Annotated in this window: 105 protein-coding genes, 2 tRNA genes, 1 pseudogene and 2 riboswitches (1 of these 110 cut by a window edge); of the genes and pseudogenes, 69 read left to right on the top strand and 39 right to left on the bottom strand. The window is 62.7% G+C overall.

All coding sequences use genetic code 11. The features are described from left to right. The 7 genes in view from EV686_RS15430 to EV686_RS15400 are tightly spaced (at most 35 nt apart) and all read right to left on the bottom strand, a layout consistent with a single transcriptional unit that may run on beyond the window. Positions 1-441, bottom strand: partial view of a hypothetical protein gene (locus tag EV686_RS15430; protein WP_132477845.1) — the 5' portion only. 12 nt of this gene lie to the left of the window's left edge; the window shows 441 of its 453 coding nt (coding positions 1-441); it begins with the start codon at positions 439-441; its stop codon lies beyond the left edge, outside the window. Between the two features lie 35 nt (positions 442-476). Next, on the bottom strand, positions 477-833 hold the full coding sequence (gene mnhG / locus EV686_RS15425; protein WP_132477844.1) for a monovalent cation/H(+) antiporter subunit G: 357 nt from the start codon (positions 831-833) through the stop codon (positions 477-479). Next, positions 830-1,111, bottom strand: a complete 282-nt coding sequence (locus EV686_RS15420; RefSeq protein WP_132477843.1) for a K+/H+ antiporter subunit F — start codon at positions 1,109-1,111, stop codon at positions 830-832. Before EV686_RS15420 ends, mnhG begins: the two co-directional genes overlap by 4 nt. Further along, positions 1,108-1,599 carry a Na+/H+ antiporter subunit E gene (locus EV686_RS15415; RefSeq protein ID WP_132477842.1) on the bottom strand — a complete coding sequence of 164 codons (492 nt, stop codon included), beginning with the start codon at positions 1,597-1,599 and terminating at the stop codon, positions 1,108-1,110. The genes EV686_RS15420 and EV686_RS15415 overlap by 4 nt, the downstream gene beginning before the upstream one ends. Then, positions 1,596-3,239 (bottom strand): monovalent cation/H+ antiporter subunit D, encoded by a 1,644-nt coding sequence (locus EV686_RS15410; protein ID WP_132477841.1) that lies wholly within the window; start codon positions 3,237-3,239, stop codon positions 1,596-1,598. The genes EV686_RS15415 and EV686_RS15410 overlap by 4 nt, the downstream gene beginning before the upstream one ends. Next, the gene (locus EV686_RS15405) at positions 3,236-3,580 is read right to left on the bottom strand and encodes a Na+/H+ antiporter subunit C (RefSeq protein WP_132477840.1); all 345 of its coding nucleotides are present in this window, start codon (positions 3,578-3,580) and stop codon (positions 3,236-3,238) included. Before EV686_RS15405 ends, EV686_RS15410 begins: the two co-directional genes overlap by 4 nt. After that, positions 3,580-6,486, bottom strand: coding sequence for a monovalent cation/H+ antiporter subunit A (locus EV686_RS15400; RefSeq protein WP_132477839.1), 2,907 nt, complete (start codon positions 6,484-6,486; stop codon positions 3,580-3,582). Before EV686_RS15400 ends, EV686_RS15405 begins: the two co-directional genes overlap by 1 nt. A 459-nt stretch (positions 6,487-6,945) precedes the next feature. On the opposite strand from EV686_RS15400, the gene hemN reads away from it, so the two are divergent. Then, positions 6,946-8,337, top strand: coding sequence for an oxygen-independent coproporphyrinogen III oxidase (gene hemN, locus EV686_RS15395; protein WP_132477838.1), 1,392 nt, complete (start codon positions 6,946-6,948; stop codon positions 8,335-8,337). Here the strand turns inward: hemN and EV686_RS15390 are convergent. Beyond that, entirely contained in the window at positions 8,319-8,702 is a 384-nt protein-coding gene (locus EV686_RS15390; RefSeq protein WP_132477837.1) for a YbaN family protein, read from the bottom strand. The two genes, hemN and EV686_RS15390, sit on opposite strands and share 19 nt — an antisense overlap. A gap of 65 nt (positions 8,703-8,767) precedes the next feature. Between EV686_RS15390 and EV686_RS15385 the strand changes: the two genes are divergently transcribed. From EV686_RS15385 to EV686_RS15375, 3 genes are all read left to right on the top strand, one after another. Then, positions 8,768-9,448 (top strand): Crp/Fnr family transcriptional regulator, encoded by a 681-nt coding sequence (locus EV686_RS15385; RefSeq protein WP_132477836.1) that lies wholly within the window; start codon positions 8,768-8,770, stop codon positions 9,446-9,448. 84 nt (positions 9,449-9,532) lie between these two features. Continuing rightward, positions 9,533-10,042, top strand: a complete 510-nt coding sequence (locus EV686_RS15380; RefSeq protein WP_132477877.1) for a hypothetical protein — start codon at positions 9,533-9,535, stop codon at positions 10,040-10,042. Positions 10,043-10,098: 56 nt separating this feature from the next. Beyond that, complete coding sequence (locus EV686_RS15375; protein WP_243650911.1) at positions 10,099-10,527, top strand: hypothetical protein; 429 nt, start codon at positions 10,099-10,101, stop codon at positions 10,525-10,527. A 71-nt stretch (positions 10,528-10,598) separates the two neighbouring features. Here EV686_RS15375 and EV686_RS15370 read toward each other — a convergent pair whose 3' ends face one another. The 3 genes from EV686_RS15370 to EV686_RS15360 all read right to left on the bottom strand — a co-directional run bounded on the left by EV686_RS15370 (position 10,599) and on the right by EV686_RS15360 (position 13,207). After that, positions 10,599-11,015, bottom strand: coding sequence for a VOC family protein (locus EV686_RS15370; protein WP_132477835.1), 417 nt, complete (start codon positions 11,013-11,015; stop codon positions 10,599-10,601). Between the two features lie 88 nt (positions 11,016-11,103). Next, on the bottom strand, positions 11,104-12,393 hold the full coding sequence (locus EV686_RS15365) for an LLM class flavin-dependent oxidoreductase (protein ID WP_132477834.1): 1,290 nt from the start codon (positions 12,391-12,393) through the stop codon (positions 11,104-11,106). Between the two features lie 28 nt (positions 12,394-12,421). Beyond that, positions 12,422-13,207 carry a 3-oxoacyl-ACP reductase gene (locus tag EV686_RS15360; RefSeq protein WP_132477833.1) on the bottom strand — a complete coding sequence of 262 codons (786 nt, stop codon included), beginning with the start codon at positions 13,205-13,207 and terminating at the stop codon, positions 12,422-12,424. A gap of 67 nt (positions 13,208-13,274) precedes the next feature. Beyond that, a riboswitch (TPP riboswitch) is annotated at positions 13,275-13,375 on the bottom strand. Between the two features lie 48 nt (positions 13,376-13,423). Further along, positions 13,424-13,526, top strand: a riboswitch (TPP riboswitch). A gap of 161 nt (positions 13,527-13,687) precedes the next feature. Here EV686_RS15360 and EV686_RS15355 point away from each other — a divergent pair. The 6 genes from EV686_RS15355 (at position 13,688) to trmD (ending at position 20,057) form a co-directional block, all read left to right on the top strand. Beyond that, positions 13,688-15,133: a sodium:solute symporter family protein gene (locus EV686_RS15355; protein ID WP_132477832.1), complete on the top strand. Its 1,446-nt coding sequence runs from the start codon at positions 13,688-13,690 to the stop codon at positions 15,131-15,133. A gap of 144 nt (positions 15,134-15,277) precedes the next feature. After that, positions 15,278-17,899: an alanine--tRNA ligase gene (alaS, locus tag EV686_RS15350; RefSeq protein WP_132477831.1), complete on the top strand. Its 2,622-nt coding sequence runs from the start codon at positions 15,278-15,280 to the stop codon at positions 17,897-17,899. An 8-nt stretch (positions 17,900-17,907) separates the two neighbouring features. Continuing rightward, on the top strand, positions 17,908-18,150 hold the full coding sequence (locus EV686_RS15345; RefSeq protein WP_132477830.1) for a sulfurtransferase TusA family protein: 243 nt from the start codon (positions 17,908-17,910) through the stop codon (positions 18,148-18,150). A 195-nt stretch (positions 18,151-18,345) separates the two neighbouring features. Beyond that, positions 18,346-18,600: a 30S ribosomal protein S16 gene (rpsP, locus tag EV686_RS15340; RefSeq protein ID WP_132477829.1), complete on the top strand. Its 255-nt coding sequence runs from the start codon at positions 18,346-18,348 to the stop codon at positions 18,598-18,600. A 17-nt stretch (positions 18,601-18,617) separates the two neighbouring features. Then, entirely contained in the window at positions 18,618-19,241 is a 624-nt protein-coding gene (gene rimM / locus EV686_RS15335; protein WP_132477828.1) for a ribosome maturation factor RimM, read from the top strand. Positions 19,242-19,280: 39 nt separating this feature from the next. Then, positions 19,281-20,057, top strand: coding sequence for a tRNA (guanosine(37)-N1)-methyltransferase TrmD (trmD, locus tag EV686_RS15330; protein ID WP_132477827.1), 777 nt, complete (start codon positions 19,281-19,283; stop codon positions 20,055-20,057). Between the two features lie 529 nt (positions 20,058-20,586). On the opposite strand, the gene EV686_RS15325 is transcribed toward trmD, so the two are convergent. Beyond that, positions 20,587-23,448, bottom strand: a complete 2,862-nt coding sequence (locus EV686_RS15325) for a valine--tRNA ligase (protein ID WP_132477826.1) — start codon at positions 23,446-23,448, stop codon at positions 20,587-20,589. 293 nt (positions 23,449-23,741) lie between these two features. On the opposite strand from EV686_RS15325, the gene ndk reads away from it, so the two are divergent. From ndk to EV686_RS15250, 15 genes are all read left to right on the top strand, one after another. Then, positions 23,742-24,167: a nucleoside-diphosphate kinase gene (gene ndk / locus EV686_RS15320; protein WP_132477825.1), complete on the top strand. Its 426-nt coding sequence runs from the start codon at positions 23,742-23,744 to the stop codon at positions 24,165-24,167. A 27-nt stretch (positions 24,168-24,194) separates the two neighbouring features. Then, complete coding sequence (gene rlmN / locus EV686_RS15315) at positions 24,195-25,376, top strand: dual-specificity RNA methyltransferase RlmN (protein WP_132477824.1); 1,182 nt, start codon at positions 24,195-24,197, stop codon at positions 25,374-25,376. Next, positions 25,373-25,855, top strand: a complete 483-nt coding sequence (locus tag EV686_RS15310) for a helix-turn-helix domain-containing protein (protein ID WP_132477823.1) — start codon at positions 25,373-25,375, stop codon at positions 25,853-25,855. Before rlmN ends, EV686_RS15310 begins: the two co-directional genes overlap by 4 nt. Further along, positions 25,852-27,144, top strand: coding sequence for a flavodoxin-dependent (E)-4-hydroxy-3-methylbut-2-enyl-diphosphate synthase (gene ispG / locus EV686_RS15305; RefSeq protein ID WP_132477822.1), 1,293 nt, complete (start codon positions 25,852-25,854; stop codon positions 27,142-27,144). The genes EV686_RS15310 and ispG overlap by 4 nt, the downstream gene beginning before the upstream one ends. A 52-nt stretch (positions 27,145-27,196) precedes the next feature. Beyond that, positions 27,197-28,486, top strand: coding sequence for a histidine--tRNA ligase (gene hisS, locus EV686_RS15300; protein WP_132477821.1), 1,290 nt, complete (start codon positions 27,197-27,199; stop codon positions 28,484-28,486). A 5-nt stretch (positions 28,487-28,491) separates the two neighbouring features. After that, complete coding sequence (locus EV686_RS15295; protein WP_132477820.1) at positions 28,492-29,127, top strand: YfgM family protein; 636 nt, start codon at positions 28,492-28,494, stop codon at positions 29,125-29,127. Then, complete coding sequence (gene bamB, locus EV686_RS15290) at positions 29,127-30,281, top strand: outer membrane protein assembly factor BamB (protein ID WP_132477819.1); 1,155 nt, start codon at positions 29,127-29,129, stop codon at positions 30,279-30,281. Before EV686_RS15295 ends, bamB begins: the two co-directional genes overlap by 1 nt. Before the next feature lie 5 nt (positions 30,282-30,286). Next, positions 30,287-31,720: a ribosome biogenesis GTPase Der gene (gene der, locus EV686_RS15285; protein ID WP_132477875.1), complete on the top strand. Its 1,434-nt coding sequence runs from the start codon at positions 30,287-30,289 to the stop codon at positions 31,718-31,720. After that, on the top strand, positions 31,720-32,811 hold the full coding sequence (locus EV686_RS15280) for a pyridoxal phosphate-dependent aminotransferase (protein WP_132477818.1): 1,092 nt from the start codon (positions 31,720-31,722) through the stop codon (positions 32,809-32,811). The genes der and EV686_RS15280 overlap by 1 nt, the downstream gene beginning before the upstream one ends. A 168-nt stretch (positions 32,812-32,979) precedes the next feature. Continuing rightward, positions 32,980-33,219 (top strand): RNA chaperone Hfq, encoded by a 240-nt coding sequence (hfq, locus tag EV686_RS15275; protein WP_132477817.1) that lies wholly within the window; start codon positions 32,980-32,982, stop codon positions 33,217-33,219. A 75-nt stretch (positions 33,220-33,294) separates the two neighbouring features. Then, entirely contained in the window at positions 33,295-34,401 is a 1,107-nt protein-coding gene (gene hflX / locus EV686_RS15270; RefSeq protein WP_132477816.1) for a GTPase HflX, read from the top strand. Beyond that, positions 34,367-35,707: an FtsH protease activity modulator HflK gene (gene hflK, locus EV686_RS15265; protein WP_132477815.1), complete on the top strand. Its 1,341-nt coding sequence runs from the start codon at positions 34,367-34,369 to the stop codon at positions 35,705-35,707. The genes hflX and hflK overlap by 35 nt, the downstream gene beginning before the upstream one ends. Positions 35,708-35,716: 9 nt before the next feature. Beyond that, on the top strand, positions 35,717-36,610 hold the full coding sequence (gene hflC, locus EV686_RS15260; protein WP_132477874.1) for a protease modulator HflC: 894 nt from the start codon (positions 35,717-35,719) through the stop codon (positions 36,608-36,610). A gap of 12 nt (positions 36,611-36,622) precedes the next feature. After that, complete coding sequence (locus tag EV686_RS15255) at positions 36,623-37,789, top strand: ATP phosphoribosyltransferase regulatory subunit (protein WP_132477814.1); 1,167 nt, start codon at positions 36,623-36,625, stop codon at positions 37,787-37,789. A 135-nt stretch (positions 37,790-37,924) separates the two neighbouring features. After that, complete coding sequence (locus EV686_RS15250) at positions 37,925-39,217, top strand: adenylosuccinate synthase (protein WP_132477813.1); 1,293 nt, start codon at positions 37,925-37,927, stop codon at positions 39,215-39,217. A gap of 103 nt (positions 39,218-39,320) precedes the next feature. On the opposite strand, the gene EV686_RS15245 is transcribed toward EV686_RS15250, so the two are convergent. The 3 genes from EV686_RS15245 to EV686_RS15235 form a co-directional block, all read right to left on the bottom strand. Beyond that, complete coding sequence (locus EV686_RS15245; RefSeq protein ID WP_341539341.1) at positions 39,321-40,100, bottom strand: UDP-2,3-diacylglucosamine diphosphatase; 780 nt, start codon at positions 40,098-40,100, stop codon at positions 39,321-39,323. Continuing rightward, entirely contained in the window at positions 40,090-40,599 is a 510-nt protein-coding gene (locus EV686_RS15240; protein WP_132477873.1) for a peptidylprolyl isomerase, read from the bottom strand. The genes EV686_RS15245 and EV686_RS15240 overlap by 11 nt, the downstream gene beginning before the upstream one ends. 177 nt (positions 40,600-40,776) lie before the next feature. Further along, the gene (locus tag EV686_RS15235; RefSeq protein WP_132477811.1) at positions 40,777-41,442 is read right to left on the bottom strand and encodes a tetratricopeptide repeat protein; all 666 of its coding nucleotides are present in this window, start codon (positions 41,440-41,442) and stop codon (positions 40,777-40,779) included. Between the two features lie 177 nt (positions 41,443-41,619). On the opposite strand from EV686_RS15235, the gene cysS reads away from it, so the two are divergent. The 9 genes from cysS to EV686_RS19025 all read left to right on the top strand — a co-directional run bounded on the left by cysS (position 41,620) and on the right by EV686_RS19025 (position 47,964). Further along, positions 41,620-43,071, top strand: a complete 1,452-nt coding sequence (gene cysS, locus EV686_RS15230) for a cysteine--tRNA ligase (RefSeq protein WP_132477810.1) — start codon at positions 41,620-41,622, stop codon at positions 43,069-43,071. After that, positions 43,071-43,724 carry a DNA-3-methyladenine glycosylase family protein gene (locus EV686_RS15225; protein WP_132477809.1) on the top strand — a complete coding sequence of 218 codons (654 nt, stop codon included), beginning with the start codon at positions 43,071-43,073 and terminating at the stop codon, positions 43,722-43,724. Before cysS ends, EV686_RS15225 begins: the two co-directional genes overlap by 1 nt. After that, a complete protein-coding gene (locus EV686_RS15220; RefSeq protein WP_132477808.1) occupies positions 43,724-44,716 on the top strand; it encodes an acetyl-CoA carboxylase carboxyltransferase subunit alpha in 993 nt (330 codons plus the stop codon). The genes EV686_RS15225 and EV686_RS15220 overlap by 1 nt, the downstream gene beginning before the upstream one ends. Beyond that, positions 44,688-45,740: a tRNA lysidine(34) synthetase TilS gene (gene tilS, locus EV686_RS15215; RefSeq protein WP_132477807.1), complete on the top strand. Its 1,053-nt coding sequence runs from the start codon at positions 44,688-44,690 to the stop codon at positions 45,738-45,740. The genes EV686_RS15220 and tilS overlap by 29 nt, the downstream gene beginning before the upstream one ends. Positions 45,741-45,908: 168 nt before the next feature. Continuing rightward, complete coding sequence (locus EV686_RS15210; RefSeq protein ID WP_132477806.1) at positions 45,909-47,177, top strand: aspartate kinase; 1,269 nt, start codon at positions 45,909-45,911, stop codon at positions 47,175-47,177. Between the two features lie 96 nt (positions 47,178-47,273). Further along, positions 47,274-47,366, top strand: a tRNA-Ser gene (locus tag EV686_RS15205). A 56-nt stretch (positions 47,367-47,422) separates the two neighbouring features. Continuing rightward, positions 47,423-47,572 carry an RNA polymerase sigma factor gene (locus EV686_RS18910; protein ID WP_341539340.1) on the top strand — a complete coding sequence of 50 codons (150 nt, stop codon included), beginning with the start codon at positions 47,423-47,425 and terminating at the stop codon, positions 47,570-47,572. Positions 47,573-47,605: 33 nt separating this feature from the next. After that, positions 47,606-47,854, top strand: a complete 249-nt coding sequence (locus EV686_RS19155) for a FecR/PupR family sigma factor regulator (protein ID WP_132477805.1) — start codon at positions 47,606-47,608, stop codon at positions 47,852-47,854. Beyond that, complete coding sequence (locus EV686_RS19025; protein ID WP_279389487.1) at positions 47,830-47,964, top strand: hypothetical protein; 135 nt, start codon at positions 47,830-47,832, stop codon at positions 47,962-47,964. The genes EV686_RS19155 and EV686_RS19025 overlap by 25 nt, the downstream gene beginning before the upstream one ends. A 139-nt stretch (positions 47,965-48,103) precedes the next feature. Here EV686_RS19025 and EV686_RS15190 read toward each other — a convergent pair whose 3' ends face one another. Further along, positions 48,104-48,244, bottom strand: coding sequence for a YHYH domain-containing protein (locus EV686_RS15190; RefSeq protein WP_132477804.1), 141 nt, complete (start codon positions 48,242-48,244; stop codon positions 48,104-48,106). A 234-nt stretch (positions 48,245-48,478) separates the two neighbouring features. Next, complete coding sequence (locus EV686_RS15185; protein ID WP_132477803.1) at positions 48,479-48,772, bottom strand: H-NS histone family protein; 294 nt, start codon at positions 48,770-48,772, stop codon at positions 48,479-48,481. Positions 48,773-49,217: 445 nt separating this feature from the next. Here EV686_RS15185 and EV686_RS15180 point away from each other — a divergent pair, with 445 nt between their 5' ends. The 6 genes from EV686_RS15180 (at position 49,218) to alkB (ending at position 54,421) form a co-directional block, all read left to right on the top strand. Continuing rightward, positions 49,218-50,240 (top strand): Ldh family oxidoreductase, encoded by a 1,023-nt coding sequence (locus tag EV686_RS15180; RefSeq protein WP_132477802.1) that lies wholly within the window; start codon positions 49,218-49,220, stop codon positions 50,238-50,240. A 153-nt stretch (positions 50,241-50,393) separates the two neighbouring features. Next, positions 50,394-51,587, top strand: coding sequence for an isochorismate synthase (locus EV686_RS15175; RefSeq protein ID WP_165972639.1), 1,194 nt, complete (start codon positions 50,394-50,396; stop codon positions 51,585-51,587). 9 nt (positions 51,588-51,596) lie between these two features. After that, complete coding sequence (locus tag EV686_RS15170) at positions 51,597-52,259, top strand: isochorismatase family protein (RefSeq protein ID WP_132477800.1); 663 nt, start codon at positions 51,597-51,599, stop codon at positions 52,257-52,259. Further along, complete coding sequence (locus EV686_RS15165; protein WP_132477799.1) at positions 52,259-53,083, top strand: 2,3-dihydro-2,3-dihydroxybenzoate dehydrogenase; 825 nt, start codon at positions 52,259-52,261, stop codon at positions 53,081-53,083. The genes EV686_RS15170 and EV686_RS15165 overlap by 1 nt, the downstream gene beginning before the upstream one ends. Positions 53,084-53,153: 70 nt before the next feature. Further along, on the top strand, positions 53,154-53,777 hold the full coding sequence (locus tag EV686_RS15160; RefSeq protein WP_132477798.1) for a flavin reductase family protein: 624 nt from the start codon (positions 53,154-53,156) through the stop codon (positions 53,775-53,777). Further along, entirely contained in the window at positions 53,774-54,421 is a 648-nt protein-coding gene (alkB, locus tag EV686_RS15155) for a DNA oxidative demethylase AlkB (RefSeq protein WP_377748292.1), read from the top strand. Before EV686_RS15160 ends, alkB begins: the two co-directional genes overlap by 4 nt. A 74-nt stretch (positions 54,422-54,495) precedes the next feature. On the opposite strand, the gene EV686_RS18655 is transcribed toward alkB, so the two are convergent. The 4 genes from EV686_RS18655 to EV686_RS15140 all read right to left on the bottom strand — a co-directional run bounded on the left by EV686_RS18655 (position 54,496) and on the right by EV686_RS15140 (position 59,422). After that, positions 54,496-54,660, bottom strand: a complete 165-nt coding sequence (locus EV686_RS18655; RefSeq protein ID WP_165972638.1) for a hypothetical protein — start codon at positions 54,658-54,660, stop codon at positions 54,496-54,498. A 13-nt stretch (positions 54,661-54,673) separates the two neighbouring features. After that, on the bottom strand, positions 54,674-55,807 hold the full coding sequence (locus EV686_RS15150; protein ID WP_132477796.1) for a YeeE/YedE family protein: 1,134 nt from the start codon (positions 55,805-55,807) through the stop codon (positions 54,674-54,676). A gap of 106 nt (positions 55,808-55,913) precedes the next feature. Further along, positions 55,914-56,849: a sulfurtransferase gene (locus EV686_RS15145; RefSeq protein WP_132477795.1), complete on the bottom strand. Its 936-nt coding sequence runs from the start codon at positions 56,847-56,849 to the stop codon at positions 55,914-55,916. Positions 56,850-57,130: 281 nt separating this feature from the next. Beyond that, positions 57,131-59,422, bottom strand: coding sequence for an NADP-dependent malic enzyme (locus EV686_RS15140; RefSeq protein ID WP_132477794.1), 2,292 nt, complete (start codon positions 59,420-59,422; stop codon positions 57,131-57,133). Positions 59,423-59,831: 409 nt separating this feature from the next. On the opposite strand from EV686_RS15140, the gene EV686_RS15135 reads away from it, so the two are divergent. The 5 genes from EV686_RS15135 to EV686_RS15115 all read left to right on the top strand — a co-directional run bounded on the left by EV686_RS15135 (position 59,832) and on the right by EV686_RS15115 (position 68,354). Then, positions 59,832-62,708, top strand: a complete 2,877-nt coding sequence (locus EV686_RS15135; protein ID WP_132477793.1) for a 2-oxoglutarate dehydrogenase E1 component — start codon at positions 59,832-59,834, stop codon at positions 62,706-62,708. Between the two features lie 32 nt (positions 62,709-62,740). After that, positions 62,741-63,940, top strand: coding sequence for a 2-oxoglutarate dehydrogenase complex dihydrolipoyllysine-residue succinyltransferase (odhB, locus tag EV686_RS15130; protein WP_132477792.1), 1,200 nt, complete (start codon positions 62,741-62,743; stop codon positions 63,938-63,940). 145 nt (positions 63,941-64,085) lie between these two features. Continuing rightward, positions 64,086-65,513: a dihydrolipoyl dehydrogenase gene (gene lpdA, locus EV686_RS15125; RefSeq protein ID WP_132477791.1), complete on the top strand. Its 1,428-nt coding sequence runs from the start codon at positions 64,086-64,088 to the stop codon at positions 65,511-65,513. A gap of 310 nt (positions 65,514-65,823) precedes the next feature. Beyond that, a complete protein-coding gene (gene zapE, locus EV686_RS15120) occupies positions 65,824-66,915 on the top strand; it encodes a cell division protein ZapE (protein ID WP_132477790.1) in 1,092 nt (363 codons plus the stop codon). Positions 66,916-67,013: 98 nt separating this feature from the next. After that, positions 67,014-68,354 (top strand): tryptophan--tRNA ligase, encoded by a 1,341-nt coding sequence (locus EV686_RS15115; protein WP_132477789.1) that lies wholly within the window; start codon positions 67,014-67,016, stop codon positions 68,352-68,354. A 12-nt stretch (positions 68,355-68,366) separates the two neighbouring features. Here the strand turns inward: EV686_RS15115 and modD are convergent, their stop codons facing one another. Beyond that, positions 68,367-69,230, bottom strand: a complete 864-nt coding sequence (gene modD / locus EV686_RS15110) for a ModD protein (protein ID WP_132477788.1) — start codon at positions 69,228-69,230, stop codon at positions 68,367-68,369. A 174-nt stretch (positions 69,231-69,404) separates the two neighbouring features. Continuing rightward, on the bottom strand, positions 69,405-71,783 hold the full coding sequence (locus EV686_RS15105) for a Tex family protein (RefSeq protein ID WP_132477787.1): 2,379 nt from the start codon (positions 71,781-71,783) through the stop codon (positions 69,405-69,407). 114 nt (positions 71,784-71,897) lie between these two features. Here EV686_RS15105 and yoaA point away from each other — a divergent pair, with 114 nt between their 5' ends. The 3 genes from yoaA (at position 71,898) to EV686_RS15090 (ending at position 74,591) form a co-directional block, all read left to right on the top strand. Next, a complete protein-coding gene (gene yoaA / locus EV686_RS15100) occupies positions 71,898-73,928 on the top strand; it encodes a DNA repair helicase YoaA (RefSeq protein WP_132477786.1) in 2,031 nt (676 codons plus the stop codon). A 91-nt stretch (positions 73,929-74,019) separates the two neighbouring features. Continuing rightward, on the top strand, positions 74,020-74,298 hold the full coding sequence (locus EV686_RS15095; protein WP_132477785.1) for a type II toxin-antitoxin system RelE/ParE family toxin: 279 nt from the start codon (positions 74,020-74,022) through the stop codon (positions 74,296-74,298). Continuing rightward, a complete protein-coding gene (locus EV686_RS15090; protein ID WP_132477784.1) occupies positions 74,298-74,591 on the top strand; it encodes a HigA family addiction module antitoxin in 294 nt (97 codons plus the stop codon). The genes EV686_RS15095 and EV686_RS15090 overlap by 1 nt, the downstream gene beginning before the upstream one ends. Positions 74,592-74,710: 119 nt before the next feature. Here the strand turns inward: EV686_RS15090 and EV686_RS15085 are convergent, their stop codons facing one another. Genes EV686_RS15085 through EV686_RS15060 form a run of 6 tightly spaced genes read right to left on the bottom strand, consistent with a single transcriptional unit; the run spans position 74,711 to position 79,466 of the window. Further along, positions 74,711-75,676 (bottom strand): Bug family tripartite tricarboxylate transporter substrate binding protein, encoded by a 966-nt coding sequence (locus EV686_RS15085; RefSeq protein ID WP_132477783.1) that lies wholly within the window; start codon positions 75,674-75,676, stop codon positions 74,711-74,713. Positions 75,677-75,725: 49 nt separating this feature from the next. Further along, positions 75,726-76,673, bottom strand: a complete 948-nt coding sequence (locus EV686_RS15080) for an SMP-30/gluconolactonase/LRE family protein (RefSeq protein ID WP_132477782.1) — start codon at positions 76,671-76,673, stop codon at positions 75,726-75,728. Beyond that, positions 76,657-77,457: an SDR family NAD(P)-dependent oxidoreductase gene (locus tag EV686_RS15075; protein WP_132477781.1), complete on the bottom strand. Its 801-nt coding sequence runs from the start codon at positions 77,455-77,457 to the stop codon at positions 76,657-76,659. The genes EV686_RS15080 and EV686_RS15075 overlap by 17 nt, the downstream gene beginning before the upstream one ends. 31 nt (positions 77,458-77,488) lie before the next feature. Then, positions 77,489-78,046: a carboxymuconolactone decarboxylase family protein gene (locus EV686_RS15070; RefSeq protein ID WP_132477780.1), complete on the bottom strand. Its 558-nt coding sequence runs from the start codon at positions 78,044-78,046 to the stop codon at positions 77,489-77,491. Next, a complete protein-coding gene (locus EV686_RS15065) occupies positions 78,046-78,609 on the bottom strand; it encodes a DUF4286 family protein (protein WP_132477779.1) in 564 nt (187 codons plus the stop codon). Before EV686_RS15065 ends, EV686_RS15070 begins: the two co-directional genes overlap by 1 nt. 11 nt (positions 78,610-78,620) lie before the next feature. Next, positions 78,621-79,466, bottom strand: coding sequence for an amidohydrolase family protein (locus EV686_RS15060; protein WP_132477778.1), 846 nt, complete (start codon positions 79,464-79,466; stop codon positions 78,621-78,623). 111 nt (positions 79,467-79,577) lie between these two features. Here EV686_RS15060 and EV686_RS15055 point away from each other — a divergent pair, with 111 nt between their 5' ends. Then, a complete protein-coding gene (locus EV686_RS15055) occupies positions 79,578-80,474 on the top strand; it encodes a LysR family transcriptional regulator (RefSeq protein ID WP_243650910.1) in 897 nt (298 codons plus the stop codon). Positions 80,475-80,558: 84 nt separating this feature from the next. Here EV686_RS15055 and EV686_RS15050 read toward each other — a convergent pair whose 3' ends face one another. Beyond that, positions 80,559-81,359 carry an outer membrane protein assembly factor BamD gene (locus EV686_RS15050; protein ID WP_132477871.1) on the bottom strand — a complete coding sequence of 267 codons (801 nt, stop codon included), beginning with the start codon at positions 81,357-81,359 and terminating at the stop codon, positions 80,559-80,561. Positions 81,360-81,460: 101 nt separating this feature from the next. Between EV686_RS15050 and EV686_RS15045 the strand changes: the two genes are divergently transcribed. The 5 genes from EV686_RS15045 (at position 81,461) to phaR (ending at position 86,320) form a co-directional block, all read left to right on the top strand. Further along, positions 81,461-82,420, top strand: a complete 960-nt coding sequence (locus EV686_RS15045; RefSeq protein WP_132477776.1) for an RluA family pseudouridine synthase — start codon at positions 81,461-81,463, stop codon at positions 82,418-82,420. Beyond that, positions 82,417-83,181 carry a peptidoglycan editing factor PgeF gene (pgeF, locus tag EV686_RS15040; protein WP_132477775.1) on the top strand — a complete coding sequence of 255 codons (765 nt, stop codon included), beginning with the start codon at positions 82,417-82,419 and terminating at the stop codon, positions 83,179-83,181. The genes EV686_RS15045 and pgeF overlap by 4 nt, the downstream gene beginning before the upstream one ends. A gap of 102 nt (positions 83,182-83,283) precedes the next feature. Further along, positions 83,284-84,912, top strand: a complete 1,629-nt coding sequence (locus EV686_RS15035) for a PHA/PHB synthase family protein (protein WP_132477774.1) — start codon at positions 83,284-83,286, stop codon at positions 84,910-84,912. Between the two features lie 105 nt (positions 84,913-85,017). Continuing rightward, entirely contained in the window at positions 85,018-85,755 is a 738-nt protein-coding gene (phbB, locus tag EV686_RS15030; protein ID WP_132477773.1) for an acetoacetyl-CoA reductase, read from the top strand. Positions 85,756-85,762: 7 nt separating this feature from the next. Then, the gene (phaR, locus tag EV686_RS15025; RefSeq protein ID WP_132477772.1) at positions 85,763-86,320 is read left to right on the top strand and encodes a polyhydroxyalkanoate synthesis repressor PhaR; all 558 of its coding nucleotides are present in this window, start codon (positions 85,763-85,765) and stop codon (positions 86,318-86,320) included. Positions 86,321-86,956: 636 nt separating this feature from the next. Here the strand turns inward: phaR and EV686_RS15020 are convergent. Further along, positions 86,957-87,033 (bottom strand) — tRNA-Met (locus EV686_RS15020). An 86-nt stretch (positions 87,034-87,119) separates the two neighbouring features. Here EV686_RS15020 and scpB point away from each other — a divergent pair. The 9 genes and pseudogenes from scpB to typA all read left to right on the top strand — a co-directional run. Next, positions 87,120-87,812, top strand: a pseudogene (gene scpB / locus EV686_RS15015) (SMC-Scp complex subunit ScpB); the annotation flags it as partial. Then, entirely contained in the window at positions 87,802-87,975 is a 174-nt protein-coding gene (locus tag EV686_RS18650) for a hypothetical protein (RefSeq protein WP_165972637.1), read from the top strand. The pseudogene scpB and the gene EV686_RS18650, both read left to right, overlap by 11 nt. A 25-nt stretch (positions 87,976-88,000) precedes the next feature. Further along, on the top strand, positions 88,001-89,677 hold the full coding sequence (locus EV686_RS15010; protein ID WP_132477770.1) for a pseudouridine synthase: 1,677 nt from the start codon (positions 88,001-88,003) through the stop codon (positions 89,675-89,677). 243 nt (positions 89,678-89,920) lie between these two features. Beyond that, a complete protein-coding gene (gene rimP / locus EV686_RS15005; protein ID WP_132477870.1) occupies positions 89,921-90,415 on the top strand; it encodes a ribosome maturation factor RimP in 495 nt (164 codons plus the stop codon). Next, positions 90,412-91,896 (top strand): transcription termination factor NusA, encoded by a 1,485-nt coding sequence (nusA, locus tag EV686_RS15000; RefSeq protein ID WP_132477769.1) that lies wholly within the window; start codon positions 90,412-90,414, stop codon positions 91,894-91,896. The genes rimP and nusA overlap by 4 nt, the downstream gene beginning before the upstream one ends. 61 nt (positions 91,897-91,957) lie before the next feature. Further along, entirely contained in the window at positions 91,958-94,897 is a 2,940-nt protein-coding gene (gene infB / locus EV686_RS14995) for a translation initiation factor IF-2 (RefSeq protein ID WP_132477768.1), read from the top strand. 1 nt (position 94,898) lies between these two features. Continuing rightward, positions 94,899-95,309 (top strand): 30S ribosome-binding factor RbfA, encoded by a 411-nt coding sequence (gene rbfA, locus EV686_RS14990; protein ID WP_132477767.1) that lies wholly within the window; start codon positions 94,899-94,901, stop codon positions 95,307-95,309. A 39-nt stretch (positions 95,310-95,348) separates the two neighbouring features. Then, entirely contained in the window at positions 95,349-96,104 is a 756-nt protein-coding gene (gene truB, locus EV686_RS14985; protein WP_132477766.1) for a tRNA pseudouridine(55) synthase TruB, read from the top strand. Next, positions 96,101-97,921, top strand: coding sequence for a translational GTPase TypA (gene typA, locus EV686_RS14980; protein ID WP_132477765.1), 1,821 nt, complete (start codon positions 96,101-96,103; stop codon positions 97,919-97,921). The genes truB and typA overlap by 4 nt, the downstream gene beginning before the upstream one ends. Positions 97,922-98,182: 261 nt before the next feature. Here the strand turns inward: typA and EV686_RS14975 are convergent, their stop codons facing one another. Further along, positions 98,183-98,860, bottom strand: coding sequence for an LOG family protein (locus EV686_RS14975; protein ID WP_452447816.1), 678 nt, complete (start codon positions 98,858-98,860; stop codon positions 98,183-98,185). Here EV686_RS14975 and polA point away from each other — a divergent pair, their 5' ends adjacent. Further along, the gene (gene polA, locus EV686_RS14970; protein ID WP_132477764.1) at positions 98,861-101,608 is read left to right on the top strand and encodes a DNA polymerase I; all 2,748 of its coding nucleotides are present in this window, start codon (positions 98,861-98,863) and stop codon (positions 101,606-101,608) included. It abuts the gene before it with no gap. A gap of 21 nt (positions 101,609-101,629) precedes the next feature. Here polA and EV686_RS14965 read toward each other — a convergent pair whose 3' ends face one another. The 6 genes from EV686_RS14965 to EV686_RS14940 all read right to left on the bottom strand — a co-directional run bounded on the left by EV686_RS14965 (position 101,630) and on the right by EV686_RS14940 (position 107,800). Then, positions 101,630-102,388, bottom strand: coding sequence for a sulfite exporter TauE/SafE family protein (locus EV686_RS14965; protein ID WP_132477763.1), 759 nt, complete (start codon positions 102,386-102,388; stop codon positions 101,630-101,632). A gap of 30 nt (positions 102,389-102,418) precedes the next feature. Continuing rightward, positions 102,419-103,669, bottom strand: coding sequence for an NAD(P)/FAD-dependent oxidoreductase (locus EV686_RS14960; protein ID WP_132477762.1), 1,251 nt, complete (start codon positions 103,667-103,669; stop codon positions 102,419-102,421). Next, on the bottom strand, positions 103,666-104,988 hold the full coding sequence (locus EV686_RS14955) for a M28 family peptidase (RefSeq protein ID WP_132477761.1): 1,323 nt from the start codon (positions 104,986-104,988) through the stop codon (positions 103,666-103,668). The genes EV686_RS14960 and EV686_RS14955 overlap by 4 nt, the downstream gene beginning before the upstream one ends. Positions 104,989-104,995: 7 nt before the next feature. Further along, the gene (locus EV686_RS14950) at positions 104,996-105,667 is read right to left on the bottom strand and encodes a dienelactone hydrolase family protein (RefSeq protein ID WP_132477760.1); all 672 of its coding nucleotides are present in this window, start codon (positions 105,665-105,667) and stop codon (positions 104,996-104,998) included. A gap of 93 nt (positions 105,668-105,760) precedes the next feature. Beyond that, positions 105,761-106,729 (bottom strand): Bug family tripartite tricarboxylate transporter substrate binding protein, encoded by a 969-nt coding sequence (locus tag EV686_RS14945; protein WP_132477759.1) that lies wholly within the window; start codon positions 106,727-106,729, stop codon positions 105,761-105,763. Positions 106,730-106,861: 132 nt separating this feature from the next. Continuing rightward, positions 106,862-107,800 (bottom strand): LysR substrate-binding domain-containing protein, encoded by a 939-nt coding sequence (locus tag EV686_RS14940; RefSeq protein ID WP_132477758.1) that lies wholly within the window; start codon positions 107,798-107,800, stop codon positions 106,862-106,864. 306 nt (positions 107,801-108,106) lie between these two features. Between EV686_RS14940 and EV686_RS14935 the strand changes: the two genes are divergently transcribed. The 4 genes from EV686_RS14935 (at position 108,107) to EV686_RS14920 (ending at position 111,230) form a co-directional block, all read left to right on the top strand. Continuing rightward, positions 108,107-109,036, top strand: coding sequence for a Bug family tripartite tricarboxylate transporter substrate binding protein (locus tag EV686_RS14935; RefSeq protein WP_207901816.1), 930 nt, complete (start codon positions 108,107-108,109; stop codon positions 109,034-109,036). Between the two features lie 63 nt (positions 109,037-109,099). After that, the gene (locus EV686_RS14930) at positions 109,100-109,864 is read left to right on the top strand and encodes a maleate cis-trans isomerase family protein (protein ID WP_243650909.1); all 765 of its coding nucleotides are present in this window, start codon (positions 109,100-109,102) and stop codon (positions 109,862-109,864) included. A 49-nt stretch (positions 109,865-109,913) separates the two neighbouring features. After that, a complete protein-coding gene (locus EV686_RS14925) occupies positions 109,914-110,831 on the top strand; it encodes a LysR family transcriptional regulator (protein WP_132477755.1) in 918 nt (305 codons plus the stop codon). Positions 110,832-110,918: 87 nt separating this feature from the next. Beyond that, the gene (locus EV686_RS14920; protein ID WP_207901814.1) at positions 110,919-111,230 is read left to right on the top strand and encodes a HigA family addiction module antitoxin; all 312 of its coding nucleotides are present in this window, start codon (positions 110,919-110,921) and stop codon (positions 111,228-111,230) included. Between the two features lie 136 nt (positions 111,231-111,366). On the opposite strand, the gene EV686_RS14915 is transcribed toward EV686_RS14920, so the two are convergent. Further along, positions 111,367-112,491 (bottom strand): FliC/FljB family flagellin, encoded by a 1,125-nt coding sequence (locus EV686_RS14915; RefSeq protein ID WP_132477754.1) that lies wholly within the window; start codon positions 112,489-112,491, stop codon positions 111,367-111,369. Between the two features lie 443 nt (positions 112,492-112,934). Here EV686_RS14915 and EV686_RS14910 point away from each other — a divergent pair, with 443 nt between their 5' ends. Continuing rightward, the gene (locus tag EV686_RS14910; RefSeq protein WP_132477753.1) at positions 112,935-113,150 is read left to right on the top strand and encodes a hypothetical protein; all 216 of its coding nucleotides are present in this window, start codon (positions 112,935-112,937) and stop codon (positions 113,148-113,150) included. The last annotated feature ends 56 nt before the right edge of the window (positions 113,151-113,206 follow it).

Genomic DNA, 113,206 nt, shown 5'->3' with positions numbered 1-113,206 from the left:
AGTGACAGGTAGGGATTCGGCCGGCGCCGGCGCTGGCTGCACCTGTTGCACGCCCGGAGCCACTTGGGTCGCCGGCGCGGGGATTTCGATAACTGTTTCCCGGATCATGCCGCCGCCTTCCACGCTGCCGTGGACTTTGGGCTGCTGCTCGGACATGAGCTTCAGGCAGTCTTCGCGCTGCTGTGCCGGCAGGCGGTCGCAGCGCGTGGTGCGATTGAGTCGGTAGGAGCCGTCATCTTTGTTGCGCGCGCCCCTGAGCGCTTCCTGGCGCACGGCCGCGGCATCTTTGAGGCAGGCGCTGCGGCTGGGCTCCTGCAGCGTGGCGCAATATTGCCGCTCCTGCGCGTATTGCGCATCGATGTCCGCGGTTTGCGCTGCCGCATTGGCCGTCAGGAAAATGCCGGCGAAGCAGTAGCCGATGAGTCTTGCAGGATTGCGCATGCTATGACCTCCTTGCGGTTGAATCACGTACGGATTCAGCTCTTGCCCATGTCTTCGCTAGGTGTGGCGTTTTCGATTGCCTTGCGGGCATCGCGCCGCAGGGCCGCCTTCATGAGCAGGACCGCCGTGACCGGCGACGTGATGATCAGGAACAGAGTGATGATCAATGAGTATACGACTGGACGCTGCTCGAGAAAAGACGACAGCAGGATGGAGCAGAACAGCACGCAGGTGACGCCCAATGTATTTCCCAGCGTGGGAGCATGCATTCGCGGGTAGAAATTGCTGAAGCGCAGCAGGCCGAAAGAGCCCAGCAGCGCGAAGATGCCGCTGGAGACCAGAAGGATGGCGGCGGGGATGGATATCCACAGTGGCAGTTCGAGTTCGTTCATCGTTCGATCACCTCGCCGCGCAGCAGGAACTTGGCCATGGCCGCCGAGCCGACGAAACCGAACATGGCCATCAGCAGCGCGATATCGAAATACAGCGGGAAGTCGTAGCGCAGCCCCAGCACCAGCAGGATGAGGATGCCGTTGATATACATGGCGTCCAGCGCCAGCACCCGGTCGGGAGAGGTGGGGCCCATGTACAGCCGCATGGCCGCGAACAGCAGCCCGAGTACATAGCAGCTGAGCGCGAAGATGACGGCCCAGGCAAGGATCTGGTTCATTCGAAAATCTCCTTCAGCGGGCGTTCATAGCGTTCCTGGATCATGGTGCGCCAGGCTTCCTCGTCTTTCAGGTCGAGCACGTGCAGGGTAAGTGTATTGTCCGTTTCGGAGTAGTCGGACCACACGGTTCCGGGCGTGAACGTGATGATGCACGCCAGACCGGCCAGCCCGTGAGGGTCGCGCATGGTCAGCGGAATGCACAGAAACCCGGGCGTGATGTTGGCTTTGTCCTTGCCCAGCCATATAAGGCGGGTTACGGCCAGGTTTGAACGGATGATGTCGGTCACGACATGGATGAACAGCCGCACGATGGTCAGCGGGTGCTTCATGGCGGATTTCAGCGGGCGCAGCGGATGGGCCGCCCAACTGAAGAATGCCGCCAGCAGGACTCCCAGCACGATGTGTCCGGCCGACAGGCTGTCGTTCAGGAACAGCCACAGTAGCAGCAGGATGGCCGGGGTGGCCATGATGCGAATGAATGCTCTCATGTTCCTCTCCCGTGAATCGCCGCATCGGTCGCGATAGGCGTCTGCTGAAGGACAGCATTGACGTACAGCGACGTGTCGCCCAGATATTTTGCCGTCGTTTCGAAGTATTGCATGACCGGGCCGGCCCAGAACGTCAGGGCGGCGCATGTCAGCAGCAGCATGGCTACCGGAACCGCTTCGTTCAGGCGCAGTTTGGGTACGACGGTTTCATCCACGTTCCAGAACAGACGGATCCCGGTGCGGCACAGCGCGATGATGCCGGCAAGGCCCGAGACCAGCACCGCGCCGATGAATATCCAGGCATTGAGCGTGGCGGCCGGAGAACTGGCCGCCTGCAGCGCCGCCGACAGCATGGTGAACTTCGCCACGAAGCCCGACAGGGGCGGCAGGCCGATGATCAGCAGGGCGCAGGCGAAGAATGACAATCCCAGGAAGGTCATGACGGCGGGCATGGGAACGCCGACCACGTCGTCCGAGCGGTCCGGCGATTCAGGGTCGTCGAGATCGAAGGCTTCCATACTGATGGCCAGCAGGTCGGCGCCGAATGTCTGCGTGCGTTCGACCATTTCCAGCAGCATGAACATGGCGCCCATGGTCAGGATGGATATGCTCATGTAGAACAGTCCCGGACCAGTCAGGACAGTGCCGGGCATGCCGAACGCCGCCAGCAGCGTGCCGGACGACATGATGACGGCATAGCCCGACAGCCGCTCCGCCTGCTGGGTGGCCAGCATGCCGATGCCGCCGAAGACCAGCGTGGCGATGCCGACGGGGAACATCCATTCGCCCCCGAAGGCGGCCGGCGCCACATTGGGATCGAGCAGGGAGCCGATGCGCAGCAGGGAATAGATGCCGACCTTGGTCATGATGGCGAACACCCCGGCGACGGGGGCGGCGGCATTGCCATAGGCGGCGGGCAGCCAGAAATTCAGCGGCCACGCGGCGGCCTTCACCAGGAAGGCGACGCCCAGGATAGCCGCTCCGGCCTCGAACAGGCTGCGCTCGGCGCCGTCCAGCAGTCCGGCCTTGACCGACAGGTCCGCCATGTTCAGGGTGCCGGTCACGCCGTAGATCAGGGCGATGGCGATCAGCAGCAAGAAGGAGGCTACCAGATTGACGGCGATGTAATGCAGGCTGGCGCTGACGCGCGCCGCGCCCGAACCGTGCAGGATCAGGCCATACGAAGCGGCAAGCAGCACTTCAAAGAAGACGAACAGGTTGAACAGGTCTCCGGTCAGGAAGGCGCCGTTCAGACCCATCAGCAGGAACTGGAACAGAGGGTCGAAATGCACGCCCGCGCGCTCCCAGCGCGCCGTTGCATAGACCCAGCAGGCGAAGCCCAGCAGGGAAGTCAGCAGCAGCATGGCTGTCGACAGCCGGTCGGCCACGACCACGATGCCGAACGGCGCGGACCAGTTGCCCAGCAGATAGACGCCAACATTGCCGGCCCAGCCGCTTTCGATCTGGCCGGTGCTCATGAGCAGCAGCATGACGGCGCAGACGATCTGTGCCAGCAGGGAAGCCAGGCTGATGACGCCCTTGATGTTGCGCTGCGAGTCGCGCTGCAGCAGCATCAGCGCGCCGGCGAACAGCGGAATGGCGACGGGCAGGATGGGGAGGTGATGCAACAGTCCTGTCATGCTTCGGGCTCCCTGCCGTCAACGTGGTCGGTATCGGTGAGTCCGCGCGATGCCAGCAGCACGACGAGGAAGAGCGCTGTGGTGGCGAAGCCGATGACGATGGCTGTCAGCACCAGCGCCTGGGGCAGCGGGTCGGTATAGAGCGCGGGATCCGAGCCCACGGTAGTGTCGATGACGGGAGCGCCGCCGAGCTTGATGCGCCCCATTGAGAAGATGAAGAGGTTGACGGCGTATGACAGCAGCGACAGGCCCATGATGATCTGGAACGTGCGCGGCCGCAGGATCAGCCAGATGCCGGAACCGGCCAGGGTGCCGATGGCGAGCGAAAGAATCAGTTCCATCAGGCGGCCTCCCCTGTGTCGGGCGCCGGGGCGGGCATGGGCTTGCGTTGAAAGCGCAGCGACTGGTGAGCCAGGGCGACGAGCACCAGGACAGTGGCGCCGATGACCAGCATATAGACTCCAAGATCGAACAGCAGGACGCTGGAGAGGTGGATGGGGCCGATGACGGGCAGCACGGGATCCCAGGTCAGCGAGGCGAGGAAGGGGCGGCCGGCCCACCAGACCATGATGGCCGCGATGCCCGCCGCAAGCAGTCCGGAGGCGATCCAGTACTGAGGATGGATGCGCGGGCGCGCCTCGACCCATATGACGCCGCCCACCATGTATTGCAGGATGACGGCGGTTGCGAAAATCAGGCCGCCCACGAAGCCGCCACCCGGCAGGTTATGGCCGCGCAGCAGGAAATAGACGGAAACCAGGGCGGCGATCGGCAGCAGCACGCGCACCAGCACGGCTGGGATCAGCATGACGCCGGTCGGCAGGAGCGCGCCAGGGTCGGGTTCGGAGGGCTTGTCCTGTTCCAGCGGATGCGCGCCGGGGGCGATGCGGGCCAGCGGCTGTATCAGGCTTTCGAGAGGAGGCCTGAAGCGGCGCAGCAGCGCGTAGACGGTCAGGGCGACGATACCGAGCACCGTGATCTCGCCCAGTGTGTCGAAGGCGCGGAAATCGACAAGGATTACGTTCACCACGTTGGAGCCTCCTCCCAGCGGGATGGATTGCTCCACGAAGAACGAAGCGATGCCTTCGCCCTGCGGGCGCGTCAGCACGGCGTAGGAAATGGCCGACAGGCCCGCGCCGCCCGCCAGGGCGAGGATGAAGTCGCGCAGCCTGCGCAAGTGCGTTCCGGCGAGATCGGCGTCGGTCTGGCGGGTCAGCACGCGGCGCGGCAGCCAGCGCAGGCCGAGCAGGATCAGTACGACGGTCACCACTTCGACCGCGAGCTGCGTCAGGGCGAGGTCGGGAGCCGACAGCCAGGCGAACGTGAGGCAGGTGGCAAGCCCGGCGCCGCCGGACAGCAGCAATGCCGCGGGGCGGTGGTATTTGGCCTGTTGCGCGGCGCCGATGGCGCAAAGGCCGCCGGCGAGCCACAGGGCGACGAAAGCGGGGCTCATGGACGTCGATTGCGTGGGGTGCAGCCACTCGGGGCTCAGCAGCGGAAGCGCGGCGACCACCAGGGTGGCAGCTACGACGCAGAACATCTGTGTTTGCAGGCGGCCGGATTGCAGGATGTTCAGGACGGACGCCGAAGCGATGTCCAGCCATTCGAGCAGAGCGTCGAAGGTGCGGCGCCCGTCGAAGCGGTAGATGATGGGCGTTGTTCCGGGGCGCCTGCGCATGTGGCCGCGCAGCAGATACAGCAGGACGACGCCGCCCAGCATGGCCGCGAAGCTCATGATCAGCGGCAGGTTGAAGCCGTGCCAGACAGCCAGGCTGTAGCTGGGCGTGTCGTCTCCCAGGATGGAAACCAGCGCCAGGTGCAGGAATGGGCCGATGGTCGCCGCGGGGAAAATGCCCACGACCAGGCAGGTGAGGACCAGCACGGCGCTGGGAACGAGCATCCAGCGAGGCGGCTCGTGGGGCGCGCGGGGCAGGTCGGTGGCTTCGGGGCCGAAGAATACCTGGGCGATGAAACGGATCGAGTAGGCCACGCTCAGCGCGCCCGCCAGCACGGCGGCCATGGGCAGGAACCACTGAGACGAGCTGTTGGTGATCGCTTCGGCGAAGAACATTTCCTTTGAAATGAATCCGTTCAGCAACGGCACGCCCGCCATGGCCGCCGCAGCGACGATGGCCAGCGTGGCCGTGATCGGCATGCTGCGGAACAGCCCCGACAGGCGGGACATGTCGCGGGTGCCGGTTTCGTGGTCCACGATGCCGGCCGCCATGAACAGCGAGGCCTTGAAGGTGGCGTGGTTCATGATGTGGAACAGCGCGGCTACCAGCGCCAGTTCGCTGTTCATGCCCAGCAGCAGGGTGATAAGGCCCAGGTGGCTGATGGTGGAGTAGGCCAGCACGCCCTTCATGTCCTGCTGGAAGGTGGCGGCGTAGGCGCCCAGCACCAGCGAGCACAGGCCGGCGCCGCCGATGATCCATCCCCATTGCTCGGTGCCCGCCAGAACGGGCCAGAAGCGGGCCAGCAGGAAGACGCCGGCCTTGACCATGGTGGCCGAGTGCAGATAGGCGGAAACCGGCGTCGGCGCCGCCATGGCGTTGGGCAGCCAGATATGGAAAGGGAATTGCGCGCTCTTGGTCAGCGCTCCCAGCGCCATCAGGCCGAGGATGGCGTTGTACCAGGGATGGGCGCGCACGATGTCTCCGGCCGCCAGGACGACATCGAGGTCATAGCTGCCGACGACCTTGCCCAGCATCAGTACGCTGGCCAGCAGGCAGAATCCGCCCGTGCCAGTGATGATGAGCGACATGCGCGCGCCGCGGCGTGCGTCGAGGCGGTGATGCCAGTAGGCGATCAGCATGAAGGACGACAGGCTGGTCATTTCCCAGAAGATGACCAACTGGATGAGATTCCCTGACAGCACCACGCCCAGCATGGCGCCCATGAAGAGCAGGAAGAAAGAGAAGAAGCGCGGGACAGGGTCCTTGGGCGACATATAGTAGCGCGCGTACAGTACGATCAGGCTGCCCATGGCGGCGATGATCATGGCGAACAGCCATGCGAATCCGTCCATGCGCAGGGTGAAATCGATGCCCATGGCCGGAATCCAGGTCAGGCTCAGCCGGATGACCTCTCCGTTCAGGATGGCGGGCAACTGCAATGCGGCCAGGATGACGCAACCGAGGGCCACGGCCCCAGCCAGCCATGCTTCGAGATTGCGTGCGCCGGGGGAAAGCAACGCGGCGATCACGCTGCCGACAAAGGGCAAAAGAAGCAGGAGAAGTAAGGACATCGATTCTTTCTGTGAGTGTTTTGACTGGGTGTTTGGCTTTGAATGGAAAGAACGCCTCTACGTGTACGCGCAGCGGCTGGAAAGCATCGCATACGGCATCGGAGGCATGCCGTCCGGCAGTATGGATGGTTTGCGAAATGACTTAAATAATACGATATCTTTCGCTGATTTTCGGGACGGTTGAGGGATGATTCGTGTTTTTTTGCTTCAAAAAATGGATGTTGCAGTGCGATTTTCCATGAAATGGACAAACGGTAATGATCGGAAACGGGAAATAGAACGGGAATTTGCGCATTATCTTGCGTGATATGGGAATTTGCCGCATTCTTGCCTTATCTGGAGGAAAGCGACGAGACGATATGACGTACTGTGCAGGTGTGCTCTCCTGTTATTGATGTAGGTCAACGATTGCCTGAGTAAACCGGTCGATAATTCAGGGAATTCCAGGATCCACATCGCATGAATATTATTTCCTCCGACATCCAGATTTCTGAAGCGCTGGTGCGCCGCTACGACAAGTCTGGCCCGAGATACACCTCGTACCCGACGGCTGATCGCTTTCTCGATGGATTTGATGAAGTGGAATACATCCACTACCTGCAGCAACGTGCATCCGATCCCGGCAGCCCGCCGTTGTCCATCTATATCCACTTGCCGTTCTGCCAGTCGCTTTGCTATTTCTGCGCCTGTAACAAGATTATCACCCAGGACCACAGCCGCTCGGCGGAGTACATCCGCTACCTGAGGCGCGAGGTAGAGCTGCTGGCGCCGCATCTGGGAGAGAAGCGCACCGTATCCCAACTGCATCTCGGCGGAGGCTCGCCCACATTCTTGAACGCGGCGGAGCTCGACGAGCTCATGCGCCTGCTGCATGAGTATTTCGATTTTTCGGACGATGCCGAGTTCGGCATCGAAATCGACCCGCGCACGGTGGACGGCCCCATCATGCACAGGCTGGCCGGGTTGGGATTCAACCGCACCAGTTTCGGCGTGCAGGATTTCGATCCCCAGGTGCAACTGGCGGTCAATCGCATCCAGCCGGTCAAGATGGTGGAAACCACGCTGCAGGCCAGCCGGGATGCGGGCTTTCGTTCCATCAACATGGATCTCATCTACGGCCTGCCCAAGCAGACCCTGGCTTCGTTCGATGTTACCCTGGATCATGTCGTACGGCTGTCTCCCGACCGCATTGCACTGTACAACTACGCGCACCTGCCTTCGCGCTTCAAGGCCCAGCGCCTGATCTCCGCCGCCGACCTGCCGTCGGCCGAGGAGCGGCTGCAGATTTTCCTGCATGCCATGCAGCGCCTGCTCGACGCGGGCTATATCTATATCGGCCTGGATCACTTCGCCCGGCCCGACGACGAGCTGAACCGCGCCAGGCTGGACTACAGCCTGCACCGCAATTTCCAGGGCTACACCACGCGGGCGGAATGCGACCTGGTTGGTCTGGGCGTCTCGGCCATCGGCAAGGTAGGGCGCTCGTACAGTCAGTCCACACGCAGCCTGAAGTCCTACTATGCCCATCTGGACGCGGGCCGGCTGCCCATCGAGAAGGGGTTTGGCCTTTCCAGCGACGACGTGCTGCGGGCCGATGTCATCATGACCGTGATGTGCAGCAACCCCATCGATTTCGACAGTTTCAACCGGCGCTACGATATTGATTTCAAGACATATTTCTCGAAGGAGCTATCCGAGCTGGAGCCTTTCCGGGAAGGGGGGCTGCTGGAGGCCGACGACCAGGGGATCCGAGTCCTGCCGACGGGCAGGCTGTTCGTCCGGGCCATGGGCATGGTGTTCGACCGCTATATCGGCCAGCCGACGGGCTCGACCTATTCGCGGCTGATCTGACGGATGGCGGGAGGGCGCGTCGGAAGACGCAGCAAGTAGGTGGTGACGCCGATGCCGGGTATGAGCAAGAGCAGCCATACCCAGGGGAGGGGCACCATCCAGGCGGAATAGGCAAGCGAAGTCCACAGGAACAGCAGGGCGCAGACCTTGCCCCGCAGCGGAATGCCCTCGCCGTTGCGGAACGCCTGGATATAGGGCCCCAGCACGCGATGCTCCATCAGGCGGCGGTGCAGGCGTTCCGACCCGCGCACGTAGCAGGCCGATGCCAGCAGCAGGAATGGCGTGGTTGGCAGCAGCGGCAATACGATTCCCAGTATGCCTAGCGCCAGCGACACGGTTCCGACGGAGATGTAGAAAATTTTCATGATCGGATGGCCGGGAGTTCGGCATCGGAGACGATCTTCACAGTGTTTCCTGGGATTCTAGCAAGATGAACACGCAATCCGCACTGATACCCGAGCATCTTTCCCGGGCTTCGCTGTTCTGCGAGCTCGGCTCCCGCGACCTGGAGCGCGTAGCGCAGGCGACGACCGCCGTCCATCTCGCGCGCGGAGAGGTCCTGTTTCGCCGCAATGATCCATGCGTGGGCTTCCACATCGTCGTCTACGGACAGATCAAGCTCTACTTCAAGACGGACCAGGGACACGAGAAAGTGGCCAGGCTGATCGGTGATGGCGAGAGCTTCGGCGAGGCCCTGATGTTCGTCGACAAGCCGTACATCCTGGATGCGCAGGCGCTGTGCGACAGCCTGCTGCTGCATGTGGCCAAGGAGGCCCTGTTCGATATGCTGGATCGCGACGGCAAGCTGGCGCGCCGCCTGCTGGCCAGCCTGAGCCAGCGGCTGCATGCCCGGATGAGCGATATCAAGGCCTATTCCCTGCAGACCGGCGCGCAGCGCGTGATCGGCTATCTCATGCACGCCGACGACTGCAGGGATGGCTGCCAGCTCAGGCTGGAAACGAGCAAGACGGTGATCGCATCGCGCCTGAACCTGACGCCGGAGCACTTCTCGCGCATCCTGCGCGAGCTGGCGGACAAGAACATGATCGAGGTCAACGGCCGGCAGATCACGCTGCTCGACGTCCAGGCGCTGACCAATTACCAGGGTTAGGACCCTCCAAACAGACGGGCGGCGGATTGACAATAAGTGTCAATCCGGTTGTTGACGGTTGCCGGCTGTAATACATTTGCGGCCATGTATCCATATTTTGTGCCGTTATTGACGGCCTTGCTCCTGTCGGGCTGCAGCTCCTTCCTGATGGAAGGCACCAGCGCCGGCGCCGGGATTGCCGGCGCTGCCATTGCCGACAGCATGACGGACAATGCGGCATTGGCGACCGGCATTGGCCTGGGCGTGCAGGCGGCGGCAAAGGCCGGGCTGCAATATGCGCAGCGCAGGACGAGGGCGGAGGAGCAGGACGCCATCGCGCAGGCGGCGGCCAGGCTCCAGGTTGGCGAGGTCGGCGATTGGGCGGTGATCCATGGGCTGCCGATCGAGTCCGATGCGCAGGGCAAGGTGGCCGTGAGCCGGCTGATAGGCGGCATCGGTCTGTCGTGCAAGGAAATCGTATTCTCCGTGGTAGCGATGAATGCGCCGCCGGAAACGCCGCACGCCTATTACGTAACGACCATTTGCGACGACCGGGGGCAATGGCGCTGGGCGTCGGCCGAGCCCGCCACGGCCCGCTGGGGATCATTGCAGTGAGGCGGCTGGCCGTATTGTGCGGATCGCTTTGCGTGTTTGCGGCGACGGGCTGCACCATGTCGTCCTTCGGGTCCGGGGTGGGGGCTGCGGCGGGCGTGGCGTCCAGCGCCGCCACGGCGAATCCCGCCGTAGGCTATGCCGTGGCCGTGGGCACGCAGGCGGCCATCGATGCTTCCGTGAAGTACGTATTGCGAACATGGAAGAACGACCAGCAGAATCTCATGGCCCGCGTGGCGGGAGAGTTGCCGCCTGGGCGGGTAAAGGCCTGGGAGGTGCGGCGAAGCATTCCCTACGGGAATGAACGCGGCAGCATCCAGGTTGTCCGCGAGATCGACAATCCGCTGGCGTCCTGCCGCGAGGTGCTGTTTACGGTGGAGTCCGACGAGACCGAGTCCGCCTACCTGGCCTCCATCTGCCGGCAGGAGGGCGGCTGGCGCTGGGCCAGCGCAGAGCCAGCCGTGCTGCGCTGGGGCGCATTGCAATAGGACGCCGGAGCGCTGGCCTTGGGCCGGTGCGAACGCTTCCGGCGCTGGTCCGGATTATGTAGACCGCCTTTCTAGCCTTGCCACTTGGGATTCCAGACGATTTCCCACAAGTGGCCGTCCGGATCCTGGAAATAGGCCGTATGGCCTCCCCAGAAAGCAGGGCCTGGCTCTTTCAGGACGGTTGCGCCGGCCTGGCGCGCCCGGTCCAGCACGGCTTCGACATCATCCCTGGCAGCGACATTGTGGCTGATCAGGACTTCGGTCGCGCTGGCGGGGCCGACCGGCAGGCCCGCATCTTTCGCCAGGCTGGCGCGCGGCCAGAGCGCGAGCTTGAGGCCGGGCTGCAACTGGAAGAACGCCACTTCCCCGTGCGGGACATGGCTGGCGATGATGCCTTTGGTGGGCAGGCCCAGGCCGTCGCGATAGAAGGCCACGGCGGCTTGGAGATCATCGACGCCCAGTGTGATGGTGGAAATGCCTGGCTGCATTGCGGCTCCTTGTTTTTGCTGAGGGCAGGCCGTCATTCTACGAGGGTCATCGCCTCGGGATGCGGCGCCCTTCACGGCTTTCCAGCGTTCAGCTGCGCGGCGGACGGGCCAGGCCCAGATGGCCGCGCAGCGTGTCGTGCTCGTATTCCCGGCGGAACAGGCCGCGTTGCTGCAGCACCGGAACGACATGGTCTATGAAGTCGCCGACGCTGCTGTGCAGGGCGGGCGGCATAAGATTGAAACCGTCGGCTCCGCCATTGCGATACCAGTGTTCCATACGGTCGGCGATGCTCTCGGGCGTGCCGATCATGGTGCAGTGTCCGCCTCCGGCCGCCAGCCGTCCGAGCAACTGGCGCACCGTCGGTTTTTCGGTTTCGATGATGCGCAGGACCGTCGCGTAGCGCCCCTTGGGGCCGGTGAAATCTTCCAGCGGCATCAGTGCCGGAACCGGAGCGTCCAGGTCCCAGCCCGAGCAGTCGCGCCCCACATACAGGCCCAGTTGCCGCAGCGCCGCTTCCGATGGCAGCAGTTCATCCAGTTCGCGCTGCTTGCGGCGCGCTTCTTCTTCCGTCGAGCCGACGTAGGTGACAAGACCGGGCAGGATGGGGACGGGATCTGTGCGTCCCGCCGCCTTTACCCGCGCCTTGATGTCGCTGTAGTAGGCCTGCGCCGCAGGAAGGTCATAGGCGACGGCATAGATGGCTTCCGCCCGGCGTGCCGCCAGCTCGCGGCCTTCGGACGATGCGCCGGCCTGGAACAGGACAGGGTGGCCTTGCGGAGGACGGGGAACGGTCAGCGGACCATCGACCAGGAAGTGTTCTCCATGATGCAGGATCTGGCGAACGGCATCCTTGCGCACATAGTCGCCACTGCGATCCAGGGGGCGGGCGTCATCGGCCCAGGAGTCCCAGAGCCTCAGCACGACGTCGATGAATTCCTCGGCCCTGGCGTAGCGTTCCGCGTGCGCGGGCATGGATTCGTAGCCGTGGTTGCGGGCTTCGGCATCGAACATGGACGTGACGACGTTCCATCCGGTGCGGCCTTTGGAAATATGGTCCAGCGACGCCATCAGGCGCGCGGCATGGAATGGCGTGAAGAAAGTGCTGGAAATGGTGCAGATGAGCCCGATGCGCTCCGTGGCGCGGCTCAGCGCCGTCAATGTCGTGATCGGCTCCAGGAACCAGCGCGGGCTGTCGGAAACATTGGTCGCCGCCTGGCCGTCGGCCAGGAAAATGGCGTCCAGCTTGCCGCGCTCGGCCAGCCGCGCCATGTCTTCGTAATAGCTGATGTCGCCCATGCGTTCGATGGCGGAATCAGGATGGCGCCAGGCGGCGGTGTGATGGCCGGCGCCGAGCAGGAACAGGTTCAGGTGCATCATGATATTGACCTTGAGAAATATCGACGGATCAGTTCTTGACGAGGCCGCCGTCCACGACCAGGTTCTGCCCGGTCACGGCGCGCGACCAGGGCGAGGCGAAGAACAGCACGGCTTCGGCGAACTCCCGAGGCGTGGTGACGCGGCGCAGCGGCGTATTGGCGGCAATGTAGTCGAACACGGCTTCCGGCGTGGCCGCCGAAGCGTCGGTGGTGCGCAGCAGGCCGCCGGACAGCATGTTGACGGTGATGCCGTCGGGGCCCAGGTCCTGCGACAGGGTGCGCGTGAACGCCAGCAGCGCGGCCTTGGCCGCCGTGTAGTCGTGGTACGGAACGACGGGGTTCTGGACCAGGTTGGTGCCGATATTGATGATGCGCCCGAATCCCAGCGCGCGCATGCCCGGCAGGGCCGCCTGGGTGGTGTTCAGTGCGCCGCGCACGATGCCTTCGAACTGCTGGTGCAGATGCTCCCACGACAGCGTGTCGGCGTGCGGCCTGGCGTCGCCGTTGAACGAGAAGGAGGGCAGCGCATTGTTCACGACGGTGGAGATCGGCCGCCCGAACCTGGCCTGCGCTTTGGCGGCCAGCGCCTCCAGGGCGGCCGGATCGCAGACGTCCGCCTGCACGGCCATGGCCCGGTCGGGCGCGCCGTCGGCCAGGCGGGCCGCCGCCTCGGCATTGTTCAGGTAATTGACGATAACGCTGGCGCCTTGCCGCAGGAAGGCGCGGGCGATTTCCGCGCCCAGGCCACGGCTGGCGCCGGTGACGAGCACCAGTTGGTCTGCAATGGCTGGAGCGGGGTGGCTGTTGGTCGTCATGGCAATCCTCGAAGTGTGGCGGCGAGGGATGGGCCATGCCGGAGCGGTGGCGCGGTATGCGCGTATAAGGCGTGACGGCGGACATCCCTTCGCCAGTATGAGCTGGATCAGGTTCTACGGGTTTGTTCTCAGCCCCGCCCGTGCGGCAGGACACCCCGTGTCGAAGCAGGCATAAACATAGCATGGATTTCAGGCACGGACTATCGCTATAATGCGCCCAGTTCCTAGGGGGGCCTTCAGGCTGAGATTCGACATCGCGTCGTGACCCTTCGAACCTGATCCGGGTAATACCGGCGAAGGGAAGGAATCCCGCGCATGAAAGCGCCCCGGGGTATCTCCGCCATGCGGACTCCCGGCCCCCGAGAGAATGGCCTTGCCGGGGGCAGCGGCAAAAGATGATGCGCGCCTTTCCCGCAAACTCAGGGAATTCCGGCATGAAAGCCGGGACTTCCGTTTTGGCAAGTGGTCATGGAGGCGCGCATGCTGAGCACACAATCCGCATTGTTCTGGTTGATCCTGTTTTCCGCGGCGTTCGCCGTGGCCGGCATGCTTTACGCGCGCCGTTCCAGCCACACGCTGGAAGACTATATCGTCGCCCGCAATACGCAGGGTTCGGTGGCCACGCTGCTGACGCTGCTGGCGTCGTCCCTGGGGGCGTGGATCCTGTTCTCGCCTCCGCAGGCGGCCACCTGGGGCGGGCTGGCCGCCGTGATCGGCTATTCGCTGGGCGCCATGTCGCCGCGCATTGCCATGATTCCCCTGGGCAAGCGCATGCGCGAATTGATCCCGCGCGGTCATTCCCTGACGGAGTTCCTGATGGCGCGCTACGGACGCTCCATGTACGCGCTGGCGCTGCTCATCATGCTGTTCTACATGTTCATCGCCATGGCGGCGGAGATCACGGCCATTTCCAAGCTGGTGACGCTGCTGGCGCCGGTGCCGCTATGGCTGACGGCGGCTATCGTGATGGGCTTCACGCTGCTGTATACCGCCTACGGCGGGCTGAAGGCTTCCATCTTCACCGACAAGGTGCAGGTCGTCATCATCGTGCCCCTGCTGCTGGCGCTCGTGTTCATCGGCTGGAAGGCTTCGGGCGGCGTTGCCAACGTGACCCAGGCCCTGCAGGAGAGGGCGCCGCAATTGCTCGATCTGAGCGATCCGGTGGGGATCAAGGCCGGCGTGACTTTTTTCGTCGCCATCCTGCTGACCGGAATATTCCATCAGGGAAATTGGCAGCGCATCTATTCCGCGCGCGACACGCGTACCATGCGTAACGGCTTCCTGCTGGGCGGCGTGCTGGTCGTGCCGTTCATCTTCGTCATGGGCCTGTTCGGACTGGCGTTCGTCGGGCTGGCGCCGGAAGGCGACAGCTCCGTGGCGCTGTTCAGCGTCGTCATGCCGCAGATTCCGCTCTGGCTCGCCATCGCCCTGATTCCGCTGGGGCTTGCCCTGGTCATGAGCAGCGCCGACACCACGATCAGCGCGGTGTCCAGCATCGTGGCGGTCGATGTCGGCAGGCTGCTGCCGAATGTAGGCACGGCCGCGCTGATGCGGCTGTCGCGCTGGCTGATCCTGCTGCTGGCCATTCCCGTCATGATCGTAGCGGCGCAAGGCTACAGCGTGCTGTACCTGTTCCTGCTGGCGGACCTGCTGTGCGCGGCGGCGGCGTTCCCCGTGTTCTACGGGCTGTTCAGCGCCCGGCACAATGGCTTCGATGCCACGGCAGGCACACTGGGCGGACTGGCGGCGGGGCTGTTCCTGTTTCCGATGCCGGGCGAGCCTCCGACCTATCTGCTGGAGTCGTTCCTGATGGCGGCGCTGGTGCCGGCGGCGGTGATCCTGCTGCTGCGCATCGTCAGGCCCGCGCGCGCGCCGTTCGACCTGCAGTCGCTGGCGGGGACCATACGCCGCCTGGATACGCTGTAGGGCTGGCCGCCCGCCAGGCGGTGCTGCGTTGCGGATACAACGCTTTGCAGTGCGGAAACGCCCGGAACAAGGCGGTGGAAAGCGCATCTTCCGGTTGCTCGATATAATGTCCTGTTACCCATATTCCATTGTGTTTTCCTATCGATGAAGACCTCAGAAATACGCCAGAAGTTCCTTTCATTCTTCGAATCCAAAGGGCATCAGATCGTGCCGTCCTCGTCGCTGGTGCCTGGCAACGATCCGACGTTGCTGTTCACCAATGCGGGCATGGTGCAGTTCAAGGATGTCTTCACTGGCAAGGAAACGCGTCCCTATCGTCGGGCGACCACGTCGCAGCGCTGCGTGCGCGCCGGGGGAAAGCACAACGACTTGGAAAACGTCGGCTATACCGCGCGCCACCATACTTTCTTCGAGATGCTGGGCAACTTCAGCTTCGGCGACTATTTCAAGCGCGACGCCATCCAGTACGCGTGGGAGCTGCTGACCAAGGTCTACGGCCTGCCTGAGGAAAAGCTCTGGGTCACCGTCTACCAGGAAGACGACGAGGCCTATGACATCTGGGCCGACGAAGTCGGCGTGCCGCGCGAGCGCATCATTCGCATCGGCGACAACAAGGGCGCGCGCTACGCGTCCGACAACTTCTGGCAGATGGCCGACACCGGCCCCTGCGGCCCGTGTTCCGAGATCTTCTACGACCACGGTCCGGAAATCTGGGGCGGTCCGCCCGGATCGCCGGAAGAAGACGGCGACCGCTACATCGAAGTCTGGAATCTGGTGTTCATGCAGTTCGAGCGCGATGCCGAGGGCAACATGAATCCGCTGCCCAAGCCCTGTGTCGATACCGGCATGGGCCTGGAGCGCATTTCCGCCGTGCTGCAGCACGTGCATTCCAATTACGAGATCGACCTGTTCCAGGCGCTGATCCGCGCGGCGGCGCGCGAAACGGGCACGGCCGATCTGTCCAACAATTCGCTCAAGGTCATTGCGGACCACATCCGCGCCTGCAGCTTCCTGGTGGTCGATGGCGTCATACCCGGCAATGAAGGGCGGGGCTATGTGCTGCGCCGTATCATCCGGCGCGCCCTGCGCCATGGCCACAAGCTGGGCCAGTCCGGCGTGTTCTTCCACAAGCTGGTGGGTGATCTGGTCGCGCAGATGGGCGATGCCTATCCCGAACTGAAGGCGCAGCAGGAGCGCGTCGAGCAGGTACTGCGCCAGGAAGAAGAACGTTTCAGCGAGACTCTGGAGCACGGCATCAAGATCCTCGATGCCGCGCTGGCGGCCTTGCCGAAGGGCGCCGTGCTCGACGGCCAGACGCTGTTCACGCTCTATGACACCTACGGCTTCCCGGTCGACCTGACTGCGGACATCTGTCGCGAGCGCAATGTCGAAGTGGATCATGCCGGTTTCGAGACCGCCATGGAGCAGCAGCGCAGGCAGGCGCGCGCCGCGGGCAAGTTCAAGGCGGCCGAAGGCCTGTCCTACGATGGCGTGGAAACCCGTTTCGAAGGATACGAGCGCCTGCAGGCGCAGGGCCGCGTGACTGCGCTGTACGTTGATGGCGTTTCGGTGCCATCGGTGTCGGCGGGGCAGCAGGCCGTCGTTGTGCTCGACGTCACGCCTTTCTATGCCGAATCCGGCGGCCAGGTCGGCGATACGGGCGAGCTGCTGGCCGGCGATGCCGTGTTCCAGGTACAGGATACGCAGAAAATCCAGAGCAATGTCTTCGGCCATCATGGCGAGCTGCGCGGCGGCAGCCTGAAGATCGGCGATACGGTCGATGCGCGTGTCGATATCGAGCGCCGCGCGCGCACCATCCGCAATCACTCGGCCACGCACCTGATGCACAAGGCGCTGCGCGAGGTGCTGGGCGGCCATGTGCAACAGCGCGGATCGCTGGTCGATCCCGACAAGACGCGTTTCGACTTCTCGCATGACGCGCCCATGACGGCCGAGCAGATCGCCAGGGTGGAAGACCTGGTCAACGCCGAAATCCTGCGCAACGAGCCTACCCAGGCGCGCCTCATGCCTTACGACGACGCCGTGCAGACGGGCGCCATGGCGCTGTTCGGCGAAAAATACGGCGATGTCGTGCGCGTGCTCGACATCGGCTCGTCGCGCGAACTGTGCGGCGGCACTCACGTCGAGCGCACCGGCGACATCGGCCTGTTCAAGATCGTGTCCGAAGGCGGCGTGGCCGCGGGCGTACGCCGTGTCGAGGCCATTACCGGCAGCAATGCGTTGGCATGGGTGCGCGAGGTCAATGGCACGCTGTCGCGCGCCGCGGCTGCGCTGAAGACGCAGCCGGTGGATCTGGTCGAGCGCATCGGCCTTCTGCAGTCCCAGCTCAAGATGCTGGAGCGCGAGCGCGAGCAATTGCAGGCCAGGCTGGCGGCGTCGGCGGGCAATGATCTGCTCGGCCAGGCCATCGAGTTGCCGGGCGGCGCCAAGCTGCTGGCCGCGCAATTGCCGGACGCCGATCCCAAGGCTTTGCGCGGCATGGCGGATCAGCTGAAGGATAAGCTGCAGTCGGCGATCGTGCTGTTGGCGACCGGCGCGGAAGGCAAGATCAGCCTGGTCGGCGGGGTGACCAAGGATCTCACCGGCAAGGTCAAGGCCGGCGATCTGGTCGGCTTCGTCGCCGCGCAGGTCGGAGGCAAGGGAGGCGGCCGCCCCGATATGGCCATGGGCGGAGGCACGGATGCCGCCGCGCTGAAGCCGGCCCTGTCTTCCGTGGATGCCTGGGTGCGCGAGCGCCTGGCTTGAGGTTTTCCATGGAAAAAGACCATCCTGTCGCCGACCTGGAAATCGATGCTTCGGGCCTGAAGTGCCCGCTGCCTATCCTGCGCGCCAAGAAAGCCCTGGCGCAGATCGAGAGCGGGCAGGTGCTGAGGGTGGTCACGACCGACCTGCATGCGGTGCGCGATTTCCAGGCGTTCGCGGAGCAGACCGGCAATGCGTTGCTGCTGCAGTCCGAGTCGGACGGCGTGGCGGTGCATTACCTGCGGCGCCGCTGAGCGTTTCTGTATAGTGCGGCATGCGGCGGCCGCACATGGGTTTTAGGCTGTTTTATTGTTTGTTTTTCGTGGTTCGCCAGCAACTCTTGGTGCAGCGGGGAAGCGGGATTTCATAAAATACGAACTCCGCTTGCCTGCAAGGCTTCAAAAGTGCTAGAATCTTCTGTTTTCCACAACATTTTCAAAGGATTACCTATGGTGGTGATTCGTCTGGCCCGCGGTGGCTCGAAGAAACGTCCGTTCTACAATGTCGTTGCAACCGACTCGCGCAATCGTCGCGATGGCCGCTTCATCGAGCGCCTTGGCTTCTACAATCCTGTCGGCAAGGATGGCCAGGAAAACCTGCGCCTGGCCCAGGATCGCGTCCAGTACTGGCTGGATAACGGCGCCAAGCCGTCCGAAGTCGTTCAGCGACTGATCAAGGAATACTCCGCCAAGGCTGCCGCCTGATAGACGCGGGGCGTACCGTGTCCACAGCTGCGGGCCGTACGGCCGTTCCCGACGATCTCGTCGAGCTTGGGCGCGTGCTGTCCGCGCATGGCGTGCGCGGCTGGGTCAAGATCCAGCCGCATTCCGCCCAGGCGGAAACCTTGCTCTCCAGCAAGACATGGTGGTTGCAGGCACCCGTTGCTCCAGCAGGAACGGGTGCTTTGTCGCGTCCGGGTCCGGAGCGCAGGCGGGTCCTGTTCTGCAGGCCGCATGGCGCAACCTTGATCGCGCAGCTTGAAGGCCTGGACGACCGCGATGTCGCGCAGTCCCTGAAAGGCTGGACGGTCCAGGTGCCGCGCAGTGGTTTTGCCTCTCCCCAGGAAGACGAGTACTACTGGGTGGATCTGATCGGGTGCTGGCTGTATGGCGAGAACGATGATGGGCAAAGCGTCCTGATCGGTCAGGTGTCGGATATGTCAGACAATGGCGCGCATGCGATCATGCATGTCACGCGCTATGCCCCTGCTGATGGCGAGCCTGTCATGCTGCGCGACGACAAGGGCAGGGCGCAGGAAACGCTGGTGCCGTTCGTTGCGGCGCATGTGCTGCGGGTGGATCTGGACGGAAGGACGATCGTCAGCAACTGGCCCGCTGATCTCTGAGCCGTGGGCGGCGCATAGCCGGGCCTTTCAAGGATAGCCATGCGGTTCGATGTCATCACCCTTTTCCCCGATATGTTCGATGCCATAGGCGACTTTGGCGTCAGTGGTCGTGCGCGTCAGCGGGGGCTATGGCACTTGCATGCGTGGAATCCGCGGGATTTCACGCATGATGTGCACCGTACGGTTGATGACAGGCCTTACGGCGGCGGTCCAGGCATGGTGATGATGGCCGAGCCGCTGGAGCAGGCGGTGCGCGCGGCGCAGGCTGCGCGCACGCAGGCTGATGCGGCATCGGGCGATGCGCCGGTCATTCTGATGAGTCCGACGGGCAGGCGGTTTGATCAGGGTGTGGCGCAGGGGCTTTCCGAAACGCGGGGGGCGATTCTGGTGTGCGGGCGCTATGAGGGGGTGGATCAGCGTTTCATCGAGCGCTGCGTCACGGATGAGATTTCCCTGGGGGATTTTGTGCTTTCCGGCGGGGAGATTGCTGCGCTGGCCGTCATGGACAGTGTGGTGCGGTTGTTGCCGGGGGCGCTGAATGATGCGCAGTCGGCGCCGCAGGATTCTTTCAATGATGCGCTGACTGGCTTGCTGGACAGTCCGCATTACACGCGGCCGGAAAGCTACCATGGGCTGGAGGTTCCGTCTGAGTTGTTGTCGGGGCATCACAAGAATATCGCTCAGTGGCGTCGGGAGCGGTCGCTGGAATTGACGTTGCGGCGCAGGCCGGAGCTGATCGAGCGGGCCCGGGAGCAGGGGTTGCTGAGCAAGGCTGATGAGGCGTTTCTGCGTTCATTGATGCCTTTGGTGCGCTAGACACTGATTGGAACCTGACATCAATCAAGTTATATCCACTCGGCATGGATGTCCACTGTAGTTTCCGACAACAGGACAGGCTCCAATGCGGCCTAATGCCCGAATCAATCATTCACTTCGAATTGCTGGAATTCCCAGGCTCTTGCGGGCCGCCGCAGCTTATTCCTAATGACAATGTGAATTGTCCCATTGGTCGTTTAACGTTGCCAGCAGGCATTGGGAGTTCTCCGATATACCAACGTATATGTCTACCTGACTTCACCACGTAGCGGGACAGTTTCTATACCAAAGGCGTCGTGCCGAAAAGGTGCGTGCCGGGATCAAGTGCGCCTGCCGCTCAATGGGCGGATGTGCTTTCAGCTCAACAGCAATACCGCCCAGCCGCTGTGTTCGGTGCTGAATTCCCCCCAAGGGGGCGCTTTTTGCCTAGGGACGGCCCGGCGGAAAAAAAGCAGGCATCCGGACAATCGTACAGATGCCTGCTTTGCATGAGGAGCCGAAGGAGGGCGAGAGAGTTTTCGCCTATATTTCAGGCCTTGGCTGCCTGCTCCAGGCGGGCCAGTTGCGCTTTCACTTTTTCCAGCGTCTGGCCGAACTGGACTACGCGGGCCTTTTCCTGTTCGACGACGGCGGCAGGGGCGCGTTCGACGAAGCTGGCGTTGGAGAGCTTGCCGTTGGCCTTGGCGATTTCGCCTTCCAGGCGGGCAATCTCCTTGCCCAGGCGGATGCGTTCGGCTTCGACGTCGATTTCCACGTGCAGCATCAGTTCGGTCGTGCCGACCACCTGGACGGGAGCGCCGTCGTCGGGCAACTGGTCCACGATCTTGAGATCTTCCAGCTTGGCCAGGGCGAGCAGGTAGGGGCGGTTGCGTTCCAGGGTGGCGGCGTCGCCGCGGGCGATCAGCGGCACGCGCTGGGCCGGGGAAATACTCATTTCGCCACGCAGGGCGCGCACGGCGTCGACCTGGGCCTTGAGCTGGACGATCTGCTGCTCTGCGTCTTCGTCGATCTTGGCCGTGTCGGCGACGGGATACGGCTGGACGCTGATGCTGGTGGTTTGCGAGGAGCCGCGCCGACCGGCGGCGACGGCGACGGTTTGCCATAGTTCTTCCGTGATGAACGGAATGATGGGGTGGGCCAGGCGCAGCACGGTTTCCAGCACGCGGATCAGCGTGCGGCGCGTGCCGGCTTGCGCGCGCTCGGTTCCAGTTTGCAACTGGACCTTGGCCAGTTCCAGATACCAGTCGCAGTATTCGTCCCAGACGAAGTGGTAGATGGCATTGGCGATGTTGTCGAAGCGGTATTCGTCGAAGCCGCGCTCGATCTCGCTTTCCAGACGCTGCAGCTGGCTGGTGATCCAGCGGTCGGCGAAGCTGAAGTCGCAGTCTGTCCTGGGCGCCAGCGCATGGCCTTCGGTGTTCATCAGCACGAAGCGGGTGGCGTTCCAGAGCTTGTTGCAGAAGTTGCGGTAGCCTTCGCAGCGCTTCAGGTCGAAGTTGATGTTGCGGCCCAGGGTCGCGTAGGCGGCCATGGTGAAGCGCAGGGCGTCGGCGCCGAAGGCGGGGAAGCCGTTGGGGAAGTCCTTCGTGGTCTTCTTGCGGATGCTCTCCGCCTGGCGCGGATTCATCAGGCCGGAGGTGCGCTTTTCCAGCAGGGCTTCCAGGCCGATGCCGTCGATCAGATCGACCGGATCGATGGTGTTGCCTTTGGACTTGCTCATTTTCTTGCCGTCGGCGTCGCAGACCAGGCCGTGCACGTACACTGTATGGAACGGGACCTTGCCGGTCAGGTGCATGCTCATCATGACCATGCGGGCGACCCAGAAGAAGATGATGTCGAAGCCCGTAACCAGCACGCTGGAGGGCAGGTAGCGCTCGAGGTCGGGCGTCTGCTCGGGCCAGCCCAGGTCGGTGAAAGGCACCAGCGCGGAGGAGAACCAGGTGTCCAGCACGTCGGGGTCGCGCGTGAGTTCGCCCTTGATGCCGGCGGCCTCGGCCTTGCGGCGCGCCTCGGCTTCATCGCGGGCGACAATGATCTGCCCTTCGGGGCCGTACCAGGCGGGAATCTGGTGACCCCACCACAATTGCCGCGAGATGCACCAGTCCTGGATGTTGTTCAGCCACTGGTTGTAGGTGTTGCTCCAGTTCTCGGGCACGAAGCTGACACGGCCGTCGCGCACAACCTCCAGCGCCACTTCAGTGATGCTCTTGCCGGGATGCAGGGAGTCTTGCGGCGCGGGCTGGCTCATGGCGACAAACCATTGGTCAGTCAGCATGGGCTCGATGATGGTGCTGGTGCGGTCGCCGCGCGGCACCATCAGCTTGTGCGGCTTGACGGCGGCCAGCAGGCCCTGGGCCTCGAGATCGGCGACGATGGCCTTGCGGGCCTCGAAGCGGTCCATGCCGCGATAGGCTTCGGGCGCGGTCTCGGCGATGCGGGCGTCCAGCGTCAGGATGCTGATCTGCGGCAGGCCGTGGCGCTGTCCCACGGCATAGTCGTTGAAGTCGTGGGCAGGAGTGACCTTGACCACGCCGGTGCCGAACTCGCGGTCGACGTAGTCGTCGGCGATGACGGGGATCTCGCGGTCGCACAGCGGCAGGCGCACCGTCTTGCCGATGAGACGGGCGTAGCGTTCGTCTTCGGGGTGCACCATGACGGCCACGTCGCCCAGCATGGTCTCGGGGCGCGTCGTCGCCACCGTCAGGCTGTCCAGGCCGCCTTCGGGCGTGGTCAGCGGATAGCGGATCTCCCACATATGGCCGTCTTCTTCCTCGCTGACGACCTCGAGGTCGGAAACCGCCGTACCGAGGACGGGGTCCCAGTTGACCAGGCGCTTGCCGCGATAGATCAGGCCCTGTTCGTACAGGCGCACGAAGGTTTCCACCACGCCCCTGGAAAGGTTGTCGTCCATGGTGAAGTATTCGCGCGACCAGTCGGCGGAGGAGCCCAGGCGGCGAAACTGTTCGGTGATGGCGCTGCCCGATTTGTGCTTCCATTCCCAGACTTTCTCGATGAAGGCCTCGCGGCCCAGGTCGTGGCGCGAGATCTTCTGCGCGTCAAGCTGGCGTTCCACCACGATCTGGGTGGCGATGCCGGCATGGTCTGTGCCGGGGATGAAGGCGGTATCGTCGCCGCGCATGCGGTGGTAGCGCACCAGTCCGTCCATGACGGTCTGGTTGAAGGCGTGGCCCATGTGCAGCGTGCCGGTGACGTTGGGCGGGGGGAACTGGATCACGAACGGCTCGCCTTGCCGGCCTTGCGGGGGCTGGGTGTGCTGGCCGGCGGTGAAGTAGCCCTGGGCTTCCCATTGCTGGTACCAGCGGGACTCCAGGCTGCCGGGCTCGAAGCTTTTGTCCAGCGGGGCGGTATCGTTCGGGGTATTGACGGTCATGATGCGGAAAAACGAGGCAAAAGTGCTGACTATATAGGAAGTCGCCCGCGGCTGCAGGTTTTGCTTCCCGGCGGTCGGGTATAAATGGGAAAAGGGAGCCGTCGGGCGGGCGGCGGGCGCGTCTATTTTATGATGCGGCGGGCCGGTTCGGGCATGGTAAAATACCGGGTTCACGAAATATTGCGGAACTTGCCTGCGCGCCTTCGGTGTCGATATCGATTTTAACTGACCGGGAAATGCGCGCCGGCTGGAACGAACTGATTGTTTTCATTCTTTTTTTCATTGGATTTTACATGGCTATCGAACGCACTCTTTCCATCATCAAGCCTGATGCCGTCGCAAAAAATGTCATCGGCCAGATCGTCGCCCGTTTCGAACAGGCCGGCCTGAAGGTCGTCGCGGCGCGCCTGGCGCAACTGTCCCGCGCCGAAGCAGAGCGTTTCTACGCCGTGCACAGCGCACGTCCCTTCTTCAAGGATCTGGTCGACTTCATGGTTTCGGGCCCTGTGTTCGTCCAGGTGCTGGAAGGCGAAAACGCCATCCAGAAGAACCGGGACCTGATGGGTGCGACCGACCCCAAGAAGGCTGAGCCCGGCACCATCCGCGCCGACTTCGCCGACAGCATCGACGCCAATGCCGTCCACGGCTCCGATGCGGCCGAAACCGCCGCTGTCGAAGTGGCTTTCTTCTTCCCCGAAAGCCAGGTCTACAGCCGGTGATCCATCGGCAACCCTGAAGGCTCTCCCATGACGACACCTGTCCAGTCCCAGCCATCCGCTCCCATCAATTTGCTGGGGGTGGAGTCCGACGCGCTGGCTGAGCTGGTCGGTCAGTGGGGGGGCAAGCCGTTCCGTGCGCGCCAGCTTCAACGCTGGCTGCATCGGCGCAGCGTCGATTCCTTCGACGACATGACAGACCTGGCGAAAGACTTTCGCCGGCAGTTGTCCGCCAATTGCGTCATCCAGGGCCCCAAGGCGCTGACCTGCCATGTCTCGTCCGATGGCACGCGCAAGTGGCTGTTCGACGTGGGTGGCAACAACGCGGTCGAGGCCGTCTTCATTCCCGAGGACGATCGCGGAACGCTGTGCATTTCAAGCCAGGCAGGCTGTACGGTCGCCTGCCCATTCTGTTCCACCGGCTACCAGGGTTTCAATCGCAACCTGACGACGGCGGAAATCATCGGCCAGCTCTGGTACGCGAAGCGCGAGCTCGAGGCGGACGGCGCCATGGCCCGCCTGCCCGCCGGAGACGGCAACGAACCCGTGGGCGAGCCGGAACGCGTCATCAGCAACGTGGTCATGATGGGCATGGGCGAGCCGCTGCTCAATTACGACCAGGTGCTTGGCGCCCTGAAACTCATGCTGGACGACAATGCCTACGGCCTGTCGCGCCGCCGGGTAACCGTTTCCACTTCCGGCGTGGTGCCCATGATGGACCGCCTGCGCCGGGATTGCCCCGTGGCCCTGGCTGTTTCGCTGCATGCGCCCAACGATGCGCTGCGCGACAGGCTGGTGCCGCTGAACCGCAAGTATCCGCTTGTGGAACTGCTGGACGCCTGCAACCGCTATCTGGAAGCGGCGCCGCGCGATTTCATCACCTTCGAGTACATCATGCTCGACGGCATCAACGATACCGACCAGCACGCGCATGAACTGATCGCGATCGCCGGACAGGTGCGGTGTAAACTGAACCTGATACCATTCAATCCTTTCCCGCAATCGGGCCTGAAGCGCTCTTCCCATGTTCGGGTGCGCGAGTTTTCGCGGATCCTGATGGATGCGGGGGTCGTGACCACCGTGCGCAAGACCCGCGGCGACGATATCGCGGCGGCCTGTGGACAGCTTGCCGGCGACGTCAAGGACAGGACGCGCATCCATGAGCGCCTGCCGGACAGGGCTGTCATCGCCATCAAACAGGAGCGTGGATGAACGCCGATCCGAATACGCTTGAAGAAGTCGGGGCAATGGGCCTCGGCCGCACCCTGAAAGAACTGCGCGAGGCGCGCAGGCTCAGGCTGCAGGAAGTTTCCGCCAGGCTGAAGTTCTCGGTAGGCCAGCTCGAGGCGCTGGAAAACGAAGATTGGTCGCGCCTGCCCGCCGGCATGCCGCTCAAGGGCATGGTGCGCAATTACGGCCGCTTCCTCGAGGCGGATACCGATGCGTTGCTGGTGATGCTGGAAAGCCAGGCGCCGGGCGAGCAACCCGGACTGGGGGCCGAAGGGCTCAGGCGTCCGGCTGCGGTGCGTGCGGCCGATATGCCGCTGCATACCGAATCCGTCAGCCGTCCCTGGGGGTGGCTGGTCATCATCCTCCTGTTTCTCGCCGTTGCGGTTTTCTATGCCATCGGACGCGGCTGGGTCCCCGATTCATGGCTGATATTCGACTGGCTCAAAGCGTTGAAGACATGAGTAGCACGGATAGTCTCGATTCCTCCACGCAGGCCCGGCCTCTGGCTGTGGGCGCGGCCGGCCGGCTCAACACCCGGCCGGTGCAGGTGCGCTGGGGTGGCCATTCGGTCCAGGTAGGCGGCGGCGCCCCGGTCGTGGTGCAGTCCATGACCAATACCGACACGACCCAGGCCATTGCCACGGCCATCCAGGTAAAAGAGCTGGCGCAGGCCGGCTCGGAAATGGTCCGCATCACGGTCAATACGCCGGAGGCCGCGCAGGAAGTGCCCGCCATCCGCGAGCAGCTCGATCGCATGAACGTATCCGTGCCGCTGGTGGGCGATTTCCACTACAACGGTCACAAACTGCTGACTCAGTATCCGGAATGCGCCCAGGCGCTGTCCAAGTACCGCATCAATCCCGGCAATATGGGCGGCGGCAAGAAGCGCGACGACAATTTCGCGCAGATGATCGAGATCGCCTGCCGCTACGACAAGCCCGTGCGCATCGGCGTGAACTGGGGCAGTCTGGACCACGAGCTGATGGCCAGGAAAATGGACGAGAACAGCAAGCGCTCCACGCCATGGCCCGCGCAGGCCGTGATGCGGGACGCGCTGGTGGTCTCGGCCATCAGCAATGCGCGGCGCGCCGAAGAGCTGGGGCTGTCTCCCAACGGCATTGTGCTGTCGTGCAAGGTCAGCCACGTGCAGGACCTGATCACGGTCTACCAGGACCTGGCCTCGCGCTGCGACTACCCGCTGCATCTGGGCCTGACCGAGGCCGGCATGGGCAGCAAGGGCATCGTGGCCTCGACGGCTGCGCTCGCCGTGCTGCTGCAGCAGGGCATTGGTGATACGATTCGCATTTCCCTGACGCCGGAGCCCGGCGGCGACCGCGCCAGGGAAGTCATCGTAGCGCAGGAGATCCTGCAGAGCATGGGCTTGCGGGCCTTCACTCCTATGGTGGTGGCATGCCCAGGGTGCGGGCGCACCAGCAGCACCGTGTTCCAGGAATTGGCGGATGATATCCAGGCCTACCTGCGCAGGCAGATGCCGGTCTGGAAAGACAAGTATCCCGGCGTGGAAACCATGAACGTGGCCGTGATGGGCTGTGTGGTCAACGGGCCGGGCGAGAGCCGTCACGCGGACATCGGCATCAGTCTCCCGGGCACGGGCGAGATTCCCTCGGCGCCGGTGTTCGTCGATGGCGAGCGCACTGTGACGCTCAAGGGCGACGCCATCGCCCAGGAGTTCCAGGCCATCGTCGAGGACTATGTCGAGCGCCGCTACGGCCGCAAGGTAACGGCCTGAGAGCGCGGCAACCTATCATGGCCCTGAGAGAAGAGGGCGCTAAAGAGTATTTATGACGCAGTCGTTTCAGAAAGTCCGTGCCCTGACCGGCATGAAAGACATCCTTCCCGATGAGGGCGTACGCTGGGAAACCCTTGAAGGGATAGTGCGAGAATGGCTAGGCAGCTATGGCTATCGTACGCTGCGCGCTCCGGTTCTCGAGCACACGCGCCTGTTCACGCGCGGCATCGGCGAAGTCACGGACATCGTCGAGAAGGAAATGTATTCCTTCACCGATTCCTTGAATGACGAACACCTGACGCTGCGCCCCGAGTTCACGGCGGGCGTGGTCAGGGCCGCCATCGAGCACAATCTTCTGTACGACAGGCCGCATCGCGTCTATTCCATCGGACCGGTGTTCCGCCACGAGCGGCCGCAGCGCGGCCGCTATCGCCAGTTCCACCAGATCAGCGTGGAAGCCCTGGGGTTCGCGGGGCCGGACATCGATGCGGAACTCATCCTGATGCTGGCTCGCCTGTGGAAGCGCCTTGGTCTGAACGACATCCGGCTGGAACTCAATTCCCTGGGACAGGCGGAAGAGCGCCAGGCGCATCGCGCCGCGCTCATCTCCCACCTCGAAAAGCACGTCGACGTGCTGGACGAAGAAGCGCGCAGGCGCATGTACACGAATCCACTGCGCGTGCTCGATACCAAGAACCCCGCCATGCAGGAAATGGCCGAGTCCGCGCCCAAGCTGTTCGATTTCCTGGGCGCCGAATCGCTGGCCCACTTCGATGGCGTGCGCCGCCGCCTCGATGACGCGGGCGTGGCCTACCGGCTCAATCCCCGTCTAGTGCGCGGGCTCGATTACTATAATCTGACGGTGTTCGAATGGGTGACCGACCGCCTCGGCGCGCAGGGTACCGTGTGCGGCGGTGGCCGCTATGATGGTCTGATCGGCCTGTTGGGGGGCAAACCCGCGCCCGCGGCCGGCTATGCGATCGGCATGGAGCGCCTGCTGGATCTCTGGGAACAGAGTTCCCCCCAGCCGGCCAAGCCGGAATGCCAGGTCTATATCGTTCACCAGTCCGACGAGGCGCAGCGCCTGGCGGCAACGACGGCGGAATTGCTGCGCGATGCCGGGTTATGCGTTATCGTGCACGCCGGTTCCAGCGGCTTCAAGTCCCAGTTCAAGCGGGCGGATGCCAGCGGAGCCGGCGCCGCCGTGATATTCGGCGATGACGAAGTCAAGTCGCGCACGGCAAGCGTCAAGTGGCTGCGCGCGCAGCAGGCGGGAGAAACCGCGCAGCAGGAGACGGTCCCGCTGGATCGTCTGGTCGAAGTATTGAAAGCAAAGGTTTGAGGCACATGGCATACGATTTGGAAGAACAGGAAAAACTGGATGCGCTGCGCGCCTGGTGGGAGCGCTATGGAACGCTCTGCCTGACGTTGCTGTTCCTGGTGGTGGCCGCCATCCTCGGCTGGCGCGGCTGGCAGTGGTACCAGAGTCACCAGGCATCCCAGGCCATGGGTTATTTCGAGGCGTTGCAGACTGCGGCAGTCGACAACGATACGGACTCCGCGGCGCGCATCAAGGCGGCCAGCGAGACACTGCGCGAAAAATTCCCCAAGAGCGGATACGCCTCGCGCGGCGTGCTGATCGCCGCGCATGCACTGCATGAGCGCAAGGACCTCGAGGGCGCCAGGACGCAGCTGGACTGGCTGGTGAAGAACAATACCGATGCCGCGCTCACGCCGCTGGCGCGCTTGCGCCTGGCAGGCCTGCTGCTGGAGCAGGAGCAGTACGACCAGGCGCTGGCGCAGCTGTCCAATGCGCCGGCCGAGTTCGAGGCCCTTTATGCCGACCGCCGCGGCGACGTCCTGTATGCGCAGGGCAAGAAGGAAGATGCCCGCGCCGCATGGGAAAATGCGGTGAAACTGCTCGGGGCCCAGCCTGCGGCGCAGATCATTCAACTGAAAATCGATGCTTTGGGTGATGCCTGATGATGAAGTCCAGTCCAGTCCATTCGCGCTGGCTGCGCGCAGCTGCCGCCGCCGTGGCCGCGGTGACCCTCGCCGCATGCTCCAGTACTGATCCGCGCACCGAGCCGGCCGAGCTGACGGAATATGCGCCGGGAATCTCGGCCCAGCAACTGTGGTCGGTATCGATCGGCAGCGGCGGCGGAGTCGGGTTCTCGCCTGTCTGGGTGGACGATGCCGTTTATGCCGCGACGCCCAATGGCAACGTGGCCAAGGTAAGCCTGGCTTCGGGGCAGATCGTCTGGCGCGCATCGACCGATTCCCGTCTTTCCGCGGGTGTCGGCAGCGACGGCAATGTCACCGCTGTGGCAACTCCCGACGGCCATGTCGTCGCCTATGACGACAGCGGCAAGGAACTGTGGCGCGTCCGCGCCACCAGCGAGGTCAGTGTTCCGCCGGCGGTCGGCAACGGCATCGTGGCGGTGCGCAGCGGCGACTATCGCATCCAGGCGTTCGATGCGCGTACCGGAGAACTTCGCTGGAACGTCCAGCGTCCGGGACCCGCGCTGGCGCTCAAGACCAATATCCAGATGATCATCGTCGACGGGATGGTGTTGTCCGGCCTGCCCAACGGCAAGCTGATCGCCATCGACATCGCCAGCGGCAATGTCCAGTGGGAGGGTACGGTCGCCCTGTCGCAGGGCGCGACCGACCTGGAGCGCATCGTCGAAGTGCTGGGCACGCCCCAGATCCAGGGGCCGCTGCTGTGCGGCGTCGCCTATCAGGGCCAGGTGACCTGCTTCGACGTGACTCAGGGCGGACAGCCCGCATGGCAGCAGTATTTCTCCAGCAACACCGGGCTGGGGTCGGACCAGGCGCATGTCTATGCCGCCGACACGCGCGATATCGCGCATGCGTTCGACTTGCGCACCGGCGCACCCGCATGGAAGCAGGAAACCCTGCGCAATCGCCGGCTTTCCGCGCCGGCCGTCGTGGCGGACGGCGTCGCATTCGGCGACTATCAGGGCTACGTGCACTTCCTGTCGCGTTCCGATGGACAATTGCTGGGCCGCATCCGCGTCGACAGCAAGCCGATCGTCTCCCCGCTGCTGGCCACGCCCCGCGGCATCGTGGTGCAGACCTCCGGCGGTAATTTGACTCTGGTAGGAGCCAATTGAACACGATCTCTCCCAAGCCGGTCATTGCGCTGGTTGGCCGCGCCAACGTCGGCAAGTCGACGCTGTTCAACCGCCTGACGCGTACGCGCGCGGCGCTGGTCGCCGATTTTTCCGGATTGACCCGCGACCGTCATTATGGCGAAGGCCGCATGGGCAACCGGCCCTATCTGGTGGTCGATACCGGCGGTTTCGAGCCGGTGGCCAAGCAGGGCATCCTGAAGGAAATGGCCAAGCAGACGCTGCAGGCCATCGCCGAGGCGGATGTCGTCATCTTCCTGGTGGACGCCCGAGCCGGGCTGAACGCGCATGACGAGGAAATCGCCCGCCTGCTGCGCCGGGGCGCGCAGCACGTGGTGCTGGCGGTCAACAAGGCCGAAGGCATGCGCCACGAAGCCTCCATCGCGGAGTTCCATGCATTGGGCCTGGGCGAGCCGCGAGCCATCTCCGCATCGCACGGCGATGGCGTGAGCGACCTGATCGACCATGCGCTTTCGCATCTCGATGCGCCCGAGCCCGATGAGCCTGGAGAAGGCGACGAGGATCTGTTCTCCGACGACGGTCCGTCGGATATCGACCTGGCGCAGGAAGAAGACGGTGCCCAGGATGAGGCCGCCGAGCCCGAGCCGGTGAAGCACCGCATCAAGCTGGCCGTGGTCGGCAGGCCCAATGTGGGCAAGTCTACGCTCATCAATACCCTGCTGGGGGAAGAGCGTTTGGTGGCGTTCGACATGCCCGGCACCACGCGCGACGCCATCGAGGTGGAGTTCGAGCGCAAGGGCAAGTCGTACACGCTGATCGATACGGCCGGCCTGCGCCGGCGCGGCAAGGTCTTCGAGGCCATCGAGAAGTTCTCCGTGATCAAGACGCTACAGGCTATCGAGGCCAGCAACGTGGTTCTTCTGATGCTGGACGCACAGCAGGATATCTCGGACCAGGACGCGCATATCGCCGGCTTCGTGCTGGAGACTGGCCGCGCGCTGGTCGTGGCCCTGAACAAATGGGACGGGCTGGATTCCGAGCGCAAGGAGTTCGTGCAGCGCGAGTTCGAGCGCAAACTGCGCTTTCTGTCGTTCGCCAAGCTGCACACGATTTCGGCGCTCAATGGCGCCGGGGTCGATGCAGTGCTGCGTTCCGTCAACGCCGCCCATGCGGCCGCCTTCGCCAAGCTGTCCACGCCCAAGCTGACGCGCGAGTTGATCGCCGCCGTGGAGCAGCAGCCGCCGCCCCGCAAAGGCATCTTCAGGCCGAAAATGCGCTACGCGCACCAGGGCGGGCAGAATCCGCCCAGAATCGTCATCCATGGTAATGCGCTGGATGCCATTCCCGACAGCTATCGCCGCTATCTGGAAACCCGTTTCCGAACGGCTTTCAAGCTCGACGGCACGCCTCTGCGAGTCGAGTTCAAGTCGTCCCGAAATCCTTACGTGCAGGAGTCGTAGTGAGCCGTCTCTGGAGTGATCATGTCGATGGGCTGCTGCCTTACGTGCCGGGCGAGCAGCCCGCGCAGCCGCAGCGGCTTTTGAAGCTCAATACCAACGAGCATCCTTATGGCCCTTCTCCCAGGGCGCTGCAGGCCATGCGCGATGCAGTCAATGACGACTTGCGGTTGTATCCCGACTACGATTCGTCGCAGCTCTGCCAGGCTATCGCCACGCTGCACGGACTGAGGGCCGAGCAGATCCTGGTTGGCAATGGCTCCGACGAGGTGCTGGCGCATGCCTTCAATGCGCTGTTCCTGCGGCAGGGCAGGCCGCTGCTGATGCCGGACATCAGCTACAGCTTCTATCGCACCTATTGCGGCCTGTACCGGATTCCTCATAAGCTGCTGCCGCTGGCCGACGACTTCACCATCCGCGTCGAGGACTACATTGGACCGCACGAAGTTGTGCCGGCCGGCATCATTTTCGCCAATCCCAATGCGCCCACGGGCATCGCACTGCCGCTGGAGGCTATTGCCGCCATTGCCTCGGCGAATCCGGACAGCGCCGTGGTCGTGGACGAGGCCTATGTGGATTTCGGCGCCGATTCCGCCATTGCGCTGCTGCGCGAGCACGAGAACATCGCCGTCATCCATACCTTGTCGAAGTCGCGTGCGCTGGCGGGGATCCGGGTGGGGTTCATCGCAGGCAATGCCGAACTGATCCGCGGCGTGCAGCGCGTGAAGGACAGCTTCAACTCTTATCCGCTGGATCGTGTGGCCCAGGCCGGCGCCATGGCTTCCATCCTGGACGAAACGCATTTCCGCTGGGCATGCCGCCAGGTGATCGACGAGCGTGAGTCCCTGGCCGGAGCACTGAGGGACCTGGGTTTCGAGGTGCTGCCGTCGCAGGCCAATTTCCTGTTCGCCCGCCATCCCCGGTACGAAGGAGTCGTCATCCATGCAGCCCTGCGCGAGCGCGGTGTGCTGGTGCGCCATTTCTCGAATCCGCGCATCGCGCAATTTTTACGCATCACGGTGGGAACTCCTGACGACAGCAGGCGTCTATGTGATTCGCTAGAAGCTATTCTCAATGAATGGCAACAGGCTTGATACACGCAGTTTATTGCATGTTTGTTACGGCATAACGCGCAAGAAGAAAAACTCTTACGCAGTTTTAGCGGTTTCAGGCTTGGCGTCCTAGGGAAAACCCTGTAAAGTACATATTCAACCTGGACATATCCCGGGCATTCCTATAACAACACACGGAGTCTCATCAAAATGAGCAACAATAAAGGGCAGGTGCTACAAGACCCATTCCTCAATGCCTTGCGCAAGGAACACGTTCCCGTATCCATCTATCTCGTCAACGGTATCAAGCTGCAAGGCCAGGTTGAATCCTTCGACCAGTACGTCGTCCTGCTGCGCAATACCGTCACGCAAATGGTCTACAAGCACGCTATTTCCACCGTGGTGCCGTCGCGTCCGGTCAACTTCCAGACGGATGAAGCCGCTGAATAATCCGCAAAATCTTCCGTGCCGTGAAACGCCCGTCGTGCCCCGGGGACCGGCGGGTATTTCATTTTTGAGAGCGGCATGAAAGCCCTGATCATCAGCGTCGATTTCGGCGATGTCGATTATCCCGCGCATGCCGCCGAGTTCGCCATGCTGGCGCGTGGCGCGGGCGCCGAGATCACCGGCACCCTGGTTGCAAGGCGCGCCAAGCCGGATGCCAAGCATTTCATCGGTTCCGGCAAGGTCGAAGAGGCCGTCATGCTGGCGGATGCTTCGGGCGCCGACATCATCCTGTTCGACCAGCCGCTGTCTCCAGCTCAGCAACGCAACCTGGAGCGCGCGCTCAACCGCCGCGTGGTCGATCGCGTAGCGCTCATCCTGGATATTTTCGCGCTCAGGGCGAAAAGCCACGAGGGCAAGCTGCAGGTCGAGCTGGCGCAACTGCAGCACCTGTCCACGCGCCTGACGCGCATGTGGACCCACCTGGAGCGGCAGCGCGGGGGCATCGGCATGCGCGGGCCTGGAGAATCGCAGCTGGAAATGGACAGGCGCATGATCGGCGCCAAGGTCCGCCTGCTGCGCGAGCGCCTGGAAAAAGTGCAGCGCCAGCGCAATACGCAGCGCCGTTCGCGCGTGCGCAGCGGCACGCTGTCGGTGTCGCTGGTGGGCTATACCAACGCCGGAAAATCCACGCTGTTCAATGCGCTGACCCGGGCGGGAGCCTATGCTGCGGATCAGTTGTTCGCCACGCTGGATACCACGACGCGCCGCGTCTGGATCGAAGGGGCGGGGCAGGTGGTCATTTCCGATACGGTGGGGTTCATCCGGGACCTGCCGCCCGAGCTGATCGCCGCTTTCCGGGCGACGCTGGAGGAAACCGTGCAGGCCGACCTGCTGCTGCATGTCATCGATGCGTCCAGCGAGCAGCGCGACGAGCAGGCGATGGAAGTCGACAAGGTGCTCGAAGACATTGGCGCCAGCAGCATTCCACGCATCCTGGTCTATAACAAAATCGATGAAACGGGTTACAAACCCAGGGTCGAGCGCGATGAACATGGTACCATTGCGCGAGTCTTTGTAAGCGCTTTGCAGCGCGCCGGACTGGACGAATTGCGAAGCGCAATCGTCGAGTTTGGTCAACCCGCGGATAACAATGCGTCCAATATCAAAACTATTCAATCTGAATGATCCGGGCTGGGGCCGGGGTGGCGGAAACCAGAATGGTTCCGAGCCACCGCGCCGTCCCGGCAAGCCCGAAGGACCTCCCGATCTGGACGAGGTCTGGAAAGATTTCAACAATCGTCTCGGTTCGCTGTTCGGCCGCAAGCCCGGTCGCGGCGGCGGCAATCGCGGCGGTTCCGGCGGTCCGTCGTTCCAGGCGCCCAAGGGCTCGCCCAAGCTGTTCGGCCTGCTGGCCGTCGCTGGCGTCGGCATTTGGCTGGCCAGCGGCTTCATGATCGTGCAGGAAGGCCAGGTCGCCGTGGTGACCCAGTTCGGCGCCTACAAGAAAACGCTGACTCCCGGCCTGCAGTGGCGCCTGCCGTACCCGATCGAGGCGCACCAGATGGTGAACCTGTCGCAACTGCGTACGTTCGAGGTAGGCTACCGCGGGTCGACCCGCAACAAGATATTGCCCGAATCCCTGATGCTGACTACCGACGAAAATATCGTCGATCTGCAGTTCGTCGTGCAATACCGCCTGAGTCCCAGCGGCGCTCCCGACTACCTGTTCAAGACGGCGCAGCCGGACGAGTCCGTCCGCCAGGCCGCCGAGACCGCCATGCGCGAAATCGTCGGCCGCAAGCCGATGGATTTCGTGCTGTATTCCGGCCGTACCGAAGTCGCGGCCGAGGTTCAGGCGCTGGCGCAAGGCATTCTCGACCGCTACCAGACGGGCATCCAGATCAGCACGGTCGCCATCCAGAACGTGCAGCCGCCCGAACAGGTCCAGGCGGCCTTCGACGATGCGGTCAAGGCAGGCCAGGACCGCGAGCGCCTGATCAACGAAGGTAACGCCTATTCGAACCACGTCCTGCCCGAAGCGCAGGGCCGCGTCGCGCGCATGCGCGAGGAGGCGGAAGCCTACCGCGCCAAGGTGGTCGGTGATGCGCAGGGTGATTCCGCGCGTTTCCTGAGCGTTGCCGAGGAATACGCAAAGGCCCCGGCCGTCACGCGCCAGCGCCTGTATCTGTCCACCATGCAGGAAATCCTGTCGGATTCCAGCAAGGTCATGATCGACTCCGAGGCCAACAGCAATATGCTGTATGTGCCGCTGGACAAGCTGGTCCAGTCCGTGGCGTCCGACAAGGCGCCGTCCGCGCCTGTTGCCGGCGCGGCGGTATCGTCGCAGTCCTCATCGGGTAGCGGCAACAGCGCGGCGCCGTCGTCGCGCGCGCCTGCTACAGGCCTGACGGGAACATCCGTGCGCGGCGCCAGCCCGTACGATTCCTCGTCCTTGCAGGATTCGCTTTCCGCGAACCGGTTTTCACGCTAAGGGGCCATGATGCAACGTTCATTTCCTGTTCTCGTCGGCCTGCTCATCGTCCTGGCTGTACTTTCGTCCTGCGTTTTCATTGTTCGCGAGCGCGACGCCGCGCTGTTGTTCGCGCTGGGCGAGGTGCGCGATACCATCGTCGAGCCCGGCCTGTACTTCAAGCTGCCGCCGCCGTTCCAGAATGTCGTGCGCCTGGACAAGCGCCTGCAGACCATTGAAAACAATGACCCCGAGCGCATCCAGACGGCGGAGAAGAAAAACCTGCTGATCGATTCCTACGTCAAGTGGCGCATTTCCGATCCGCGCATGTTCTACGTAACGTTCGGCGGCAACGACCGCGCCGCTGTCGAGCGCCTGCAGGCGCAGATCCGCGACGCGCTGAACGCTTCGGTCAACGTGCGCACCGTGAAGGAAGTCGTGGCGACCGAACGCGCCGCCATCATGCGCGAAGTGTCAACCAACGTCGAAGCGCGCGCGCGGCCGCTGGGCGTCGAGGTCGTCGACGTGCGCCTGCGCCGCATCGATTTCGCCCCCGAGATCTCGGAGTCCGTCTATCGCCGCATGGAGGCCGAGCGCAAGCAGGAGGCCAACAGGCTGCGCGCGACCGGCGCCGCCGACAGCGAGCGCATTCGCGCGACGGCCGATCGCCAGCGCACCGAACTGATCGCCCAGGCCTATGCCGAAGCGCAGGGCATCATGGGCGAGGGCGATGCGCAGGCGGCTTCCATCTATGCCAAGGCCTATGGCACGAATCCCCAGTTCTATGAGTTCTACAAGAGCCTGGAGGGGTATCGCAGCGCATTCTCGGGCAGTGGCAACACGCTGGTGCTGAGCCCGAAGTCCGACTTCTTCAAGTTCTGGGGAGCGGCCGACGGCGCTGCGCCAGGCACGGCGCAGAACTGAGGCAAAACCGCGATGTCCAACTGGTTGTTGCCGGAAAACCTGGCCGATATCCTTCCTGCGGAGGCTCGGCGCATCGAAGAGATGCGCCGTCGCCTGCTGGACCTGTTCCGTACCTACGGTTTCGAGCTCGTGGCTCCGCCGCTGGTCGAATATCTCAGTTCCCTGCTGCCTGAATCCGCTATGGTCAGCGACCTGAACCTGCGGACGTGCAAGCTGGTCGATCAGTTGTCCGGACGCACGCTGGGCGTGCGGGCCGACATGACGCCCCAGGTCGCTCGCATCGACGCGCACCTGCTCAATCGCGAAGGCGTTGCCCGGCTTTGCTACTGTGGCTCCGTGCTGCATGCGCGTCCGCGCGGACTGCTGTCCGATCGCGAACAACTGCAGATCGGAGCGGAAATCTACGGCCATGAAGGGGTCGAAGCGGATATCGAGATCATCCAGCTGGCGCTGGAGAGCATCGAGCATGCCGGCGTGACCGGGGCCATGCTGGACCTGAACCATCCGGGCGTGTTCCATGCCATCGTGCAAGCGGATCCCGCGCTGGTCCCGCTGTCGGATGAAGCTGGCAATCTACTGGCGGCAAAGGATGCCGCCGGCCTGAAAGAGCTGGCTGCCCGCTCTGGAATATCCGCAACATCCCTCGATGCCTTGCTGGCCTTGACGGGGCTGTACGGGCAGTCGGAAGTTCTGTTGCGCGCGCGCGACACGCTGCCTGATGTGCCGGGCATGCGGGCGGCGCTCGATGAACTGGAAGTCCTGATCCAGGCCCTGCCAGCCTACGAGTTTACAATCGACCTTGCCGACATGGGCAGCAGCTTCGGCTACCATTCGGGAGCGACTTTCTCCATCTATGCGCAAGGCTGGCACGACGCCCTGGTCAAGGGCGGGCGCTACGATGGCCTGGGAGCCGCATACGGCAGGTCGCGTCCGGCGACCGGATTCAGCTTCGATCTGCGCAAGTTGTCTTCGGGGCTGGCCTCCGCCGCCAGAACCAGGGCCATCCGCGCTCCCTGGGGCAGGGATCCCGAGCTGGTCCGCATCGTGCGCGAGCTGCGCAGGGCGGGTGAAGTCGTCATCCAGGTGCTGCCCGGGCAGTCCCACAGCCTGGACGAGTTCGACGTGGATCGCGAAATCCAGCACCGCGACGGCGCCTGGCAAGTGTTGCCGCTTGCATAAAAACATTACGTCCTGCCATTAATATCGGTTAAAGTGGCAGGTTCGCGTGCGGTGCAGCATTGCGCCGCGCATCTGGATTCAATCTAACCTTCAGCAGAGTTGCATCCGGCTGACTTTTATCGTTGCGTAAAGAATATGGGCAAGAATATTGTGATCATCGGCACCCAATGGGGTGACGAGGGGAAAGGAAAAATCGTTGACTGGCTGGCCGAGTCGGCGCAGGGCGTCGTCCGCTTCCAGGGCGGGCACAACGCGGGCCATACGCTCTGGATCAACGGCAAGAAAACGATTCTGCGCCTGATCCCGTCGGGCATCATGCACGAGCATGTCACCTGCTATATCGGCAATGGTGTGGTGCTCTCGCCCGAAGCCCTGCTCACCGAGATCGCCGAGCTGGAAGCCGCCGGCCTGGAGGTGCGCAGCCGCCTGCAGATCTCTCCCTCGTGCCCGCTGATCCTGCCTTACCATATCGCGGTCGACCAGGCGCGCGAAAAGCGCAAGGGCGAAGGCAAGATCGGCACGACGGGCCGCGGCATTGGCCCCGCCTACGAAGACAAGGTGGCGCGCCGCGCCCTGCGCGTGCAAGACCTCTACGATGCGACAATCTTCGACGAGAAGCTGGCCGAAGTCCTCGATTACCACAACTTCGTGCTCACCAACTACCTGGGCGCCGAGGCAGTGTCGTTCGACAGCGTCCGCGAGCAGGCCATGAAGCTGGCCGATGTGCTCAAGCCCATGGTGGCCGACGTCTCCAACAACCTGTACCAGGCGCAGAAGGCCGGCCAGAACCTGTTGTTCGAAGGAGCGCAGGGCTCGCTGCTGGACATCGACCACGGTACGTATCCCTATGTCACCAGCAGCAATTGCGTGGCGGGCGCCGCCGCCGCAGGCGCTGGCGTCGGCCCTCAGTCGCTGCATTATGTGCTGGGCATCGCCAAGGCTTATACCACGCGCGTGGGCTCGGGGCCTTTCCCGACCGAACTGCTGGACGATACCGGGATGCGCCTTGCCACGGTCGGCAAGGAGTTCGGTTCGGTCACCGGCCGCCCGCGCCGTTGCGGCTGGTTCGACGGCGCCGCCATGAAGCGTTCGGTCATGATCAACGGCATTTCCGGCCTGTGCATCACCAAGCTGGACGTGCTGGACGGCGTCGAACAGCTCAAGATCGGTGTCGGCTATCGCCTGAACGGCGAGTTCCGTGACGTGCTGCCTTACGGCGCGCATGATGTGGCCAGCGCCGAGCCCGTGCTCGAGGAAATGCCCGGCTGGACCGAATCCACGGTCGGCATCACTGAATACGACAAGCTGCCGGTCAATGCCCGCCGCTACCTGGAGCGTATCGCCGAAGTCTGCAACGTAGGCATCGACATGGTGTCCACCGGCCCGGACAGACTGGAAACCATCATGCTGCGCCATCCGTTCAAATGATGAGCCCGGACGTAGAACAGTCCTGGGGACTGTTCTACGTCATATGGCAAAACGCCGCAACCCGGTTCTGCCGGTTGCGGCGTTTTTCATGGTTACCCAGCTTTTAAAGCGCACCATCCGCAAGAGAAACGGCATGCAGGCCGTTGCCGTCGATCCGGAGCCACCCGCCGCGCATGGGCTCGGCGCAGGGCTCCCAGTCGGGCAGGACATGGCGCAGGCACCGGCGGCCGTCGACCTCTACGATATGGACGGCGGGACGGTGGGTGTGGCCGTGCACCATCTGTGATACGCCCGACCGCCGAAACGCCTGGATGACGGCGTCCTGGTTGACGTCCATGACGTATTGCGACTTGAAGGTGTTTGACGCCATGCTGCGCTTGCGCGCCCAGTCGGCGATGCCGCGCCTTGCGGAAAGACTCAGTTGCATGAACAGCCACTGTATGGCGCGGCAGCGCACCAGCTTGCGGAAACGCTGGTAGGAGGCGTCGTCGGTGCAGTATTGGTCGCCATGGGTCAGCAGCACGTCTCCGGCGTCGGTGGCCAGGATGACTGCGTCGGGAAGCAGCCTGGCGCCGATATGTGCGGCCAGCGCCTCGCCCATCAGGAAATCGCGATTGCCGCGGCCCAGCCACAAGGGCATGCGGCTGGCGGTACGGCGCAGCGCCTGCACGATTTCGGCCAGCCATGGCGGAGGATCCTCGATAGCTAGGTCGTCGCCGATCCAGACATCGAAGATATCGCCGCACAGAAACAAGGCATCCGCCTGAGAGGATGCCTTGTCCAGGAAAGAAAGAAAGGCCCGGCGGGTTTCCGGATGCGCATCCGAGAGGTGAATGTCGGATGCGATCCAGAGCGTGCCGGGCGTATTCAGCTTATTGCGCAAGCTCGGCTTTTTCGATGATGACGGTTTCCGCGGGAACATCCTGGTGGAAGCCGCGGTTGCCGGTCTTCACGCCCTTGATCTTGTCCACGACTTCGGTGCCTTCGACGACCTTGCCGAAGACCGCATAGCCCCAGCCGTTGGGAGTGGGGGAGGTGAAGTTCAGGAAATCATTGTCGGATACGTTGATGAAGAACTGCGCCGTGGCCGAGTGAGGGTCGCTGGTGCGCGCCATGGCGATGGTGTAGCGGTCGTTCTTCAGGCCATTGTTGGCTTCGTTCTGGATGGGGGCCTTGGTCGGCTTCTGCTTCATGTCGGTGTCGAAGCCGCCGCCCTGGATCATGAAGTTGTTGATGACGCGGTGGAAGACCGTGCCGTCGAAGAAGCCTTCGTTGACATAGGCCAGGAAGTTCTCGACGGTCTTGGGGGCTTTTTCGGCATCCAGTTCGATCAGGATGTTGCCGTGGTTGGTTTGCAGTGTGACGCGTTGGCTTGTGCTCATGGAATGCTTGCCTTCAGAAGAAGTGGATGGATTGGCCTGTGCGGATGCGGTGCCGGCGACGGCACCCAGAACGATGCCTGCCGCGCAGGCGAGGCCGATGCGGCGCCATGCCGCGGGCAAAAGGGAAATCAGCGAATGGGAAACGGACATGAGGCTTGTTCGTATCGGATGGATTGGTTAGGGAGAAGGCTGGCCGTCCAGGATGCTGCCGGTCTGCTGCGCCTTTTCCTGAGCCCCGGGCACGCCCGAACTGGCTGCTTTTTCGAACGCCTGCTGCGCCAGCTGCAGTTGGACTGCGCCCAGGTTGGCCTGGGCCGTGGCGTAGTTGGGGTTGGCCATCAGGGCCATCTGCAGCGCTTCGCGCGCGCGCTCGAGCTGGCCCATGCGGAAATACTCCGTGCCCAGATTATTCCATGGTTCGGGCAGCTCGGGATAATCGACCGTCATGCGGCGGTAGATGGCCGTGGCCTCGTCGTGTCGTGCAAGGGCGGACAGCGCGCGGGCCTCGAGAAACATCAACTGCACGTCGGTGCCCGGAGACGAGGCGCCTGCAAGTTCCTGCTTGCGCGCCTCGATGGCCTGCAGCGCTTCATCATTCCGGCCTTGGTCGAGCAGCCGCGTGATACGATCAGTGATCTGCGACGCGCTTGGCGGAATGCTGGTATCAACCGAGGGAGACAGGGCGTCCAGCACCTTGGCAAGCCCCCGCCAGCCTTTCTGCGAGGACTGCGGCATATTGTCGTCGAGTGTCTGCGCACTGGCCGGCAGGACTGCCGACAAGGCAAAGGCCAGAAGGGCGCTGGCAAGCAGGGCGTTCGCAGACCGGGGATGGAAATCAGACATGAATTCAGTGTATGGTGTGGTGATGGCGGCGCCGGACAGGCTGCCTAATTGCTATACTTGTCGACCGCCATTTTAGCCTTGGTCGAACCGGATGGGCGCTTTACCCGTCCGCCTTCGTGGAAAACGCAGTCCGCAGGGCGCGTTTTTCGCAAGTCTTCAGGAACAAATCAACCGCACATGCTGCACATTTATAACACTCTTTCGCGTGCCAAAGAGCCTTTGCAGACTACGGAGCCGGGCCATGTCCGCATGTACGTCTGCGGCATGACCGTCTATGACTACTGCCACCTCGGACATGCGCGCATGCTGGTCAGTTTCGACGTGGTGCAGCGCTGGCTGCGGGCCAGCGGCTATCGCGTGAGCTATGTGCGCAACATCACCGATATCGACGACAAGATCATCCGGCGCGCGGTCGAAACCGGCAAGCGCATGCACGAGGTCACCTCGTTCTTTATCGACGCGATGCATGCCGACGAAAAGGCGCTCGACGTCGAAACGCCCGATTTCGAACCTCGCGCCACGCAGCATGTCGGCGAGATGCTGGACATCATCGGCCGCCTGGAGGCCAAGGGACTGGCCTACCGTTCCGAAGACGGCGACGTGAACTACGCCGTGCGCAGCTTTCCCGGATACGGCAAGCTGTCGGGCAAGTCGCTGGACGATCTGCGCGCCGGCGAGCGCGTAGCCGTCGCCGCCGGCAAGCGCGATCCGCTGGACTTCGTGCTGTGGAAGGCGGCCAAGCCGGCCGAGCCCGAAGAAACGAAATGGGAGTCGCCCTATGGATTCGGGCGCCCGGGCTGGCATATCGAATGCTCGGCCATGAGCAAGGCCCTGCTGGGTCTGCCGCTGGATATCCATGGCGGCGGCCCCGACCTGAAATTCCCTCACCACGAAAACGAGATCGCCCAAAGCGAAGGCGCTTTCGGCGGCACGCTGGCCACCACCTGGATGCACTGCGGCCCGCTGATGGTCGATTCCGACAAGATGTCGAAGTCGCTGGGCAATTTCCGTACCATCCGCCAGACGATCGCGGTGGATGCTGATGCGGCCTCCAGCAGCGCAGAATACGATCACAACCCGCGCGAAGCGGAAATGCTGCGTTTCTTCATCGTGCGCAATCACTATCGCAGCATGCAGAACTATGCGCCCGATAATCTGTTCGACGCGCAGAGCGCGCTCGACCGCCTGTACCAGACCTTGCAGAACGTGCCGCCGCAGGCTGTGGAGATCGACTGGGCGGAGCCGGAGTCAGCGGCATTCCGCGCCGCCATGGACGACGACTTCAATACTTCCGGCGCAGTGGCCGTGCTGTTCGACCTGGCAACCAAGGCCAACCGCGAATCCTGCGGCAAGGCATCCGGACTGATGCGCAGCCTCGGCGGTCTGCTCGGGTTGCTGCAGAAAGACCCCGCGGTCTATCTGCGCTCGGCGACGCGTTATCAGCGTCAGGCGGTGCAGGCCGATGAGGCGCTGGACGAGGCGGCCATCGAGGCGCTCATCCAGGAACGCACCGAAGCCAAGGCCAGGCGCGACTTTGCCAGGGCGGACGCCATCCGCGCGGAGCTTTCCGACAAAGGCGTGACGCTGGAGGACAAGCCCGGCGGCCTGACGCAATGGCGGCGCAGCTGATGGATAGCGTCATTGTTTCCTCCGGCAGGCCGGACTTCTGGGAAGAGGCCTGCACGCACCTGATGGGGCGTGACCGTATTCTCAAGCGCCTCATTCCCCGGCACGCCGCGGAATGCCTCGTACTGTCCGAGGCGCCGTTCGTTACGCTGGCCCGCCTGCTGATCGGCCAGCAGGTATCGCTGAAAACGGCGGAAACCACCTGGACGGCCTTCACCGAGGCATGCGGACGCAACCCGACGCCGAAATCTGTGCTCAAATATACGGATGCGCAGCTTCACCAAAGCGGTCTGCCGAAACGCAAGGCGTTATATCTGCTGGATCTCGCGCAGCATTTCTCCGAACGGAAGGTAAGGCCTTCCCGATGGGATGAAATGGATGACGAGGCAGTCATCGCCCAGCTTTGCGCCATCAGGGGCATTGGACGCTGGACTGCCGAGATGTTCCTGATTTTCAGCCTGGGGCGTCCAGACGTCCTGCCGCTTGACGACCCGGGCCTGTTGAAAGCCATTTCCATGCATTATTTCAGTGGAGAGCCGGTATCCCGCTTCGAGGCGCGCGAAGTCGCCCAGGCATGGGCGCCCTGGCGCACCGTAGCTTCTTGGTATCTTTGGCGCAGCCTGGATCCCGCCACTGTTCAATACGGAACAACCTGATGTCTTCATCCGCAAACCGCACTACCGCACGCAATATTTTCCTGGAGTTCGAGCAGCCCCTGGCCGAACTGGAAGGCAAGATCGAGCAACTGCGTTTCGTCCAGGCCGATTCCGCCGTCGATATCTCCGAAGAGCTCGACCGGCTGCAGCAGAAAAGCCAGACCCTGGCCAAGAACATCTACGCCAAGCTGACGCCCTGGCAGACGGCATTGGTGGCGCGGCACCCGCAACGCCCGTACACATTCGACTACGTGCGCGAAATCTTCACCGATTTCCACGAACTGCACGGAGACCGCATGTATGCCGACGACCAGTCCATTGTCGGCGGCCTGGCGCGCTTCCACGGCAAACCATGCATGGTCATCGGCCACCAGAAGGGCCGCGACACCAAAGAACGCGCCATGCGCAACTTCGGCATGCCGCGCCCCGAAGGCTACCGCAAGGCGCTGCGCCTGATGCGTCTCGCCGAAAAATTCCAGATCCCCGTCTTCACGTTCGTCGACACGCCTGGCGCGTATCCCGGTATCGGCGCCGAAGAGCGCGGCCAGTCCGAAGCCATCGGCCACAACCTGTACGCCATGGCCGAACTGAAGACGCCCATCATCACCACCATCATCGGCGAGGGCGGTTCGGGCGGCGCACTGGCCATTGCGGTCGGCGACGTCGTCATGATGATGCAGTACGCCACTTACGCTGTCATTTCCCCCGAAGGATGCGCATCGATCCTCTGGCGCAGCGCCGACAAGGCTTCCGTGGCCGCCGAAGCGCTGGCCATTACCGCACCGCGCCTGAAAGAGCTGGAGCTGATCGACCGCATCGTCAACGAGCCCATCGGCGGCGCGCACCGTGATCCCGTCATGACGGCTCGCCAGCTCAGCCGCGTGCTGGACGATGCGTTGCGCCAGGTCGAAGGACTGGGTCACGAGGAACTGCTGGAGCGCCGCCTCCAGCGCCTGATGTCCTATGGACGCTACCAGGAAGCCCGCGCCTGAGCTTTTGGTGTTCCAGCCATCGGAAGCGCTGCTTGCGGCCATCGATGCTTCTCTGGGCCGGCTTGCCGCCAGGCCGCGCCGGCTTGCCGTCGCCTTCAGCGGCGGCCGCGATTCGACCATGCTGGCTGTCCATGCCGCCGCACTTGCGCAGAGAGATGTGCTGGAACTGCATCTGCTGCACATCCATCACGGCTTGCAGGCGATTGCCGATCTCTGGCAGCGGCAGGCGCACGAACTGGCGGAACGCCTGGGAGTCGTCTGCCACAGCCTCAGAGTGGAGGTGACCGGCTCCGATGCCGACGGCACCGAAGCCGCCGCGCGCGTGGCCCGTTACCGCGGCCTGGCGCTGCTGGCGGAGCAGGCCGGCGTCGAACATATCCTGCTGGGACATCATCGCGACGACCAGGCCGAGACGGTCCTGCTGCGTCTGCTGCGCGGCTCGGGGCCGCAAGGCCTGGCAGCCATGGGGGACAGCATGTCGCGCGACGGCCTGACCTATCTCCGGCCACTGCTGGATGTGGATCGCAGCGTCATCGACGAGGTCGCCGAACGCTTCGAGCGCCAGACGGGCTGGCTGTGCGCAGACGACCCCACGAATGCGGAGGATCGCTATACACGCTCCGCTCTGCGCGAACGCATCGTGCCGGAACTGGATCGCCGCTGGCCGTCATGGCGACCGATCCTTGCCCGCCACGCCAGGCTTGCCGCGCAGACCAACGCCATACTCGAAGAAGTCGCTGAAGAGGATTTTGGCCGGCTGGAACCCTCGGAGGACGGCTCCGGTTTTTCGCTGGCCCGCTGGCGGGAGCTGTCCGAGGCAAGGCAGGCGCACGTATTGCGCTACTGGCTGGAAATGCATGAACTGCGAATGCCGACGGAGCGGCGGCTGCGGGAATGGATGAGGCAACTGCGGGGCCTGCATGCCATGGGGCATGACAGACACATGCGTGTGAAGCATGGGCAGGCCTGGATCGTATGCATCAAAGGGCGCGTGTCGCTGGAGACGCCGGATTCCGGGATTTGAGCGCATACGGATGCTCATGAGTGGTGCAATGATCGGAAATGACGGGAAATACATCGAATAGGGCTACGACTGCAGGCCAAAAAACGCTAAAATTGCAGGTTTTACTCCTGTCTGGTCGGTAGCTGTATGTGGTTTGGGCCTCAAGACAGAACTTTTGCAGGATGAAAGATGTCCGTTATTGTTCATAAATACGGCGGCACGTCGATGGGGTCGGTCGAGCGCATCCAGAATGTCGCTCGCCGCGTGGCCAAGTGGCATGCCGCGGGTCATCAGGTCGTCGTCGTCCCCTCGGCCATGGCCGGCGAAACCAATCGCTTGCTGGGCCTTGCCAAAGAGCTGTCCACGCAGCCCGATCCGCGCGAGCTCGACATGCTTGCCTCCACAGGCGAGCAGGCCAGCAGCGCATTGCTGGCGATGGCGCTTCAGGCCCAGGGCGTTTCCGCGCGCAGCTATACCGGCTGGCAGGTTCCCGTGCGTACCGATAACTCCTATACCAAGGCGCGCATCCGTTCCATCGACGACGCGCGCATCCGCGCCGACCTGGACGCGGGCAGGGTGGTCATCGTCACGGGCTTCCAGGGCGTCGATGACGAAGGACACATCACGACGCTGGGCCGCGGCGGCTCCGATACCTCCGCGGTTGCGGTCGCCGCGGCGCTGAAGGCGGACGAGTGCCTGATCTTCACGGATGTCGACGGCGTGTACACCACGGATCCCCGCGTCGTCCCCGAAGCGCGCCGCATGGGCGTCATTTCCTTCGAGGAAATGCTGGAGATGGCATCGCTGGGCTCCAAGGTGCTGCAGATCCGCTCCGTCGAATTCGCCGGCAAATACCGCGTACCTGTCCGCGTGCTGTCCTCGCTGACGGACCCCCTCATTCCCGTGGAAGTCGAAAGCGCTTCCGGCACCCTCATTACTTTCGAGGAAGATCAAAAAATGGAAACAGCCGTCGTCTCCGGTATCGCGTTCAGCCGCGACGAAGCCAAGTTCACGCTGGTCGGCGTGCCCGACACTCCAGGCATCGCCTATTCGATCCTGGGCCCGGTCGCGGCAGCCAACATCGACGTCGACATGATCCTGCAGAACCAGTCCGTGCAGGGCACTACCGATTTTTCCTTCACGGTGAACCGCAACGAATTCCTGCGCACGCAGGACTTGCTGAAGAACCAGGTCGGCCCGACGGTCAAGGCGCGCGAGATCGTGGCCGACGACAAGGTCTGCAAGGTATCCATCGTGGGTATCGGCATGCGCAGCCACGTGGGCGTCGCCAGCCTGATGTTCCGTACGCTGTCGGAAGAGGGCATCAACATCCAGATGATCAGCACCAGCGAAATCAAGACCTCGGTCATCATCAACGACAAGTACATGGAACTGGCTGTGCGAGCGCTGCATAAAGCATTCGAACTGGACCAGGACAAGTCGACGGCAGAGGCCTGATAGCACGGGATCTCCATGCGGCGACGCATGGAGAAAAGAATCGGCAAGCCGCTGGAAATCGTTCTAAAACTCGTGTTAGAATTGCGGTCTTGCTTCGGAGACGTGGCCGAGTGGTTGAAGGTACTCCCCTGCTAAGGGAGCATACGGCTTATACCCGTATCGAGGGTTCGAATCCCTCCGTCTCCGCCAGCAAATTCAAAGAACCCCTTGAGAGATCAAGGGGTTTTTGCTTTTGTGGGTTTGGCTTGTTTTCATTCTTGGTCAACAAGATCGAGGGATACACCCAGGAGGAAATTGCGCGAAAATTGCAGTTGACGCCCAGTTCGGTCGAAAAATACATGAAGCGGGCAATGCGGCATCTTCAAGAAAAGTTACAAAACTATGCCCCGCACTGATTCCGGATTTACGTATGCCCAGACGTCTTATTAATGAAGGGGTGCTTTTCATGCCCTGTGTCCCTCGCGACGCGCGCAATGACCGCAACTGACCATTCAACCGACCGAAACACGCCACGGGAACAGGCCTTGCACTGGTTTTCGAAGGCGCGGCTGGGCTCGCTGACGTCCGACGAGCAGAAGGAGCTCGATGCCTGGCTGGCGCGTGATCCTGCGCATGAGCGGGAATACTGGTCAAGCGCACGATCGATCTGCCCGTGCATCCCAACAGCCTGGCGCTGACGCCGGACGGCGATACCTTGTACGTGACGGTCAAGGCGCCACACAGCAACAAGCACCCGGCCTGGCGCAAGGATGCCGCCGACAGCCTGGTGCGCATCGACCTGCCTTAGTTGTTCAACCTTGGATCCGGAAGGGGCGTATCGTTCTGGAGGAGAGATTCATATCGGTAATAAATTACGATATGAATCTCTCCCTTCGGTCAAAAATAAAACCTTTTTGGAAATCAAGGACTCTTCCGGGCTTTATTCATCAATGGCAATGTCTGCCGCCATTTTTTCTGTCGTGATGGCAGCCGTTCTTGTCGGTTCTTCCACTGTGCGCGCTGGCGTCAAAGGCAATGGCTGTCGTGCCAATCAAAGCTGCCATGATTGCTGTGATGATCCTCTTCATTTTGTCTCCCATGTCAATGATCGCCGCCTGTCTTGCAGGCATTCATAGGGATGGTTCTATTGATCCCTTGCGTGTTTGCATGCGTAATGGAATATAGCTGATATTTCAAAAAAGCAGGCGGCAATTTTTCGTATGGGAAAAGGGGAGTATAGAGGAATCAGATGGCAGTATTTGCGTAGAGCCGCAAATAGATAGAGACATTCATAAAAAATGCCCCGTGAGGGGCATCTGTTTTTATACGGCGAAATCTTCCTTGGATTTTCCTTGCTCCAGGGCTTCTTTCATCCATACCGGAGAGCGTCCGCGTCCGGACCATTCTTCGCCGTTGGGGCCCCGATACTTGACGACGGGAGAGGCCTTGGAAGCGGCTTTCTTGCTGGATGCACCCAGATCGGCAGTCGTGATGCCGTATTCCGCCATCTTTGCCTTGATTTCCTTGATGACTTCGGCGACTTCTTGCTGGCGCAGGTCTTCGGCCTGTTGCAGCAGCTTTTCAGCCTGGGCCTTTAGTTCCAGATAGCTTGCCATTTGAATGGGCTCCAATTGGTGGGGAAAAAGTAATTCTATCGTATTTCATGTCGAATGTATTGTTGGGCAGGGTGTTTCTAGGCAGTCTGGCCTCAAAAAAGTTTAATGCTGTATTTTAATGCATGAGGGATATTTCAATTATTTGTCAATAAATTCTGTTGAAATGATATCCGATGTATTGGCGTGTTGATTATGTTTTCGATGATGTGTGCATAATGGGTATCGATTTAAAGCCTGATCAATGGTTTTCGGAAAAGAGGATATTTCCCATTGTGGGCGGGTACGGGAGCATTGGCTCAGTTCGGATTCGATATCTCTACTGGCCCGGCACTCGAAGAATGAGAAACGCCGGACGATAGCAAGAACATTCTCGCCCCTTTTCATGAAGCGAACCATGATTTGTCCTAGTATCACGGTTTGTCTGCATTCTTGAGGAATCTTTGCCATGGCGGATCTGCCGGATAGTCCCGATGTCTTTCTTTCGGAGAGCGAGGTGCTCGACCTGGTCATGCGTTTCCTCGTCGGCCATGGGCTTTCCCGGGAGCAGGCCGCGCCTGTCGCCAGCTCCCTGGCGAAGGCGCAGAAGGACGGTTGTCGTTCGCATGGCCTGCAGCGCCTGCCGGGCGTGCTGGATACCATCGCGCATCCCCGGTTCGACAAGCGGGCGGAGCCCGAACTGAAAGATGTGACGGACGCCGTTGCGCAAGTGGATGCGCGGTTCGGCTTTTCCCTGCCTGCGGTGGAGCGTGGCCTGCCATCGTTGGTGGCAAAGGCCAAGGCGCTGGGTATCTCCATGCTGGCGATCAACAATGGCTTTCACTTCACTGCGCTGTGGCCTGTGGTCGAGGAGATTGCCGGACATGGCCTGGCGGCGCTGTCGATGAATCCCAGCCACGGCTGGGTGGCGCCGTTCGGAGGCGGCAAGGGTATCCTGGGGACCAATCCCATGGCGTTCGCCTGGCCCAGGAAGAACCAGTTGCCGTACGTCTTCGATTTCGCAACGTCGGCTGCGGCCCGCGCCGATATTGCCCTGTACAAGCAGCAGGGCAAGCCGTTGCCGGAAGGCTGGGGGCTGGATGCGGATGGCAGGCCCAGTACGGATCCGACCGCGGTGCTCGCGGGGGCGATGTTGCCTTTTGGCGGACATAAGGGTTCCGCATTGGCGACCATGATCGAGCTGATGTCCAGCGCAATGATCGGCGACAGGAGCAGCCGGCAGTCGCAGGCGTTCGATGCGGGAGCCAAGGCGGCGCCGTGCCATGGCGAGCTGATCGTGGCCTTCAATCCAGCCTTGCTGGCAGGCGGCAGCGTGACGGACGACAGCGAAGCGCTGCTGGATGAGATCGCCAGGCAAGGTGCGCGCCTGCCGGGCTCGCGCCGTTATCGGGAACGCCAGGCCAGCGAGAAGCAGGGAATCCGGGTGCCGGGCTTGTTGTATTCGCGTATTCTCGCCTTGATGCCAGATTGAGCCGAGCGGCAAAAACAAGCGCTGCAAGCCTGTGCGGAAGGTGCCGGTGATCCGGCCCATTCCTGGTTTTGACGAAAATTCGACGGTGCATTGGCTAATATTGCGTATAATTCTCATTAGTTTTTAATTGGGTTTCATGCAATGGAAGCGCCTGTGTATACGCAATCTCCCACCGAACAGCAGGAGGGGTGGTCTCCTGCGCCTGAACGGGGAGACGCGTTTTCTCTGGCCGGCCTGAAGCACGGCGATGTTCTGTTCCGCTCGCCGGAGGCGGCGTTCAGGGGATGGGCGGATCCGGCAGACGATCTCGTCGAATGCCGCGATATCGATTACGTCCGTGCGGTTTCCAGCCTGGCGGAGAATCTGAAGAGCCGACAGCGCAATACGGATGTGATTTTCGGTGCCGTGCCGTTCTCGCGCCGCCTGCCTGGCCGCTTTTTTGCTCCGCGCCAGCGCCGCGTGCCTCTGTCCACCCAAGTGGAGGGGAGAGTAGCGGCGCAGCCGGGCCGTGAATGTCGGCGGGATGCGCTTCCGGATCGCCAGGGCTATGTCAGGGCGGTCCAGTCCACGCTGGAAGCCATCGGCCATGGAGAGGTCGACAAAGTGGTGCTGGCCAGGGCGCTGGACATCTTGCTGGACGAGCCGGTTTCCTATCCGGCCTTGCTGGGGCGGCTGCTGTCCGGCCACCGGCAGGGATATACCTTCGCCATGCCTGTGCCGGCGGAATCGGGCGGCCTGGAAATGCTGGTGGGTGCGAGTCCGGAGCTGCTGGCGCGGCGCAAGGGCGATCGCATCACGGTCAATCCGCTGGCGGGTTCGGCTGCGCGCCAGACGGATCCTGTAAAGGATTCCGCCGTGTCCCAGGCGCTTGCCGCCTCTGAAAAAGACCGCCATGAGCACGCCATCGTCGTGGATGACATCAGGCAGCGCCTGGCTCCCTTGTGCCGCGAACTGAAGGTACCCCAGGCGCCGTCGGTCATAGGGACCGATACGTTGTGGCATCTGTCCACCGAAATCACCGGGGTTCTGGCGGATCCGGCGACGACGGCGCTGGATGTCGCGCTTGCCTTGCACCCGACGCCGGCCATTTGCGGCCAGCCCGCGACGGCGGCCGGCCGCTGCATCGATTTGCTGGAGCCGTTCGAACGCGGTTTCTACGCCGGCCTGGTAGGTTGGCAGGATGTGCGCGGCGATGGAGAATGGGCCATTGCGCTACGATGCGCACAGATCCACGACAGCCGCCTGCGCCTTTATGCAGGGGCCGGCATCGTGGAAGGCTCGGATCCCGAACGCGAGTACGAAGAGACGGCAACCAAGCTGGGCACCTTGCTGCATGCAGTTTTTTGAAGGAACACAATGACGATTCCCGCTTTACCCGCCTATGCCATGCCGCAGGGCGGCTATCAGAACAAGGTCTCATGGAAGCCGGACCCTGCCCGCAGCGCCTTGCTGGTCCACGACATGCAGGCGTACTTCCTCAACAAATTCGATACTTCCGCCGAGCCTATTCCCGAGCTGGTGCGCAATGCGGCCAGGCTGCGCGATGCTTTCCATGCAGCGGAGGCGCCTGTGTTCTATACCGCGCAACCCGTGGACCAGCCCGCGCACGACCGCGCCTTGCTGAACGATATGTGGGGGCCGGGGCTGACGGATCCCGCCATGCACGTGCAACAGCCCATCATCGACGAACTGGCGCCCGCGCCGCAGGATACGGTGCTGGTGAAGTGGCGCTACAGCGCATTCCAGCGCTCCGACCTGAGAGACAGGCTGCGGGCATTGGGGCGTGATCAACTGGTGATCTGCGGCATCTATGCGCACATCGGCTGCATGGCCACGGCTCTGGAAGCCTTCATGCAGGATGTGCAGCCGTTCATGGCGGCGGATGCCGTGGCGGATTTCAGCAGGGCCGAGCATGAAATGGCGCTGCGCTATGTGTCTACCAGATGCGGGGCCGTCATAACGACGGACGAGGTCGAGCAATTGTTTGCGGCTGCGAAGCCGGTGCGGGAGAAGCCGTAATGCAGTCGCATGAAGTCAATGAGGTGAAGGCAAGCGCCGGAGAATTTGCGAGCAGGCACGCGCTGGTGACGGGCGCGGGCAGCGGGATCGGGGCGGAAGTCGCGATGGCCTTGCTTGGGCAGGGCGCAGCCGTCAGCGCGCTGGATATCGATGATGCCGGCCTGAAGCAGCTGGAGCAGCGCTGGCGAGCTGGCGGCGGCGATGCCGCAAGGCTGCGGACATGGAGGACCGACGTCGCGGATGCCGTCTCGGTGGGCCAGGCCGTATCGCAGGCGCAGAAAGCGCTGGGGCCGATCGACAGGCTGGCCTGTGTGGCGGGCGTGCTGCAAATGGGAAACATCGTCGATCTGAGCGACGAGCAATGGTCGCGAGTCTTCGCCGTCAACGCGACAGGGCCGTTCCATGTCTGCCGCGCTGTAGCGCCGGGGATGATGGAGCGCGGCCGGGGCGCGATCGTTAATGTCAGTTCGAATGCCGCCACGACGCCGCGCATGGGCATGGGCGCCTACGCCGCGTCGAAGGCTGCACTGACGCAGATGACGCGTTGTCTGGCGCTGGAACTGGCGCCTCATGGCGTGCGCTGCAATATCGTTTCTCCGGGCTCCACCGATACCGAGATGCAGCGCGCCATGTGGCGCCAGGGCTCGTCTCGCGAAACCGTGATCCAGGGCTCGCTGGAAGGCAACCGCCTCGGCATTCCCTTGCGCAAGATCGCCACGCCGCAAGAGGTCGCCGAATCGGTGCTGTTCCTGCTGTCCGACAGGGCGAGCCATATTACGCTGCACGATCTGCGCGTGGACGGCGGCGCTACGCTCGATCAGTGATTGCGCGTACCGGAGCGCAAGCTCGCGCTAGAATGGGCAAGTCGATTTCCATTCATCAGGTGGCACGTTCATGTTCTTCGATTTCCACGCTCTCGATAGCCGCGACACTTACAAGCTCATGGCCAGCACTGTTGTTCCGCGGCCTATCGCATGGGTTGTCACACTGAAGGAGAACGGCAAGCTCAACGCGGCTCCGTTTTCCTTTTTCAATGTGCTTTCCGGCGAGCCGCCCGTCATCGGCCTTGGCATCGGCCGGCATGGCGCCGACAAAAAAGATACCAGCCTGAACATAGAGCGCACCGGAGAGTTCGTCGTCAATCTGGTGCCCGCGCCGCTGGCCGAGGCCATGAACGTCACCGCGGCGGAGTATCCGTACGATGTGGACGAGATCGATGTGGCGGGGCTGCAGACTCTGCCTTCCCGGAAGGTAAAGCCGCCGCGCATCGCCGGCAGTCCCGTGGCGCTTGAGTGCAGGCTATGGAAAGAGATCGACGTCGATGGCCTGCGCACCATTTATCTGGCGAGGGTCGAGGGCGTGCACGTGGACGACGGCGCCGTCCTGGATGCGCAGCGCTGCCATATCGATGCCCTGAAGCTTGATGCCATCGGCCGCCTGCATGGCGCCGACTGGTATGTGAAGACAAGCGATAACTTCCGCATGCCAAGGCGCAAGCCGGATACGCCTCGGGGCTGATGACTGATCTTTTCACACAACAGCTCGAGGGGCGGCGCGAAGCCCTGGGCAGGCATTCCTGGGTCCTGCATGGTTTCGCGCTGCGGCACGCCGACGGGCTGCTGCAGGCCATCGATGCCATCGTCTCCGCAGCGCCGTGGCGTCACATGACGACGCCGGGCGGATACACGATGTCGGTGGAAAGCTGCAATTGCGGCGCGCTGGGCTGGGTTACCGATCGGCGCGGCTATCGCTATGCGTCCGAGGATCCCTTGTCGGGCAGGCCCTGGCCGCCTATGCCGGAACTGTTCGAGGCTCTGGCGCTGGATGCGGCGCGAGAGGCGGGTTTTGCTGCTTTTATACCGGATGCCTGTCTGTTGAACCGCTATGCGCCCGGAGCGAGAATGTCGCTGCACCAGGACAAGAACGAACGCGACATGTCCCAGCCCATCGTTTCCGTATCGCTGGGCATGAGCGCCGTATTCCAGTTCGGAGGCATGACGCGCGATGCGCCTGTAAGTAAGGTCTTGCTGGAGCACGGCGATGTCGTCGTGTGGGGCGGCGAGGACCGCCTGCGGTTCCACGGCATCATGCCATTGAAGGGACAGCCGCATGAGCGGCTGGGGAATTTTCGCGTCAACCTGACGATGCGCAAGGCGGGATGAGCACGGACACGGGGCATCTGTGCGAATCCGGGCGGTTTGCAAGGCCGCGAGGCGCTGGGGCCTGCGACCCGTCGTCAGAATGCCGAGCAGTGTCCGCCGGTCGGAGCCTTGCCCGAGCCCAGCGCAATGATGTCGGCCTCGAGGCGTAGGTTGACCGGTTCGGAGTGCGACCAGTCCCAGGCAAAGAAACCCAGGAGCACGGCCCAGAAGAGCAGCAGGGAGATAGTGCGTTGTTTCATGCTGGCGCTCCTGTCAGAAACCGTAGCGGCGGCGCAGGCGCACACCGATCAGTGAACCGGCAAAGGCCATGACGACCCAGATCCAGCCATGCAGGCTGCCGGTGGAAATGCCGCTGACCATGGCGCCCACATTGCAGCCGAAGGCCAGGCGCGAGCTGTAGCCCAGCAGGAAGCCGGCGATGATGCCGATGAGCCATTGCTGTCCCGTCATCCGGGATGCGCCCGGCGCCTTGCGCGCGGCGATCCACAGCGCCCCGGCCATGATGCCGATATTGGTGATGGTGGTGACGTCCAGGAATACTGTCTGTTCCAATGCGTGCAGGTTGCCCGGCTGGCTCCAGAAGGCATTGGTCGTGGGATCGAACAGGCCGGCGGCCGTCGCCAGCTTGGCGCCCCACAGGCCGAAGCCGTAGACCACGCCCCAGGGCTGTCCGGCCACCACCAGGTTCAGCACGGCCAGCAGCGCCAGGCCGATGCCCGCGATCGCCAGCCTGCGGTTGAACCAGCGGGGGGCGGCTGCGTTTTTCCGTGCCTGGGGCGAAGGTGCCGCCGCAGCAGCGTCGGGAGTCTTTCTTTTGCTCCAGCCATAGGCGAGCAAGCCCGCGATGGCCAGTCCGGCGAACGTCAGCAGGACGGCAGGCAGGGCGCCCAGGGAGTCGACCATGCCCACAGGCTGGATGGCTCCCAGGGACAGCCAATGGCTCAGATGGGCGGATCCCAGGAAGCTGCCCAGCGCGAACATGGGCAGGATGGCCATGTTCAGCGGAATGCCCAGGCCGGCCTTGTAGAGTGTGCCGGAGCCGCAGCCGTCAGCGACTTGCATGGCTATCCCGAAGACGAAGGCGCCGACCAGCAGGCTGACGCTGGGTGGTCCCAGGGCGGCCATAAGATCGTTGGGGAAATAGGCCAGCAGGGGAATGGAAATGACGGCGGCGACGGCCAGCAGCACGATCTGCGCCATGACGCCGGAGGTGTCGCGCTGTTCGATCAGTCGGCGCCAGCCGGTGGTGAAGCCGAAGCGCGCGCCGGCCAGGATCCCGCCCATGCCTATGCCGATCAGGAACAGCAGGGACTGGCGCAGGGAGACGAACCATGCCAGCGCAAGGAAGCTGGCTGTGATGAGCAGAGTCAGGGGAAGGCGAAGCATGGGGATTAAGCTCGCAGGATAAGGGTGATTCGGATTAGGATTCGGGTGACGATCAGCAAGGGATCGACCGCACGATGCCCGGCAGGCGGGACGTCGTGCGGCAGGTTCAGTTGAACAATGCCTTGAGCTTGCCGGCGATCTGTTGCGCGCGGCCGGGTTCATTGCTCATGGGCAAGGCTTGCGCGGAATTTGTCCAGTCGGCCATGGACTCGGGATACATGCGGATGTTCGGCAGTCCAGCCAGTTCGGACAGGGCGAACCAGTCGGTGGCCGCCCAGTGGCCGGTATTGCAGAATGTGATGGTGTCATCCACCAACTGAGGGAAGTTCTGTGCTGCGATCCGGCGGGCTTCTTCGGCAGGCATGATTTCGTTGGAGCCGGGTTTGAACCACTGGCTGTGCGCGATGTTGACAGAGCCGCGGATGGTGCCCGGCACGGCGGCCGTCGGCGCCTTGGTCTGGCCCTGGAAGAAACTGTCCGGGCGCGCATCGACCAGACGCGCCTGTGGGTTGCCGATCTGGTTGAGAACATCGGACTGGCTGGCGATGATCGCCTGGTTCAGGACGGGGGTGTAGCTGCTGGCCGCAACCGCGGCTTTCTCCTGCGTCAGCGGCAGGCCGGCGCTTTGCCATGCCTTGATCCCGCCGTTCAGGATGGAAAGGTTTTCCAGCCCCAGGTATTTCATCGTCCAGTAGACGCGCGCGGCCGAGCCGAAGTCGCTGGTGTCGGCGCCCGCGTACACAATGACATTGTGCGTATGCGCATCGACGCCCAGTTGGCGGATGGCTTGCGTCAGGGTGTCCAGTGGAGGCAGCGTGCCGGGACTGTGCGCCGGGCCGCGCCATGAAGCATAGGGGGTGGACAGCGCGCCGGGCAGATGGCCCTTGGCAAAGTCGGCGGGCGGCCGGATGTCGATCACGCGGACTTCGGGCTGCCCAAGCAGCGCCTCCAGCTCGCCCGGGCTCAGCGTGGGTTGCGCACCGGCCGGGGCGCCGAAGAGCATGGTGCCAAGAAATATGGAAAACAGTGCGGGGAGTTTCATGGGAGCATCCGAAAAAGGCATGAGGACGATTGTAGAGTTAAATATGCCATATCCGATTGATTTTTAAGGTTTTTATTATTTCTAGTAATAACACTATCCCTGCTGGTCATTAAGGTATTTCAGGGCGGGCGACAAGGCAGCGCCTCTGCGGGGCTGGCCCGCCCGCCGTCTTGCCGATCGGGAAATGAAGCAGGTAAAAGAGAAAGAGAAAGGGCAGCCTCGAAAGGCTGCCCTATGGCGTTCACGCCAGGTGTCTCAGCGTGAATCGCTCCTTGTCGCGATCAGGCCTGAGCGGCTTCTTGCTGCGCATCCACGACAGCCAGGGCGGTCATGTTGACGATGCGGCGCACGGTGGAGCTGGTGGTCAGGATATGCACAGGACGGGCTGCGCCCAGCAGGATGGGACCCATGGTGACGCCGTTGCTGCCTGTCATCTTCAGCATGTTGTAGGTGATGTTGCCAGCGTCCAGGTTGGGCGTGATCAGCAGGTTCGCGGGCCCGGTCAGCGTCGAGTCGGGGTAGGCCTTCATGCGGATGTTTTCCGACAGCGCCGAATCGGCGTGCATTTCGCCATCCACTTCAATATGGGGAGCGGTCTGCGCCAGGATCTCGCGCGCCTTGGCCATCTTGCGGGAAGAGGCGGTGGGGCGGCTGCCGAAGTTCGAGTGCGACAGCAGGGCGACCTTGGGCGTAACGCCGAAGCGCGCCACTTCTTCCGCGGCCTGGATGGTCATTTCGGCGATCTGTTCCGCGGTCGGGTCTTCGTTGACGTGCGTATCGCAGATGAACAGCGTCTGCGTCGGCAGCATCAGCACGTTCATGGCGGCATAGGTATTGATACCGGGCTTCAGGCCGATGACGTCGTCGACGTGGCGCAACTGGTTGTCGTAGTTGCTGGCCACGCCGCAGATCATGGCATCGGCGTCACCGCGCTGCAGCAGCATGACGCCGATCAGCGAGTTGTGCTTGCGCACCATGGCCTTGGCGATGTCGGGCGTCACGCCTTCGCGTCCGCGCAGCTTATAGTAAGCGCTCCAGGTGTCGTTGAAGCGATCGTCGTCCTCGGGGTTGACGATCTCGATGTTATCGCCGTCGCGCAGGCGCAGGCCGAACTTCTTGATGCGCATTTCGATGACGGAGGGGCGGCCCACCAGGATGGGGAAGCCGATGCGCTCGTCGACGACGGTTTGCACGGCGCGCAGGACGCGTTCATCTTCGCCGTCGGCGTAGATGACGCGCTTGGGCGCCTTCTTGGCCTGCATGAACAGGGGGCGCATCAACTGGCCGGAATGGTACACCAGGCCCAGCAGCTTCTGGCGGTAGGCTTCGATGTCCTCGATGGGGCGCGCGGCCACGCCGGAGGCGACGGCGGCTTCCGCCACGGCGGGGGCGATCTGCACGATCAGTCGGGGGTCGAAAGGCTTGGGAATAATGTATTCCGGACCGAACGTCAGCTCCTGGCCTGCGTAGGCGGTGGCCACCATGTCGTTCTGTTCCGCCTGGGCCAGGTCAGCGATGGCGCGCACGCAGGCCAGCTTCATCTCTTCGGTGATGCGGGTCGCGCCGCAATCGAGCGCGCCACGGAAAATGAAGGGGAAGCACAGGACGTTGTTGACCTGGTTGGGATAGTCGGAACGGCCGGTGGCGATGATGCAGTCCGGGCGCGCGGCCTTGGCAACTTCGGGACGGATCTCGGGATCGGGGTTGGCCAGGGCCAGGATCAGTGGCTTGGGCGCCATGGTCTTGACCATGTCGGCCGTAAGCACGCCGGCGGTCGAGCAGCCCAGGAATACGTCGGCGTCCTTGCAGACGTCGGCCAGGGTGCGGGCGTCGGTTTTCTGCGCGTAGCGGGCCTTGTTGGCCTCCAGGTTTTCCGTGCGGCCTTCCCAGATGACGCCCTTGGAGTCGACGACGTAGATGTTCTCGCGGCGCACGCCCAGGTGAACCAGCAGGTCCAGGCAGGCAATGGCGGCGGCCCCGGCGCCGGAGCACACCAGCTTGACCTTGCCGATGTCTTTTTCCACGACTTTCAGGCCATTGAGGATGGCGGCCGAGGAAATGATGGCGGTGCCGTGCTGATCGTCGTGGAAGACGGGAATGTTCATGCGCTCGCGCAGTTTCTTCTCTATATAGAAGCACTCGGGCGCCTTGATGTCTTCCAGATTCACACCGCCCAGCGTGGGCTCGAGGGCGGCCACGATTTCGACGATTTTGTCGGGATCGTTTTCGGCGAGTTCGATGTCGAACACGTCGATGCCGGCAAACTTCTTGAACAGGCAGCCTTTGCCTTCCATGACGGGCTTGGAAGCCAGCGGGCCGATATTGCCCAGGCCGAGCACCGCCGTGCCGTTGGTGATGACGCCGATCAGGTTCGAGCGCGATGTGTATTTGGAAGCGGCATCGTCGCCTTCCGCATGGATCGCCATGCAAGCCGAGGCCACGCCGGGGGAGTAGGCAAGCGAAAGATCGTCCTGGTTGGCCAGAGGCTTGGTCGGAGTGACGGAAATCTTGCCTGGGGAAGGATAGGCGTGATAGTCCAGTGCTAGCTTGGCGAGATCTGCGTTGGCGTCCATGAGCATGTATCCTGCTGGTGAAAAGAGGAAATCTTATTCTACTTCCTAGACTTTGGTCGAATTTTTTGTCGCCGGGCCGTCCCTGGACAAAAAGCGCCCCCTTATGGGGGCCAGCAAGCGAGCGCCAGCCTGCGCAGCGTGGGGGCAGTTTTTTGCATCGCAAAAAGTTGCGGTAAAAGGAAAGGTGTTTGTTAATGCCAACGCAGCCAGGGGAAAATCCTGAGCGTTTGGTCATTTCCTGAGCTATCGCAAACTTTTCAGAGCTATACTAGCCCGCATACGGCTCTAGAGGCGGTCGTACACGTTGCCTTCTGCCCCCGCTATCCGCTATCCGGTCTGGCCGTGTCGCGGAAGGTTTTTTCCCTGCATCGTAAACGGATGAGACATCCGGATAGGTGAAGCGCCAAAAATGTCCACAGAACCTGAATTCAAAGAACGTCTATCCAATTCCTATCTTTTCGGCAGTAACGCGCCCTACGTAGAAGAACTCTACGAATCCTATCTGGAGGATCCGGCATCGGTTCCCGACCAGTGGCGCACTTACTTCGATCAACTGCAGCACCTCCCTGCAACCGATGGCAACGAACAGACCCGCGACCAGGCGCATGCGCCCATCATCGAGTCGTTCGCGCAACGCGCCAAGGCCAATGCGTTCCTGGTCCATGCCGCAGCTCCCGACCTGACGGTCGCCAGCAAGCAGGTCTCGGTCCAGTCCCTGATCGCCGCCTACCGCTCTCTCGGAGCGCGTGTCGCCCAGCTCGATCCGCTCAAGCGCCAGGATCGTCCGCAGATCCCCGAACTGGATCCCGCCTTCTACGGCCTGACCGAAGCCGACCTGGATCAGGTCTATTCGGCCACGAACACCTATTTCACCAAAGCCGACACCATGACCTTGCGCGATATGCTCAAGGCGCTGCGCGATACCTATTGCCAGTCCATCGGTGCGGAGTTCATGTACATTTCCGATCCGGCTGCCAAGCGCTGGATCCAGGAGCGCCTCGAAGCCGGCGGCGTTCCCGCCTTCCCGGCACAGCGCAAGCGCAACATCCTGCAGCAACTGACCGAAGCCGAAGGTCTGGAACGCTTCCTGCATACCAAGTATGTCGGCCAGAAGCGCTTCTCGCTCGAAGGCGGCGAAAGCTTCATCGCCTCGATGGACGAGGTCGTCAACCACGCCAGCGAGAGCGGCGTGCAGGAAGTCATCGTCGGCATGGCCCACCGCGGCCGCCTGAACATGCTGGTCAACATCATGGGCAAGATGCCGGGCGACCTGTTCGCCGAATTCGAAGGCAAGCACCCCGATGGCCTGACCGATGGCGACGTGAAGTACCACAACGGTTTCTCCAGCGATCTTTCCGCACGCGGAGGTCCCGTGCACCTGTCGCTGGCATTCAACCCGTCCCACCTCGAAATCGTCAACCCCGTGGTCGAAGGCAGCACGCGTGCGCGCCAGGACCGCCGCGGCGACGAGGACGGCTCGCAAGTGCTGCCCGTGCTGGTGCATGGCGACGCTGCATTCGCGGGCCAGGGCGTGGTCATGGAAACCCTCAACCTGGCGCAGACGCGCGGCTACGGTACCGGCGGCACGCTGCACATCGTCATCAACAACCAGATCGGCTTCACGACCTCCGATCCGCGCGATACGCGTTCCACGCTGTATTGCACCGACGTGGTCAAGATGATCGAGGCGCCGGTGTTCCATGTCAACGGCGACGATCCCGAGGCCGTGGTCTACGTCACGCAACTGGCGCTGGACTACCGCCAGAAGTTCCGCCACGACGTCGTCGTCGACATCGTCTGCTTCCGCAAGCTGGGCCACAACGAGCAGGACACGCCCGCGCTGACTCAGCCGCTGATGTACAAGAGCATCGGCAAGCACCCAGGCACGCGCAAGCTCTACGCCGACAAGCTGGTCGCCCAGAACGTACTGACGGAAGAAGAGGCCGAGCAGATGGTAAAGGACTACCGTCTGGTCATGGAAGACGGCAAGCGGACCATCGAGCCTGTGCTCACCGATCACAAGAGCAAGTACGCCACCGACTGGACGCCGTTCCTGGATGCCAAGTGGACGGACCAGGCCGACACGGCCGTCCCCCTGACCGAACTGACGCGCATCGGCGAGAAGCTGACGACGGTTCCCGAAGGCTTCACCGTGCACCCGCTGGTCAATCGCCTGCTGAACGACCGTCGCGCCATGGCGCGCGGCGAGCTGCCGCTGGACTGGGGCATGGGCGAGCACCTGGCTTTCGCCACGCTGGTGGCATCGGGCTATCCCATCCGCATTACCGGCCAGGATTCGGGCCGCGGCACCTTCACGCACCGCCACGCCGTCCTGCATGACCAGAAGCGCGAGCGCTGGAACGACGGCACCTACATACCGCTGCAGAACGTATCGCCCAACCAGGGTTCGTTCACGGTCATCGATTCCGTACTGTCCGAAGAGGCCGTCCTTGGCTTCGAGTACGGCTACGCTTCGGCCGAACCCAACACACTGACCATCTGGGAAGCCCAGTTCGGCGACTTCGTCAACGGCGCCCAGGTCGTGATCGACCAGTTCATCGCGTCCGGCGAAGCCAAGTGGGGCCGTTATTGCGGCCTGACCATGATGCTGCCGCACGGTTATGAGGGCCAGGGTCCCGAGCATTCGTCGGCGCGCATCGAACGCTTCCTGCAACTGTGCGCAGACAACAATATCCAGGTTGTGCAGCCTACCAATGGCGCCCAGATCTTCCACCTGCTGCGACGCCAGATGATCCGTCCGTTCCGCAAGCCGCTGGTCATCATGACGCCCAAGTCGTTGCTGCGCAACAAGGATGCGGGCGTGCCGCTGTCCCAGCTGGCCGAGGGCCAGTTCCAGCCTGTCATCGGCGAAGTCGACGCCTCGATCGATCCGGCCGGCGTTACCCGCGTGCTGGCATGCTCCGGCAAGGTGTATTACGATCTGGTCAATGCTCGCAAGGAAGCGCAGCGCAACGACGTGGCCATCATCCGCGTCGAGCAGCTGTATCCGTTCGCACACAAGGCGTTCGAAACCGAACTGCGCAAGTACGGTAATGCCAAGGAAGTCGTCTGGGTACAGGATGAGCCGCAGAACCAGGGGCCGTGGTTCTACATCCAGCATCACCTGTACGAAAACATGACCGCAGGCCAGAAACTGGGCTACGCAGGCCGTCCGGCATCTTCCTCGCCCGCTGTAGGGTACCTGGCCAAGCACCAGGAGCAGCAGCGTCAACTGCTCGAGCAGGCATTCTCTGCCAAGCACAAAGGCTTCACGCTGACCAAGTAATTTAGAAAAACATTCAACGGAATCAAGATATTATGTCCATTACTGATGTTCTCGTCCCCCAACTGTCCGAATCGGTTTCGGAAGCCACGCTGCTGAACTGGAAGAAGCAGCCCGGCGAAGCCGTGCAGGCCGACGAAATCCTGATCGAAGTCGAAACCGACAAGGTCGTGCTGGAAGTTCCGGCTCCCGCATCGGGCGTCCTGGCGGAAATCGTCAAGGGCGACGGCAGTACCGTGACTTCGGGTGACGTGCTGGCCCGCATCGATACGGAAGGCAAGGCCGCGGCAGCAGCTCCCGCCGCCGCGCCCGCCAAGGAAGAAGCCGCCGCTCCTGCGGCAGCGCCTGCCGCCAAGGGCGCCGCAGTGGCATCGCCCGCGGCCAGCAAGATCCTGTCCGAGAAGGGCATTGATCCCGCTTCGGTGGAAGGTTCCGGCCGCGGCGGCCGCGTCACCAAGGCCGACGCCCAGTCGGCCGGCGCCGCTTCCGCCAAGGCGGCAGCGCCTGTCGCTCCTCCTACGCTGTCGCTGGATGGCCGCCCCGAGCAGCGCGTTCCCATGAGCCGTCTGCGCGCCCGCGTCGCCGAGCGCCTGCTGCAGTCGCAACAGGAAAACGCCATCCTGACGACCTTCAACGAAGTCAACATGAAGGCCGTCATGGATCTGCGCAACGCCTACAAGGACAAGTTCGAGAAAGAGCACGGCGTCAAGCTGGGCTTCACCTCTTTCTTCGTCAAGGCTGCCGTGGCCGCCCTGAAGAAATACCCTGTCCTCAATGCGTCGGTCGATGGCAAGGACATCATCTATCACGGCTACTTCGACATCGGCATCGCCGTCGGCAGCCCGCGCGGTCTGGTCGTGCCCATCCTGCGCAATGCCGACCAACTGTCCATCGCCGACATCGAGAAGGCAATTGCCGACTTCGGCGCCCGCGCCCGCGACGGCAAGCTGAGCCTGGAGGAGCTGACCGGCGGCACGTTCTCCATCTCGAATGGCGGCGTGTTCGGCTCGATGCTGTCCACCCCCATCATCAACCCGCCGCAATCGGCCATCCTCGGCATTCACGCCACCAAGGAGCGCCCGGTTGTGGAAAACGGCCAGATCGTGATCCGTCCGATCAACTATCTGGCACTGTCCTACGACCACCGCATCATCGACGGCCGCGAAGCCGTCCTGGGCCTGGTTGCCATGAAGGAAGCCCTGGAAGATCCGCAGCGCCTGCTGCTGGAAGTCTGATCGCCGGACTTCCTGTCTTTCGTGGCGCGGCGCCCCTCGAGGGCGCTGCGCGTCACAGGCGGGGCGATGCCATCCGCATCCAATTTCCCGCCGTGCGCAGATGCCATTGCATCGCGTATCACTCTCCTGAATACAAGAGCAGAACATGGCTAAACAATTCGACGTAGTTGTAATCGGCGCGGGCCCTGGCGGGTACATCGCAGCCATTCGCGCGGCCCAACTGGGCTTTTCCGTTGCGTGCATCGACGCAGCCGCCACGGCTGACGGCAAGCCCGCGCCCGGCGGCACCTGCACCAACGTGGGCTGCATCCCCTCCAAGGCGCTGCTGCAGTCGTCCGAGCACTACGAGCAGGCGCAGCATCACTTCGCCGAGCACGGCATCGAGGTCAAGGGCGTCAGCCTGAAGCTGGACACGCTCATCGGTCGCAAGGACAGCGTCGTCAAGCAGAACAATGAAGGCATCCTGTACCTCTTCAAGAAGAACAAGGTCACGTTTTTCCACGGCACGGGCGCGTTCGCGGGCCAGGCCGAAGGCGGCTGGGCCATCAAGGTATCCGGCAAGACCGAAGACGAACTGGTCGGCAAGCACATCATCGTGGCCACGGGCTCGTCGCCGCGCGCACTGCCCGGCCTGCCTTTCGACGAGACGCAGGTCCTGTCCAACGATGGCGCGCTGCGCATCCCCGCAGTGCCCAAGAAGCTGGGCGTCATCGGCGCCGGCGTCATCGGGCTGGAGCTGGGCAGCGTGTGGCGCCGCCTGGGCGCCGAGGTCACCGTCCTGGAAGCCATGCCCGACTTCCTGGCCGTGGCGGACCAGCAGGTCGCCAAGGAGGCCCTCAAGGCCCTGACCAAGCAAGGCCTGAAGATCAGCACCGGCGTGAAGATCGGCGAGGTCAAGACCACCGCCAAGGCCGTCAATATCTCCTATACGGACGCTGCCGGCTCAGAGCAGAAGCTGGCCGTGGACAAGCTAATCGTCTCGATCGGCCGCGTACCCCACGTGGAAGGCCTGGGTGCTGAAACCGTCGGCCTGAAGCTGGACGAGCGCGGCTTCATCGCCGTGGACGGCGACTGCAAGACCAACCTGCCCAATGTGTGGGCCGTGGGCGACGTCGTGCGCGGTCCCATGCTGGCGCACAAGGCCGAGGAAGAGGGCGTGGCCGTTGCCGAGCGCATTGCCGGCCAGCATGGCCACGTCAACTTCGACACGATTCCTTCGGTGATCTATACGTCCCCGGAAATCTCCTGGGTCGGCAAGAACGAGCAGCAGCTCAAGGCCGAGGGTCGCGAGTACAAGGCCGGCAGCTTCCCGTTCCTGGCCAATGGCCGCGCGCGCGCGCTGGGCGACACCACCGGTTTCGTCAAGATCCTGGCCGATGCCAAGACGGACGAAGTCCTGGGCGTGCACATCATCGGGCCGCAGGCCTCCGAACTGATCGCCGAGGCGGTCACCATCATGGAGTTCCGTGGCGCCGCCGAAGACATCGCCCGCATCTGCCATGCGCACCCGACGCTGTCGGAAGCCGTCAAGGAAGCGGCGCTGGCCGTGGACAAGCGGACGCTGAACTTCTGATGAACGCGCGGCAGGGCTGGCCGACCGCATGCGCGAATGCCGGCCAGCCCTGCGGCGCAATCAGCGGTTTCATCAAAAGGGCGGGCATCGACCGCCCTTTTTGCCGCCGGGCCGCTCCCAAGGCAAAAAGCGCCCCCTCGGGGATGAGCTCGGACGCAGAACAGTCCACTGCGGACTGTTCTGCGCTTGGCGAATCCGAGCGGCATGCAGGCCGCGAGGTGGAGCGCAAGCCGAAGGCGCAGCGTGGGAGCATTTTTCGTTTCCATGATTTTCCAAAATTGCAGCGGGCTCCGTCCCGGACGATCGATTCATGAATGTACGCGAGCATTACCTCCATGCGCTGGAAGAAAAGGGCTACAAGCCGGACCTGGCGCAGGAAGCGGCCATCGACAGGCTCCAGCAGTTCTACGAGGATTGGCTGAGCTATCTGCAGGACCGGACTTCGGCGCTCAAGCGGCTGTTCAAGCGCCCGGACATTCCCCGCGGCGTTTATATGTGGGGCGGCGTCGGGCGCGGCAAGAGCTTCCTGATGGATGCCTTCTACCAGGCGGTGCCGCTCAAGCGCAAGACGCGCCTGCATTTCCATGAATTCATGCAGGGCGTCCACCGGGAGCTGGACGAGGTCAAGGGCCAGCCAGATCCCCTGGATGCCGTCGCCGCGCGCATCGCCAAGCGCTATCGCCTGATCTGCTTCGACGAGTTCCATGTGTCGGATATCGCGGACGCCATGATCCTGTACAGGCTGCTGCTCAAGCTGTTCGATCATGGCGTGTCGTTCGTCATGACGTCCAACTACGAGCCTTCAACCTTGTATCCCGAAGGCCTGCATCGCGACCGCATCATTCCCGCCATCAAGCTGATTCAGGAGCGCATGGATATCCTCAACGTGGATACCGGCGTGGACTACCGGCGGCGCACGCTGGAGCAGGTGCGTACGTACCTGACGCCCATCACGCCCAAGACCAATGAAGAGCTGTTCGAGGATTTTGAAAGGCTGTCCGACGGCGCGAGGCGCGAGCCGGTGCTCACGGTACAGAAGCGCGAACTGCATGCCGTTGCGCTCAGCGGCAGCGTGGTGTGGTTCGATTTCGCCACGCTGTGCGGCGGACCGCGCTCGCAGAACGACTACCTGGAGCTGGCCAGCCGGTTCCATACCGTGATCCTGTCGGATGTGCCGCGCATGTCGGCCCGCGACTCATCGATCGCGCGGCGCTTCACCTGGCTGATCGACGTGTTCTACGATCACAAGGTGAAGCTCATCATGTCGGCCGAATGCGATCCCGAAGACCTGTACGTCGAAGGGCAGATGGCCAATGAATTCCATCGCACGGTCTCGCGCATCCTGGAAATGCAGTCGCGCGAATACCTGGAGGCCGAGCGCAGAGAGACGGCTACGCTGTAAACTGCATGGGTTTCCGCAAAACGCGGGCAGCGGCTTTACGCTATCTTTGCGCTGCATTCCATGCGCATCACGACACTGACTGAATATCAAGAAGCATCATGACGACTCGCGTACTGACAGGCATCACCACTTCCGGAACACCGCACCTGGGCAATTATGCCGGCGCCATCCGTCCTTCCATCCAGGCAAGCCAGTTGCCGGACGTGGACGCCTTCTACTTCATGGCCGACTATCACGCCCTGATCAAGTGCGACGATCCGCAGCGCGTGGCGCGCTCCCGGCTGGAGATCGCGGCAACCTGGCTGGCGGCGGGGCTGGATCCGGAGAAAGTCACTTTCTACCGCCAGTCGGACATCCCGGAAATCCCGGAACTGTGCTGGATGCTGAACTGCGTGACCGGCAAGGGCCTGATGAATCGTGCCCATGCCTACAAGGCGGCGGTCGACCAGAACACGGCCAAGGGCGCGGAGCCCGACGACGGCGTTTCCATGGGGCTGTTTTCTTACCCCGTGCTGATGGCGGCCGACATTCTCATGTTCAATGCGCACAAAGTGCCCGTGGGCCGCGACCAGATCCAGCACCTGGAAATGGCGCGCGACATCGCCCAGCGCTTCAATCATCTGTACGGCCAGGGCAGCGATTTCTTCGTGCTGCCGGAAGTGCAGATCGCCGAAGAGGTCGCCACACTGCCCGGCCTGGACGGACGCAAGATGTCCAAGAGCTACGACAACACCATTCCTTTGTTCGAAGGAGGGGCCAAGGCGACGCGCGCAGCCGTTATGCGGATCGTGACCGATTCGCGCCAGCCCGGCGAGCCCAAGGATGCCGAAGGCTCGCATCTGTTCACCCTGTATCGCGCCTTTGCCACGCCGGAAGAAAGCGCGGCATTCCGCCAGGCCCTGGAAGATGGATTGGGGTGGGGTGATGCCAAGAATCAGTTGTTCGAACGCATCGAGCAGGAACTAGGGGCCATGCGCGAGCGCTATGCCGAACTGATCGCCGATCCCGCCCGCATCGAGGATATCCTCCAGGCCGGCGCCGAAAAGGCGCGGCGCAGCGCCACGCCGCTGATGCAACGCTTGCGTGAGGCTGTCGGCATACGTTCCCTGTCCCTGCAGGTCAGCGCGAAGACGCCCGCATCGTCGGGCAAGGCGTCGGGCAAGACCGCGCGTTTCGTCAGCTTCCGCGACGAGAGCGGCTTCCGTTTCCGCTTCCTGGCGGCGGACGGGCAGCAATTGTTCCTGTCGAATGCCTTCGGCAACCCGCGCGAAGGCGGGGATGCCCAGAAGCGCCTGCTGGCCGGCGTGGTGGATGTACGGCCCGAAGGGCAGGATACGCTGCAACTGCTGCTCGACGGCCAACCCATCGCCGTCATCGATGCGGCCAACTGGCCGCTGATCCAGGACGCGCTTGCGGATCTGAGGGCGCAGCAGGGCTGAGGAAAATTGTTGTCATGCCTTGCCGATGCTAACCCCGATATCCGCGGGCGGACCATAATAGAGGCTGCTCGTCACCAGGCCATCCACGCCGCTGTCGGCATAGTCGGCGGCGTTCTCCTTGCGGATTCCGCCAGCGGCCAGCAGCTTCAGCCCCGGATGCCGTTCGCGCAGCGCCGGGCACCACTCGCGCAGGGAGGCGGGCGTCACCTTGTCGAACTGGATGACGTCCGCACCGGCCTCGGCCGCCAGCAGGGCCTCTTCCAGCGTTGACGCTTCGATGACTACCTTCTTCTCGGCCAGTCCGCCGGTATGTTGCCGCAATGCCATGCCGACGGCTTCCCATCCGTCGCCGGGCAGCAGGGCGCGGTGCTGAGGAAAGACCAATAAGGTTTCGGACAGGCCCAGCCGGTGAGGCCATGCGCCGCCCGCCATGGTTGCCTTGATCGCGACGCGGCGCAATCCAGGCGGATGCTTGCGGGTGGTCAGGATACCCACCTGAGGGTTGATGGCTTTGACCGCCTGCACGAGATCGTGCGTGCGGGTCGCTACGGCGCAGGCGTATTCGAGCAGGTTCTGGCCGACCTTCCAGACATCCAGCAGCGCCTGTGCGGGGCCTTCGGCCTCGACCAGGACGTCGCCGTCCACGGCCTGCCGTCCGCTTGGAACATGCTTGATGACGGAGACCTGGCGGGATTGCAGCAGGCGCACGACTTCTTCTGTGCAGGCCGCAACAATAGGGCTTCGCGCCCGCCAGGCAATGCGCGCGGGCTCTTCTCCGACCTGGAGGAGCGAACTGGTCAGATCCAGATAGCCGATGTCTTCCTGCAGCCAGGATTCCAGCGTGGCGGTATCGAAATATACGTTGGGTGTGTGCATGGGGCTTCCGTGACGCGGGCCAGAAAGTCCTGAATATATCAGCTTATATTAAATATATGTATATATATACTGATGAGTTGGCTTGCCCTTGCACAGTCTTGCATATCGCGGCGGCCCATATCGGCGTGCGTCAGTCGCAAGACCGACGCACGTTCCGGAATGCGAGCCGAAGACTTATTTCTTCAGCTTGGCAAATGCCGCAGCCATCGCTCCCATGCCGCCCGCGGCGCTGTCATTGCCGCGAGGCGCGCCGCTGCGCGGCCTGCCGCCACCCCGGTCGTTCGAGCCGCCAGGGGCGCGGCGCGCGGGCGCGGAATCGTCGTCCAGGCGCATAGTGAGTGCAATCCGCTTGCGGGCGATATCCACTTCCTGCACCTTGACCTTGACGGTCTGGCCGACGCGTACCACGTCGCGCGGGTCTTTCACGAAGGTATGCGACAGGGCGGAGATGTGCACCAGGCCGTCCTGGTGCACGCCGATGTCCACGAACGCGCCGAAGTTGGCGACGTTGGTCACCACGCCTTCCAGGATCATGCCCTCGTGCAGGTCGTTCAGAGTGTTGACGCCTTCCTTGAACTGCGCCGTCTTGAATTCCGGACGAGGGTCGCGACCGGGTTTTTCCAGCTCGGAGAAGATATCGCGCACGGTCGGCAGGCCGAAGCGCTCGTCGGTGAACTCGGACGGCGACACGCCCTTGAGCGCGCCTTGCTTGCCCATGATGCTGCGGGCGTCGGCCTGGATGCGCTGCAGGATGCGTTCGACCACGGGGTAGGCTTCGGGGTGGACGGACGAGGCGTCCAGGGGGTTGTCGCCATTGGGAATGCGCAGGAAGCCTGCCGCCTGCTCGAAAGCCTTGTCTCCGAAACGGGGCACTTTCATCAGGGCTTTGCGGCTGGGGAAGGGGCCGTTCTCGTCGCGCCATGCCACGATATTGCGCGCCAGCGTGGCGTTCAGCCCTGAAATGCGGGACAGCAGCGCGGCCGATGCCGTGTTCACGTCCACGCCGACGGCGTTCACGCAGTCCTCGACCACGGCGTCCAGCGAACGGGCCAGCTCGCGCTGGTTGACATCGTGCTGGTACTGGCCGACACCGATGGCCTTGGGTTCGATCTTGACCAGCTCGGCCAGCGGATCCTGCAGGCGGCGGGCGATGGAGACCGCTCCGCGCAGGCTCACGTCCATGTCGGGGAATTCCTGGGCGGCCAGCTCGGAGGCGGAATAGACCGAGGCGCCGGCCTCGGACACTACGACGGGCGTGAGTTTCAGCTCGGGATACTGGGCCAGCATGTCGCGCACCAGCTTTTCGGTTTCGCGCGAGGCGGTGCCGTTGCCGATGGCGACCAGTTCGGGCTTGTACTTCGCAGCCAGGCCCAACAGCGTGCGCACGCTGCCGCTGACGTCGCGGCGCGGCTCGAACGGATAGATGGTGGTGGTTTCCAGTACCTTGCCCGTGGCGTCGATGGCCGCCACCTTGACGCCGGTGCGGATGCCCGGATCCAGGCCGATGACGGACTTGGGGCCCGCGGGCGCGGCCAGCAGCAGGTCCTTCAGATTGGCGGCGAAGACGCGGATGGCTTCCTGTTCGGCGCTGTCGCGCAACTGTCCGATCAGCTCGGTCTCGAATGCCGTCTGCAGCTTGACCCGCCATGTCCAGCGCGCCACTTCGCCCAGCCAGCGCCGGCGTGGCGAGGCGTCGATATCGTAGGAGGCGTCGATGCCGAGGATGTCGATCAGGCGGCCGACGCAGGGATGGGGAACCAGGGCCTCCTGTTCCTCGTCCAGCCCGATGCGCAGGTCCAGCACGCCTTGCTGGCGGCCGCGCAGCAAGGCCAGGATGCGGTGGGAGGGCAGGGTGCGCAGCGTTTCGCGGAAGTCGAACCAGTCGCGGAAGTTCCCGCCTTCGGCGTCCTTGCCGTCGACGACCTTGGAATACAGCATGCCGGAACGATTGAGGTATTCACGCAGGTCGGCCAGCACTTCGGCGTCTTCCGCATAGCGCTCCGCCAGAATGTCGCGCGCGCCGTCCAGCGCGGTCTTGACGTCGTTGATGGAGACTTCCGGATTCAGATAGCCCTGTGCCAGCGCAGCCGGATCGCAGTCGGTGTCGGCCAGGATGGCGTCGGCCAGCGGCTCCAGCCCGGCTTCGCGCGCGATCTGGGCGCGCGTCCGGCGCTTGGGCTTATAGGGGGCGTACAGGTCTTCCAGGCGCTGCTTGCTGTCCGCGCCGACGATTTCGTCCAACAGCGCCTTGGTCAGCTTGCTCTGTTGCTGGATGGATTCCAGGATGGCCGTGCGGCGGGCTTCCATATCGCGCAGGTACAGCAGCCTGACCTCCAGGTTGCGCAGCACCGTATCGTCCAGCCCGCCGGTTGCTTCCTTGCGGTAGCGGGCGATGAAGGGTACGGTGGATCCATCGTCCAGCAGTTCCACGGCGGCGGCGACTTGGGCGGCGCGCGCGCCCAGCTCTTCTGCCAACTGGGTCACGATCCGCAGGGGATCGGCGGCGGGAAGGGCAAGAACGGAATCGGTGGCGGTAGCGGAAACGTCAGTCATGGATAGAAATGTAAACGAAGATCAGTCAGTCAAGCGGCGCATTTTGCCACAGTTGCGTGGCAGGCTGCGTAAGCGCGGGTATCATTCTGTCTGCACCCACCGAGTCGATATTGCATGTTTCTGCAGGAACTTTCCGATTTTTTCGCCGAAGACGGCCCCATTGCGCGGGAAGTCCCCGGCTACAGGCCGCGCCAGGCGCAGCTGGAGCTTGCCCAGGCCATCCAGGATACGCTGGAGAAAAACGGCACCCTCATTGCCGAAGCCGGCACCGGCACGGGCAAGACCTGGGCCTATCTGGCGCCCGCCTTTCTCAGCGGCCGCAAGACCCTGGTTTCCACGGGCACCCGCACCCTGCAGGACCAGCTCTTCCAGCGCGACGTGCCGCGCCTGCGCAAGGCCATGGCCCTGCCCGTCAATGCCGCCCTGCTCAAGGGGCGCGGCAATTACGTCTGCCACTATCATCTGGAGCGCGTGGCCGCTGATGGCCATGCGTTGCGCTCGCGCACGGAAATCGCGCAGCTGCGCCGCATCCAGGAATTCACGGCCATCACCCGCACGGGCGACAAGAGCGATCTCTCCAGCGTGCCCGAAGAGGCGGATCTCTGGTCCAGGGTGACGTCCACGCGCGAGAATTGCCTGGGGCAGGATTGCCCCTACGTCAAGGACTGCTTTGTCATGAAGGCGAGGCGCAAAGCGCAGGAAGCCGATATCGTGGTGGTCAACCATGCCTTGTTCATGGCCGACTTGGCGCTGCGCGAAGAGGGGATCACCGATCTGCTGCCCACAGCCGAGCTGGTCATATTCGACGAAGCGCATCAACTGCCCGATGTGGCCACACGCTTTCTAGGGACAGGAGTCTCATTCCACCAGATACTGGACCTCTGCCGCCAGATCGAAGCCGCGGGCCTGGCGCATGCGCGCGAAGCCACCAACTGGAGCCAGGCGGCCAAGGCGGTCGAGCAGGCGGCGCGGGAACTGCGGCTGGCCGCCGAGCCTGTCACTCGCCTGCCGGGCGGCAAGTCGACCTTCCAGGCCATACCGGAGCCCGAGCAGTTCGACAGGGCGCTGGACGAACTGATCGAGGCGCTGGGCGCCGCCTGCGAGCGCCTGGGCATCGTCAAGGACCATCATCCCGACCTGCAGGCGGCGGAAAAAGGCGCGCTGGATATCCGCGCAAAACTGTATCAATGGACACAGCCCGACCGCATGGGGAACAACGCGCTGCGTCCTCAGGAGCCGGACGAAAACGGCGAAAAGCCGCCCGCGCCCGTGCTGTCGGTGCGCTGGGTCGAGGCAGGCGCGCAATTCATGCGGCTGCAGAGCGCGCCGCTGTCGATCGCGCACCTGTTTTCCCGGTTCCGCAGCCCGGAACAGGCCTGGGTGCTGACTTCGGCGACCTTGTCGGTGCACGGCGATTTCTCGCATTTCCAGCGGCAGCTGGGCCTGCGCGATGCGGCCGCCATGCGCTGGGAGTCTCCGTTCGACTACGCCAGCCACGCCATGCTTTATGTGCCATCCACGCTCCCGCTGCCGTCCTCGCCACAGTTCAACGAGCGTTTTGTCGAGGTGCTGTGGCCCTTGATCCGGAAGGCCGAAGGCGGAGTGCTGGTGCTCTGCACGACATTGCGCGCGGTGGATCGCATCGCGGATCTGCTCGAAGAACGCCTGGATGCCGCGGGCCTGGATCGGCTGCTGTTGCGGCAGGGTGAAAAATCCCGCCGCGTGCTGCTGGACGAGTTCCGCAAGGAAGGCTCGGCCATCCTAGTGGGCAGCGCCAGTTTCTGGGAAGGCATCGATGTACCCGGCAATGCGCTGACGCTGGTGGCCATCGACAAGCTGCCGTTCGCGCCGCCCGACGATCCCGTGCTGGAGGCCCGGCTAAATGCCTGTCGCAGCCGCGGGGGAAATCCCTTCATGGAGTTCCAGTTGCCAGAGGCCGCCATCGCGCTCAAGCAGGGGGCGGGGCGCCTGATCCGCTCCGAGAACGACTGGGGCGTGCTGCTGGTGGGAGACACACGCATCGTGGACAAGCCCTACGGCAAGCTGCTGTGGCGCGGCCTGCCGCCGTTCGTGCGCACACGCGAGGAAAAGCGCGTGCTGCAGTTCTACGAGGAAAGGCAGGCGGCCGGCGCCGTTCAGGCATGAGGCAGATCCTCATGCTGTTTTGCGGCGCAATATTCGTTCTATGGGTGATGTTGTTGCGTGATGCGCAACATGCTATATTCGGATCATTGTCATGATCAAGTCATTTCGGCACAAAGGTCTGGGCAGGTTTTTCGAAAGCGGTAATGCATCGGGTGTCCAGGCCAATCATGAAAAGCGGCTTCGAATGCAACTGATTGCTCTGGATACTGCGCAGACCATTGATGATATGGACATCCCGGGTTATCGGCTGCATCCGCTCAAGGGACAAATGCTGGGGCGCGGGTCTGTGACGGTCAATGGCAATTGGCGCCTGACCTTCGAGTTTCGAGACGGGAACGCCTACATCCTGGATTATGAGGATTATCACTAATGGCCATGTACAACCCTCCCCATCCTGGCGAGTTCATCGCTGAGGTCTACCTCGAGCCCAACGGCATCAGCGGTCGCGAGCTTGCCGTCAAGCTGGACGTGGCGCCTTCGACCTTGAGTCGTGTTCTCAAAGGCGCCAGCCGGGTTACTCCTGAGATGGCTTTGCGTCTTTCCAAGGCGCTTGGCCGCTCCCCCGAGAGCTGGCTCGCCATGCAGGATGCGCATGATCTGTGGGAGGCTCGGGAGCGCATTGATCTGGATCGTGTCGGCAAGCTTGAACTGGCAACGGCCTGACAATTCATTCGAGTCGATACCGCTTTGTGGCCTGACCGTGCAATTTATTCAAGCCGGCGCCGTTCAGGCATGATCCGGACGCCAGGGAGCACGGTGGCGAAGAGGAGGCCAGGATGTCATCATTCATCGACGGTGATGTTTTCAGCCTTGATCAGCTCGCCCCATTTCAGGGTATCCGTCCTGATGATCCGGGCGAACTCCTCCGGACTCATGGGCGATAGCTCCGCGCCGGTCGATGCTTCATAGTCTTTCAGTTCCCGGCTGGACAGCACACGGTTGAAAGCTGCATTCAGGGCGTCGACCTTGTCTTTCGGTGTGGCTTTGGGCGCCAGTACGCCATACCAGTTGTTGGCATAGACATTCGGTACACCGAGCTCGTCGAACGTGGGGGTATCGGGGACGACGGCCGAGCGTTTCGGTGCGGCGGTTGCCAGAGCGCGCAGCTTGCCTGCCTTCAGATTGCCGACCAGACCGGAAATATCGCCGATGAAACCGTCGACCTGCCCGCCGATGGTGTCGGTGATGGCTGGCGCCGCGCCCTTGTACGGCACATGCATGATTGGCTGTCTGGACGATACTTTCAATTGCACGATCGCCATATGGGGCATGGAGCCGATGCCGGATGAGGCCAGCGTGGTTTTGCCTTCTTTCAGACGGTCCAGGAACTCCCGCGCTGTTTTGGCGGGATGCTTCTCGCCGACCACGAGCACTTCAGGAGTGGAAATCAACATCGCGACCGGAGCGAAGTCGTTTACTGGATCGTAAGTCAGTTTTGGATAGAGGCCGGGATTGATCGAGATCGCGCCGACCGAACTCAGGAACAGTGTTTGTCCGTCGGGACGGGAGCGGTTGACGTAATTGGCGGCCACGGCGCCGTTGCCGCCTGGCTTGTTTTCGACAATGACGGTCTGCTTGGTTTCTTTTTCGAGTTGGGCCGCAACGACGCGGGCCAGCGAGTCGGCGGGGCCGCCCGCGGGAAAGGCGATCACCAGATTGAGTGATTGGCTTTGCGCCGCGGCGACGCCCAGGGTCAGGGACAGTGCAGCGGCAAGCGCGGCTTGTTGAAGGCGGGAAGGTTTGTTCATCAGAGTCTCCTTGTTTTAAGAATCGGCTTTGCACCCGGCAGGCGGCGCATCAACAGCCTTGTGTATTGACGTACAGTGAATAAATCGAAGTGCTGGCCGCCATGAAAAGGCGGTTTCGGTATTTGCCGCCGAAACAGAGGTTGGCGCAGCGCTCAGGCAAGGAAATGTGGCCGAGCATCTGGCTTTCCGGCGAAAAAACACGCACGCCATCGAGTTCTGCGCTACCCATGCCCCAGCCGCACCACAGATTGCCGTGAATATCGACACGGAAACCGTCGGGGGTCCCCTCTCCGGCACTGAGAAACAGGTCGGGAGCGGTCGGCCGGCTTACGCTTTTACCGCCTGGATCGAGCGCAAAGAGGCGAATATTGCGCGGACGCGAGCGCGACTCGATCACATACAACAGTTGCTCATCCGGCGAAAAGGCGAGCCCGTTCGGCCCCTGCACGGCATCGGAGATCAGGCTGATCGCGAGCGTATCGGGGTCGATCCGGTAGATGCCGGCCGGCAGTTCCTGCTCGGCTTTTTCGCCCTGGTAATAACCGGCGATGCCGAAAGGCGGATCGGTGAACCAGATCGACCCGTCGGATTTGACGACCGCATCGTTCGGCGAATTGAAGGGTTTACCGTTGAAGTGGCTGGCGAGCACTGTGATGCGGCCATCATATTCAGTGCGCGTGACGCGCCGCCCCAGGTGCTCGCAGACGATCAGACGGCCCTGGCGGTCGCGGGTCATGCCGTTGGCGTTGTTCGAGCCGTGGCGCCAGACTGAGCTGGTTTGCGTGGTTTCATCCCACTTCATGACGCGGTCGTTCGGGATGTCGCTCCAAAGCAGATAGCGTCCATCGCCGAACCAGACCGGTCCCTCCGCCCAGCGACAACCGTCGGCCAGTCGTTCGACGCCGGCCAGAGGCAGGATCAGCGCCTCGAAGGAGGGTTCAAAAGCCTGGACCAGCGGATCCGGGTAGCGGCCTGATAATTTAGTCGCAGCGTGCACTCATGCCTCCGTCGACCACGATTTCCGTAGCGGTGATGAAGCGGGCCTCGTCCGAGGCGAGGAACAGTACGGCGTTGGCGGTGTCGATGCCGGTGCCCATGAAGGGCAGGGGTATGCGCGCCTGCCGCTGCGCCAGCAGAGTGTCGACATCGCCGCTGGCGCGCTGGCCTGCCAGCCGCGCTTCGACCATCGGTGTGTGCATCTGGCCGGGCACCACAGTGTTGCAGCGAATGTTCTGCTGTGCATGCTGCAAGGCCACGACGCGCGAAAGCTGGATGATGCCGGCCTTGGCACTGGCATATCCGACTTGCGCGGAGCCGGTCCAGCGTATGCCGGAAGTGGAGGACAGATTGACGATGGCGCCGCCGTTTTGCGCAATCATATGGGGCAGCACTGCCTTGCAGCCGAGGTATACGCTTTTCAGGTTGTAGTCGATCTGTGCGTTCCAGTCGGTTTCGCTCAGTTCCACCGGGCCGCCTTTTTTCGAGCCGCCCACATTGTTGACGAGAATGTCGATGCGGCCGAATTCCGCCAGGCAGGTATCGACCATTTCCTGTACCTGGTCGAATTTCGTGACGTCGGCCAGATGGGTGCGGACGGTCCCGCCCAATTCATCGATGCGCTCAACGGTTTCGGTCAGGGCTTCCGGTTTCAGATCGGCGGCGAATACGGTCGCGCCTTCCTGCGCGAACCGGTAGGCGATGGCACGGCCGTTGCCCCAGCCCGGCCCCGCGCTGCCCGCGCCGCTGACCAGCGCGATCTTGCCTTGGAGACGGTCTCCCATGAGTCGTTCCTCTCTTTTGAAAATAGGGGGGTCAGTTCTCGCCGAAGACAACCGGGGGTTCGCCGTCGGGCACTTGAATGTCGAAGACGTTCAGCGTCATCGATATCAAGGTGTAATAGCCGGCCAGCCCGACCAGATCTATCACGCAATCCCGGCCTAGCGCGGCGAGCGCCTGATCGTAAAGTTCGTCCGGGACCTGCCGGGTTTCCAGCAGTTCGGTCATGAAGCGATATACCAGGGTCTCGTCGGCCTCCGCAAAAACTGGGATTTCGCCGTGCCGGATCTGATTGAGCGCTGCTTCCGGTACGCCTGCCTTCACCGCGATCGGGTAGTGCGCCCACCATTCGTAAGAGGACTTCCAGTGCGAGGCCATGACGAGTATGGCGAGTTCGGACAGGCGTGGCGGCAGGCTGGAGTCGTAGCGGCAGTATCGGCCCAGCGCTTGGGCGTGCTCGGCCAGACCGGGCCGGTGCAGCCAGACAGCCAGAGGTCCGCGCACGCGGCCGCGCGGGCCGCTGGCGATGGCGTCATGGACGCGCTTCTGGTGGGCATCCATCCGGGCTGGGTCGGGGGGAAGCAGTTTGGGCATTACAGGGGCTCCGAACGGAATGAAGTCGTGAACAATGTTCGTTTGGCATGGATGAAATGCGGGCGGATGCGATCGCTCCAGGGGGTGCCGCGCACAGCGAGCCAGGCCGGGCAGCCAAAGGTCTCGCGCGAAGCCAGCTCGTAGCTGGCCACATAGCGGGGCGAGCCTGTTTCGCATAGCCAGCGCTCGGCGCGGACCGTGCCGTCGACGGCGGCCAGGCCGGGCAGGTGTTCTTCGCTGTACCAGCGGTTGAAATCGGTTTCGACTTCGGGGGTGATGTCGGTTTCGACCGTGTAGAACCATGCGGCCGGCTGATTGTTTGCCGGCCCGGCGATTGATTGCATTAAGGTCAGCCGGTGTGCCTGCGCGGACGGACAGGCTTGCTGCAGCAATGCAGCGAGATCCGTCGCGCGATCCGTGAACAGCCGGACGTAGGTTTCGGGATGATCGACGGCATGGTGCAGCTGAGCGGTGGCGAGCACGGCGCGATCCAGCGGCCATTTGTCGATGGCTTTCCAGTTCAGGCGCTGGACGGGTATGCGTAACAGCCATTGTCGATTCATAATGATTTTTCTCACAGGGAAGTGAAGCCGTAAAGGTGCTGCGGGTTCTCGACCAGTATCCGTTTCAGCGTCGCATCGTCGGGGCAGGCGCGCAGCAGTTGATTCAGCAATTCGGCTTCGTCAGGCAGATCGCCTTCGATATTCGGATGGGGCCAGTCGCTGCCCCACAGCAGGCGTTCCGGCATCTCATCCAGAAAGGCGCGCTGTACATGGACGGCGTCGTCGAATGGGCGCCTGTGAGTCGAAGAGCACCGATCCAGGCCGGAAATCTTGATCCAGGCGCGCGGGTAGTGTTTCAGCTTCAGCAGGGCTTTCAGCGCGGGATTATCCGGCCCGGCCGCCGCATCGATCCGGCCCATGTGATCGATAATGACGGGCAAATCCAGCTCGGGCAGGCGTGGCAGCAGATAAGCCAGCGAGGCCTGGTCGGAGTGCAGGCACAGATGCCAGCCGAGCCCTTTTACGCGTTCGGCTATCGAGAGGATGTCAGACCAGGAACTGTTGTTCAGATGGGCGATGAAGTTGAAGCGGACGCCGCGCACTCCTTGTTCGTTCAACGAAGCCAGCTCTTCGCTGCTGACGTCCGTGCGTACCAGGGCCACCGCCCGGTACTGGCCCTTGCCATGACGAACCGCATCAAGCGCGGCCGACATGTCGTAGCCATGACAGCCAGGCTGCACGATAACGCCGCGTTGCAGTCCGAGCCGCCGATGCAAGGCTTGAAGCGTTTCGAACGGAGCGTCGTCCGGCGTATAGCTGCGGCCGGGGCTGTACGGGAAGCGCGCAACGGGCCCGAACACATGGAGGTGAGTGTCGCAGGCGCCGGCAGGCAGATCGCGAACTAGGGGGAGCTTCATCGACAGCGTTCTCAAACAGATCGAAGAGAACTGATCATGGCTTACGCCGGAGACCGGATCAACCCGATTCCATGGATCTCAGATATAGAAAAAACGTATATCATTAGTGCTATGGATCTCAAGCAAATTCGCTCCTTTCTGGTGGTTGCGGAATTGCGCAGCGTGTCCCGGGCGGTGGACGTGCTGGGTATTTCGCAGCCTTCGATCAGCCGGCAGATTCAATTGCTGGAGTCGGAGTTGCGGCAGCATCTGCTGACCCGGACCGGACGCGGCGTCGAACTGACGGAAGCTGGCCGGCAATTCCTGGTTCATGCAAGAGAGATCGACCGCATGGCGCACCAGGCGGTGCAGACGATGTGGGCGTTCAGCGGAAACCCTTTGTCGCGCGTTCGCCTGGGCATGCCGCACCGGATCGCGCGCCGCATGACGCACGTCATCATGCGGCATTTCCAGGAAAGGCTGCCGGATACCGCATTGACGGTGGCGGAGGGCTTGAGTTCGGAAATGACGGATTGGCTGCTGAAAGGGCGAGTCGATGTGGCCTTGCTGTATGAGCCGCCTCCGTCGACGCTGATCCAGGTGGAAACAGTCCATCGCGAGGACCTGGTGCTGGTCTACCAGCCTGGCCGGCATCGGATGCCGGAGCGTATGCGGGTCAGTAGCCTGGCGAATCAGTCTTTTGTGTTGCCAAGCATGCCGAATACGATTCGGGCGCTGGTCAATGAGGCATTTGCCGAGGCGGGGGTGACGCTGAACGTTGCCACGGAAGTGGACGTAGTGCAGACCATTCTGGAAACGATCTCGCAAACCGAGCTGCTCACGATCCTGCCGCGCTCGGCGCTGACGGACTTGCGGGGCGGCCAGACGCTGGCATTTTCCGAGCTCTGCGAACCCACTATCAGGAACCGGCTATGCCTGGCGCTGCCGGTGCAGACGCAAGGTCTGAAAACACTGCAGGAAGTCACGAAGCTGATTCGCAGCCTCGATATTGCCAGCCTGATGCAGTAGGCGTGCCAGGTAAAAAAACGCACAGGCTTTATCGTCCTGTGCGGTTTCTACCGTCGGGCCAGCGGTCCTGCGCCGTCTACCGGATCAGAACCAGTTGATTGGGTTCCATTTGCTGCCGGAAGGCTCGTCCAGGCCGCGCGACAGGTAGACGCTGTCGGGGAAATTCTGGTCCAGCACGCGCTTGGTGTCGTCGCGCAGATCGGTCATGCCCAGCTTGTCGTATGCAAGATAGGTGATGGCGAGCGCCTTTTCGGCGGCCGGCACGCCTTCGAAGTCAGTGATGACGGTTTGCGCGCGGTTGATGGCGGCCACGTAGGCGCCGCGCTTGTAGTAGTACTCGGCGACGTGGACTTCGTTCTGGGCGATGGCGTTGACCAGCCAGGTCAGGCGCTTGCGCGCGTCGGTCGAGTAGCGGCTGTCGGGATAGCGCTGGACCAGCTCGTTGAAGGAGTCGTAGGATTCGCGCAGGCCCTTGGGATCGCGTTCGCTGGGGTCCTGCTGCGTAATGCGCGAGAAAACGGCGCTGGGCGGGGTGAACGTGATCAAGCCCTTCAGGTACAGCATGTAGTCCGTACCGGGGTGTTCCGGGTATTGCTGCTGGAAGCGGTCGATCGTGGCGAGCGCCTGCTCGGGTTCGTCGTCCTTCCAGTTGACATAGGCCAGATCGATCAGGGCCTGCTGGGCGTGGGTGCCGAACGGATAGCGCGCCTCGATGGCTTCCAGGCGCGTGCGTGCAGTGTTCCAGTTGCCGGAGTCGACTTCTTCGCGGGCGCTTTGGTAAAGCTGGGCGGCCGTCCAGTCGGTGGTTTCGTCGCGTTCGCCGCCGCCGGTGGAACTGCAGCCAGCGATCAGGATTGCAGCCGAGACAGCCAGCAGGACGTACATCAGACGGGCTGCGCTCGGAAAACGAAGGAAAGCAGGGGTAAAACGGGTCACGGAGTGTCCTCGGATGTTAGCATTGCGCGTTGATTATATGATTTGTCGCCATGCCTGACACGGATATCGCCAAAGAAAGTTTAGACGCCGCCGACGAGCAGCGGTTCCTCATCGGGTTCAAGGCGACGCCGGAGCGTCTGGACAAGGCACTGGCCCGGCTGATGCCGGAGCATTCCAGGACGCGCATCCAGGGCTGGATAGAAGACGGGCATGTCACCGTCAACGAACGGCAGGCGCAGGTGCGGCAGACGCTGCTTCCGGGCGACCGCATCGTCGTCCGGGTGCAGCCTTCGGCCGAGTCCTCGGCATTCCTGCCCGAGGACATCCCCCTGGCGGTGGTGGCGGAAAGCCCCGACTGGATCGTCATCGACAAGCCCGCGGGCCTGGTCACCCATCCGGGAGCAGGCAATTGGAGCGGCACGTTGCTCAATGGCCTGCTGCACCGCTACCCGGAGCTGTCCATGGTGGCGCGCGCCGGCATCGTGCACCGGCTGGACAAGGACACTTCGGGGCTGCTGGTGGTGGCGCGCAATGAAACGGCGCAGACCCACCTGGTCCGGCAGTTGCAGGCGCATACCGTGCTGCGCGAATATGTCGCGCTGGTGCATGGCCATCCGCCGGCAGATGGCCGGGTCGATGCACCCATCGGGCGCGATCCCCGCGTGCCGGTGCGCATGACGACGCAGAATCCGGTGGCGCCCAAGGCCGCCGTCACGCATTATTCCGTCCAGCGCAGGGGGCTGCTGCCGGACGGCAGGCGCGTATCCGAAGTCGTATGCCGGCTGGAAACGGGTCGCACGCACCAGATCCGCGTCCACATGGGCAGCCTGGGACATCCATTGGTGGGCGATACGCTGTATGGCGGGTCGGAATTGCCGCAGGCAAAGCGGCAGATGCTGCATGCCCGCCGGCTTTCCTTCCAGGATCCGTCCAGCAACGAGACAGTCTCCTTCGAGTCGGAGCTGGCAGGAGACTTGCAGGCTTTCTGTCAGGAAATCGAATGGGCATGAACAACAGCGAGGAATTGCCGCCGGTCGTCAGCGGCAGCGATTGGCCCGGAGTCGGCTATTTCTGCACGACGCGCGGGGGCGGGCGGAGCCAGGGCAGTTATGCCTCCATGAACCTGGGGCGGCGCACGAAGGACGATCCGGCCGATGTGCGGGACAACCAACGCCGTTTGCGGCTGCTTCTGCCGGCGGATCCCTTGTGGCTGAGTCAGGTCCATGGCGTGGATGTGGCGGATGCCGACGCTGTGGATGAAAGCGCCCCGGTGACGGCGGATGCGGCTGTCACGATCAGGCCGGGCAGGGTGCTGGCCATCCTGACGGCGGATTGTCTGCCCGTGGTGATCGCGGATCGCGATGGCCGCGCGCTGGGAGCGGCGCATGCCGGATGGCGCGGTCTTTGCCATGGCGTGCTGGAGGCGACGATGAAGGCCTTGCGCGAGCGATGCCCCCAGTCCGCGGGCTGGCGGGCCTGGATCGGTCCCGGCATCGGCCCTGAGGCATTCGAGGTGGGCGACGAAGTGCGCCAGGCTTTTCTCGAGCGAGATCCTGCGGCGCAAGCGCACTTCCTGCCCGGGGTGCGGGAAGGAAAGTGGATGGCCGACCTTCCCGCGCTGGCGACGATGCGCCTGCGCGCCCAAGGGGTCGAAGACATCGAGGCCAGCGGCTTGTGCACCTATACGCGGCAGGACCTGTTCTTCTCCTACCGGCGGCTGGCCGACAGCGGCCGGATGGCGACCTGCGCCTGGCTGAAGCAAATGCCCTAGCGACTAACCCTGATGCGATTTACCCTGATTGACACGTTTTTGATTGATCTCCAACATAAACCCAAAGTAATGAAGAAGTAGCATCACAGGCAGGAGTAGAACGTGAAAGCCCAACAGACTTCGCAGTGGCCGGTTCCAGTCAGCATCGCACCGGACACCCTGACGGAGATCCAGTCCGAGCTTGCACGTGACTGGGCGCAGGTTTGCGAGAAAGCGCAGCAGGGGCAACTGGAATGCCCCAAAGATCGCCGTTTTTCAGGCGAGGCATGGGCGGCCAGCCAGCCGGCGCTGCTTGCCGCGCACAGCTATCTGCTGTCCGCGCGCACCATGTTCCGCATGGTGGATGCCGCCTCGGTGCCGGATGCCGTGCGCAGCCGCCTGCGTTTCTCCGTCATGCAGTGGGTCGAGGCCATGTCCCCGACCAATTTCCTGGCAAGCAACCCGGAAGCGCTGGGGTTGTTCCTGCAAACGCAGGGCGAGTCCCTGCAGGCGGGCATGCGCAACCTGCTGTCCGATCTGCAGAAGGGGCGCCTTTCGCAGACGGACGAAAGCGGGTTCAGGCTGGGAGAAAACCTGGCGGCAAGCCAGGGGGCGGTGGTTTTCGAGAACCGCCTGATGCAGGTGATCCAGTACGCGCCCTCGACGCCATCGGTTCACGCCAGGCCGCTGCTCATGGTGCCGCCGTGCATCAACAAGTTCTATATCCTCGACCTGCAGCCGGGCAATTCCCTGGTGGAATATGCCGTATCCCAGGGGCTGACCGTATTCATGATTTCGTGGCGCAACCCGCTGCCGAACGAGGATGGCGGCATCGATGCCTGCACCTGGGAGGATTACCTGGAAGAAGGGGTGCTGACCGCGGTCAAAGTGGCGGGCGCCATCAGCGGTCAGAAGCAGATCAACGCGCTGGGCTTTTGCGTGGGCGGCACGATGCTGGCTTCCGCCCTGGCGCTGGCCAAGGCCAGGGGCGAGTCTCCCGTCGCCGCACTGACTCTGCTGACCACGATGCTGGATTTCTGCGATACCGGCGTGCTGGACGTGTTCGTCGACGAATTGCATGCGCAGTGGCGCGAACGGCAACTGGGCGCGGGCGGGCTGATGTCGGCGCGCGAACTGAATACGACCTTCTCCTTCCTGCGGCCATCCGAACTCGTCTGGAACTATGTGGCGGACAATTACCTGAAGGGCCGCCAGCCAGCGCCGTTCGACATCTTGTACTGGAATGCCGACAGCACCAATCTGCCGGGGCCTTTCTTCACCTGGTATTTCCGCAATACTTATCTCGAGAACCGGCTGAAGGATCCAGGCGGCGTCAGCGTCGGCGGCGTGCCGATCGACCTCGGCGCCATCGACGTGCCCTGCTACCTGTATGGCTCCAGGGAAGACCATATCGTGCCCTGGCGCTCGGCCTATCTTTCCGGGCGGGCGCTGGGCGCGCCGGTGCGGTTCGTACTGGGCGCCTCCGGTCATATCGCCGGCGTGGTGAACCCGCCCTCCAGAAACAAGCGCAGCTACCAGGTGGCGGGCGGAGAATCCGTCGATATGTCGCAGGAGCCGGACAACTGGTTGGAGCGGACCGATACCATCGCGGGCAGTTGGTGGCCGGACCTGGCCCGGTGGTTGAAGACGCATTCAGGACCCATGCGCAAGGCGCGCACGCGATTGGGAAGCACGCGCTATCCCGTGATCGAAGATGCTCCAGGAAGATATGTGAGAGTCAGGGCGACATGATGCCGTATTGGCAGGCGGGATCATGTCTTCCTTTGTAGCGCGGTATCGCCGGCGGACCCGGGCTGTATCCGGGGGCCAGGCAAAATATGAAACAAGGAGCAACTCATGAGTGGGAAACTGGCATACGTTACCGGGGGTATGGGAGGCATCGGGACCTCGATCTGCCAAAGGCTGGCAAAAGAGGGGTATACCGTCGTTGCCGGTTGCGGCCCGAGCCGCAATTACAAGCAATGGCTGGATGAACAGGCGGCATTGGGCTATAAATTCCATGCATCGGTCGGAAATGTCTCCGACTGGGATTCCACGGAGCAGGCTTTCGACAAGGTCAGGCAGGAATTCGGCGTCATCAGCGTACTGGTGAACAATGCCGGCATTACGCGCGACGGCCTGTTCCGCAAGATGAGCAGCGAAGACTGGCGCGCCGTCATCGATACCAATCTGAACAGCCTGTTCAATGTCACCAAGCAAGTCATCGAAGGCATGATCGACCAGCAATGGGGGCGCATCATCAACATCAGCTCGGTCAACGGACAGAAAGGCCAGTTCGGCCAGACCAACTACTCCACGGCCAAGGCGGGCATCCACGGCTTTACAATGGCCCTGGCGCAAGAGGTCGCCAGCAAGGGGGTGACTGTCAACACGATCTCCCCGGGTTATATTGGTACTGACATGGTGCGGGCGATACGGCCCGATGTCCTGGAAAAAATCGTGGCCACCATACCGGTGAAACGCTTGGGTACGCCCGAAGAAATCGGTTCCATGGTGGCTTGGCTGGCTTCGGATGATGCGGGCTTTGCGACGGGGGCGGACTTCTCGCTCAACGGCGGCCTGCACATGGGTTAACGACAGAATGGTACAGACTTCAACTCCCGCAGATAAGCGCCTGATCAAGAAATATCCCAACAGGCGCTTGTACGATACACAGAACAGCGCCTACATTACCTTGGCGGATGTCAAGCAGCTGGTGCTCGAGAACGACCAGTTCCAGGTGGTAGATGCCAAGACAGGCGAGGACCTGACGCGCAGCATCCTCCTCCAGATTATCCTGGAGGAGGAGAGCGGCGGCATTCCCATGTTCTCGCAGGCAGTATTGGCGCAGATCATTCGTTTCTACGGGCATGCCATGCAGGGGGTCATGGGGTCGTACCTCGAAAAGAACATGCAGGCCTTCATGGAGATCCAGGAGCGCCTGGCGCAGTCGAACAACATTTATGGAAACCAACTGGGGCCGGAAGCCTGGGCGCAGTTCATGAATGTCCAGACGCCGGTCCTGCAGAACATGATGAATAACTATATCGACCAGAGCAAGAACATGTTCGTGCAGATGCAAGAGCAGATGCAGGACCAGACGCGCTCCATGTTCTCGGTATTTCCTTTCGGCAATGTGCCGCCGGACGGCAAGCGCTAGTTTCATGGCTTGTGTCCTGTTGTAAATCACGCACGGGAGCGGGCTGGCGCGATTTTTGTAGTTGCGCCTCCGCTGGCGTGATGGTGTAATATTCCCCATGGCTGTCCATTGCCGGAGTGCGGGGCAGCTGCGGTGCGGCTTGCGCAAGCTCTTCAATCAATAGCGCAGGCGCCGCGTGGCCCGACCGGGCAACAGTTTCCATGCCGGTGGCAGGGCGGTTCCTGCAAAGTGGCATACGCAATCAATGTCTTTTCTGGCAGCAGCATCACAGGTTTGATGCCGGTTCGCGCATAGCTTCGGCTTGCCGGATCCCGCGGCGGCTTCGCCCGCAAGGCCATGCGCCAAGGCGCAATCCCGATCCTGGATGTTCCTGCTGCAGGCAACAAGTACATTTCATGGTGTTTTTTCTTCTGATGGCGTTTTCGTTGTACGCGCTCAGTCGCTGTCGCGGGGCATGGGCCGGGGTAGCGGCGTGCGCGGCAAATGCTCGCCGCCCCATGGCCGGCACCCCGCTTGCTGTGGTTGCGCCCGTGGCGGCTGTCTGTATGAGGGAAATTGCGCGCGCATGCCGCAATGCTCGCGGCGTGCCGCATAACGAAAAAGGCCGCTTGCTGGTTGGCAAGCGGCCTTCGAATCTGGTTGCGGGGACAGGATTTGAACCTGTGACCTTCGGGTTATGAGCCCGACGAGCTGCCAGACTGCTCCACCCCGCGTCTGAAGAATTGAATTATAGGGTGCTTTATATTTTTATGCAAGTCTTCGAAAAGAAAACAACCGGAGAGACGGCTGGAACCAAGGAATGAGTGAACTGGAACCCATACATATACTCGAGGCTGCGCTGCTGTGCGCGGATCAGCCCATGCCGCAGTCGGACCTGATGAAACTTTTCGGCGAAGGCGGCATTCAGCGGGACGAACTGTCGGAGAGTCTCGTACAATTGCAGCAAAACTGGGAAGGCCGTGGGTTGCAACTGGTGCAGTTGGCAGGCGGCTGGCGTTTCCAGAGCCGTCCGCAAGTGCAGCGCTACCTGCTCAGGCTGACTCCCGAAAAACCGCCCAAGTATTCCCGCGCCGTGCTGGAGACGCTTGCTATCATCGCATGGCGCCAGCCCGTCACGCGGGGCGATATCGAGGATATCCGGGGCGTAACGGTATCCACGCAGATCGTCAGGGCCCTGGAGGATCGCGGCTGGATCGAAGTCATCGGCCATCGCGATGCGCCGGGAAGGCCGGCGCTGTTCGGGACGACCCGGCAGTTCCTCGATGATCTTGGCATTCGCGCGCTCGATGAACTGCCGGAGCTGGAAAGCATCGATGCGGCCGAAGCCATGGCCGAACTCGACCTGAGCGATCTGCCGATCGATGTGGTGGATGACGCGCAAATCATCGTCAAGGACGAAACAGATGGGGATGCGTCAACCGGAGGCGAGGATGCCTCTTCCGGCGGGCAGTTGCTTGCGGATGCGGCAGGACAGGAGATCGATGTCGTGGAATTTGGGCGGCGTATCCGATGAGGTCTCTGTCGAGGCATTCGACGGGGTCGATGCCGAAGACGCCGCAGGCGAAGAGCCATCCTTTGAGATACAACCCGAGCCAGAGACCCTGGCGGAAGAGAATGTGCAAGTGCCGGAACAGGATGATCCGGCTCGGCAATAAAAGTTAACGGAGTGCTTTGACGACTATGTCGAATAACAATGAACAGGCAGCGGCTGCTGCGGAACAAACGGCGATTGCAGTTGAGCAGGCGCCGGGCGAAAAAGCCGAGGGCGGCGCAAACGTGAAAAAAGGGCGCAAGCTCAGGACGCCGTTCCGCCGCAGGCGCGGCGACGCGGTTCAGGCCGAGCCATCGGCGGCGCCGGCCGAGGATGGCCAGCAGGCTGCAGGAGAAGGTCAGCAGGCCCCGTCCGCGCCTGTCAAGCCGGCGGGAAAATCGCGTTCGCCCGCCGCCAAGCGCGGCCGCAAACCGCGCAATCATGCCAATGCGGGCGTCGATGCGGCCGCGACGGAGCCCGATGCGGACCAGGCGCTGGCCTATCTGGAAAAGACCGCTCCCATTGCGCAGCGTCTCGGCAAATACCTGAACAGCGACGCGCTGATGCCGAAGCTGCACAAGGTGCTGGCGGATGCCGGCATCGGCTCGCGCCGCGACATGGAAGAGCTGATCGTGGCGGGCAGGGTGTCCGTCAATGGCGAGCCCGCGCATATCGGGCAGCGCGTGAAGGCAAGCGACCAGGTGCGCGTCAACGGCAAGCTGGTAGCTCGCCCCAATGCCAAGAAGCCGCCTCGCGTCATTCTGTATCACAAGCCTGCCGGCGAAATCGTCAGCCATGACGATCCCGAAGGCCGCGCCACGGTATTCGCTCGCCTGCCAAAGCTGAAGGTGGGCAAATGGCTGTCGGTGGGCAGGCTGGACCTGAACACCGAGGGCCTGCTCATCCTGACGACATCCGGGGATCTGTCCAACCGGCTGATGCATCCCCGCTACGGCGCCGAGCGCGAGTATGCAGTCCGGGTCCTGGGCGAGCTGGCGGCCGACCAGGCCAAGGCGCTGGTCAACGGCATCGAGCTGGAAGACGGCAAGGCGCAGTTCGGTGTTCTCGAGCCCATCGGTGGGGAAGGCAGCAACCGCTGGTATCGCGTCACCCTGAAGGAAGGGCGAAACCGGGAAGTCCGGCGCATGTTCGAGGCGGCCGGCGTTACCGTCAGCCGCCTGATACGCACGCGTTTCGGCGAGGTGGTTCTTCCGCGCAATCTGCGCCGCGGGCGCTGGGAAGAGCTGGACGCCGGCCTGGTGTCCGCGCTGATGGTGCAGTTGGGGCTGCTGCGCGAGGACAGTGATGACGGCGGCAAGCGCCAGCAGCAGCCCTTGTCGCACGACAGCGCCTTGCCTCCCGGTTTCGGCACGATGGAACTCAATGGCCTGAGCGGCGCGCGCATCAGCCGTCGCGGCAAGATCGCAGGCGCGCGCAAGCAGGTTTCGGTAGGGGTGCTTCCAGGGCTGCCTTCCGATCCCTATGGGACAGGCAAGAGCTTCAGCGGCGGGTTGCCCAATGGCCATCCCGAGGGGGGGGCGAAGCGCAAAAAAACAACCAAGGCCGGCGCCCCCGCCAAGCCGGCCGCCGACAAGGAACAGCAGCGCCGCCGGGGGCCGGGGGCCAGGGTAGGCAAGCCGTCGCAGGCCCAGCCTGTGGATGCGGGCAAGGGCGGCGGCAAGGCCAAAGGCAAGCAGGGGGCCGCTCGCAAGACGGCTGCCAAGCCGTCCCGCCGGTCCGACGACTGGCAGCCTCGCAGCGCTTCCGCGCACGAATCCCACCTGGGCTTTCTCGGCGGCAATCGTCGCGGCGGCCCCAGGTTCTGATGAATTCGGCTGTATTTTTCGGTAAGTCGATGCGGCAGCAGGAATTTTCTCTGGTTTCTGCTAAAATGTAGGGCTTTACAGCCGCATTGCCAGCGCATTTCCTCGTGGAGCGTGGCGTTTCGCAGGGTTGTTGCCGTGGTCCGGGGCGTTTTCCGGGGTACGGCCTCACCCGTGGTGCGGAGTCGGCACGATGCGGGCATGGCAACAGTGGGCTGGGAAGACAGCCCATTTTTTTTTGAATTTATGGCAGATATTTTTTCGTTGACACAGGAAGCCCTGGCGGGCACCGATATCGAGCTGGTCGATGTGGAGCGTGCTCCGCAGGGGCTGCTGCGCGTCACTATCGATCGCATCGGCGGTGTGCGCATCGAGGATTGCGAGCAGGTTTCGCGCCAGCTGTCGCGGGTTTTCGAAGTCGAAAACATCGATTACAAGCGCCTGGAAGTCGGTTCCCCGGGCACGGACCGCCCTTTGCGCAACGAGGCGGAGTTCCTGCGTTTCGTCGGCGAGCGTGTCGAGATCCGCTTGCGCGAGGCAATCGAGAGCCGCAAGGTATTTGCTGGTATTTTACGTTCGTCCGATGACGTCGTCGTTCCTGATTCCGACAACGGGCCGGTCTTCGGCCTGGAGCTGGAGGCAGCCAAGGGCGAAGAGCCTCAGGTGCTCAGCTTCACGTTGGCCGATATCGAACGCGCCAAATTGGATCCCATACTTGATTTCAAGGGTAAAAAGCGATGAGTCGCGAAATTCTGTTACTGGTTGATGCGCTGGCGCGTGAAAAGAACGTTGAACGTGAAGTCGTGTTCGGCGCGCTCGAGAATGCGCTCGCTTCGGCCATGAAAAAGCGCTTCAAGGAAGATGCGGATATTCGCGTATCGATCGACCGCGTCTCAGGCGAACACGAAGGATTCCGCCGCTGGCTGGTCGTGCCCGACGAGGCCGGCCTGCAAGAGCCGGATCAACAAGAGCTTTATTCCGATGCGCAGGAAATCGTTCCCGGCATCGAGGTGGGCGAGTACATCGAAGAGCCGCTCGAACCTGTAGAGTTCGGCCGCATCGGTGCGCAGGCGGCCAAGCAGGCCATCCTGCAGCGCATCCGCGACGCCGAGCGCGAGCAGGTGCTCAACGACTTCCTCGAGCGCGGCGAAACCATTATCTCCGGCACCATCAAGCGCCTGGACAAGGGCGACTTCATCGTCGAAACCGGCAAGATCGAAGCCCGCCTGCCGCGCAGCGAAATGATCCCCAAGGAAAACTTCCGCGTGGGCGACCGCATCCGCGCATGGGTCATGAAGGTCGATCACCAGGCGCGCGGCCAGCAGGTCATCCTGTCGCGCACGGCGCCGGAATTCATCCGCGAACTGTTCGAAAACGAGGTGCCTGAGATCGAACAGGGCCTGCTCGAAATCAAGGCGGCCGCGCGCGACCCCGGCATCCGTGCCAAGATCGCCGTGGTGGCCTACGACAAGCGCATCGATCCCATCGGCACTTGCGTCGGCATGCGCGGCTCGCGCGTCACCGCTGTGCGCAACGAGCTGGGAGGCGAGCAGGTCGACATCGTCCTGTGGGCCGAGGATCCGGCCGAATTCGTGATCGGCGCGCTGGCTCCGGCCCACGTCGAATCCATCCTGGTCGATGAAGACAAGCACGCCATGGACGTCGTCGTCGACGCCGAGAACCTGCCCAAGGCCATTGGCGCCCGCGGGCAGAACGTCCGCCTGGCTTCCGAGCTGACCGGCTGGCAGATCAACATCATGTCGCCCGAGGAAAGCCAGAGCCGCCAGGAAGAAGAGCGCGCAGAGCTGCGCCAGACCTTCATCACCAAGCTGGATGTCGACGAAGAAGTGGCCGACATCCTCATCGACGAAGGCTTCACGGGGCTGGAAGAAATCGCTTATGTTCCCATCCAGGAACTGTTCGAGATCGAAGCCTTCGACGAAGACACGATCAACGAGCTGCGCACGCGCGCCCGCAATGCGCTTCTGACCGAAGCCATCGCCCAGGAAGAGCGCGTGCAGACGGCGCGCGACCTGCTGGAAGTCGAAGGCATGACGCCCGCCCTGGTCGCCAAGCTGGCGGAAAACGATGTCGTCACGCTGGACGACCTGGCCGAGCTGGCCACGGACGAACTGGCCGAAATCACCGGCCTGGACGAAGAGCAGGCCAGCGACATGATTATGCGCGCACGCGCACATTGGTTCGAGGATGACGCTTCCTGAAGGAGGCGCAGTCCTTCCCGTAGTACTTATTGAATAGCTGCAGATAGCAAGAGAGAGTCGAATGCCGAGTAACACTGTCACCCAGTTCGCAGATGAACTGAAAATGCCCGCGGAGGTGCTGCTGGACCAGCTGCGCTCCGCAGGTGTCGAGCTCAAGTCTGTTAACGATGAGGTGACTGATGCGGACAAGGCCAGGTTGCTGGAGTCATTGCGCCGCGCGCATGGTACGAACGAAGGGCAGAAAATCACCCTGACGCGTCGCCAGACTTCCGAAATCCGGCAGGCCGATGGTTCGGGCCGTTCGCGCACGATCCAGGTCGAGCGCCGCAAGAAGCGCGTGTTCGTCAAGCGCGATCCGGCGGAATTGCTGGCCGAAGCCGCGCGCGTCGAAGCTGAGGAAGCCCTGGCTGGTCAGGATGCCGCGCCTGAAGTTGCACCGGCTCCGCAGGCCGCTCCAGTGACGGAAGCTCCCGCCGCTGTCACGGCGGCCGAGCCGGCAGCCCAGCCCGAGCCGGTTGCGCCCGAGGCGCAGCCGAAAGAGGTAGCTCCCGCCAAGGAAGAGGCGCCTGGGGTTTCCGCTGACGCAGCTCCCCAGAATACCGAAACGCCTGTCGCCGCCCAGCCGGAAAGCAAGGACGACGCCAAGGCACCCGCCGTCGAGCCCGAATCCGCCTCCGCGGCCGAGCCGGAGCCTGCGGCTGAGAGCGCGCCGGCGAAGCAGGCGTCCGAGTCCGCCAAGTCGGAAGAATCTGGCGCCGAAGCGGCAGCGGAGTCCGCGGCAGCAGCCCGCCGGGCCGAGGAGCCGCGTTCCCAGCCCGCCCGCGCGGCAAAGCCGGAGACGCAGGCTTCGGAAGGTTCTTCGGATGCCGACCGCGATCGCGCCCGCCGCGCGGCCGAGGCCGAAGCCGCGGCGCTGCGCGAAATGCTCAGTCGTCCGCGCAAGGTGCTCAAGGCCCCCGAGCCCGAGAATCCCGCCATGGCCGGCACGCTGCACAAGCCCGCCACTGCCAAGGGCGCGGCCAAGAAAGACGCCAAGGCGGGCGATGTCAAGAAAACCATCAAAACGTCGGAAGTCTCTTCTTCCTGGACGAACGACGGCGCGCGCAAGAAGCCGGCGGCCAAGGCCGACGCACCCAGCGGCCGCGATGGCTGGCGCGCTGGCGGCAAGGCAGGCAAGGGCGGCGCAGCGCGCGGCCGTGGCCGCAATGCGCAGCAGGAACGCCGCGAAGCGCCTGTTGCCGAGTTCATCGCACGCGAAGTTCACGTGCCCGAGACCATCTCGGTCGCCGACCTGGCGCACAAGATGTCCGTCAAGGCCGCCGAGGTCATCAAGCACCTGATGAAGCTGGGCCAGATGGTCACGATCAACCAGGTGCTCGACCAGGAAACCGCCATGATCGTGGTGGAAGAACTGGGCCACAAGGCGATCGCCGCCAAGCTGGACGATCCGGAAGCCTTCCTGGACAGCGCGGAAGACAGCCAGCAGGCCGAAGCCCTGCCACGCGCTCCCGTCGTTACCGTCATGGGCCACGTCGATCACGGCAAGACCTCGCTGCTGGATTACATCCGCCGAACCAAGGTTGCTTCCGGCGAAGCCGGCGGCATCACGCAGCATATCGGCGCCTATAACGTCAAGACAGACCGGGGCATGGTGACATTCCTCGATACCCCGGGCCACGAAGCCTTTACGGCCATGCGCGCGCGCGGTACCAAGGCTACCGACGTGGTGATCCTGGTGGTGGCCGCCGATGACGGCGTCATGCCGCAAACGCGCGAAGCCATTCACCATGCCCGCGCGGCCGGCGTGCCGATCGTCGTGGCGATCACCAAGGTCGACAAACCCGAGGGCAACCCCGATCGCGTCAAGCAGGAACTGGTGGCGGAAGAGGTCGTGCCCGAAGAATACGGCGGCGACGTGCCCTTCGTGCCTGTGTCCGCAAAGACCGGTTCCGGCATCGATGACCTGCTCGAAAACGTACTGCTGCAGGCCGAAATGCTGGAACTGAAGGCGCCTGTCGAAGCGCCCGCCAAGGGCCTGGTCATCGAATCCCGCCTGGACAAGGGCCGTGGTCCGGTCGCCACCATCCTGGTGCAGAGCGGCACGCTGAACCGCGGCGATGCCGTGCTGGTCGGCGCGTCGTTCGGCCGGGTTCGCGCCATGACGAACGAAACCGGCAAGGCCATCAACGCCGCGGGTCCTTCCATTCCGGTGGAAATCCAGGGCCTGTCCGAAGTGCCGGATGCCGGCGACGAGCTGATCGCCATGACCGACGAGCGCAAGGCGCGCGAAATCGCGCTGTTCCGCCAAGGCAAGTTCCGCGACGTCAAGCTGGCGCGCCAGCAGGCGGCCAAGCTGGAGTCCATGTTCGACGGCATCGGAGAAGGCGTCCAGACGCTGGCGCTCATCATCAAGACCGACGTGCAGGGCTCCCAGGAAGCGCTGGCGACATCGCTGCTCAAGCTGTCCACGGACGAAGTCCGCGTGCAGGTGGTGCATGCCGCAGTGGGCGGCGTTTCCGAAAGCGACGTCAACCTGGCGATCGCCTCGCGCGCCGTCATCATCGCCTTCAACGTGCGCGCCGACCAGAGCGCCAAGCGCCTGGCCGAGGCCAACGGCATCGACCTGCGCTACTACAACATCATCTACGACGCAGTGGATGACGTGCGCAACGCGCTGTCGGGCATGCTGATGCCGGAAAAACGCGAAGAGGTCATTGGCATGGTCGAGATCCGCGAAATCTATCACGTCTCGCGCATCGGCAACATTGCCGGCTGCATGGTCACCGACGGCGTGGTGCGCCGCGATTCGCAGATCCGCCTGCTGCGCAACAACGTGGTGCAATGGACGGGCTGGCTCGATTCGCTGCGCCGCTTCAAGGACGACGTCAAGGAAGTCAAGCAGGGCTTCGATTGCGGCCTCACCCTGAAGGGCTACAATGAAATCGAAGTCGGCGACCAGCTCGAAGTCTTCGAAGTCAAGGAAGTGGCACGCACGCTTTAATATGAGTCGACACAAAACACGTTCCAACGCCGGGCGTAACGCCCGGCTGGCAGACCAGATCCGCAAGGATCTGGCTGTCCTGATCCAGCGCGAGATCGATGTCTCCCGCGCCGGACTCATTACGCTTTCCGATGTGGACCTGTCGGTCGATTATGCCCATGCCAAGGTTTATTTCACCGTCATGGGCGCGGAGCCGGAAGCGGCCGCCGCCATCCTGAACGAAAAGGCCGGCTGGCTGCATTCCCTGCTTTTCAAGATGCTGCACATCCACACGGTTCCCACGCTGCGCTTCATCCACGACGACCAGCTCACGCGCGGCCTGGCGCTTTCGCAACTGATCGATCAGGTCAACCGTCCTTCCGCCGCGCCCGCGGCCTCCGACGATCCCGACGTCCCCGACGAACAGCCCTGAACGGCTGTCGTTTTTGTTTTTACCTGGAATTCTTGAACGATGGCTTCCCGACGAGGGCTGGAGCTCGATGGCGTGTTGTTGCTGGATAAACCCGAGGGTTTGTCCAGCAACCATGCACTGCAACGCGCCAAGCGGGCGCTGAACGCAAGAAAGGCGGGGCATACCGGCACGCTGGATCCGTTCGCCACTGGCCTGCTGGTCTGTTGCCTGGGACGCGCCACCAAGATATCCGGTAATCTGCTGGATGCCGACAAGGTCTATCGCGCGCGCCTGCGCTTCGGACAGGAAACCGATGCGGGCGACCTGACTGGCAAGGTAGTGTCCGAAGCTCCGGCGGATTTCTCCGGCGTGACCGCCGGGCAGCTGGAACAGGCGCTGGAGGCTTTCCGCGGAGAAATCCAGCAGGTGCCGCCCATGCATTCCGCACTCAAGCGCGATGGCAAGCCGCTGTACGAATATGCCCGGCAGGGCATAGAACTGGAGCGGCCGCCGCGCACGGTTACCATTCATGCGCTGACGCTGCTCGGCTGCGAAGGCATGCATGCCGACATCGAGGTGCATTGCAGCAAAGGCACTTATATACGTACTTTGGCTCAGGATATCGGACGGCTCCTGGGCTGTGGCGCACATCTCCAGGCGCTTCGGCGCTTGAAGGTCGGGCCGTTTCATCTGGATGACTCGGTTGCGCTGGATACTCTGCAGACCATGTCTGAACCCCAGTCCGTTCTGATTCCTCTCAATGCATTGCCCGAGGGCCTGCTGCCCCAGGGCCAACACAAGGACCAACATCTATGACACGCGCATTGCGCAACGTAGCAATCATTGCTCACGTCGACCATGGCAAGACCACGCTGGTGGATCAATTGCTGAGGCAGTCGGGCACTTTCCGTGACAACCAGGCCGTGGCGGAACGCGTCATGGATTCGGGCGACATCGAGAAAGAGCGCGGCATCACCATCCTGGCCAAGAACTGCGCCGTGGAGTACGAAGGCACGCACATCAACATCATCGACACCCCGGGACACGCCGACTTCGGCGGCGAGGTCGAGCGCGTGCTGTCGATGGTCGACGGCGTCCTGCTGCTGGTCGACGCAGTGGAGGGCCCGATGCCCCAGACGCGCTTCGTCACCCGCAAGGCGCTGGAGCAAGGGCTCAAGCCCATCGTGGTGGTCAACAAGGTCGATCGTCCGGGCGCTCGCCCTGATTATGCCGTGAACGCCACCTTCGACCTGTTCGACAAGCTGGGAGCCACGGAAGAGCAGCTGGACTTCCCTATCGTGTACGCATCGGGCCTGTCGGGCTATGCGGGCGATAACCCGGACGTCCGCGGCGGCGACATGCGTTATCTGTTCGAGTCCATCCTCAAGTATGTGCCGGTGCGCGACGATAACGCCGATGCCCCGCTGCAATTACAGGTGATCTCGCTGGATTACAGCAGCTACGTCGGCAAGATCGGCGTGGGCCGCGTCAACAGGGGCAGGATCCGCGCCGGGCAGGATGTCGTGGTCAAATTCGGCCCCGAGGGCGATCCCATCAAGGGCCGCATCAACCAGGTGCTGAAGTTCAAGGGCCTGGAGCGCGTGCTGGTCGATGAAGCCCAGGCTGGCGATATCGTGCTGATCAACGGTATCGAAGACATCGGTATCGGCTGCACCATCATGGACCCGGCTACGCAGGAAGCGCTGCCGCTGCTGCGCATTGATGAGCCGACCCTGGTCATGAACTTCATGGTCAACTCCTCGCCGCTGGCTGGCCGAGAAGGCAAGTTCGTTACCAGCCGCCAGCTGCGCGACCGCCTGGACCGCGAGCTGAAGGCCAACGTGGCGCTGCGCGTCAATGATACCGATGACGATACCGTATTCGAAGTCTGCGGTCGCGGCGAGCTGCACCTGACGATTCTGCTGGAAAACATGCGCCGTGAAGGCTACGAGCTGGCGGTTTCACGCCCTCGCGTGATGTTCAAGGACATCGACGGCGAGCGCCACGAGCCTTTCGAGCTGCTGACGGTCGACGTGGAAGACGGCCACCAGGGCAGCGTCATGGAAGAACTGGGCCGCCGCAAGGGCGAACTGCTGGACATGCAGCCGGACGGCCGTGGCCGCACCCGCCTGGAATACCGTATTCCGGCACGCGGCCTGATCGGCTTCCAGGGCGAGTTCATGACCCTGACGCGCGGCACCGGCCTGATGAGTCACATTTTCGACGCCTACGCGCCCATGCGCGAGGGCGGTGTCGGCGGCCGCCGCAACGGCGTGCTGATCAGCCAGGACGATGGCGCAGCCGTGGCCTACGCGCTGTGGAAGCTGCAGGATCGCGGCCGCATGTTCGTATCGCCCGGCGATGCGCTGTACGAAGGCATGATCATCGGCATCCATAGCCGCGACAACGATCTGGTGGTCAACCCTATCCGGGAAAAGAAGCTGACCAACGTGCGCGCGTCGGGCAAGGATGAGCACATCGACCTGGTGACGCCCATCCGCCTGACGCTGGAATACGCGGTCGAGTTCATCGAGGACGACGAGCTGGTCGAAGTCACGCCCCAGTCGATCCGCCTGCGCAAGCGCTACCTGCAGGAGCACGAGCGCCGCCGCATGTCGCGCGAGTCGGAGTAATTTCCGGCGGTGAGGGCCTTGCGCCGGATACGGCGCAGCCTTCGCCGGACGCGCTCCGTTTCAAGATAAGCGTCTGCGCATTGCGCTGAATTGAATCGACCCCTGAAGATGGGCTGCAATCCCGTCTTCAGGGGTTGATTCTTTTTTGCCGCCGGGCCGCCCCAAGGCAAAAAGCACCCCCTCGGGGGGCAGCAAGCCGAAGGCGCGGCGCGGGGGCCTTTTCTGCCGCCGGGCCGTTCCTAGGCAAAAAGCGCCCCAGGCTTATTCCGGCAATGCTGGGGCCGTATCGGAGCGTGCGGTGCACTCGACGCAGTACTTGTTGATATGCGCCATGACCTCGTCCACATCGTCGGTGACGATGAAAAGGTTGAGGTCATTGGGGGCAATCAGCCCCAGGGTGACCAACTGGCTCTTGATCCAGTCGATCAGGCCGGACCAGAACGACACGCCGACCAGTACAATGGGGGCGGACGGAACCTTGCGCGTCTGTACCAGCGTCAGCACCTCGAACAGCTCGTCCAGCGTGCCGAATCCGCCGGGCAGCGCGACATAGGCCGCGCTGTGCATGAAGAACGTGGCCTTGCGCGAATAGAAGTAGTTGAAATACAGGCTGTGCGTCTGGTAGTGGTTGTTGTGGGTTTCGCGCGGCAGTTCGATGTTCAGGCCGATGCTGTGGCCGCCGGCCTCGAAGGCGCCTTTGTTGGCGGCTTCCATGATGCCGGGGCCGCCGCCGGCGATTACGGTCAGGCCGGCCTTGGCCAGGCGCTGGCCGATGGCTTCGCTCAATTGATAGTAAGGAGAATCGGGGCGCAGGCGCGCACTTCCGAATACACTGACCCCCCAGCCGATTTCCTGCAGGGTTTCGGCTGCGGTCTGCAACTCTGACATAATTCCGGGAATCTGCTCGCTGGCGGGCAGCCGGACGGATTGAATACTCATATGAAGAAAACCTTGTTGCTTGTGGATGGTTCCAGTTATCTGTACAGGGCCTACCATGCCATGCCGGACCTGCGTAATGCCAAAGGAGAGCCCACCGGAGCGCTCTACGGCGTGATCTCCATGCTGCGCAAGCTGACCCAGGATTACAAGGCGGACTATGCCGCCTGCATTTTCGATGCCAAGGGCAAGACATTCCGCGACGATCTGTATTCCGAATACAAGGCGCAGCGGCCCTCCATGCCGGAAGACCTGGCAAGCCAGATCGAGCCGATTCATGCGGCGGTCAGGGCACTGGGCTGGCCGCTGCTGGCCGTCCCCGGCGTCGAGGCCGATGACATCATCGGCACCTTGGCAGTACAGGCGACGGCCGGGGGCGTACATACGATTATATCGACTGGCGACAAGGATCTGGCGCAACTCGTCAATGAGCATGTTGAATTGATCAACACCATGAGCGGGGAACGCCAGGATGTGGCCGGCGTCGTCGGCAAGTACGGCGTGCGTCCCGACCAGATCGTGGACTTCCTGATGCTGACCGGCGATACCGTGGACAATATCCCCGGCGTTGCCAAGGTGGGCCCTAAAACAGCGGCCAAGTGGCTGAACCAGTACGGTACGCTGGATGAGCTGGTGCGCAATGCCGACAGCATCAAGGGGGTGCTGGGCGAAAACCTGCGCGCCGCCATCCCCAATTTCGAGCTGACGCGCAAGCTGGTTACCGTCAAGCTGGATTGCGAGCTGCCCGAGATCGCAGGAGGCCTGGAATCCTTCGTGCCGCCGCAGCAGGACAAGGAGGCCCTGATCCGCCTGTACGAAGACTATGGTTTCCGTACATGGCTGCGCGATCTCACGGGGGATCCCCAGCGCATTCCCGAACAGGACGCCAGAGTCATGGTCAAGACAGCCTCCGCCGAAACGAATGAGGGTGCGCCGCCCGCAGCTGTCGAAGCCAATTACGAGGTCGTGCTGGACTGGGAGGCGTTCGATCAATGGATGGAGCGGCTGCGCACGGCGCCGCTGGTTGCCCTGGACACGGAAACGACGTCGCTCGACCCCATGGAGGCCAGGCTGGTCGGCATTTCGCTGTGCGTGAAGCCCGGCACTGCCTGCTATATTCCCCTGGCCCATCGCGGTCCGGACCAGGTCGTCCAGCTGCCGCTGGCCGAGGTGCTGGAGCGCATGAAGCCGTGGCTGGAAGACGCGGGCGCATCCAAGGTGCTGCACAACGCCAAGTATGACACCCACGTGCTGGCTAACGAAGGCATCGCCCTGGCCGGCATCGACGAAGACACCATGCTGCAGGCCTATGTGCTGGAATCCCATCGCCGCGTGAACATGCTGGAGCTGGGACAGCGCTGGCTGGGACGCACCGGCGTGGCCTATGAGGATATCTGCGGCAAGGGCGCCAAGCAGATCGGCTTCGACGAAGTGGCGGTGGAAACCGCTGCGCACTATGCCAGCGAAGACGCCGACTTCACGCTGCAGCTGCATGAAGTGCTGCGCCCCAGGATTGCGCAGGACGAAGGCCTGGAGCGCATCTACAAGCTGGAGGTACAGGCCTCCGCCGTGCTGACGACCATCGAGCGCAACGGCGTGCGCATCGATGCCAAAGTGCTGGGCAAGCAAAGCCACGAGATCGGTCAGCAACTGGTGGAATTGGAGCAGAAAGCCTACGAACTGGCCGGCCAGCCGTTCAATCTGAACTCTCCCAAGCAACTTGGGGAAATCCTGTTCCAGCGCATGGGTCTGCCGGTGGTGCGCAAGACCGCCAGCGGCGCGCCATCGACCGACGAAGACGTGCTGAGCAAGCTGGCCCGTGACTATCCCTTGCCGCAACTGCTGCTGGAGTACCGCGGCCTGGCGAAGCTGAAGTCCACCTACACCGACAAGCTGCCGCGCATGATCGACAGCCGTACAGGGCGCGTGCACACACGCTATTCGCAGGCTTCCGTCATTACCGGAAGGCTGGCGTCCTCCGATCCCAATCTGCAGAATATTCCTGTGCGCACACCCGAGGGCCGGCGCGTGCGCATGGCCTTCGTGCCGGACGAAGGCCGCAAGATTGTATCCGCCGACTACTCGCAGATAGAGCTGCGTGTCATGGCGCACGTATCGGGCGACGAGAACCTGCAGCGGGCCTTCGCCCAGGGCCTGGACATTCACCGCGCCACGGCCTCCGAAGTGTTCGGCGTGCCGCTGGAAGAGGTCACTGCGGAACAGCGCCGCTCCGCCAAAGCGATCAACTTCGGGCTGATCTACGGCATGGGCGAATTCGGCCTGGCATCGAACCTGGGCATCACGCGCGATGCGGCCAAGTCCTACATCGACCGCTACTTCACCCGCTATCCGGGCGTCGCCATGTACATGGAGCAGACCAAGCAGAAAGCCAGGGAGCAGGGCTATGTGGAAACCGTGTTCGGACGCAGGCTGTGGCTGCCGGACATCAAGGGCGCCAAGGGGCCCAGGCTGGCCGGAGCGGAACGCGCCGCCATCAACGCGCCCATGCAGGGCACATCGGCCGACCTGATCAAGATGGCCATGGTGGCGGTGCAGCGCTGGATCGATGCGGAAAAGCTGAAAACACTGATGGTCATGCAGGTGCACGACGAACTGGTGTTCGACGCGCCGCAGGGCGAAGTGGAGCTATTGTCCAGGGCGCTACCCGAGCTGATGAGCAATGTGGCGGAACTGGCTGTGCCGCTGGTGGCCGAGGTGGGGGTAGGGGATAACTGGGAGCAGGCGCACTGATCGCGCTCCCGCCCGCCGGGCCTACAGGCGGACGAACATGAACGCCGTCATCGCAAGCCCGATCAGGACGATGCCGGCGCGCAGCACAGAGCGAGGGATCAGCCTCGCCAGCCTGCCGCCCGCATAGCCGCCCAGCAATGCGGCAACCAGCATCGCGAAGGCGTATTGCCAGTCGATCAAAGCGCCCGCGACATAAATGACCACGGCGATCGTGGTCAGTATTCCCGACAGCAGGTTCTTCAGGGAGTTCATGGTGTTCAGGCTCTGGTAGCCGCTGATGCTGAACAGCGCCAGCAGCATGATGCCGATCCCGCCATTGAAGAAGCCGCCGTATATGCTGACGGCGGTGAGTCCCACTTGCGCTTTCAGGGTGTTTTCATGCGGAGCGGCAGCGTCCTGCGATTGCGCAATGCTGCGCAACACGATAGGCGCAAACCAGAAGATCAGCGTGGCGACCAGCAGCAGCCACGGCGCCATGCTGCGGAATACATCGGGGTCGATCCAGATCAGCAGCAGCGCGCCGACACCGCCGCCCAGCGTGGCGATCAGCACCATGCGCTTCAACGGCATGGGGTGCCGTTCGGCGTGCAGGTCGCCGCGCATGGCCCATGTGCCCGAGAAGTAGCCAGGCAGCAGCGCCAGCGTGCCTGTGGCATTGGCCAGGACCGGCGGCACGCCGACGGCAACCAGCGCAGGCAGCGTCAAAAAGCTTCCGCCGCCAGCGACGGCATTGAGGATGCCGGCGAAGAATGCGGCAAGAATGACCAGCAGAAAATCCATGTATTGTCCCGTGACGGGGGAGAGAGTGGGTTATACCGGCGTGCCTGTCTTGCCAAGCCTGCGGGTTGGAGACAGCCATGATAGGTCGATTGACGGCGCTTGGCCAGTGGCCAGCTCCGCAATCAGGCTGCCGGTCAGGCCGCCCAGGCTCAGGCCGAGATGGCCGTGTCCATAGGCCAGCAATACATTCGGCATGGCGGGAGACCGCCCGATGATGGGCCTGCTGTCGGGAGTGGAAGGACGAGGGCCGACCCAGCGTGTTTCGGGCGTTGCGTCCACGCCGCTCACCCATCGCTCCAGGCCCTGGAACACGAAGGCTGCGCGATCATGATAGGGCGCCGCGTCGGGATGTGTGAATTCCGCTACGCTTGCCATGCGCAGGCCGTCCTGCATCGGTGTCAGTGCGACTTTGTTCTCGACCAGCAGCACGGGCGTGCGCAGGGTGGACGCGTTCTTGGGAAGGCGGACGTGATAGCCGCGCTCCGACACTACGGGCACGCCGACCCCCAGTTCTCTCGCGAACCGGGCGGACCACGCGCCCGCGGCTAGAACGACCTGGCTGGAGGGCAGGAAGGCTTCCGTGGTCTGCACACCGTCGTTGCGTATGGCCGTTACCTGCTGGTGCAGCAGCCTGCCGCCATTGGCTGTGACGCGGTCGGCCAAGGCCTGGCACAACTGGCGTGTGTCCGTCACGTGTCCCATGGCGGGGATATGGACGGCGCCGGCAATGTGCTCTGTCAGCGCGGGTTCCATTTCCCTGGCTTCTTCGACGCCAAGGACGCGGCACTCCACGCCCAGTTGCTGGCGCTTGAGATAGGCGCCATGCGAGTTCTGCATTGCCTGCCTGGAGCCGAAGACATGCAGGGCGCCGGTCTGGCGAACCAGGTGCGTGGCGCCGATATCCCGCAGCACCGGATTCCAGTGTTCCCAGGCGCGTGACAACAACTGGCTCATGACATGCGTGCCGCGCGCCGCCGCGTCGGCATTGCCCAGCCTGAGGAATTTCAGGAACCAGGGCAGGTGTTGCAGGACGTACGCCGGATTGGCGATGAGCGGGCCGCGCCTGTCCCGCAGCATCCGCCAGGACTGCCCGGCGATGCCTGGAACGGATTGGGGGAAGATCGAGGCGATCGCCATGTGCGCGGCGTTGCCGAAGCTGGCGCCCGCGCAAGGACCCTCGCGATCCACGATAGTGACGGCAAAACCCTGCTGCTGCAGTTTATAGGCGCAGGTGAGGCCGACGATGCCCGCTCCGACGATGGTAACGGAAGGCTGTGTCATGACAGGGCCGCCTCGGCGGGAAGGGGATGCTTCAGATGCGACAGATCTTCGGCGGTCAAGGCGTCCCAGAGGATAGAGGCGGCGACTTGCGTCGCGCTGCGCAATTGCGCTTCTTTTGCCAGACGACTGGTGTCGGCGCGCGTCAGCAGGTACTTCAGGTCGCTGTCCGGTTCGTTGAACCCGGCGATCAGGCGCATGGCGGGAATGCCCTGGGCGGCGAAGTTGGCGTGGTCGCTGTTGGACATCAGCGGCACATGGTGCCCAAGCTGGACGTCGACGCGCTTTGCCGCCGCTTGCGCGAGCTGGCCCAGTACGGGAAAGCCCGAGCTCAGCACCGTCAGGTTGTCGGAACCCGACAGCGAGTCCAGGTTCAGGTTCATGGACATCCGCGCTTTGCTCTCCGGCGCCAGCGCCTGCAGCCACTCGTGCGATCCGCGCAGCGCCCATTCCTCGGCGCTGAACAGGCAGACTGTCAGGCTGCGGCGCATGTGCGCCATGATCGGTGCATAGGCGCGCGCCAGCGCCAGCGCCGCCGCGACGCCGGTGGCATTGTCCAGCGCGCTTTCCGCCAGCGAATGTCCATCCAGGTGCGCGGACAGGACGATGGTTTCATCCGTCTGGCCGGGGAGCTCGATGCGCAGGGTGTGGGTTTGCGCATCGGGAATGTCCTCGCCATGCAGCTCGATGGACAGTGGTTCTCCGCTTTCCAGCAGGCGGCGGGCCGATTCCAGGGAAATCCCCACCGAGGGGATGCCGGGGGCGCCGGCGCGTCCGGAAGATCCGGAAACGGGACCGATGCCAGGCTCCTTCTGCACGATCAGGAAAGCGGCTGCGCCGGCCTCCTGGATCGCCGCCAGCTTGCGGCGCCGGTGAATGGTTTCAGAAGAGAAAGGGTATTCGTGCTCGACCAGCACGGCTTTGCCGCGCAGCTGCGCGCCTGCCGCGTGAATCTGTTCCAGAGTGCCGCGTCCCAGGTCCACGACATCCAGCACCAGTCCTTCCTTGGGCGTGAATGCCGCTCCCAGCAGGGGAGCGGCGTCAAGAAGCTCTCCGCTGTCAGCCAGACGCAGCGCGATATGGTTGCATCGCCATCCCTTGTAGCGGGTAGGATCGCAATGCACGGTGTGCCGCCCGTCGGATAGGGCGGCCTCGCAAAGGGCAAGCGCCGCAGCCTCGCTGTCGGATCCCGCCAGCCGCCCTCCGGTCCGGCAGATGGAGAGGAAGTCCTGCCAGAGCTTTGCGTCATTGTTCAGTGCCGCCCGCACCTGTTCGAAGGTTGCCTGCGCCATTGTGGCTGTACCGGCTGCGTCTTGCTTCATGGCTTGCTCAGTTGCTCAGGTGTGTTTGCAGGAATGCACGGGTGCGTTCATTCGCCAGCCGGGCGGATTCTTCATGGTAGAGGCTGCGCTGGTCGCAATTGAAGCCGTGCCCGGTGGGGTAGATGAAGGATTCGGCGTCGGGCGCGGATGAGATGATCTGCAGGATTTTTTCCTTGGAAATCAAATGATCTTCCTCGCCCCAGTGCAGCATCATCGGAATTTTCGGCTTGCGGTCCATGAGCGTGGCGATGGCATTGCCGTAATAGGAAACGGCGCAGCGGAACGTCGTCGTTTGCGCTGCAGTCGCCCACGCGGCGGCGCCTCCCCAGCAATAGCCGACGATGCCGACATTGCCCGCTTCGCTGACGCGGCGGCCTGCTGCCTCGACGTCGTCGATTGCAGTGTCCCAGGCGACGTGTTTCATCAATGCCTGTCCCTTGCGCACATCGTCCTCGGTATAGCCCAGGTCGAGATTGCGTTCGACGCGATCGAAGACCGCCGGGGCGATGGCCAGATAGCCCAGCGCGGCATAACGTTCCGTGACGTCCCGGATATGGCTGTTGACGCCAAAGATTTCAGGCAGGATCACCAGGCCTCCAACTGGCGTTCCGCTGGGGCGGGCCAGATAGGCATCCAGCACAAACCCGTCCCGGGATTCCAGCTTGATCCAAGTGTTCATCGCAATGACTCCTATGAATGAAAAAAACAGTGCTTCATGTTTCCGGGTTTCCGGAATGGGATCCGGCGGCGGTCGAGCGCCTGCCGGGCCGCATCAATCCATCTGGATGTCCGCCTCTTTGACGACACGTTCCCATTGATCCAGCTCTTGCCGGATCATGGCGGCGAATGCATCGCCTTCGTTCAGGGTGGGATTGATGCCCAGCGCGTCGAAGCGTTGCTTGAGTTCGGGTTCTGCCATGGCCGTGCGAACGGCTTCGGCGAGCTGCTTTACGGTGGCCTGGTCCAGGCCCGCCGGTGCGATCAGGCCCCACCAATTGATGGCTTTGACTCCCTGGATGTCGAAGGAATCGAAGGTGGGAATGTCGGGGTATTTGTCGACCTTCTTGTCATCGGCTACGGCGAGTGCGTTCAACTGCTTGTTCTCGACCAGAGGCATGCCGGTAGCAGTGCTGGTGAAGATGGCATCCACCTGTCCGCCGAGCGTTTCATTCAATGCGGGACCCGAGCCGCGATAGGGAACGCTGACGATGTTCAGTCCCGAGCGCAGGCGCAGCAGTTCGGCGGCCAGGTGTCCCAGCGAGCCGGGGCCGGCGTTGGAGATGTGCAGTTCCTCCTTTCGGCCCTTTTCCAGGAACGAAGGCAGATCGGAGTGGCTTGTCGATGCGGTGAACAGCACCAGCGGCGCGGAGCCGATCTGGATGATGGGGGTGAAATCCTTTTCCACGTCGTAGCCGGGGGACTGCTTGCGCACCACGGAGTTGAGGGCCAGGGCAACATCGGCAAGCATGATGGTATTGCCATCGGGCGCGGAGCGGGCAAGCTGCATGGCGGCGATGGCCGTGTTGGCGCCACCGCGATTGGTGACGACGACGTTTCTGCCCGTCGCCTTGGACAGATGGGGCGCCAAGGCCCGGACGATGATGTCGGAAGCGCCGCCCGGGGGATAGGGAACGATGAATTCCAGCGGGGCGGAACTGGCATGCGCCGCTGTCAGCATCATTCCTGAAAGGCATGCGGAGATACCGCATTTTTTCAGCCATTGCATTGTGTTCTTGACCATTTTTACGTCTCCAGAATAGATTTCATGGCGAAATCTTAGGGGGGAGGCAATTCACGGTCAAAGGAATAAATGGCAACCGTCATTCCTGAAAGGAATGGTTGACGATGCGGGCGAGTGCATTGCCGCCCTACATCAGTTCGACCGCGCCCGGTCCAGATACAGTGTCAATTCGTCCCGGCTTGTGTCCGCCTGCTCTTTCAGCCACACCAGGAAGCGGTCGCGCACATGGGTATTGCTTGTGCTTTTGGGCAGCACGACATGGTAGGTGAACCTGGAAGAAACCTGCTCCATGAAGGGGCGTGCCAGCTCCCCGCTCTGGAGTTCGCTCTGCACCATGAACAAAGGACAGATGCCGAAGCCGAGACCGGCCTTGATTGCGGGTATCAATACCGAAAAGCCCTCGAACACCATGTTGGCCTGCATGGGAATATGCTGGCCTGGCGCCATGGCCTGCGCCCATTCGTGCCAGTCATAGCCGCGTTGCGCGCGGTGCAGCAGCGGCAGTCCCTGCAGATCCTGGATGGATCGTATGCGATGTTGCCGCAGCAGCGCGGGGCTGGCGACCAGCGCCATTTCACGTCCCAGAAGATAGTGGGAGCGTGCATTGGCCCAGCGCCCGGCGCCCAGGCGGATCGCAATATCGAACCGCTCGCTCGTGGAAGCAAGGTCCGGCAGGCGCGGTCGGACAGACAAGGGGCAGGACGGGTACAAGCGATGAAAGTCCGGAAGCCGCGCAATCAGCCAGTGCGTGGCGAAGGCCGGAGAAGCGGATATTTCGAGCGGAGCCGATGCCATGGCTTCCTGTCCGGCAACCTCTCTGGCGAGGCCGTGGCCGGATTCCAGGAGGGCCAGGGCTTCGTTGGCGTGCGTCAGGTAGACATTGCCGGCGGCGCTCAGGGAGAGCTTCTTCCCGGTGCGGATGAACAGCGCTATGTCCAGCGCCTCTTCCAGGCTCTGTATGCGCTTGCTGATCGCGCTTTGCGACACGCACAGGGTTTCCGCGGCGCGGGTAAAGCTGCCTGAGCGCGCAACCTCGATGAAGGCTTTCAGTTCTGCGACGGAGTGAAGCATGGCGATGTCGATCCGGGGTGGGGCGTAGATGTATTTCAGGAGCGTGGGCGGGGGAGCCGGATTTCATTTTACGGCGATCGTTCGTTTCTGGACTGCGAGGATCGGACCCGGGCCAGAGTCGAATGGAAAATCCGTGGATAACAAAAAGGTATGCTGGCCTCCAAAAAAATGATTATGAGCATGATTCTCGCCGTGGAAGAATGAAAAAAAGAACTGTTCCATTTCATTTTTCTGCCATGTTCCTGGCAGGCGTGGAGGTAGAGACTCATGTGGATTCGTGGATTTGTGGCCGCGGCAGGCGCGCTTTTGTTTGCTTTGAATGCTTCGGCAGCGGCGCAGCCCGCCAATGGCGTGCCGTTGCGCATCATCGTTCCGTATGCGGCCGGCGGCCTGGCGGATATCACGGCAAGGCTGATGTCCGAACACCTGACGCCAAGACTGGGGCAGACGGTGATCGTCGAGAATCGTCCAGGCGCCAACGGCTCGATCGGCACAGCGGTTGTCGCCGGCGCCAAGCCGGATGGCAATACCCTGGGGCTGGTCGTCAGCTCACATGCATTCGGGAAAGCGCTGATGCCGGATCTGCCGTTCGACCCCATCAAGGACTTCGAGCCCGTGACTCAGGCGACGCGAACGGCCACGGTGCTGGTTGCTACGCCAGGATTGCCGGCGGATGATATCGAGACACTGATCGCCTACGTGAAGCAAAGGCCCGGCGAATTGGCGTTTGCGTCTCCGGGCAATGGCAGCAATATGCATATTTTCGCCGAACAGCTTGTCGAAATGACTGGGCTGGACATGCTGCATATTCCGTACAAGGGCAGCGCCGCAGCCCACCTTGATTTGATCGCTGGACGCACCCAGATCGTGTTCGATACGTTCGGCGCCGTAGAACAGCATTTGGCGGCAGGAAGGCTCAAACTGCTGGCCGCAGGGGGAGATACGCGTCTTCCGAAGTATCCGGAAGTACGCACGCTTGCGGAGCAGGGGCTTCCGGGTATCCACGCCGAGTCCTGGGGAGCATTCATTGCGCCGGCCGGTACGCCCAAGGAGCGCATTGATCAGCTGCACCGCGAGCTGACGGCCGTATTGCAATCTCCGGAAATCCGGCGGCGGCTGGAGGATGCCGGCGCTACTGTCGTCGCGGGCTCGCCGCAGGAGCTGGCGGAGTTGATGGCGAAAGAAGAGAAGAAGTACGGCGAATTGATCCGCCGGCTGAATATCCAATTGAATTGATGACAGGTGTTCCCGCGTTCCGGATATGACGGCGGTAACCCTATGCATGAAATCGGGAGTGTCATGAAAGCAGTTTCGTATTACCGCCCCTATGGCTGGAAAGCAAAGATCGGGCTGATCGTTCCCTCGACCAACACCGTGATGGAACCCGAGTTCTGGAAGCTGGCCCCTCCCGGCGTTGCTGTTTTCACCGCTCGCGCAACGCTGCTGGGCGCGGCGACGACGGAGTCCTATTTCCGGATGGCGGAATCTGTGAACGACGCGGCGCAGCAACTGGCGACAGCGGAAGTCGATACCGTCATTTACGGTTGCACGTCCGGATCCTTCGTCTGCCCCTTGCCGGAGCTGCTGGATAATATGCGGCAGCGCGCCGGCGTGCCGGCCCTTGCCTCGGCCGGCGCGGTGATTGCGGCCCTGCGCGCGCTGCAGGTCGATAAAGTGTCGCTAGTGACGCCTTACCTGGACTTTGTGAATGAGCGCGAAATCGCATTCCTGAAGGAACATGGCGTGCAAACGCTGCGGCTGAAAAGCTTCTCGATGGGAGAAACGCAGGAAGAGCGCAGGGCCATCGGCAAGGTGCCTCCCCAGGCGATTTACCGGCTGGCGCGCGAGGCCGATCATCCGGATGCGCAGGCGATCTTCATCTCCTGCACGAACCTGCCGTCCCTGGACGTCGTCGATCTACTGGAAAAAGAGCTGGGCAAGCCCGTCATTACCAGCAACCAGGCCAGTCTATGGGCATGCCTGCGGCGTCTGGGCCTCAGGGATGCGATACCCGATCATGGCAGGCTGCTGTCCGACTGCCTGGACCCCGTCGGCGATATCTGACCACGCGCTATTATTAACGCCGACAGGAGCGGAAACAGGCGAGTGAACAGTGAGCAGACCCTTGAACCCCAGGCAGCTGGAAGCCTTTCGCGCCGTCATGCTGACGGGCAGCATGACGGGGGCGGGACTGATGATCTCCATCTCGCAACCTGCGGTATCGCGCCTGATCCGCGACCTGGAGGACGATTTGTCGCTGCGCCTGTTCCAGAGGCAAGGCAATCACTTGGTCGCCACGGACGAGGCAAGGCAGCTTTATCGCGAGGTCGAGCGGCATTTCGCGGGTACGGAGCGTATTCGTGATGCGGCGCGCACCATCAAGGAGTCTTCCTCGGGACGCATGCACATTGGCGTCATGCCTACGTTCTCGGTGTATTGCGTGCCGGAGGCGGTCAGCCGATTCATGCGCCGGTTTCCGGATGCTGTCGTGTCGGTGACTTCCGACAGTTCGGTCAATCTGGTGCAGATGCTGCTGCACGGGCAGGTGGATGTCGCCTTTGCCACGCCGCCGCATGACCTGACAGGGTTCGATCACGAGCCATTCCCGGATGTACACGCCGTATGCGTCATGCCCGATGGGCATCCCCTCGGCAACAAGGCCGTCGTTTCCATTGAGGATCTGCATGGCGTCGATTTCATCGAGCTGGGCCCCAACAGCAGCCAGCGCATCCAGCTCAGCAATGCCATGGATGCAGCAGGGGTGAACCCCAGAAAGCGCGTGCAGACACTGCACTCGTCCTCGGCGATGAGCTACGTCTCCAGGGGATTAGGGGTGACCGTTATTGACGCCATTGCCGCGCTGGGCTCGCCGAATCATTCGGTCCAGGTGCGCCCGTTCAAGCCCGATATCGTCATGCGGGTTTCCGCACTGTACAGGCAAGGCATACCGCGTCCCCGGTTTTCGGATGTTTTCGCCGATATGCTGAAGGAAGTGGTTGCGGGGCAGTTGGGCGGGGTTCAGATGGGTTAGGGGACGTGGGTGGAGGTTTTTGCGCATGCAGCAGCCCACAGAAGATATGATGTAGAGATCGTGGACTATCACTGAAAGGAGTGGATCATGGTGCGCAAAATCGCCCCGGTGACTCCCGGGGAATTGCTTCAGGAAGAGTTTTTGTTGCCGATGGGCATCACCCAATATCGCTTGGCCAAAGAGATCGGCGTATCTCCCCGGCGTATCAATGAAATCGTCAAGGGTATGCGCGCTATTACGGCCGACACTGATCTGCGTCTCTCGCGGTTTTTCGGGCTGTCGGATGGCTACTGGCTGCGGGCTCAGGTAGCGCATGATACTGAAGTGGCCAAGGAAAAGATGCGGGATGTTTTGGCGGGCATCAGGCGCTGGGATGTTTTGGATGCCAGCGCGCGGTGAGCCGTTCAGGAAAATGATTGAGTCGCCGTATTTTATTGTGCTATTCAATGACAAACAGCCCCGAGGAAATATCCAAGGGGCTGTTGGATCTAGGCGTTTGCTGCTTGAGCTAACGCTGCCGTCACATTGCTGCGAATTAACGCAGCAGCGACAGGACAGTCTGCGGAACCTGGTTGGCTTGCGCCAGAACCGAAGTGCCGGCCTGCTGCAGGATCTGAGCGCGCGTCATGTTGGAGACTTCGACGGCGTAGTCGGCGTCTTCGATGCGCGAGCGGGCTGCGGACAGGTTGGTGACCGTGTTGTTCAGGTTGGCGATTGTGGACTGGAAGCGGTTTTGTACAGCACCTAGCTCAGAGCGCAGAGTATCAACTTGAGACAGTGCATCATCCAGAGCAGCAAGAGGGTTGGATGTTGCTGTCAGACCTAAAGCTACATCAGCATCGTATGCTGCGGCCGCAGCGGCTGCGGCGGTTGCGTCGGTAAAGTTAACTGTGACCTCGCCTGTAGTGGCATCTGGGCCTGCCGCAAGTTTATAAAGCGTACCATCAGTGCCTTTGACTGCGTAATTTGCATAGAGACCAGTTGTTTCGTCATAGGTACCATAGCCATGTACAGTCGAGTCCGCTGTAATTGGAGCGCCTCCAACACTGGTAAGGGTCAGACTCACGTCTGCGCTGATCGCGGTACTACCATCAGCTGCCACGGCTGTTACATTTTTAATGGCGCCTGACAGGCCACTAACGCGGAAGCCTTCGAGATCCAGTGTAGTACGGTTGATCTGTTTCAGATTGACATCGATGGTTTCGTTATCGTTAGCACCAACTTGCACAGTTAAAGTCGTGTTGTTACCAAGGACCTTCACCCCGTTGAACTGCGTTTGTTCGGATACTCGTGTAATTTCATTCAAGCGCTGATCAATTTCTGCCTGGATGGAGTCCAAGTCAGTGGCAGAGTTGGAACCATTAGCCGCCTGAACGGTAAGTTCACGCACGCGCTGCAGGTTGTTGTTGATTTCGTTCAGCGCGCCTTCCGTCGTCTGCGCGATGGAAATGCCGTCGTTGGCGTTGCGGGCGGCTTGCTGCAAGCCCTTGATGTTGGCCGTGAAGCGGTTGGCGATGGCCTGGCCGGCGGCATCGTCCTTGGCGCTGTTGATGCGCAGGCCGGAGGACAGGCGCTCGATGGCGGTACCCAGGGCATTCTGCGACTTGCTCAGGTTGTTCTGCGAAACCAGAGCCAGGTAGTTGGTATTGATAACAGACATGAGAGACTCCTGTGAGGGAATTGGCGGCGGGGAGCCGCCGGTTATGCCAGGAAAGCCAGCTTCGGCTTGACCTGGTGCCCCTTGGTACTGCTTGACCGCGTGGCCCCCGGTATTTCCTGTACATCAGGGTTTACGGGGGGCGCCAGTTGAACTTTAGGGGCTGTCACATAAAAGTTTTCAGATGATTGTTATGGGTACTGCCATATCGCTCGACCTGAGTTCAGGCAGGTTTACGGCAGAAGGATCATCTTCTTTAGCCTCTTCGAACCCAGTGGACAATATGGCCCCGTTCCGGGGCTTGCGGCACGCCTGTTGCTTTATCCTGGCTCAGGCAATGATCGATAGGTGCTCCCCTTCAGTTGGCTGCCTTTTGGATTTTCCACCAGTGCTTGCAGCACCTCTCATCAGCCTCCGTAAAGCCAACTCGCGGGAGGTGAGAAATTATGTCAACCAAACGTAAACTACTTGTGCCTGCGGCGAAAGAGGATGCCGACATCAATCGCGGCATTGCGGCTGATCCCGATACCTATGAGCTGGGCAAAGACGAGTTTCAGCGATTGAAACGCGTGGGACGACCGCGCCTTGCATCGCCCAAAGTGGCAGTGACGATTCGCTACGACTGTGAATCGCCCCGGGAATCGCGGAGGCTGTTTGGTTAAAGTACAGCGTTCATCGGCACGGCGGCGGGGTGAGTACGGTGATAGAGTTCCTCCGC

The organism is Paracandidimonas soli, assembly GCF_004342005.1.
Taxonomy (GTDB): domain Bacteria; phylum Pseudomonadota; class Gammaproteobacteria; order Burkholderiales; family Burkholderiaceae_B; genus Paracandidimonas; species Paracandidimonas soli.
The sequence above is the reverse complement of the archived record's forward strand: the minus strand, read 5'-3'. Positions and strand labels throughout refer to the sequence as shown.

Coding starts and splice junctions, on each gene's coding strand:
- mnhG (WP_132477844.1), bottom strand. CDS start 833: ATGAACGAACTCGAACTGCCACTGTGGATATCCATCCCCGCCGCCATC.
- EV686_RS15420 (WP_132477843.1), bottom strand. CDS start 1,111: ATGAACCAGATCCTTGCCTGGGCCGTCATCTTCGCGCTCAGCTGCTAT.
- EV686_RS15415 (WP_132477842.1), bottom strand. CDS start 1,599: ATGAGAGCATTCATTCGCATCATGGCCACCCCGGCCATCCTGCTGCTA.
- EV686_RS15410 (WP_132477841.1), bottom strand. CDS start 3,239: ATGACAGGACTGTTGCATCACCTCCCCATCCTGCCCGTCGCCATTCCG.
- EV686_RS15405 (WP_132477840.1), bottom strand. CDS start 3,580: ATGGAACTGATTCTTTCGCTCGCCATCGGCACCCTGGCCGGTTCCGGC.
- EV686_RS15400 (WP_132477839.1), bottom strand. CDS start 6,486: ATGTCCTTACTTCTCCTGCTTCTTTTGCCCTTTGTCGGCAGCGTGATC.
- hemN (WP_132477838.1), top strand. CDS start 6,946: ATGAATATTATTTCCTCCGACATCCAGATTTCTGAAGCGCTGGTGCGC.
- EV686_RS15390 (WP_132477837.1), bottom strand. CDS start 8,702: ATGAAAATTTTCTACATCTCCGTCGGAACCGTGTCGCTGGCGCTAGGC.
- EV686_RS15385 (WP_132477836.1), top strand. CDS start 8,768: ATGAACACGCAATCCGCACTGATACCCGAGCATCTTTCCCGGGCTTCG.
- EV686_RS15380 (WP_132477877.1), top strand. CDS start 9,533: ATGTATCCATATTTTGTGCCGTTATTGACGGCCTTGCTCCTGTCGGGC.
- EV686_RS15375 (WP_243650911.1), top strand. CDS start 10,099: ATGTCGTCCTTCGGGTCCGGGGTGGGGGCTGCGGCGGGCGTGGCGTCC.
- EV686_RS15370 (WP_132477835.1), bottom strand. CDS start 11,015: ATGCAGCCAGGCATTTCCACCATCACACTGGGCGTCGATGATCTCCAA.
- EV686_RS15365 (WP_132477834.1), bottom strand. CDS start 12,393: ATGATGCACCTGAACCTGTTCCTGCTCGGCGCCGGCCATCACACCGCC.
- EV686_RS15360 (WP_132477833.1), bottom strand. CDS start 13,207: ATGACGACCAACAGCCACCCCGCTCCAGCCATTGCAGACCAACTGGTG.
- EV686_RS15355 (WP_132477832.1), top strand. CDS start 13,688: ATGCTGAGCACACAATCCGCATTGTTCTGGTTGATCCTGTTTTCCGCG.
- alaS (WP_132477831.1), top strand. CDS start 15,278: ATGAAGACCTCAGAAATACGCCAGAAGTTCCTTTCATTCTTCGAATCC.
- EV686_RS15345 (WP_132477830.1), top strand. CDS start 17,908: ATGGAAAAAGACCATCCTGTCGCCGACCTGGAAATCGATGCTTCGGGC.
- rpsP (WP_132477829.1), top strand. CDS start 18,346: ATGGTGGTGATTCGTCTGGCCCGCGGTGGCTCGAAGAAACGTCCGTTC.
- trmD (WP_132477827.1), top strand. CDS start 19,281: ATGCGGTTCGATGTCATCACCCTTTTCCCCGATATGTTCGATGCCATA.
- EV686_RS15325 (WP_132477826.1), bottom strand. CDS start 23,448: ATGACCGTCAATACCCCGAACGATACCGCCCCGCTGGACAAAAGCTTC.
- ndk (WP_132477825.1), top strand. CDS start 23,742: ATGGCTATCGAACGCACTCTTTCCATCATCAAGCCTGATGCCGTCGCA.
- rlmN (WP_132477824.1), top strand. CDS start 24,195: ATGACGACACCTGTCCAGTCCCAGCCATCCGCTCCCATCAATTTGCTG.
- EV686_RS15310 (WP_132477823.1), top strand. CDS start 25,373: ATGAACGCCGATCCGAATACGCTTGAAGAAGTCGGGGCAATGGGCCTC.
- ispG (WP_132477822.1), top strand. CDS start 25,852: ATGAGTAGCACGGATAGTCTCGATTCCTCCACGCAGGCCCGGCCTCTG.
- hisS (WP_132477821.1), top strand. CDS start 27,197: ATGACGCAGTCGTTTCAGAAAGTCCGTGCCCTGACCGGCATGAAAGAC.
- EV686_RS15295 (WP_132477820.1), top strand. CDS start 28,492: ATGGCATACGATTTGGAAGAACAGGAAAAACTGGATGCGCTGCGCGCC.
- bamB (WP_132477819.1), top strand. CDS start 29,127: ATGATGAAGTCCAGTCCAGTCCATTCGCGCTGGCTGCGCGCAGCTGCC.
- hfq (WP_132477817.1), top strand. CDS start 32,980: ATGAGCAACAATAAAGGGCAGGTGCTACAAGACCCATTCCTCAATGCC.
- hflX (WP_132477816.1), top strand. CDS start 33,295: ATGAAAGCCCTGATCATCAGCGTCGATTTCGGCGATGTCGATTATCCC.
- hflK (WP_132477815.1), top strand. CDS start 34,367: ATGCGTCCAATATCAAAACTATTCAATCTGAATGATCCGGGCTGGGGC.
- hflC (WP_132477874.1), top strand. CDS start 35,717: ATGCAACGTTCATTTCCTGTTCTCGTCGGCCTGCTCATCGTCCTGGCT.
- EV686_RS15255 (WP_132477814.1), top strand. CDS start 36,623: ATGTCCAACTGGTTGTTGCCGGAAAACCTGGCCGATATCCTTCCTGCG.
- EV686_RS15250 (WP_132477813.1), top strand. CDS start 37,925: ATGGGCAAGAATATTGTGATCATCGGCACCCAATGGGGTGACGAGGGG.
- EV686_RS15240 (WP_132477873.1), bottom strand. CDS start 40,599: ATGAGCACAAGCCAACGCGTCACACTGCAAACCAACCACGGCAACATC.
- EV686_RS15235 (WP_132477811.1), bottom strand. CDS start 41,442: ATGTCTGATTTCCATCCCCGGTCTGCGAACGCCCTGCTTGCCAGCGCC.
- cysS (WP_132477810.1), top strand. CDS start 41,620: ATGCTGCACATTTATAACACTCTTTCGCGTGCCAAAGAGCCTTTGCAG.
- EV686_RS15225 (WP_132477809.1), top strand. CDS start 43,071: ATGGATAGCGTCATTGTTTCCTCCGGCAGGCCGGACTTCTGGGAAGAG.
- EV686_RS15220 (WP_132477808.1), top strand. CDS start 43,724: ATGTCTTCATCCGCAAACCGCACTACCGCACGCAATATTTTCCTGGAG.
- tilS (WP_132477807.1), top strand. CDS start 44,688: ATGGACGCTACCAGGAAGCCCGCGCCTGAGCTTTTGGTGTTCCAGCCA.
- EV686_RS15210 (WP_132477806.1), top strand. CDS start 45,909: ATGTCCGTTATTGTTCATAAATACGGCGGCACGTCGATGGGGTCGGTC.
- EV686_RS19155 (WP_132477805.1), top strand. CDS start 47,606: ATGAAGGGGTGCTTTTCATGCCCTGTGTCCCTCGCGACGCGCGCAATG.
- EV686_RS15190 (WP_132477804.1), bottom strand. CDS start 48,244: ATGAAGAGGATCATCACAGCAATCATGGCAGCTTTGATTGGCACGACA.
- EV686_RS15185 (WP_132477803.1), bottom strand. CDS start 48,772: ATGGCAAGCTATCTGGAACTAAAGGCCCAGGCTGAAAAGCTGCTGCAA.
- EV686_RS15180 (WP_132477802.1), top strand. CDS start 49,218: ATGGCGGATCTGCCGGATAGTCCCGATGTCTTTCTTTCGGAGAGCGAG.
- EV686_RS15170 (WP_132477800.1), top strand. CDS start 51,597: ATGACGATTCCCGCTTTACCCGCCTATGCCATGCCGCAGGGCGGCTAT.
- EV686_RS15165 (WP_132477799.1), top strand. CDS start 52,259: ATGCAGTCGCATGAAGTCAATGAGGTGAAGGCAAGCGCCGGAGAATTT.
- EV686_RS15160 (WP_132477798.1), top strand. CDS start 53,154: ATGTTCTTCGATTTCCACGCTCTCGATAGCCGCGACACTTACAAGCTC.
- EV686_RS18655 (WP_165972638.1), bottom strand. CDS start 54,660: ATGAAACAACGCACTATCTCCCTGCTGCTCTTCTGGGCCGTGCTCCTG.
- EV686_RS15150 (WP_132477796.1), bottom strand. CDS start 55,807: ATGCTTCGCCTTCCCCTGACTCTGCTCATCACAGCCAGCTTCCTTGCG.
- EV686_RS15145 (WP_132477795.1), bottom strand. CDS start 56,849: ATGAAACTCCCCGCACTGTTTTCCATATTTCTTGGCACCATGCTCTTC.
- EV686_RS15140 (WP_132477794.1), bottom strand. CDS start 59,422: ATGGACGCCAACGCAGATCTCGCCAAGCTAGCACTGGACTATCACGCC.
- EV686_RS15135 (WP_132477793.1), top strand. CDS start 59,832: ATGTCCACAGAACCTGAATTCAAAGAACGTCTATCCAATTCCTATCTT.
- odhB (WP_132477792.1), top strand. CDS start 62,741: ATGTCCATTACTGATGTTCTCGTCCCCCAACTGTCCGAATCGGTTTCG.
- lpdA (WP_132477791.1), top strand. CDS start 64,086: ATGGCTAAACAATTCGACGTAGTTGTAATCGGCGCGGGCCCTGGCGGG.
- zapE (WP_132477790.1), top strand. CDS start 65,824: ATGAATGTACGCGAGCATTACCTCCATGCGCTGGAAGAAAAGGGCTAC.
- EV686_RS15115 (WP_132477789.1), top strand. CDS start 67,014: ATGACGACTCGCGTACTGACAGGCATCACCACTTCCGGAACACCGCAC.
- modD (WP_132477788.1), bottom strand. CDS start 69,230: ATGCACACACCCAACGTATATTTCGATACCGCCACGCTGGAATCCTGG.
- EV686_RS15105 (WP_132477787.1), bottom strand. CDS start 71,783: ATGACTGACGTTTCCGCTACCGCCACCGATTCCGTTCTTGCCCTTCCC.
- yoaA (WP_132477786.1), top strand. CDS start 71,898: ATGTTTCTGCAGGAACTTTCCGATTTTTTCGCCGAAGACGGCCCCATT.
- EV686_RS15095 (WP_132477785.1), top strand. CDS start 74,020: ATGATCAAGTCATTTCGGCACAAAGGTCTGGGCAGGTTTTTCGAAAGC.
- EV686_RS15090 (WP_132477784.1), top strand. CDS start 74,298: ATGGCCATGTACAACCCTCCCCATCCTGGCGAGTTCATCGCTGAGGTC.
- EV686_RS15085 (WP_132477783.1), bottom strand. CDS start 75,676: ATGAACAAACCTTCCCGCCTTCAACAAGCCGCGCTTGCCGCTGCACTG.
- EV686_RS15075 (WP_132477781.1), bottom strand. CDS start 77,457: ATGGGAGACCGTCTCCAAGGCAAGATCGCGCTGGTCAGCGGCGCGGGC.
- EV686_RS15070 (WP_132477780.1), bottom strand. CDS start 78,046: ATGCCCAAACTGCTTCCCCCCGACCCAGCCCGGATGGATGCCCACCAG.
- EV686_RS15065 (WP_132477779.1), bottom strand. CDS start 78,609: ATGAATCGACAATGGCTGTTACGCATACCCGTCCAGCGCCTGAACTGG.
- EV686_RS15060 (WP_132477778.1), bottom strand. CDS start 79,466: ATGAAGCTCCCCCTAGTTCGCGATCTGCCTGCCGGCGCCTGCGACACT.
- EV686_RS15055 (WP_243650910.1), top strand. CDS start 79,578: ATGGATCTCAAGCAAATTCGCTCCTTTCTGGTGGTTGCGGAATTGCGC.
- EV686_RS15050 (WP_132477871.1), bottom strand. CDS start 81,359: ATGTACGTCCTGCTGGCTGTCTCGGCTGCAATCCTGATCGCTGGCTGC.
- EV686_RS15045 (WP_132477776.1), top strand. CDS start 81,461: ATGCCTGACACGGATATCGCCAAAGAAAGTTTAGACGCCGCCGACGAG.
- pgeF (WP_132477775.1), top strand. CDS start 82,417: ATGAACAACAGCGAGGAATTGCCGCCGGTCGTCAGCGGCAGCGATTGG.
- phbB (WP_132477773.1), top strand. CDS start 85,018: ATGAGTGGGAAACTGGCATACGTTACCGGGGGTATGGGAGGCATCGGG.
- phaR (WP_132477772.1), top strand. CDS start 85,763: ATGGTACAGACTTCAACTCCCGCAGATAAGCGCCTGATCAAGAAATAT.
- EV686_RS18650 (WP_165972637.1), top strand. CDS start 87,802: ATGTCGTGGAATTTGGGCGGCGTATCCGATGAGGTCTCTGTCGAGGCA.
- EV686_RS15010 (WP_132477770.1), top strand. CDS start 88,001: ATGTCGAATAACAATGAACAGGCAGCGGCTGCTGCGGAACAAACGGCG.
- rimP (WP_132477870.1), top strand. CDS start 89,921: ATGGCAGATATTTTTTCGTTGACACAGGAAGCCCTGGCGGGCACCGAT.
- nusA (WP_132477769.1), top strand. CDS start 90,412: ATGAGTCGCGAAATTCTGTTACTGGTTGATGCGCTGGCGCGTGAAAAG.
- infB (WP_132477768.1), top strand. CDS start 91,958: ATGCCGAGTAACACTGTCACCCAGTTCGCAGATGAACTGAAAATGCCC.
- rbfA (WP_132477767.1), top strand. CDS start 94,899: ATGAGTCGACACAAAACACGTTCCAACGCCGGGCGTAACGCCCGGCTG.
- truB (WP_132477766.1), top strand. CDS start 95,349: ATGGCTTCCCGACGAGGGCTGGAGCTCGATGGCGTGTTGTTGCTGGAT.
- typA (WP_132477765.1), top strand. CDS start 96,101: ATGACACGCGCATTGCGCAACGTAGCAATCATTGCTCACGTCGACCAT.
- EV686_RS14975 (WP_452447816.1), bottom strand. CDS start 98,860: ATGAGTATTCAATCCGTCCGGCTGCCCGCCAGCGAGCAGATTCCCGGA.
- polA (WP_132477764.1), top strand. CDS start 98,861: ATGAAGAAAACCTTGTTGCTTGTGGATGGTTCCAGTTATCTGTACAGG.
- EV686_RS14965 (WP_132477763.1), bottom strand. CDS start 102,388: ATGGATTTTCTGCTGGTCATTCTTGCCGCATTCTTCGCCGGCATCCTC.
- EV686_RS14960 (WP_132477762.1), bottom strand. CDS start 103,669: ATGACACAGCCTTCCGTTACCATCGTCGGAGCGGGCATCGTCGGCCTC.
- EV686_RS14955 (WP_132477761.1), bottom strand. CDS start 104,988: ATGAAGCAAGACGCAGCCGGTACAGCCACAATGGCGCAGGCAACCTTC.
- EV686_RS14950 (WP_132477760.1), bottom strand. CDS start 105,667: ATGAACACTTGGATCAAGCTGGAATCCCGGGACGGGTTTGTGCTGGAT.
- EV686_RS14945 (WP_132477759.1), bottom strand. CDS start 106,729: ATGGTCAAGAACACAATGCAATGGCTGAAAAAATGCGGTATCTCCGCA.
- EV686_RS14940 (WP_132477758.1), bottom strand. CDS start 107,800: ATGCTTCACTCCGTCGCAGAACTGAAAGCCTTCATCGAGGTTGCGCGC.
- EV686_RS14930 (WP_243650909.1), top strand. CDS start 109,100: ATGAAAGCAGTTTCGTATTACCGCCCCTATGGCTGGAAAGCAAAGATC.
- EV686_RS14920 (WP_207901814.1), top strand. CDS start 110,919: ATGGTGCGCAAAATCGCCCCGGTGACTCCCGGGGAATTGCTTCAGGAA.
- EV686_RS14915 (WP_132477754.1), bottom strand. CDS start 112,491: ATGTCTGTTATCAATACCAACTACCTGGCTCTGGTTTCGCAGAACAAC.
- EV686_RS14910 (WP_132477753.1), top strand. CDS start 112,935: ATGTCAACCAAACGTAAACTACTTGTGCCTGCGGCGAAAGAGGATGCC.